Raw genomic sequence first — 113,520 nt, 5'->3', positions numbered from 1 at the left:
GGCCTTGTACTGGTAGCCCCACACCTGCTCGAGGAGCATCTCGCGCGTGAACACCTGCTGCGGCCGGCTCGCGAGCGCGTGCAGGAGGTCGAACTCGAGCGGCGTGAGGTTGATCCGCTCCTCGCCGCGGCGCACCTCGTGGCCCTCGACGTCGACCACCAGGTCGCCGACCTGGAGGAGGCCGGGCGATGCGGCGGCCGCGGGACGCAGGCGCGTGCGGATCCGCGCCACGAGCTCCTTCGGGTTGAAGGGCTTGACGATGTAGTCGTCGGCGCCGGACTCGAGGCCCTTGACGACGTCGGCCGTGTCGGACTTCGCGGTGAGCATGATGATGGGGACGCCCGACTCGGCGCGGATGAGGTCGCACACCTGGATGCCGTCGAGGCCCGGGAGCATGAGGTCGAGGAGCACGAGGTCCGGCCTGCCCTCGTGGAAGGCGGCGAGCGCCTGGCCGCCGTCGCCGCAGAAGGAGGGCTCGAAGCCCTCGGTGCGCAGGACGATGCCGATCATCTCGGCGAGCGCGGTGTCGTCGTCGACCACCAGGATCCGTGCTGTCATCTGACCTGTGTTCCCTGTCCTCGGAACCCCCAGGGTAGTCGGTGGATCCCGGGGCGCGGGCGGCGCCCAGCCTGCGCGCGGCGGCCCGACGGCGGCGGGCCGTGTGTGGGAGGCTGACCCCCGTGAGCGACGACCAGAGCTGGCAGGCGCCCGGCGCCGCGCCGTCCGGACCGGACCGGGTGCCGGGGAGCGACGCACGGACGGACGGGACGACCCCGCCGCCGCCGACGGCGCCTCCCCTCCCCCCGTCCGCCCCCGCGGGCTGGAGCGCCGCGCCCGCCGGATGGACGGCGCCGCCCGGCGGCTGGACCCCGCCGCCGAAGCCCGGCCTCCTCCCCCTGCGCCCCCTCGGCCTCGGCGCGATCCTCGCCGTCTCGTTCGCGACGCTGCGCCGCAACCCGGCGGCCACCGTGGGCACGGCGCTCCTCGTCCAGGGCGTCGCGAGCCTCGTGTCCCTCGTTCTCGTGGGCGGCGTCACCGGGTTCGTCGTCACGCGCGTGTTCTCGGCGCGCGAGGACGACCGCGGGCCGCTCATCGCGGGCGGCGTCGCGGCCGTCGTGGTCGCCGCGCTCGTGACGGTCGTGCTCTCCCTCGTGGCCACGGCGTTCCTGCAGGGCGTCATCGCGAACGAGGTCGCCCGCGGCACGCTCGGCGAGCGCCTGCGGATGCGGGCCCTCTGGCGGATGACGCTCCCCCGGCTCCGCCCCCTCGCGCTCTGGAGCGTCGTCATCAGCGCCGCGTGGACCCTCGTGCTCGGCGTCCTCGCCGGCATCGTGGCCCTGCTCGTGCTCGCGGGCGGAGCGGGGATCGCGTTCGGGATCCTCGTGGGCGTGCTGGGCGTGCTCGGGCTCGTGGTCGTCGCGGCGTGGGTGTCGACGCGGCTGGCGTTCGTGCCGAGCGCCATCGTCATCGAGGAGCTGCCACCGTTCGCCGCCGCGCGCCGGTCGTGGACGCTCTCGACGGGCTCGTTCTGGCGCGTGCTCGGGATCCTGCTGCTCACCGCGGCCATCGTCCAGGTGGCGACGAACGTGGTCACGGTGCCGCTGACGCTCCTCACCTCCATCCTGCAGACCCTGCTCTTCCCCAACGGCCGGCTCGACTTCCAGACGTTCGACGCCTCGTTGGCCTTCTACATCGGGTCGCAGGTGGTGGTGTTCGTGGTGAGCCTCGTCGTCGCCAGCGTCGGCGGCGTGGTCACCTCCTCGAACGCGGCCATCGTCTACATCGACCTCCGCATGCGCCGCGAGGGGCTCGACCTGGAGCTCGCGCGCTTCGCCGAGGAGCGCGCCGCCGGATCCGCGTCGGCCACCGGACCCGACGCCCGGGACCCGTACGCCGTCCGCCCCGCGGGCCGCGCGTGACGATCGGGGCGGCGCTGGCGGCGGCGGTCTCCGCCGCCCCCGGGATGCTCGCCGCGGCCGTGCCGCTCGACCCCGACGCCGACGAGGCCCGCCGCCTGGTCGGCGACGAGCTGTCGCGCCCCGAGTACCAGGCGGCCCGTCCTACCGCGCTCGACCTCGCGGCGCAGGCCGTGGGCGAGTGGATCGCGCGGCTGTTCTCCGGGGCGGGCGACGGGCTCGGCGGCGTCGTGCCGGTCCTCATCGCGCTCCTGGCGGTCGTGGTCGTCGTGGTCGCGTTCCTGGTGTTCGGCGCGCCCCGGCGGGACCGCCGGCGTGCGGCCGCCGACCGCGACGCCCTGTTCGGGATCGACGACCGGCGCTCCGCCGAGGAGCTCCGCCGCTCCGCCGACGCCGCCCGGCGCGCCGGGGACCTCGCGGCCGCGGTGTCCGACCTGTTCCGGGCGATCGCGCGCGAGCAGGCCGAGCGCACGATCGTCGAGGTGGATCCCGGCACCACGGCCCGCGGGTTCGCCCGCCGCGCCGGCGCCGCCCACCCCGCCCACGCGGATCGCCTCCTCGCGGCCGCCGCGGACTTCGACGCCGTCCGCTACCTCGACCGGCCCGGCACGGAGGCGTCGCTCGACCGGTTGGCCGTGCTCGACCGCGAGCTCCGGACCGCCGTCCCTGTGCGCCGCGAGCCGGTCGGGACGGGCACCGCGTGAGCGCCCCGGCCCCCGCGCGACCCGCATCCGGGCGAGGCGCATCCGAGACGACGGGCGACGCGCGGGACGCCGGCCCCGCGACCGCCGAGACGCGCACGGCCGGGCACGCGCTCCGCCGGGCGGCCCGCTGGATCGCCCTGGCGCTCGTCGCGCTCGCGGTCGCCCTGGTCTCCCTCGCGCTCGGCGGGGCGGCGCGCCAGACGGAGCCGCTCGCGCCCGACAGCGCCGCACCCGACGGCACGCAGGCGCTCGCCCGGGTGCTCGCCGCCGAGGGCGTGGACGTCGAGGTCGTGGGCACGCTCGCGGCGGCCCGCGCGGCCGTGGGCGACGGCGCCGACACGACCCTCGTGCTCGGGCCCACCTCCGACCGGCTGGACGACGCGCGGCTGTCCGAGGTGGCCGGCCTCACGACGCGCACCGTGCTGATCGCCCCGGACTTCCGGACGCTCAGGGCCCTCGCGCCCGCGGTCGCGGCCGGCGGCGAGGCGGAGTCGGCGAGCGGATCCCTCGACGCGGCGTGCGCGCTGCCGGCGGCCGAGGCGGCCGGATCGCTCCCCGCCGACGCGCCCGTCTTCCGCGTGATCGGCCAGGCGGCCGAGGGCGTCACGACCTGCTTCCCCGACGACACCGGTGCGGCGTGGGCGCTCGTCGAGGTCCCGTCGACGCGCGACGACGGCGGCACCGTGACGGTGCTCGGCGCCGCCCCGGTGCTCACCAACGAGCGCATCGTGGAGCGCGGATCCGCCGCCCTGGCGCTCGGCGTGCTCGGCCAGCGCCCGCGGCTCGTCTGGTACACGCCGTCGCCGGACGACGCCGCCGCCGACGCCGCGCCCACCCTCGGAGAGCTGACGCCCGGCTGGGTCACGCCCGCCATCGCGCTCGCGGCCCTCGCGGCGATCGCCGCGGCCCTGTGGCGCGGCCGCCGCTTCGGGCCGCTCGTGGTCGAGCGGCTCCCCGTCGTCGTCCGCGCCGACGAGACCGCCGAGGGCCGGGCGCGCCTGTACCAGCGGGCGGACGCGCGCGGCCACGCCCTCGACGCCCTCCGGGTCGGCACGGTCGACCGCATCGCCTCCGCCCTCGCGCTCGGCCGGCTCGCCCCCGTGGACGACGTGGTCGCCGCATCCGCCGCTGCCCTCCGCGAGGACCCGGCCCGGATCCGCGCCCTGCTCCTCGACGACCAGCCGCGCGGCGACCGCGACCTGGTCGACCTCGCGGGCCGGCTCGCCGCGCTGGAGCGCCGGGTCGCCGCGGCGGCCGCGCCGGACGGCGACGCACCACCCGCGACCGACCGCTCCGCCGACCCCGCCGACCCGCCCGCCCCGCCCAGGAGAATGGACCCATGACCGACGACCTCCGCACCAGCCTGCTCGCCGTCCGGACCGAGGTCGGCAAGGCCGTCGTCGGACAGGACGGCGCCGTGACCGGCATGATCATCGCCCTCCTCGCACGCGGCCACGTCCTCCTGGAGGGCGTCCCCGGCGTCGCGAAGACGCTGCTCGTCCGCTCGCTGAGCCACGCCCTCCGGCTCGACACCGCGCGCGTGCAGTTCACGCCCGACCTCATGCCCGGCGACATCACCGGGTCGCTCGTCTACGACTCCCGCGAGGGCGCGTTCTCGTTCCGCCGCGGGCCCGTCTTCACGAGCATCCTGCTGGCCGACGAGATCAACCGGACGCCGCCGAAGACGCAGTCCGCGCTGCTCGAGGCGATGGAGGAGCGGCAGGTCACGGTCGACGGCGAGAGCCACGCGCTGCCGGATCCCTTCCTCGTCGCGGCGACGCAGAACCCGGTCGAGTACGAGGGCACCTACACGCTGCCCGAGGCGCAGCTCGACCGCTTCCTCCTGAAGCTGGTGCTCGACCTGCCGGAGCGCGACACCGAGGTCGAGGTGCTCCGCCGGCACTCCCAGGGCTTCGACCCGCGCGACCTCCGCGCCGCGGGCGTCGCGCCCGTGCTCGACGCCGACGGTCTCCGCCGCGCGCAGGCCGCCGTCCGCGAGGTGCGGGTGGGGCCGGACGTGCTCGCGTACATGGTCGACCTCGCGCGCGCCACCCGCCGCTCGCCGTCGGTGCAGCTCGGGGTCTCGCCGCGCGGATCCACGAGCCTGCTGGCCGCGAGCCGCGCGTGGGCCTGGCTCAGCGGCTTCGAGGCCGTGACGCCCGACCACGTGCAGGAGATGGTGCTGCCGGTGCTCCGCCACCGCATCGCGCTGCGGCCGGAGGCCGAGCTCGAGGGCGTCTCCGTCGACGCCGTGCTGCGCAGCGTGCTGTCGCAGGTGCAGGTGCCGATCTAGTGGCGCGCCGCTAGATGGCCCTCACCGGCCGCACCGTCGCGCTGCTCCTCGTGGGGCTCGTGCCCGTCGTCCTGCTCGGCGACGGGCCGGACGCGGCGTACGCGGTCCTCGCCGGCTGGATCGCCCTCGTCGCCCTGCTCGTGGCGCTCGACCTCGCGCTGGCCGGCAGCCCCCGGGCCGTGGCGCTCGAGCGGAGCCTGCCCGCGCGGATCCGGCTCGACGAGACCGGCGAGAGCACGCTGCTCGTCACGAACCGGGGATCCCGGACCCTCAGGGCCGTCGTGCGCGACGCGTGGCAGCCGTCCGCCGGCGCGTCCTCCACGCGCGACCGCGTGCGGATCCCCGCGGGCGAGCGCCGCGCGATCCGCCTGTCGCTCACGCCCACGCGCCGCGGCGAGCGCCGCACCGAGCGCGTCACGATCCGCTCCGCCGGCCCGCTCGGCCTCGCCGCGCGCCAGGCGACGCTGCTCTCCCCCGGCGCCGTCCGCGTCCTCCCGCCGTTCCGCTCCCGCCGCCACCTGCCGTCCCGCCTCGCGCGCATGCGCGAGCTCGACGGCCGCACGGCGCTCATGGTCCGCGGGCAGGGCACCGAGTTCGACAGCCTGCGCGACTACGTGCGCGGCGACGACGTGCGCTCCATCGACTGGCGCGCGACCGCGCGCCGACAGGACGTGGTCGTGCGCACCTGGCGGCCCGAGCGCGACCGCCGGGTGGTGCTCGTGCTCGACACGGGACGCACGGCCGCCGGCCGGATCCTCGACGAGACGCGCCTCGACACGGCCTTCGAGGCGTCCCTGCTGCTCGCGGCCCTCGCCACGCGCTCCGGCGACCGGGTGGACCTCGTGGCGCACGACCGCCGCGTCCGCGCGCGGGTCCGGGCGGGAGCCGGCGGCGACGTGGTCTCGCGGATGGTCGACGCGCTCGCGCCCGTCGATCCGGAGCTGCTCGAGACCGACTGGACGGCCGTGCCCGGGCTCGTGCGCCGCATCGTGTCGCAGCGGTCGCTCGTGGTGCTCCTCACCGCCATCGACTCCCCCGGCAGCTCGCGCGCGCTCCTCCAGGCGCTGCCGCAGCTCACCCGGACGCACCACGTGCTGGTCGCGGCGGTCGTGGATCCGGGGCTCGCCGAGCGCGCCGCCGACCGCTCGGGCCGCGCCGCCGTCTACCGGGCCGCCGCCGCCGAGCGGGCGCTGCTCGACGTGGCGCGCGTCGAGGCGGCCGTCCGCCGGCTCGGCGCCGACGTCGTCACGGGCGCGCCCGCGGACCTGCCGCCCGCGCTCGCCGACCGGTACATCCGGTTGAAGGCCACCGGGCGGCTCTGAGCGCGGGCGTCTCCCCGGCCGGCGGCTCCGGGGCCGGCGCCGCGAGGCCGGACGGAGCGCGCGGCGGGATCAGGCGGGCGCCGACGCCGGATCCGCGGACGGCACGGGCAGCGCCCCGCCGCTGAGCGCGCGGACGGCCCGCTCGAGCGCGTCCCGCATGTCGATCTCCGGACGGTAGCTCCACTGCAGCTGCAGCCCGTCGCTGATGGCGACCGCGACCCGGGCGAACCCGTCCGGGTCCATGCCGTCCGGCAGGACCACGTCGAGCGCGCGCACCTGGTCGGCGACCGCGCCCACGACGCGCGCGTAGCGGCCGGCGATGTAGGCGTGCGCGGGGTGCTCGGCTCCGGCGGCGTCCACGACGAGCCGCGAGTAGAGGGCCACAAGGCCGGGCGTCTCCGCGTTGCGCGAGCTCGCGTGCAGGAGCATGCCCACCATGTCGGACGGGTCGGCGTCGGGCACGGCCTCGCGGTGGTCCGCCGCGGAGTGCGCGTCGCGCTCCTCGAGCACGGCGGCGATGAGCGCCTCGCGCGAGTCGAAGTAGTGGAGCACGCCGGCCTTGCTGATGCCCACGGCGTCGGCGATCTCCTGCAGCGACGACGCGGAGTACCCGCGCTCGGCGATGAGGTCCATGGCCGCCTCGAGGATCTCGCGACGTCGCGCCGCGCCCTTGGCGTAGCGCCGCGGCCCCTCTGCCCCTGCCATGCCTCGACCCTAGCGATCCCGGGCGTCCACCAATGCCTACCGATGGTCGGTTTCCCGTGCTACCGTCGTGCCGAGCCGCCGATGAGGGCGGCCCGACACCAGGAGGCACCGTGGCCGACGCAGTCCGAGAGCAGCAGACCCGGGGCGCGTCGCGTCCCCACGACGGCGGACCGGACGGTGGTCGCCCGCCGGGATCCCGCCGTGCCGAGATCGGGATGCCCATCGCGCTCCTCGGCCTCTTCGTGGCGCTGCTCCCGCCCATCATCGTGTCGCTCGCGCTCAAGGTCGCCGAGGTCGCGCCCGACAGCACGGCAGGCACGCTGAGCCTCGTGCTCGGCCTCGGAGCGCTCGTCGCCCTCGTGGTGAACCCGCTCGCCGGCCGCCTCTCCGACCGCACCCCCGGCCGCTTCGGCATGCGGCGCCCGTGGATCATCGGCGGCGTCGTGCTCGGCTACGGCGCCCTGATCCTCCTCACCCAGGCGACGACCGTGCTCGCGCTCGTCGGCGCGTGGATGCTCGTGCAGGCGTGCTTCAACGCCGCCATCGCCGCGCTCATCGCGGTCATGGCCGACTCCACGCGCCCCCGGAACCGCGGCCGCGTCGCCGCCGCCGTCGGCGTCGCACAGAACGGCTCGCTCGTGGTCGGCACCTTCATCGTGCAGCTCTTCACCACCACCACGCAGCAGGTGCTCGTGCCGGGCGCGATCGGCGTCGCCGTGGTCGTCGTCTTCGCGCTCGTCTTCCGCGACCGCGTGCTCGCCGAGCGCCCGCCCGCGCGCCTCAGCGTGCGGGAGCTCCTCGGATCGTTCGTGTTCGACCCGCGCCGCAACCCCGACTTCGGCTGGGCGTGGCTCATGCGCTTCCTCCTCACGGCGTCCTCCGTGACGGCCACCAACTACCTCGCCCTCTACCTCATCGACGATCTCGCGGTCGCGGAAGCCGACGTGGCGAACGCCGTGTTCGTCGCCACGCTCTTCAACGCGGTCGGCGTGGTCGCGACGACCTTCGTGGCCGGCTGGCTGAGCGACCGGCTCGGCCGCCGCAAGGTGTTCGTCGCCGCCGCCGCGCTCGTCACGGTCGCGGGCCTCGTGATCCTCGCCCTCGCGCCCAGCCTCGCCGTCGTCTACGCCGCGCAGCTCGTGATCGGGGCGGGCATCGGGTCGTTCTACGCGGTCGACCTGGCGCTCATCACCGACGTGCTGCCGAGCGACGCCGACAACGGCAAGGACCTCGGCGTCGTGAACATCGCGCAGGCGCTGCCGCAGTCGCTCGTGCCGACCGCCGCGAGCGGCGTGGTGGGCATCGCCGGCTACCCGGGTCTGTTCCTCGCGGGCGCCGCCGCCGGGGTCCTCGGCGCGCTCGCCGCCTTCCGCGTGAAGGGCGTGCGATGACCGCCGACCCCGCATCCGCCGCCGACCGCGGGCCCACCCGACCCGACGCCCACGTCCAACCAGGAGCACCCATGGACCCGCACGACACGCACGACGCCGCCACCCCGCTCGACCCCGACACCGCCCGCCTCGAGGGGCTCGCCGGGCGCCTCACCCTCGAGCAGAAGGTGCAGCTGGTCACCGGCCGCGACTTCTGGACCACGTGGCCCGTCGAGGCGATCGGCCTCCGCCGCCTGCTCGTCTCCGACGGCCCGAGCGGCGTGCGCGGCGAGGTCTGGGACGAGCGCTCCCCGTCGCTCAACCTGCCCTCGGCCTCCGCGCTGTCCTCCAGCTGGGACACCGGGATCGCCGCCCGCTACGGCCGCGCCTCCGCGGTCGAGGCGCGCCGCAAGGGCGTCGACGTGGTGCTCGGCCCGACCATCAACCTGCACCGCTCGCCCTACGGCGGCCGGCACTTCGAGGCGTTCAGCGAGGATCCGCTGCTCACCGCCGACCTCGCCGCCGCGTACGTGCGCGGCGTCCAGGAGAACGGCGTCGGCGCGACCCCCAAGCACTACGTCGCGAACGAGTACGAGACCGACCGCTTCACGGCCGACAGCGTCGTGTCCGAGCGGGCGCTGCGCGAGCTGTACCTCGCGGCGTTCGAGAAGGCCGTCGTGGAGTCGCGCGCCTGGCTCGTGATGAGCTCCTACAACTCGATCAACGGCACGACCTCCACGGAGAGCGACCTGCTCGAGACGCCGCTCAACTCCGAGTGGGGCTTCGACGGCGTGGTGGTCAGCGACTGGACGGGCGTCCGCAGCGTGGACGCCGCGCGCGCGTCGCAGGACCTGGAGATGCCGGGCCCGGTGGGCGCCTGGGGCGACGCGCTGCTCGCGGCCGTCCGCGACGGCCGCGTGCCCGAGGCCGACCTCGACCGCAAGGTCGTGCGCCTGCTGCGCCTCGCCGCCCGCGTCGGCGCGCTCGAGGGCTTCGACGCCGTGGCGCCCGCGCCCGTGGAGGTCGAGGACGGCGTCGCGTTCGCCCGCACGGCCGCCGCGGCCGGCGCCGTGCTCGTCCGCAACGAGGACCGCGCCCTGCCGCTCGACGCGTCGGCGCTCCGCTCCGTCGCCGTCATCGGGCACAACGCCGTCGAGGCGCGCACGCAGGGCGGCGGCAGCGCGACCGTCATCCCGGAGCACGTCGTCACGCCGCTCGACGGGATCCGCGAGGCCCTCGGCGACGGCGTCGAGGTGCGGTACGCCCGCGGCGCGGTCGTGCAGAAGGGGATCCAGGAGCTGCCGCTCGCCGAGATCCGGAACCCCCGCACGGGCTCCCCTGGCGCCCTCGTGCGCTTCCTCGACGGCGACGGCGCCGAGGTCTTCACGGAGGACCGCCGCGCCACGACGCTCATGTACTTCGGCGGCGACGCGCCCACCGGCACGGCCGCCGTCATCGAGATCACGACCCGCTGGACCCCGCCGGAGACCGGCGAGGTCCTCGTCGGGTTCAGCGCGACCGGCCGCGGCCGCGTCTACGCCGACGGCGCGCTCCTCCGCGAGGACGGCGCCGCCCCCGTGGGCATGGACCTCGGCGCGAGCCTGATGTCCCCGCCGTCCATCTCGGCCGAGCTCCGGGTGACCGCCGGCGAGCCGGTGGACCTCCGGGTCGAGTTCGAGCTGACGTCCGCTCCCGGCGGCCTCGCCGGCATCCTCGGCATCACGGTGGGCCTCGAGGCCGACGAGTCGGCGCCCGACCGCCTCCTGGACGAGGCTGTCGAGGCCGCGACCGGCGCGGACGTCGCGATCGTCGTGGTCGGCACGAACGCGCAGGTCGAGTCGGAGGGCTTCGACCGCGACTCCCTCGCGCTGCCCGGGCGCCAGGACGAGCTCGTGCGCCGCGTCGCCGCCGCGAACCCGCGGACGGTCGTGGTCGTCAACTCCGGCTCCCCCGTGCTCCTCCCCTGGCGCGACGACGTGCAGGCCGTGCTCCTCGCCTGGTTCGGCGGCCAGGAGTTCGGCGGTGCCCTCGCCGACGTCCTCACCGGCGCCGTCGAGCCCGGCGGCCGCCTGCCCACGACGTGGCCGGCCGCGGAGGAGGACGTGCCCGTGCGGTCCGTCACGCCGGTGGACGGGAAGGTGGTCTACGACGAGGGGATCCACGTCGGCTACCGCGCGTGGCTCCGCGCCGGCGCGACCCCCGCGTACCCGTTCGGCCACGGCCTCGGCTACACGACGCACGCCCTCGACGACCTGCGGGTCGCGGAGGACGGCGCGGGAGGGATCACCGCGACGGTCCGGGTGACGAACACGGGCGACCGCGCGGGCAAGCAGGTCGTGCAGGCGTACCTGTCGCGCGAGGCCTCCGCCGTCGACCGGCCCGTGCGCTGGCTCGCGGGCTTCGCGGCCGTCGAGCTCGCGGCGGGTGCGTCCGTCGACGTGGACGTGGCGGTGGGCGCGCGGACGTTCGCGCACTGGGACGGCGGCTGGCGGCGCGAGCCCGGCGCGTTCCGCCTGCACGTCGGCACCTCGGTGGCGGAGACGCCGCTCGAGGCCGACGTCGATCCGGCGGGCGGTGCGACCCCAGCCTGACCGCGCGGCGCGACCCGCGCATCCGGCACGACCCGCGAGGCGGGCGGACGGCGGATACGGACCGGGCTCAGCCCGCGACGATCCGCCGGCCGCCCGCCTCGAACTCGTCCAGGTCGCCCGTCGCGCCCGCGCGCACGGCCCGGCCGCCGACCACCACCATGTAGAAGAGGAACGCCCCGAGCGCCACGACGCCGATGCCGACCTTCACGGGCACGGGCCACGGCTGCGGGGTCACGAAGCCCTCGATGATCCCCGACGCCAGCAGCACGAGCACGAGCCCCATCGCCACCGTGATGAGCGCGCGCCCGTCCTCGGCGAGCGCCTGCCCGCGCGTGCGGGCGCCCGGCGCGATCCACGACCAGGAGATGCGGAGCCCCGCGGCGGCGGCCACGAAGATCGCCGTCAGCTCCAGGAGGCCGTGCGGGAGGATGTAGGAGAAGAACGTGCCGCCCTCGCCGTAGTGGAACATGACGGCGGTCGTCGTCCCGATGCCCTGCGCGTTCTGCAGCAGCACGTACGGCACCCACACGCCCGTGATGCCGAAGGCCACGCACTGCGCCGCGATCCACGCGTTGTTGGTCCACACCTGGCCCGTGAACGAGGCCGCCGGGTTGGCGCTGTAGTAGTCGACGAACTGGTCGTCACCGTACTTCCGGAGGTCGGCGTCGCTGCCGAGGGCCGCGATCGCCGACGGGTCGCGGAGGATCCAGGTGGCGTAGAGCGCGATGAGGCCGACCGTGGCGAGGGTCACCGCGAGGGTGAGCCAGCGGATCCGGTACAGCGCCGCCGGCAGGTCGAGCGCGAAGAACGCCGGGATGCGCGCGGCCACGTTCGTGGTCTCGCCCGTGAAGCGCATGCGGGCCCGCGAGAGCGCGATGGAGAGCCGGTCGCCCTGCGCGGTGGATCCGGCCGCCGCCTGGATCGCGGACAGCTCGGCCGCGCCCGCCTGGTAGCGGTCGACGAGCTCGTCGGCATCGGGTCCGGTGAGCCGGCGCCGGCCGGCGAGGCGGGCGAGCCGGTCCCACCCGTCCCGGTGGGCGGCGGTGTAGGCGTCGAGGTCCATCTGCTTGACTATATGCATGGCGGCAGCCGACGCGCACGATCCGGGCATCTCGGGCGATCCCGACGCGCTCGTCGTCGGCGAGGCCGTGGCCCTCGACGTCCGTCCGGCGGGCTTCGTCCTGCGGGCCGCGGGCGCCGCGATCGACGTGCTCGCCTCGGTGGCCCTCGCGGTGCTCCTCGCCTTCGGCATCCTCGGGCTCGTCCGGGCGCGTGTCCTGGACCAGTCGTCGACGGCCGCCTGCGCCGTCATCGCGGTCGTCCTCTCCCTCGTCGTGCTGCCCGTCGTCGTCGAGACGGCGTCCCGCGGACGCTCGCTCGGCCGCTGGGCGGTCGGCGCGCGCATCGTCCGCACGGACGGCGGCGGGATCGGCCTCCGGCACGCGGTCGCGCGGGCCCTCGTCGGCATCCTCGAGGTCTACCTCACGTTCGGCGGCCTCGCGGCGCTCGTCGGCCTGCTGTCGCCGCGCTCCCAGCGCCTCGGCGACCTCGTGGCGGGCACCCGGTCGCAGCACGAGCGCGTGCCGGCGTATCCGCGCCCGCTGCCTCCCGTGCCGCCCCAGCTGGCGGCGTGGGCGTCCGAGGCCGACGTGGGCCGCCTCCCGGACGCGCTCGGCCGCCGCATCGCCCGCTTCCTCACGCAGCGCGACGCCATGGCACCCGCCTCCCGGGCCCGCCTGGCGCTCGAGCTCGCCGACGAGGCCGCTCCGCACGTGTCGCCGCTGCCGACGACGGATCCCGAGTCGTTCGTCCAGGCCGTCGGGGCCGTCCGCCGCGAGCGCGAGCACCGCGCGCTGATGATCGAGCGCGAGCGGCTGGCCGCGCTGGAGCCGATCCTCACCGGCCTCCCCCACGCGTTCCCGGCACGCGGCGCGTCCACCGGGTCCTGAGGCGCCGGCACCCGGACGCGACGGCGCCGCCCGCCCCCGGGGGACGGACGGCGCCGGGTGGATCCGCGCGGATCAGTAGCGGTAGTGGTCCACCTTGTACGGCCCCTCGACCGCGACGCCGATGTAGGCGGCCTGCTCGGGGCGCAGCTCGGTGAGCTCCACGCCGAGCGCGTCGAGGTGGAGGCGCGCGACCTTCTCGTCGAGGTGCTTCGGGAGCACGTACACGCCGATCGGGTACTGGTCGTTCCGCACGTAGAGCTCGATCTGGGCGAGCACCTGGTTCGTGAACGAGTTGCTCATCACGAACGACGGGTGGCCGGTGGCGTTGCCGAGGTTCATGAGGCGGCCCTCGGAGAGCACGAGCACGCTGCGGCCGGACGGCAGGCGCCACTCGTGCACCTGCGGCTTGATCTCCACCTTCTCCACGCCCGGGAGGCGCTCGAGCCCGGCCATGTCGATCTCGTTGTCGAAGTGGCCGACGTTGGCGATGATGGCCTGGTGCTTCATGCGCTGGATGTCGTCCACGCGCACGACGTCGACGTTGCCCGTGCCGGTGACGAGGATGTCCACCGTCTCGATGACGGAGGACAGCTTCGCGACCTGGTAGCCGTCCATGGCCGCCTGCAGCGCGCAGATGGGGTCGACCTCGGAGACGATGACGCGGGCGCCCTGTCCGCGCAGCGCCTCGGCCGCGCCCTTGCCCACGTCGCCGTAGCCGACGACGAACGCGACCTTGCCGCCGATGAGCACGTCGGTGGCCCGGTTGAGGCCGTCGGGCAGGGAGTGGCGGATGCCGTACTTGTTGTCGAACTTGCTCTTGGTGACCGAGTCGTTGACGTTGATGGCCGGGAACAGCAGCTCGCCGTCGCGCGCCAGCTCGTACAGGCGGTGGACGCCCGTGGTGGTCTCCTCGGTGACGCCCTGGATGTCGGCGGCACGGCGGGTCCAGCGGTCGGAGGACGCGGCCAGGCTGCGGCGGAGGGTGTCGAGGATGACGCGGTACTCGTGGCTCGCGTCCTCCGGGGTCTCGGGCACGGCGCCCGCGAGCTCGTACTCGCGGCCCTTGTGCACCAGGAGCGAGGCGTCGCCGCCGTCGTCGAGGATCATGTTCGGGCCCGTCCAGTCGGCGCCGGCGGCCTGCGCCTCGCCCGACCAGTCGAAGATCTGCTCGGTGCACCACCAGTACTCCTCGAGCGTCTCGCCCTTCCAGGCGAAGACCGGCACGCCCGCGGGCGCCTCCGGGGTGCCGGCGCCGACGGCGACGGCCGCGGCGGCCTCGTCCTGCGTGGAGAAGATGTTGCAGCTCGCCCAGCGCACCTGCGCGCCGAGGGCGGTGAGGGTCTCGATGAGCACGGCCGTCTGCACGGTCATGTGGATGGATCCGGCGATGCGCGCGCCCGCGAGCGGCTGCGACGCGCCGAACTCCTCGCGGAGGGCCATGAGGCCGGGCATCTCGTTCTCGGCGAGGCGGATCTGGTGGCGGCCGGCCTCGGCGAGCGAGAGGTCGGCGACGCGGAAGGGCAGGGCGGTGGACGTGGCTTCCGGGAGAAGGGTCATGCCCCCAGTCTCCCACCCGACCCGTGACGCCCGCCCGGGGATGACGCGCGGTCGGCGGGCTGCTAGCGGAAGGAGCGCAGGCGCAGGCTGTTCGTGACGACGAACACCGACGAGAGCGCCATGGCCAGGCCCGCGACGAGCGGGTTCAGCAGGCCCAGCATCGCGACCGGGATCGCGGCGGCGTTGTAGGCGAAGGCCCAGAACAGGTTGCCGCGGATGGTGCCGAGCGTGCGGCGGGCGAGGCGCACGGCGTCGGCGACGAGCAGGAGGTCGCCGCGGACGATGGTGATGTCGCCCGCCTCGATCGCCGCGTCGGTGCCCGTGCCCATCGCGATGCCGAGGTCGGCCTGCGCGAGCGCCGCGGCGTCGTTCACGCCGTCGCCGACCATCGCGACCACGCGGCCCTCGGCCTGGAGGCGGCGGACCGCGTCGAGCTTGCCCTCGGGGAGGACGCCCGCGATCACCTCGTCGATGCCCACCTCGGCGGCGACGCGCCGCGCGGCCCCCGCGGTGTCGCCCGTGAGGAGGACGGGCCGCAGGCCGAGCGCGCGGAGGCGACGGACGGCCTCGGCGCTCGTGGGCTTCACGGTGTCGGCGACCGCGAGGATCCCGCGCACGGCGCCGTCCCACGCGACCGCGACCACCGTGGATCCGGCCGCCTCGGCCGTCGCCAGCGCCTCGGCGAGCGTCGCGTCGGGAGCGGCGGCCCACTGCTCCGCGAGCCACGCCGGGCGGCCCACCGCGACCGCGCGGCCGTCGACCACGCCGTGCACGCCGAGGCCCGCGGTCGCGACGAAGCCCGCGACGGCGGGCAGGGGTCCGGCGCCCGCGGCCTCGACGACCGCGCGCGCGACCGGGTGCTCGCTCCGCGCCTCGAGGGCCGCGGCCACGCGCACGAGCTCGTCGGCCGCGACGCCCGCCGCGGGCACGGCGCGCACGAGCGCCATGACGCCCGTCGTGACCGTGCCGGTCTTGTCGAGCAGCACCGTGTCGACCCGGCGGGTCGACTCCAGCACCTCGGGGCCGGTGATGAGGATCCCGAGCTGCGCGCCGCGGCCCGTGCCCACCAGCAGCGCGGTCGGCGTCGCGAGGCCGAGCGCGCACGGGCACGCGATGATGAGCGTCGCGACGGCGGCGGTGAACGCGGCCTCGGGCGGGAAGCCGAGCAGCAGCCATCCGGCGAGCGTGCCCAGGGCCAGCACGAGCACGACCGGCACGAAGACGGCGGAGACGCGGTCGGCGAGGCGCTGGATCCGGGCCTTGCCGGTCTGCGCCTCCTCGACGAGCGCGGCCATGCGGGCGAGCCGGGTCTCCTCCCCCACGCGCGTGGCGCGCACGAGGAGGCGGCCTCCGGCGTTGAGGGTGGCGCCCGTGACGTCGTCGCCGGGGCCGACCTCCTCCGGCAGGGACTCGCCCGTGAGGAGGGAGCGGTCGACGGCGCTGGATCCGTCGACGACCACGCCGTCGGTCGCGATGCGCTCGCCCGGCCGCACGACGAACTCGTCGTCGACGCGGAGCTCGCGGATGGGGATCCGGCGCTCGACGCCGTCGCGGACGACCACCACGTCCTTGGCCGCGAGGTCGAGGAGCGCCGCGAGGGCGGCGCCGGACGCGCGGGCGGCCCGCGCCTCCAGGTAGCGGCCGCCCAGGAGGAAGACCGTGACGGCGGCGGCGACCTCGAGGTAGATGTCGCCGGATCCGCCGCCGGGCGCGGAGACGAGGCTCATGGTCATGCGCATGCCGGGCTCGCCCGCGTCGCCGAGGAAGAGGGCGTACAGCGACCAGAGGAACGCGGCCGCGACGCCGATGCTCACGAGCGTGTCCATGCCGACGCCGCCGTGACGCGCGCTCACGGCCGCCGACCGGTGGAACGGCCAGGCGCCCCACACCGCGACGGGCGCGGCCAGCGCGAGCGACAGCCACTGCCAGTCGTCGAACTGGAGCGCGGGGATCATCGCCATGAGGAACACGGGGACCGTGAGCGCCGCGGAGACCACGAGCCGCTGCCGGAGCGCGAGCTCGTCGGCGTCGGGGCGGCGGCCGGGCACGGCGTCGGGGCGCGGGGCGCTCACGGCGTCGCGTCGCGGGGCGGGCAGGGCGTCGCGCGGGGCGGGATCCGCGGGTGCCGGGTCGGGCACGCGATCCGGGGAGACGGCGGGCGCGACGTCCTCCGCCGCCCCGCTCCCCCACGCCGCGCGCTCGGACGCCCGGTATCCCGTGCGCTCGATGGTGCGGATGGCGTCCTCGACGCTCGTGCCCGCGGGCAGCTGCACGCGCGCCCGGTGGGTTGCGTAGTTGACGGCGGCCTCGACCCCGGGCATCCGGCCGAGCTTCCGCTCGATGCGCAGGGCGCACGAGGCGCACGTCATGCCCTGCACGTCGAGGTCGACGCGCGTGAGCACGGCGCCGTCCTCGGGTGGGGCGGCGACGACGCCCTCGGCGGGCGCGGATCCGGATGCGGGGTCGGCCACGTCAGAGCTCCGCGACGTACCCGGCCTCGTCGACCGCGGCGCGCACGGCGGCGGGGTCGAGGGGCTGGTCGCTCTCGACGGTGACGGTGGACGCGCCGCCGACGACGAGGTCGACGGCCACGGACGCGACACCCGGCAGCTCGCCGACCTCCTCGGTGACGCTCGCGACGCAGTGCGCGCAGGTCATGCCGGTGACGGGGAAGCTCGTGGTGGTCATGGGGTCTCCTTCGTGGGGTGCGGTGTCGGCGGGCGGCGGGGGCGGCGCCGGATCAGGACCGGACGAGCCGCGCGATGGCCGCGGAGGCCTCGCGCACCTTGTCGTCCGCGACCTGGCCGCCCTCGCGCGCGGCCTCCGCGAGGCAGTGCGCGAGGTGGTCGTCGAGCAGCTTCAGGGCCACGGTCTCCATCGCCCGCGTGACGGCGGACACCTGCGTCAGCACGTCGATGCAGTACGTGTCGGCCTCGACCATGCGCTCGATCCCGCGCACCTGGCCCTCCGCGCGGCGCAGCCGCTTGAGGATGTCGTCCTTGCCCTCGCTGTACCCGACCATGGCGGCCACCTCCGTTCCCGTCGATGCTACCCCCTGGGGGTATGCAATGGAACCCCCAGGGGGTATCCGCGCAGGTCGCCCGCCGGACGCACGACGACGCCGCGCCCCTCCCGGAGGGACGCGGCGTCGGATGCCGTGCGGGTCGCGGATCAGGCCCCGCGGATCAGCCCGAGGAGCTCGTCGCGGAGGGCGGCCATCTTCGACTCGGTCGACGCCTCCACGTTGAGGCGCAGCAACGGCTCGGTGTTCGAGGGGCGGACGCTGAACCACCAGAACGCGCCGTCGTCGTCGACCGGGCCGTCGACCGTGAGGCCGTCGAACTCGTCGAACTCCCCGCGGCCGCGGAACGCCTCGACGATGCGCTCGTACGCGGCGGGCACGTCGTCGACCGTGCTGTTGATCTCGCCCGACAGCGCGTACGGCGTGTAGCGCGCGGAGAGGTCGGACATGAGGCCCTCGGTCTGGCCGAACTCGGCGAGCAGGTGCATGGCGGCGAGCATGCCGTTGTCGGCGCCCCAGAAGTCGCGGAAGTAGTAGTGCGCGGAGTGCTCGCCGCCGAAGACGGCGCCCGTGGCGGCCATCTGGTCCTTGATGAGCGAGTGGCCGACGCGCGTGCGCACCGCGATGGCGCCCGCGGCCTCGATCGTCTCGGGCACGATGCGCGAGGTGATGAGGTTGTGCAGCACGGCGACCTCGTCGTCCGGGGACTGCGCCTTCACGCGCGAGATCTCGCGGAGCGCGACGACCGCCGCGACGGCGCTGGGCGTGACCGCCTGCCCCTTCTCGTCCACCACGAAGCAGCGGTCGGCGTCGCCGTCGAACGCGAGGCCGAGGTCGGCGCCGTGCTCGAGGACGGCCTTCTGCAGGTCGACCAGGTTCGCGGGCTCGAGCGGGTTCGCCTCGTGGTTCGGGAACGTGCCGTCGAGCTCGAAGTACAGCGGGATGACCTCGATGGGCAGCTCGGGCAGGCCTGCCGCGGTGCCGAGCACGGCGGGGACGGTCATGCCGCCCATGCCGTTGCCCGCGTCGACGACGACGCGCAGCGGGCGGATGCCGGAGAGGTCGACGAGCTGGCGGAGGTAGCCCGCGTAGTCGGCGAGCACGTCGCGCTCGCGCACCTCGCCCGCGGGCTCGACGGGCGCGATGCCTCCCTCGAGGAAGCCGATGGCGCGGTCGCGGATGGCGGCGAGGCCCGTGTCGAGGCTGATGCCCTGGGCGCCCGCGCGGGAGAACTTGAGGCCGTTGTAGGTGGCCGGGTTGTGGCTCGCGGTGAACATGACCGCGGGGGCGTCGAGGGACCCGGACGCGAAGTACGTCTCGTCCGTCGAGCACAGCCCGATGAGGAGGACGTTCCCGCCGCGGGCCGTCGCACCCCGGGCGAACGCCTGCGCGAAGGCGGGCGACGAGTCGCGCATGTCGTGGCCGACGACGATCTCGGCGCCCGCGGCCCCGAGCTCGTCGACGAAGCCGGCGCCGAGGGCCGTGACCAGCTCCTCCGTGAGCTGGCTCCCCACGAGACCTCGCACGTCGTAGGTCTTCACGATGGCGGTCAGCGTCGCGGCGGCGGTCGTCGTCATGCCCCGAAACCTACCTCACCGAGCACGCCGTGCCGGACGATCTGCCAGCCCTGCGGCGCCGACAGACGCGCCGCGTGGCGGTCGCAGAGGTCGTAGCTGTGCGGCTCCGAGTCGTGGCTGAGGGGACCGAGCACGGCCATGGAATCCGCGTAGACGTAGGTGAGGGTGGTCGTGGCGCCGCCGGTGCAGCCGACGCGGGAGCAGGGCCTGTTCGTCATGTCGCGCCCACACTACCGCCGACCCGCGGGCCGTACGATGGGGCCATGCCACGATCGAGCCGCCGGGGAGGCCACGTCTCCATCCGCGGATCCTGGCGGGACCGCCACGGCCGGGGGCTCCGCTCCCCCGTCACCGGACCCGAGCTCCCCGTGCTGCGGACGCGCGTCGACCGCTTCGACGAGATCGTGGCCTCGGCCGCCGAGTACCTCCGCGGCCTCTGGCCGGACGAGCTCGAGCGCGTCTCCTTCGAGGTCGCCGCGCTGCCCGCCCGCAACAGCGAGCGCGACGGGATCGACCGCTGGAGCGTGCTCGCCGACGAGCGCCGCGTCGTCTTCTACCGCCTGCCCATCGAGCGCCTCGCGCACCTCCACGAGGAGGACGAGCACCACCACCGGGCGCTCGTCGAGGGCTGCGTCTTCCGCGCGGTCGCCGAGCTCCTCGGCAAGGACCCGTGGGACCTCGCGCCCGACAGGTACGACCCGCACTAGGCCGGATGCCGCACGGGCGTCAGGCGTCCGCGGGAGCCGCCCCGGGCGGCGTCAGGGATGGATGCGCAGCGGGTCCGCCGCCGGCAGCACCGGCACGACGGGCAGCGCGGCCGAGCGCCCGGGCTCGGCGAACGTCACCGTGGCCGTGAGCCCGGCGGATCCCGCGAGCAGGTAGGTGCGGCCCGCGACGACGGCGGCGGAGACCTCAGCGCCCGCGGGCACGGCGAGGGTGACGGGCTCGGATCCGTCGGTCGGCCGCGCCGTGACGGTCGCCTCCGCCTCGCCGGGGTTCCGCACGTGCAGCAGCGGCGCGGGGCCGGACGGCACGGACACCAGCGCGTCGCGGGTGAGCGCCCCCGCGGCGGGCAGCCAGGCGAAGTCGGTGGCGCCGCTCTCGGCCGCGCCGGACATGCTGCGCACGGCCGCGGCCACCGGGACCGAGCTCTGCACGGTGACGGCGTAGCGGCCGTCGGTCAGTCCGGTCACGGGGAAGTCGGTCACGCGACCGGCGTCGGCCTCGACCGTGAAGGTCGTGCCGGTGCCCGTCGTGCCGTCCTCGGGTGCGACGCTGACGCTCACGTCGGCGTCCTCGGAGCCGGGCACGAGGACCCGGACGGCGGTCTCGCGCTCGGGGTCGGTCCCGACGTCGGCGCCGGGCCCGGAACCGGCGGCGCCCTCGGCGGGCGTCTCGCCCGCGGCCGCCGCGGCCGGCGCGGCGGCCTGCGTGTCGATCCGGAGGCCGGTCATGGTGAGCGCGGTGGCCGGCGCGGCGGCGGGGACGACGACGTCGACCCCGCCCGCGAGGAGGCCGCGCACCGTGCTCTGCTCGAGCGTGGCGACGACCTGGCCGCCGCGGCTCTGCACGTGGACGGCGGGCGACGAGAGGTCGGGGGCGAGGCCGGCGAGCGAGAGCACGCGCCGGCTGCCGGCGGGCAGGTTGATCCCGCTGGCCCCGGGGGCGCTCACCGGTCCGTCCTCGCCCGCGATGGCGAGGTCGACGGTGGAGGCGACACCGGACGGGTTGTCGAGGACCACGAAGGTGGTGCGGCCCGTGGTCGTGGCGCCGCCGAGCAGCCACGACTCCGCGGTGGCCTCGGAGCAGGGGGCCGCGGCGAGGCCCGCGAGGTCGCTCGCGGAGGCGATCTGCGACGCCGCGCCCGCGAGCTCCGTCGGTTCCTCCCCCGTCGCACCGGCGACCGCGAGGACGGACGGCGTGGTCGACGCGCCGCCCTGGACCTCGGGGGCGCGCAGGCGCGAGGTGCGCACGCCCGGGCCGCCGGCGGGCACGTCGCCGGACGCGGATCCGCTCGTGACCGCGGAGGAGCCGACCGCGACGGCGGTAGTCGTCGCGGCGGCGTCCGCCTCCGGGGGCCGGAGGAGGGCTCCCGGGCAGACGCGCTGCTGGTCGGTCGCCACGGGGGTCACGAGCACGGACGGCGCGCTCGCGTCGCTCGACACCGGCGGGAGGAGGAGGGCGCCGGTCACGACGACGCCGAGCACGGCGACCCCCGCGATCCCGGTGGTCACGCGCGTCGCGATGCGCACGGCGTCACGCCTGGCCATCTGTCCTCCTGGGCTGGTCGTCGTCGCGGTCGCCGCGGCGGTCGTCGTCGCGGTCGCCGCGGCGGTCACCGTCGTCCGATGCGGTCGCCGTGGCGGAAGCGTCGCCGGCGTCGTCCGCGGGCCAGTCGCCGACCTGCGGGATGTCGCCGAAGGGCGCCGCCTCCACGCTCGTGCCGGTGGGCTCGTCGGGGTAGGCGGGGATCCCCCGGTCGTCGTGCTCGGGCCGCGGCTCGACGGCGTCCGCCGGGCGCACGTCGGTGCCGGTCACGGGCTCGCGGTAGGCGGGCAGCGGGCGGCTGCGCGCGGCGAGGCTGCCGGTGGGGATCGCGAGGAGGAGCGTCAGCGCGAAGACCAGCGCCTGGGCGGCGAGGACGCCCGCGCGGCCCGCGTCGTCGAGGTTGCCGGGGCCGGCGACCTGCACGTCCAGGTCCTCGCTCCCGACGAAGCGCCAGAGCAGCCCGGCCTCGGTCTGGCCGACGGCGGTGAACACGGGGTCGTCGTCGAGCGCGGAGCCCGCCCGGTCGTGCACGGCCTGCTCGGCGGCGCCCGACGGCGGGGCGAGGAGCACGTAGCTGATCCCGAGCGTGCGGAGGTCCTCGGTGGCGTCGAGGCCCGAGCGCGACGAGACGTTGCCGGCGAGCTCGGCGACGCGGGTCTGCGTGTCGGTGAGCGGCCCGATCGTGGAGTCGACCGTGGACACCTGCTCGAGCGTGCGTCCGGCGCCGCGCTCCACGTCGGCGGCCAGGGAACCGTCGTCGCCCGCGCGGAGCACGAGCGTGCCGACGGACGGGTCGGTCGCGGCCTGCGCCACGACGAGGCCCGGCAGGGACGCGTCCTCGCCGGGGCGCACGGCGGTGGATCCCGCCACCGCCGCCGAGACCAGGGGCATCGCGACGACCACGAGCGTCACGGTCGCGACGAGGCCCGGCAGCACCGAGCGCCGGCCGAGCGTCGCGAAGCCGAGCACCAGGGCGCCGGAGAGGCCGAGCCAGAGGAGGCTGAGGCCGGATCCCGGCCACACGGCGACGACGTCGGCCCCCGTGGACTGCACGACCGTGCGCGCCGCGAGCACGGCGGTGGCGAAGCCGACCACGGACACGGACAGGGCGAGCGCGGCCCGGTGCGAGCCGCGGAGGAAGAGGGCGGCGACGGCACCGACGACGAGCGGGGCGACGAGCACGGCCACGACGACGAGCGGCACGGATGCGGGGAGGCCCAGCCCGAGGCCGTCGACGACCGCGGTCCAGCCGCCGAGCCCCGACGTGGGGAAGCCGAGCGCGAGGCCCGGGACGTCCGCCGGGGTGAACGCCGCGGGGACGGCCGGGTCGGCGGCGAGCGCGAGGGGCTGCCCCTGCATCACCCGGTACGCGACGAGCGGGGCGGCGAGCGCGACGAGCGGCACGGGGATCGTGACGAGCCGGCCGACGCGGCGACCGGCGCGGACGACCGCGACGAGCCACAGCACGAGGAGCGCGGGCACGAGGGACGGGGCGGACGCGCCGACCGCGGCCATGAGGATGCCCGCCACGGCCGAGGCGGACCACGACCGCGGCGCCCGCAGCACGGCGAGCGCGAGCCACGGCAGCAGCAGGTGCGCGAGCACGGCGGGCAGGCGGCCGTCGCCGAGCGCGACGAGGAACGTGGGCGCGAGGGTCCAGGCGAGCGCGGCCAGCGCGCGGAGCCAGGCGTTGCGCGTGACCTGCGCGGCGGCGAGCCACGCGGCGAGGGCCGCGAGCGGCAGCGCGCCCACGAAGAGGCCGAGGACCGCGAGCGACGGCTCCCAGGCGGTGATGCTGCCGAGCACCGCGAGCACGGCGGCGAACGGGTCGGATGGGGCGACGGGGCCCGTGCCGATCCCCCGCACGCCGATGCCGACCTGCGCCCACAGCGCGCCCGCGTCCGGTCCGAGCGGCAGCAGCTGCCCGCCGGTGAGGGCGGTGCCGCCGAGGCGCGGGATCCACATGACGGCGGCCAGGAGCAGCGCGGTGAGGACGGTCCAGCCGCCGCCCGTGGCGAGGAACTCGACGCCGTCGGAGACGCCCATGTGCTCGACGCGGTACTGCTCGCGGGCGAGGGACCGGCGGCGGCGGCCGACCGCGAGCGGCTGCCGGAGGGACGCGATGCTCGACCACGGCGCCGTGCGCGTCGCCTGGAGCCGCCGCCTGCTGGCGACGACGCGTCCGGGCGCGACCGCGACGCGGAGGGCGGCGCCGATCTCCCCGGGCGCTGCCGTGGGCCGCTTGCGCAGGAGCTGCAGGAGGGCGCGGAGGATCGCGAGCGGCACGAGCGAGAGCCAGTGGAAGGGCACGGCGGCGGCCGGCGCGTAGGACAGGCGGCGGTGCAGCTCGGCCTGGCGCGCGAGCCGACGACGACGACGGCGCGGGGTGCGGCGGCCGAGGAACGCGGTGCCGGGGCCGGCGGATCCGGCGGACGCGACGCGGGCCGCGGGCACGACCACCACGCGGTGGCCCGCGAGGCGGGCGCGCACGCACAGGTCGAGCGCGTCGTCGATCACGGGGAGCGCGTCGTCGAAGCCGCCGAGCTCGTCCCAGAGCCGGTGCCGCACGAGCATGCCGCCCGCGGCCACGCCGAGGACGTCGCTCATGTCGTCGTACTGGGCCTGGTCGAGCTCGCCGTCGACCTCGGGCACGGCGGCGCCGAGGGTGGTGAGGGTGCGGCCGATCTCGCGGATGTAGCCGGGGTGGTCCCACTCCATGAGCTTGGGACCGGCGACGGCGACGCTGGGCGACGCCTCGATCGCGGCGAGCAGGCGCTCGAGCGCGTCGGGCGCGGGCGCGTTGTCGGCGGAGAGCAGCCAGAGCAGCTCATCGTCGCCGGTGGGCGCGGGGATCACGCGGACTGCCTGGTCCACGGCCTGCCCGAACGTCATCCGCGCGGGCGCCTGCACCATGCGCGTGGGTTCGGACGCGGCCAGCAGGGCCGCGGACGCGTCCCGGGAGCCGAGGTCGATCGCGACCACCTGGTCGGGTCGGCGGGTCTGCGCGGCGAGGGCCGCCAGGGTCCGCTCGAGGAACTGCGCGCCCTCGTGGGCGACGAGGATCGCGGTTACTCGTGGCTGCATGACAGGGAGACCCTACGTGGTGCCGGATGCGGAACCGCCGCGATCGGACGGCGCGCCGGGGAGCCGGTGCTCCCGGCGGCGCCTGCGCGGTCGGAGCGCCGCGCGTGCGGAGCCGCTCCGGGCGCGTGCGGGGTCAGACCGCGCGCTTGCGGAGCTTGCGGCGCTCGCGCTCGGAGAGCCCGCCCCAGATGCCGAAGCGCTCGTCGTTCTCCAGCGCGTACTCGAGGCACTCGGAGCGCACCTCGCACGAGCCGCAGATCTTCTTGGCGTCGCGGGTGGATCCGCCCTTCTCAGGGAAGAACGCCTCGGGGTCGGTCTGCGCGCAGAGCGAGTCGGCCTGCCAGGCGAGCGGGTTGCCGTCGTCGACGCTCCGGACGCCCGGGACGCCGAGTCGGACGGGGTCGACGAACCAGTCGTCGGGGACCCCGGCGTGGTACTCAGGTAGTGCCATGTCACGATCTCCCCACACGGCTGGAGCGCCCGGCCGGCCCCAGCTTGTCGTCATAATTACACCGGTGTAACTCGTCGGCGTCAAGCCGCGGAGGGTAAACCCTCAGGCGCTCGTCGAGGGTTGCGACGCGCCGCGGCTCGCCCGCGGCGCTACTCCGGGGATCCGGCCTGGCGGGCGACCCAGGCGCTCGCGACCATGTCGTCCAGGCTGTGGCGCATCGCCCAGTCCAGATCGCGCGCGGCGAGGTCGCCCGACGCCACGATGCGGGCCGGGTCGCCGGGGCGGCGCTCCCGCACCTCGGGCTCGAAGCCGATCCCCGTCGCGTCGCGGATGGCCGTCATGATCTCCCGCACGCTCACGCCCTGGCCGCTGCCGAGGCAGTACACGGGCTCCACGGGCTCGCCGGCCTCGAGCCGGCGCGCGGCCGCGACGTGCGACGCGGCGAGGTCGACGACGTGGATGTAGTCGCGCACGCACGTGCCGTCGGGCGTCGGGTAGTCGCCGCCGTTGATGCGCGGCGTGCGCCCGTCGAGGAGCGCGTCGAACACGAGCGGGAACAGGTTGTGCGGGCTGGTGTCGGCGTAGCCCTCCTCGCCGGATCCCACCACGTTGAAGTAGCGCAGCGACGTGTGGCGGAGGCCGGTCGCGACGCCCTGGTCGCGCAGCAGCCACTCGCCGATGAGCTTGGACTCGCCGTAGGGGGACTCGGGGGCCTTGGCCGTGCGCTCGTCGACGAGGTCGACGTCGGGCGTGCCGTACACGGCCGCGGAGGACGAGAAGACGATGCTGTCGACGCCGGCGCGCTCCATCTCCTCGAGCAGCACGGCGGTGGCCGTCACGTTCTGCTCGTAGGTGTGCAGGGGGCGCTGGACGGAGACGCCCGCGTACTTGTAGCCCGCCACGTGCACGACGCCGCGGATGTCGCCGGAGCCGAGGATGCCCGCGAGCAGCTCCCGGTCGAGCACGGACCCACGGTGGAACGGCACGCCCTCCGGGACGAACGACGCGTGGCCGCTCGACAGGTCGTCGAGGACGACCGTGTCGATGCCGGCGCGGGCGAACGCGGAGACGATGTGCGAACCGATGTAGCCGGCGCCGCCGGTGACCAACCATGTCATGCGGCAACCCTATCGACGGCCGGACGGGCGCCGGTCACGCGGCGGAGGCGTCCGGATCGACGTCGTCGGCCGCGGCGGCGGACGGCGCCGGGGTCGTCGCGAGGAACGCCTCGCCCTCCCCCGTGACGACGATCCGCCCCTCGTCGGGCGTGACGAAGACGGCCCCGCCGCGGCGGACGACGACGGACGACGTCTCCCCGCGGAGCGCCACCTCGCCGCTGGTGCACAGCACGATGGCCGGGCCGTCGACCTCGACGACGCTCGCGCCGGCGTCGCCCGGCGTCGCCTCGCGCGTGGCCGGGGAGATCCGGGCGAGCAGGAAGTCGGGCACGTCCGGCCGGTAGAGCTCGACCCCCAGCGCCGTGTGCTCGGGCTCCAGGTACGGCACGGGCAGCGCCTGGAACTCGAGCACGTCGAGCAGCTCCGGCACGTCGACGTGCTTGGGCGTGAGGCCGCCGCGCAGCACGTTGTCGGAGGCGGCCATCAGCTCGATCCCGAGCCCGTGCAGGTACGCGTGGATGTTGCCGGCCGGGAGGTAGAGGGCCTCGCCGCGCCGCAGGGTCACCCGGTTGAGGAGCAGCGACGTGACGATGCCCGGGTCGCCCGGGTACGCCGCGGCGAGCTCGCGGACGGTGCGCATCTCCGTGCCGAACTCGCGGCACTGCCGGTCGGAGGCGAGGCTCGCCAGCAGCGTCACGCGGTCGACGAGGCGGCGCACCTCCGCCCCGCCGCCCATGAGGAAGGCGAACACGTCGCGCAGCACGTCGGCCTCGGATCCGGTGAGGCGCGAGAGCACGGACCGGATGACGGCCGGGTCGGAGTCGGGCCCGGACGCATCGAGCGTGAGCAGGAGCGTGAACACCTGCCGCACCTCCGCGAGCGGCCGGAAGCCGCAGAGCGCGTGGAACTCGTCGCTCAGCGCGTAGATGAGCTCCGGCTTGTGCAGCGGGTCCTTGTAGTTGCGGTGCGGGGCGTCGATCGGGATGCCGCGCTCCTCCTCGTCGCGGAAGCCGCGGCGGGCGCGGTGCAGGTCGGGGTGCGCCTGGAGCGACAGCGGGCCGCCCGCGGCGAGCACCTTGAGGAGGAACGGGAGGCCTGGGCCGTCGCCCGGGCGCAGGCCCTCGGCGAGCGGGCCGAGCGTGGTGGCCGGGTCCCGCTGGATCCAGTCGGCCAGCGTCGTCGCGCCGCCGGCCGTCGCCGGGTCGTCCACGCGCGTGGGCGAGCCGCCGTGGGCACCGAGCCAGAGCTCGGCCTCCGGGCCCCCCGACGGCTCGCGGCCGAGCAGCTCCGCGATGGCGGTCGTCGACCCCCAGGCGTAGTCGCGGGGGGTGTTGGAGAGGGCAGTGAACACGGGCGATCCTGTCGGGCTTGGCGGCTACCTACAACGCCCACGGGCGCGCGTCCGGTCCGGACGCGACCAAAGTACCAAGCGATGACGGCGCCGCCCGGACGCCGACCTAGGCTCGCCCGCAGGCGCCCGACCCGAGGGCGCCGACGAACCGCAACGGAGCATCGTGTCCCTCACCCCCCTCATCGGCGACTTCTACGGCTACGAGTCCCGGCTCGGCGACAGGGAGAGGGAATCCCTCGCCGAGCTGCGCTCCTACCTCGAGCAGGAGGTCCGGCCGCACGTCAACGGCTGGTGGGCCCGGGCCGAGTTCCCCCGCCACGTGGTCGGCGGCCTCGCCCAGCGCGGCTTCTTCGGCATGCCGTATCCGGAGACGCGCCCGTTCGAGAACTCGGCCGTGTTCCGCGGCTGGGCGGCGCTCGAGCTCGGCCGGGTGGACGCGAGCATCGCGACCCTCGTCGGCATGCAGAGCGGCCTCGTCATGGGCAGCATCGCGGTCGCCGGCTCCCCGGAGCAGCGCGCCGAGTGGCTGCCGCGCTTCGCGTCGGGCGAGCTCCTCGGCTCCTTCGGGCTCACGGAGCCGCTCTCCGGCTCCGACTCGGCCCGGGGCCTGCGCACCGTCGCGACGCGGCGCGGCGACGAGTGGAGCATCACGGGCGCCAAGCGCTGGATCGGCAACGGCACCGTGAGCGACGTCACCGTCGTCTGGGCCAAGGACGCGGACGACGGACAGGTGAAGGGCTTCCTCGTCCCCAACGACTCCCCCGGCTTCCGCGCCACCCGCATCGAGGACAAGCAGGCGCTGCGCATCGTGCAGAACGCCGACATCGAGCTGGACGGCGTCATCGTGCCCGAGCGGAACCGCCTGCAGCGGTCGACGTCCTTCGCGGACACCGCCGCCGTGCTGCGCCTGACCCGCGCGGAAGTCGCGTGGGCCGCGATCGGCATCGCGGTCGGCGCCTACGAGGCGGCCGTCGCGTACACGGGCGAGCGCCAGCAGTTCGGCAAGCCGCTCGGCGCGCACCAGCTGATCCAGGACCTCCTCGTCCGCAGCCTCGGCAACATCACCGCGTCCATCGGGCTCGTCACCCGCGCCTCCGAGATGGTGGACGAGGGCACGCAGTCCGACGAGCACTCCGCCCTCGCCAAGGCCTTCGCCACGAGCCGGATGCGCGAGACCGTCGCGTGGTGCCGCGAGGCGTTCGGCGGCAACGGCATCGTCCTCGACTACGACGTGGCCCGGTTCTTCGCCGACGCGGAGGCCCTGTACTCCTACGAGGGCACGCGCGAGATGAACACGCTCATCGTGGGCCGCTCGATCACGGGCCACGCGGCCTTCGTCTGACGGACAGGCGGCCGCCCGACGCGCCGGGCATCCGCGGGCCCGCCGGGCGGAGCTCCCGGCGGGACGGGAGGATCCGCCCCGGCCCGTTACCCTGATGGGCATGCCCTCCGCCAGCCGACGAGCCCTCCGGGCATTCGCGACCTTCGTCCTCGTCACCACCTTCGCGGGCGACATGTGGCGGAACAGCCTCAGCTGGTGGGGCTTCAGCGCGATCGCGCTCGCCGTGCTCATCACGAGCATCACCCTGCTCGTGCGCGCCCGACCGCTGCCGCGCCTCCGGGTGCTCCCGGTGCCGTTCCTCGCCTTCACGGGCCTGTCCGTGCTGTCGATCGCCTGGTCGCAGTACCGGCCGGAGTCGGCGCTCGGGGTGATCATCCAGCTCGCCACGTCCACGGCGGCGCTGATGCTCGTGGTGCTGCTCTCGTGGGCGGAGATCGTCCAGGCGCTGGGCCGGGCGCTCCGCATCATCCTCGGGCTGTCGCTGGCCTTCGAGCTGTTCATCGCGGTCGTGGTGCGCCAGCCCGTCATGCCGTTCTTCACCGACTACGGCCCGCGCGCGCCCGCAGCCTTCGCGTGGACGCGCGGCGAGCTGCTCCTGGGCGGCCGCATCCAGGGCGTCGTCGGCAACGCCAACCTCCTCGCCATGGTGGCGCTGCTCGGCCTCATCGTCTTCGCGCTGCAGTTCGCGGCGCGCACCGCGGACCGCCGGACCGCCGCCGTGTGGATCGCGGTGGCCCTCCTCACGCTCACGCTCACGGGCAGCTCCACCGTGCTCGTCGCGCTCATCATGACCGGCGTGGTCGCCGTGCTCGCGGTCATCGCGCGCCGGGTGGGCATCCGCGGACGGCTCGTGCTCGCCGGCGGGGTCGTGGTCGCCGCGGCCGCCGGCGCGGGGATCGTCGTCACGCGCACGGCCGAGGTCTTCGAGCTGCTCGGCCGCTCGCCCGACCTCACGGGCCGCTTCGAGATCTGGGAGTCGGTCATCGGGCTCGCGCAGCAGCACCCCGTGGTCGGCTGGGGCTGGATCGGCTACTGGGCCCCCTGGATCAAGCCGTTCGAGGGCCTCGCGGTGCGCAGCGGCGTCACGTACCTCCAGGCCCACGACGCGTACCTCGACGTGTTCCTCCAGCTCGGTGCCGTGGGCGCGCTGGTCTTCGTCTGCCTCATCGTCACGACGTACATCCGCTCCTGGTGGGCCGCCATCGACCGCCCGCAGCACCGCCGCGACCGGGTCGAGCCGTACAGCGCGCTCGCGCTCGCGCCGCTGCTGCTGATGACCGCGCTCGTCGTGCAGAGCCTCGCCGAGAGCCGTCTGCTCTACGAGGGCAACTGGCTGCTCCTCATCGTCATCGCGATGGCCACCCGCTCGGGGATGATCGCGCGCGAGGACGTGCCCGGCCCGGTCGACTCCCGCCGGCCGCCCGTCGCCGCGGGTGCGGTCGCCGACGCGTCCCGCCTGCCCGCCCCCGCCGCCAGCGCCCCCGCGGTCCCGGCCGATCCCGGCGTCGCCTGACCCGCGTGGCCGCCCGGTGCCCCGTCGACCTCCCGTGAGGGACGCCGCATGACGCTGCCCGCGCGCCTGCCGCTGCCGGAGCGCCTCCCGGAGCTGCTCGGGTCGGCGCGCTTCTCCGCCGCCCTCACGCACTGCGTCATCGGCACCGCCGTCCTCTCGCACGCCGTCCGCGCCACCATGGGCTGGCCCGGGCTCATCGGCATCGTGGCCGCCCTCGTCGCGATGGCCGCGGGATCGCTCGTCGCCAAGCGCGGGGACTGGGAGTGGCGCGGCCTCCTGCCCGTCTCGCTCCTGCTGCTGGTGGGCTGGTGCGCCGCGACGCTGCTCTGGACCGCCTATCAGCCGGACGCGGTCGCCGGCGTGCTGTACCTCGCCGCGTCCGCGTTCCTCGCGGTGTACGTGGGCGTCGTCCGCGACCTGATCCAGATCGTGCGCGCCGTCGGCGACGTGCTGCGGCTCGTCCTCGCGTCGTCGCTCGCGCTCGAGGTGCTCGCCGGGCTCCTCATCGACGGCCCGATCCCGTTCCTCGGCATCCGCGGCGCCCTCGGGCGCCTCGGACCGATCCAGGGCCTCCTCGGCGAGCGCAACGCCCTCGGCGCCCTCGCCCTCGTCGCGGCCGTGACGTTCGCGGTCGAGCTGCTCACCCGGTCCGTGTCGCGCGGGCGCGCCGTCGCCTCCCTGACCGTCGCGCTCCTCGTCGCGTCGCTCACGCGCTCGTCCGTGATCCTCGGCACCTTCCTCGTGCTGGCCGTCGCCTCCCTGGCGGTGTTCGGCCTCCGGCATCTCGCGCGGCAGGCCCGGCCGCTCGCGAACAGCGCGGTGCTGGTGCTGGCCGCCGTGGTCGCGATGCTCGTCGTCGCCTTCCGCTCCCCCGTGCTGCAGGTCCTGCAGGCCCGCCCCGACTACCTGCAGCGCGTCGCCCTATGGCGCGAGATGCTGCGCCTCATCGACCTCAACACGATCGAGGGCTGGGGCTTCGTCGGCCTGTGGCGCCGCGACGCGTACCCGTACACCGCCCTCGACCTCGTGAGCCGCGGCGCGCAGGAGAGCGCCCGCAACGCCTACCTGGACCTCTACCTGCAGGCCGGGCTCGTCGGCCTGGTGCTCTTCGCCGCGTTCTGCGCCCTCGCGCTCGGCCGCTCGTGGGTGCTCGCGACCACCAAGCGCGGCGTGGGCTACGTGTGGACCGCGCTCGTGCTCGTCGTGCTCGTGGTCGTGTCCCTCGGGGAGAGCGTCACGCTCGTGGAGTGGGGCTGGGTGCTGCTCGTGATCTGCGCGGTCAAGGCCGCGCAGGGCCGCAGCTGGCGCCACGGCCTGCCCGCGCAGCCCCTGCCCGCCTGAGCGGACGTCCGGGCGCGGAGGCGCATCCGGTCGGGATCAGCGGACCGCCTCGTCGCGCGGCCGGCGGAACGAGAAGAACTTGTGGCCGGTGTACGTGGCGACCGTGATGACGATCGTCACGAGGATCTGCGCCACGATCGGCTGCAGCGGCGTCGTCTCCACGACGAGCGGCAGCAGCAGCATGTTGGCGAGCAGCGGCACGAGGTTCACCAGGGTGTACCGCGAGAAGTCCGGGATGAGGTTCCCGCTCACCTTGAAGACGAGCTTCCGGTGGAGCGTGAACGAGATCGGCAGCTGCACCGCCCACGCGATCACGAGCACCACGGGGTACGGGATCGCGTGCCCCCAGAGCAGGTAGAACAGGGCGAACCACGCGGTGCCGATGACGGTGTTGAAGCCGCCCACGAGGAGGAACGCGATGCGCTCGTCCTTGATCAGGCGGAGGAGGATGCCGGGCGGCGGGGTCTCCTCGCGGCGTGCGTCGACGTCGAGGTCGTGCTGGTCCATGCGCTCTCCTCCTCGCACGGCGAGCACGACCGCCGAGGGGCCGCGCCGCGTCCTTCCGGTGCGGCCCCCACTGTATCCGGCGTCGGCTCGACGTCCGGCGTGACGGGTCAGGCGTCCGCGCCGACCGCGATGCGGGCGACCGCCGCGTCGCGCAGGGTCGTGATCGTCGGCGACGACGTGCCCGCCAGGGCCACGAGCCGCGCCCAGGAGGTCACCGGCTTCGCCTGGCCGCCCTGGAGCAGGAACACCGTCGAGTCGGCGATGCCCTTCACGAACACCGGCCCCTGCACGGTGCCGCCGGTCGCGTCGAGCGCACGGCACGTGGTGGGGACCAGATCGGTGACGGGCAGCCCCGTGGATCCCGGGTTCGCCACCGCGACGACGCGCCCCTGCGTGGCGAGCGACGTGACCCCGCCGCAGCGGACCAGCAGCGAGAGGTTCGCCGTGGATCGCGTGTAGCCGTCGAGCGTCTGCGCCGCCACGTTCGCGAACGACGTGCCGAAGCCGAGCTCCTGCGTCACCGCGAAGGACGGGACGCCCACCTTGCTGTTCAGCCCGTTGATCAGGTACACGTCGGCTCCCGCGGGCGACTTCGCCAGCGTCCCCGGCTCGAGCGCCGTGTGGCCCGTCGCGTAGCGGCTCCCCACCGATGCGCGCATGGTGGCCACGAACGGCGACGCGCCCGAGTTGAGCCCGACCAGCGCGGACCAGCTCGAGAGCGGGTACTTGACGCCGCCCTCGAGGAGGTAGGCCGTGCCGCTGCCGGGCAGGACGAAGTACGCGCTCATGTTCCCCGCCGCGGGCACGGAGGCGAGCTGACCCGGATCCAGGTTCACGGCGTCGCCGCACCCGTATCCGTAGTCGCCCACCAGCGCGCAGGACGTGAAGGGATGGCGGCGGTCGCCCTGCACGAGGCTGACGGTCCCGTCCGACGGATCCCGCACGAGCTCGGACGCGACGTTCCCCGTGGCCAGCGCGTCGAGGTAGGAGCGGGAGACCGTGCTGATCCCGCCCAGCGCCGACAGGTTCTGGAACACCGCGAAGTCGGTGATCGGGTGCTTCTGCCCGCCGCTGACGAGGTAGACGCTGTCGTCCGTGGCCGTCTTGACGAACGAGGACACCGGGCCGTCCGACGTGCTGCCGAACCAGTCGGTGTAGAGGCGCCAGAAGTTCCGGTTGCCGTAGGAGGAGCAGGCGTCGCCCGTCCCGTAGAGGTTGGCCAGCGCCGCCGAGTTGGGGCGGTACGGGGTGTAGATGTAGAGGCCGGCCGTCGCCTGGTTCCGGATCGTCACCTGCGACGAGCCGCAGGCCGCGTTCGGGTGCCACAGGATCGTGTTGACCCGGCCGGCCTGGTAGTTCCAGCGCGTCGGCGTCGACTGGTACACCTTGAACTGGCGGGCCGCGTTGTAGACCTGGTTGAAGAAGCCGTAGTAGGTGGAGTCGCATGCCGCGGTGTCCGGGCAGCCGTAGCCGGTGGCGCTGCGGAACTGCCGATCCGTGGGCGTGCTGTCGGTGACGAGGCCCTGCTCCTTCTCGAGCAGCACGAGCAGGGCGGCCTGGCTCACGCCGCAGGCGCGGCCGACCCAGTAGACGACGTCCGCCGCGCTCATCCGGGAGGCCTGCAGGCTGGAGCACCTGCTGTCCCCGTCGCGCGCGGGGGTGTCCTGCACGTAGTTCGTGAGGCAGACGTAGCCGGACGCGCACCGCGGCACCCGGGCCTGCAGGAAGGTCTGCACGTCCCGCTGGGACATGACGGCCCCGTCGAAGAACTTCGCGTCGCTGATGATCATGCCGGGGTCGAAGTCGGCCCCGGATGCGGCCTGCGCCGGCTCGGCGGGCCCCCCGACCACGCCCGTCCCCACGAGCCCGACGCCCAGCGCCACGGCCCAGACGGCCAGGCAGGCGATCAGCCGCGATCGTCGGCGCGCGCGCCGGTGGTCCACCCCGTTGTCGTCCACTGACATCCCCTCGCGTACTGCGTGAGATGCGATTCTCACACACGGGGGAACCCCGTCCGAGCGCGGAGGGGGCGGGCTGCCCTCAGTGGACACCCCGCCGCCCGCGCGTGCGGACCGGCTAGCGCTGCCCGCGCCCGCTCTCCGGCTGGTCGACGCCGAAGGTGCGCGCCCACGATTCCGGGCTGGTGATGGTGGGCAGAGCCGCGCGGTACGCCGCCTTGAGCTGCGGCCAGCGGGCGAGGATGCGCCAGCGGAGCACGAGGCTCGTCCACAGCATGCGCCGGAACAGCGCGGGATCCCGACGGTGGAGCAGGGCGGCGGAGCCCTCCGCGTTGGACACGAGCACGCTGTCGAAGGAGGGCACGACCCACCACCGCGCGTCCTCGAACGAGAGGTGCGCCTCCGGTCCCCGGCTCGCGGACGCGCTCAGCGGCGAGAACGCGTGGCGGGCGACCGTGCGCGCCAGCCAGGCCAGGCGGATGATGCCCGCCGGCGCGGTGCCGCTGACGCGGCCGTGCGGCTTGTCGGGAGCCACGATGTCCGGCAGCGCGGCGCGGTCCTTGATCGGCATCCCGTCGCTGAAGCCCTTCGCGAGCTCCCTGGTGCGGGCGAGGCGCGTGACCATGTCCTGGTGCAGGCCGCGGGGCCCGCGCAGGATGTTCCGGTACGCCTCGTGGCGCGCCGCGAGCGCGAAGTACTGCATCGACACCAGGTGACGCACGTCGGTGGCGAGGTTCGCCGTGAGGAACCGGCCGCCGCGCTCGTACGGCGAGTGCAGCAGGGCGGCGATGAGCCGATTGCGCGCGTGGAAGAACGCCTGCCAGTCCTGCGAGTCGTCCTTGTCCACCCAGGAGACGTGCCACACGGCCGCGCCCGGCAGCGTGACGGTCGGCACGCCGACCTCCTTGGCGCGGAGCGCGTACTCCGCGTCGTCCCACTTGATGAAGACGGGGAGCGACAGGCCCACCTGCTTGATCGTGGAGACGGGGATGAGGCACATCCACCAGCCGTTGTACTCGGCGTCGACCCGGCGGTGCATCCACCGCGTCTGGCGGAGGTTCGACGCGCTGAAGTCGTGGCGCGTGGGCGTGACGGGGCCCCACATGAAGTTCCACATGTCGAAGCCCTCGGCGTACGCGTGGAGCTTGCTCTTGTCGTACATGTCGAACATGTGGCCGCCGACGATCGTGGGCGTGCGCGCGTAGTCGGCGAACTTCACGGCGCGGCGGATGCTCTCCGGCTCGAGCGTGATGTCGTCGTCCATGACGAGGACGTAGTCGCTCGCGCCCTCCTTCAGCGTCTCGTACATGCCGCGGGAGAAGCCGCCGGATCCGCCGAGGTTGGCCTGGTCGATCACGCGGAGCTTCTCGCCGAGGAGCTCCTGCGCACGCGGGAACGCGGGCTGGTCGGCGACCTTCTGCGTGCCCTGGTCCGTGACGTAGACGTGGTCCAGGAGCGCCGCGACGTCGGGCTTCTCGCCGATGTCCGTGAGGAGCTTCACGCAGTACTCGGCGCGGTTGAGCGTCGTGATCGCGATGCTCACCGATCCCGCGGCGCCCGTCGTGGGGACGGTGCCCTCGGGGGCGTACCAGCCCGCCTCGACGAGCGCGAAGTCGGCCTCCTCGCCCATCAGGTCGAACCAGTACCAGCCGCCGTCGGCGAAGTAGGTGAACGGCAGCTCGAAGCGCGAGGTCGTGGGACCCGACACCGACGCGCCGTCGACCTTCTGGATGACGCCCCGCGCGTTGGAGCGGTACACGATGACCTGTCCGCTGCCGGTCGTCTCGACCTCGAGCACGACGCCGTCGAGGCTGGTGCTGGAGCGCCAGTAGGACGCGGGGAACGCGTTGAAGTAGGTGCCGAACGAGACCTTGCGGCGGTGCGGGACCCGGAAGCCGCGGTCGCCCGTGATGGCGCTGGTGATGCCCATGTCGCTGAGGCGGACGACGGCCTTGTCCGCGTCCGAGTCGACCACGCGCAGCGGCGAGCGGCGGCGCTTCTGCGGCGTCACGGGGATGCTCGTCCAGTAGTCGGCGTCCACGTAGAGCGGGAGGATGTCCGGGTCGTGGTCGGAGGGCAGGATGACGCGCTGGATGAGGTCGAGCTGCACGGGGGCGCCCTGGTCCGCGGCGGCCATCAGGAGGCGTCCTTCGCGAGGACGGGCTTCAGCTTGTTCTCGTACATCGAGAGCGCCGCGCCGATGGCCATGTGCATGTCGAGGTACTGGTACGTGCCGAGGCGGCCGCCGAAGAAGACGCCCTCCTCCTGCTTCGCGAGCTCGCGGTACTTGAGGAGGCCCTCGCGGTCGGCCGCGGTGTTGACCGGGTAATACGGCTCGTCGTCGCCCTCGGCGAAGCGCGAGTACTCGCGCATGATGACCGTCTTGTCCGCGGGCGCGTCGCGCTCGGGGTGGAAGTGGCGGAACTCGTGGATGCGCGTGAACGGCACGTCGGAGTCGGCGTAGTTCATGACGGGCGTGCCCTGGAAGTCGCCGACCGGGAGCACCTCGCGCTCGAAGTCGAGCGTGCGCCACGACAGCGCGCCCTCCGAGTAGTCGAAGTAGCGGTCGATGGCACCCGTGTAGACGACGGGCACCGTGCCGACGACCGACGCCCGGTTGACGTCCTGGGTCTCGTCGAAGAAGTCGGTCTCGAGGCGCACCTCGATGTTCGGGTGGTCGGCCATGCGCTCGAGCCAGGCCGTGTAGCCCTGCACGGGCAGGCCCTCGTGCGTGTCGTTGAAGTAGCGGTTGTCGTACGTGTAGCGCACGGGGAGGCGGCTGATGACCTCGGCGGGCAGGTCCGTGGGATCCGTCTGCCACTGCTTGGCCGTGTAGTCGCGGATGAAGGCCTCGTAGAGCGGGCGCCCGATGAGGGAGATGCCCTTCTCCTCGAGGTTCCTCGCCTCGCCGGCGTCGAGCTCGGAGGCCTGCTCGGCGATGAGCTCGCGCGCGGCGGCGGGGCCGTGCGCCGAGCGGAAGAACTGGTTGATGGTGCCGAGGTTGATCGGCAACGGGAAGACCTCGCCCTCGTGCTCCGTGTAGACGCGGTGCACGTAGGGCGTGAAGTCCGTGAAGCGGTTGACGTACTCCCACACCGTCTCGTTCGAGGTGTGGAACAGGTGCGCGCCGTAGCGGTGCACCTCGATGCCCGTCTCCGGGTCCATCTCGCTGTACGCGTTGCCGCCGATGTGGTCGCGGCGGTCGATGACGAGGACCTTGAGGCCCAGCTCCTCGGCGACGCGCTCCGCGATCGTGAGTCCGAAGAAACCGGACCCGACCACTACGAGATCAGGGCTCATGGCACATTCCTTTGCTGGGGTGGCGCCCGACGGGCGCTCGACGGGACTGGTCAAGGGTAACGGGGGATCAGGCGCGGGCCTGGGGGACCGTCCGGTCGCGCGTGATCAGGCGGCGGTACAGGCCCCGGCGCACGGCCTCGGGGATGAGGCGGTAGCTGCCGCGGACGAGCACGTTGCGCGCCGCCTGCGCGGGCGACGTGAACCGGCGGCGGCGGAACTCGCGCTGGAGCCGCAGCTCCGCGCGCAGCTGGGCGACGCCGCCGCGCCGGGCGTAGGCGCCCGCGCTCACGCGGTACATCACGAGCGGGTCGGGGAGGTTGTCCACCCGGGCGCCCGACTGGATCATGCGGGCGAAGAGGTAGTAGTCCTCCATGAGGCCGAGCGGGAGGTACCCGCCGGCGCGCCGCACGGCCGCGCGGCGGTAGACCACGGTGGGGTGGTTGAACGGGTCGTGGAAGCGGGCGTACCGGGAGATGGCGTCGGCGCCGACGGGCGGGGTGCGGCGGCCGCCGATGGTCCCGACCTCGTCCGCGAACTCGTACATGCCGGTGCCCACGAGGTCGAGGCCGCCCGAGATGAGCGCGAGCTGGCGGGCGAAGCGCTCGGGGAGGCTGATGTCGTCGGCGTCCATGCGCGCGACGACGTCGTGCGCGCACGCGTCGAGGCCGCGCTCCAGCGCGTGGGCGAGGCCCATGTTGCGCTCGAGCCCGACCGTGACCACCGGGACGGGCGACGCGTCCGCGAGCTCCGCCATGGCGTGGGCGAGCTCCGCGGACACCGGGCCGTCGCGGACGACGACGACCTCGTCCGGTCGGAGCGTCTGGTCGTCGACGCTGCTGCGGAACGCCCGGCGGAGGAACTCGGGGCGGTCGCCCCGGTACACGGGGAGGAGGAGGGAGAAGGGCTCGGCGGGCATGCGCGTCCCTCCTGCTGCGTGCGCAGCGTCGCGTGTGACGGTGGCCGGACGCAGCCGAGACGGGCTCGGGCGTCGAGCCGCCGAGTCTACCCGGGGGCGGGCCGCAGCCATCGTGGCGCGCGGGGAGCCGGGGAGGAGCCCACCGCTCCGGCCGGCCGTCCCGGCCCGTCCGCGCCCGTCCGCCCCCGGGCCGTCGCCTACCCGGCTGGTAGCATCGACCCCCGTGCCCTCACTCGAATCCCCCACCCGGAGCACGCGGCAGGACACGCCCCGGCGCCTGACGTCCGCGCTGTCCGTCGCGGCCGCCGTCCTCCTCTTCCTCGTGACCCAGGTCGGGATGCTCGTGCACCGCGCACCCAGCGTGCTGACGTCGTTCCGCGACTACTTCGTGTACGACCAGCTCTCCTACCTGTCGATGGTGGTCAACTTCGCGCGCGGGGACTTCGCCTCGGTCGAGCCGTTCACCGAGTCCGGCCGCAACACGTACCCGCACCTCTACTACCTCGTGCTCGGCGCCGTCGGCCACCTCACGGGGATCGGGCCGGTCACGGCCTGGAACGTCGTCGGCACCCTCATCCAGGCGGGCCTCGTGGCGGCCATCGCCATCGCCTGCATCCGGGTCTCGGGCCGCGCGTGGACCGGCGTCCTCGGCTTCGCGCCGCTCATGCTCGGGACGTTCGCCTGGACCTCGGGCCCGGGCGCGTGGTTCTGGCAGATGAGCTCGCACGCCGTCCTCTGGGGGCCGTTCGGGGTGCTGTTCACGCTGAACGGCGAGGCCGCCGCGCTCTCCGTCGCCGGCATCGCGTTCCTCGCCGCCCTGGTGCCCACGCTCCGCGGGTCGTCCCGCCGCTCGCGCTTCGTCACGCTCGTGCTGGTGGGCGTCGTGGTCGGCGGCCTGCTCAACGTGCACGTCTACGCGTTCCTCGCGACCGTCTTCCTCTCCTTCTACGTGGTCGCCGCGTACGCCGTGCTCGAGCGCCCTCGACGGCGCCTCCTCGTGCTGTCCGCGGTGCTCGTGCCGGTCTCCCTCGCCCTCGCGGTCGTCGTCGCGGGGACCGTCGGGCCCCTCCCCGCCTTCGTCGTCGGCCTGGTCCCCACCGTCCCGGGGCTCCTCGCGACCATCGGACGCACCCGGGGACTCGCGCTCGTGCCCATGGGCGCAGCGCTCCTCGCGACGATGCCGCAGATCGTGACGACCGTGCTCGCGTCGGCGGCGGGAGACCCGTTCCTCTCCTACCGGGTCGCGTCGAGCAAGGACCTGGGGGTGGCCCTGCCGCTCGGTCCCCTGGCGGGCGCCGCGCTCCTCCTGCCGCTCATCGTGATCCTCGTCGCGGGCATCCGCGCCCGGCGCACCATCTGGATCGCCTACGCGTCCGGCGCGATGCTCGCCTGGGCCATGACCTCGACCAACGACCTGTGGCGCGCGAACCAGGAGCCCTACCGGCTCTGGATCGACTCGTTCCTGCTCATCGCCGTGACCATCGTCCCCGTGCTGCTCGACGTCGCGGTGCGGACGCTCCGCCCGGTCCCCGAGGACGGCGCCGACCGCCCCGCCCCGCGTCGTACCCGCGCCGTCGTCGCGGCGGCCGCCGTCGTGATCGTGGCCGTCGGCGCCGCGAGCGCCGTGGACTGGGCGCGCTTCTTCATCGCCGGGCGCGGCACCGGGCAGATCACGTTCCAGGAGCCCGCGGACCGGGCCATCCGGGACGTGACCGCCGACGTCACGGAGGGAGCCGTCGTTTCCGGCCCGTGCCTCGATCCCCAGATCGTGAAGATCGACTCCGGCCGATCCGTCGCGCACTACAACCTCGGGATGGCCTGGCCCCAGGACAAGGGCGCGGTGGACGCCGCGCGGGAGGCGCTGACCGCCGGTCGCGTCGACCCGCAGGCCACCGAGGCCGCGGGCATCCGCTGGTACCTCGCCCTCTCGGAGTGCACCGACGGGGTGGACCCCGCGGAGGTCCCCGGGCTCGTGGAGGTGGCACGGGAGGTCTACGACCCGTCGACCGGCGCGGCGGCCGTGCTCTACCGCATCGACATAGGCTGAGCCGCGCACCCGGCGACGCCCTGCGACGCCCTGCCGCCCACCACGACACGCTTCCGACGAGGGACTCCCGCACGTGACAGCAGACCAGCACCAGACGCCCGCGCCGCTCGTGAGCTTCATCCTCCCCACCTTCAACGAGGAGGCGAGCATCGACGTGTTCACGCGGACGCTCCACGAGGAGCTGGACGCGGCGCAGCTCGGCATGCGCTTCGAGTTCATCTACGTGAACGACGGGTCGGCCGACGGGTCCCTCGAGCGCCTCCACGCGCTGGCCGCCGCGGACGACCGCGTGCAGGTCATCGACTTCTCCCGCAACTTCGGGCACCAGATCGCGGTCACCGCCGGCCTCGATCACGCCTCGGGCGACGCGGCGGTCATCATGGACACCGACCTGCAGGATCCCCCGCGCGTCGCCGTCGAGCTCATCCGCCGCTGGCAGGAGGGCTACAACGTCGTCTACGCGCAGCGGCGCACGCGCAAGGACTCGCTCTTCAAGAAGGCCACCGCGGGCGCGTTCTACCGCACGCTCGCGCTCGTCGCCGAGATCGACATCCCCCGCGACACCGGGGACTTCCGGCTCATCGACCGGAAGGTCATCGACGCCGTCAAGCGTTTCCCGGAGCGGAACCGCTTCCTCCGCGGCATGGTGTCCTACGTCGGCTTCCGGCAGACGAGCGTGCAGTTCGACCGCGACGAGCGCCACGCGGGCGTCACCGGCTACCCGCTGCGGAAGATGATCAAGTTCGCCGCGGACGGGATCCTCGGCTTCTCGACGTTCCCGCTGAAGCTCATCCAGCTCGTGGGCCTCGTCGTGTCGGCGCTCAGCGCGCTGGCCGTCGTGTACGTCCTGGTGAGCCGCGCCATCGACCCGTCGAGCGTCGTCCCCGGGTGGACGTTCACCGTGATCGCCATCCTCTTCGTGGGCGGCGTGCAGATCATCATGCTCAGCGTGCTGGGGAGCTACCTCGGGCGGGTGTACGCCGAGGTGCAGAACCGGCCGCTCTACCTCGTCGCGTCGCACGTCGGCCGCCCCGCCGATCCCGCCGACGGCACGGTGCGGACGGCCTCCTCCGAGGTGCCCTACCGCCGCGACTGAACCGGCGGCGTCAGCGGCCGGCGGATCCCTCGAGGCGTCGGATGCCGGCGGTGATCTCGCCGAGGCCGTCGAGCACCTCGTGCGCGGGTCGAGGAGGGCGGGCGAGCCCCTGGCGGACGCCGTCGACCAGGCCGCGCAGGAGCAGCCCGCGGTCGCCGGAGCGGGCGATCGTGCGGGTCCAGCTGACGAGGGCGGCCCCGGCGTAGAGGACCCGCTCGGCGGGCGACAGCGCTCGGGAGCGCAGCAGCATCCAGATCTTGTTGCGGACCTCGAACACGAACCGGGCACCGGGATCCACGTCGGTCGACCCGAACGTGCGCGTGCGGTGCTCGACCGTGCTGCCATGCACCAGGTACCCGCGCCCCCGACGGAGCAGCCGGGACGAGTACTCGAAGTCGTCGTTCCAGAGGAAGTAGTCGGCCATCGGCAGCCCGTGCGCGCGGATGGCGTCGGCCTCGATCATCATCGACACGAACGACGCCGTGCGGACGGGCGTGCAGCCGTGCTCGGCGGCACGCGCGATGCTCCGGCGGCTCGCCGACGGCCTCGTGCGCGGCGTGTTCATGGGATGCGGGCGCCCGTCCGTCCAGCGCACCGCGGACGCGAGCACGACGGTGCCGCGCGGGGCGGCGGCGCGGGCGCGGAGCAGCTCCTCGAGCGCGGTGGGATCCGGCACGGTGTCGTCGTCCATCAGCCAGACGAGCTCGGCGTCGTGCGCCGTGAGCGCGCGCTCGATGCCGGCCGTGAAGCCGCCCGCCCCGCCGGTGTTCGTCGGCAGCGTCGTGAGGGCCACGTCCGGGAAGCGCTCACGGATGACGTCGGCCGAGCCGTCCGTCGAGGCGTTGTCGATGACGACCACCTCGTGCAGCCGCGCGGTCTGCGCGGCGAGCGCCGCCAGGGTCTCGACCACGAGGTCGCGCCGGTTCCAGGCCACGACTACCGCGACGACGCGCGCCCTCGCGTGCACGCCCGCTCCCCCGCTCACGCGCGCTTCCGCGCCCGCCGGCGCAGGAGCGCCCAGACGACGATGAGGACGAGCATGAGGATCCCCGAGCCCAGCTGGACCTGCCACCCGGGGCTCCAGAAGGAGACCGTGACGGTGCGGCCCTCGTCCGCCGCCGTCACGTCCACGCCGAGGAGCATGTCGTCGACGGGATCCGCGGAGAGCGTGCCGCCGTCGACCTGGTAGCCCGGCCAGGGGATGAGGGACAGGGCGACGCGCCCGCCGTCCGCCGGCACGGAGTCGATCCGGAAGGTGGTGCCCATCGGATCCTGGTGGAGGACGGTGGCCGACGTGCCCGCGGAGGTCCACGCGATGCCGCCGGCGCCGGCGACGGGCTGGTCGCGCACGATCGTGCGCGTGTGCGGGGTGTCCTGGACGACGTGCCACCCCTCGGGCACGACCGTCCAGTCCGCGGACGGCACGGCGCGCGAGGAGTCGAGGCCGCGCTGGATCTTGACGATCTGCACCGTGCTGACGCCCAGCAGGTCGACGAGGTCGGTCCCCGTCTCCGAGCGCTGCACCGGCTGGAAGAGCTGCTCGTAGAGCTGGCCGCAGGTGAAGCCGTTGTACTGCATGCAGACGGCCTTGGAGTAGCCCGGGTAGTAGACGGACGAGTAGGCGTTCTGCACCGGCTTGCCGGTGATGTACCAGGAGTTGCCGGCCAGCGACTCGTCGTAGAAGTCGTCGTCCGACCAGCCGACCACGAGGACGTCGCCACGCGAGTCGGGCAGCTGGGTCGAGTACTCGACGACGTCGGAGGGCAGCCAGTAGCTGGTGAGCGGCGAGGCCGGCGAGAAGGCGTGCTGCGGGACGAGCGCGACGAGGGTCCCCGCGACGGCCATCATCGCGAGCCCGCGGGTCACCCCGCCGGCGTCGCGGGTGCGCACGACGCGCCGGAGGAGCGGCAGGGCGGACACCCGGCCGAGGTCCGCTCCCGCGACTCCCATCGCCACCCCGACGAGGACGGCCGACACGAGCATGCCGACGACGATGGCGCGCCACTCACGGGGCGCCTGCAGGCCCATGAGCGCGCCGGTCGCGACGACGATGAGCAGGGCCACCGCGAGGTGCCGCCGCGTGACGACGGTTCGTCGTGCGCGCGACAGGCCGAGCGCCAGGATCAGCAGGACGGAGCCGGCCACGAACGGGAGGACCCGGACGGGGAAGCGCAGCGGGCCGATCTGGGACGGCGCGCTCACGGCGACGAGGGCCACCACGGCGATCACGACGAGGCTCGGACGGGAGCGCAGGAGGCGGCCGAGCTCGCGGGGCCGGATGAGCACCACCAGCGGGAGGAGCCAGGAGATGTAGGTGAGCGGGGAGCCGGGGAACTGGCTCCCGTACGTCTCCATGAACGGCCCGCCCGTCGGGATGGCCGAGATGGCGAGGTCGCTGAGGTCGACGCCGAGGAAGCCCGTGTTCACCACGCCCTCGTCGCGGCCGGACACCGACGCGGTGAGCAGGCCGGGGAGGTGGACGACGATCGTGAAGAGGCCGGCGACCGTCGACGCGGCGAGCGCCCGCCAGATCGCGCCCCGGTCGCGTCGCAGCACGGCCTCGAGGAGGATGGCCGCGAGGGCCGCCGCGAGCATGAGGGTCGTGGAGACGTACCCGATGCCGATGAGCAGCAGGGAGGCCGCGATCCCGCCGTACGGCGTGCGGTTGAGGAGGACGCTCCGCCGGGTGAGGCCCACCGCGAGGGGCCACCAGCACCAGGCCATGAGGCCGTTCACCCAGGACGGTGCGTCGTAGAAGAGGGTGAAGCCGGCCAGGGGCGCGGCCGTGGCGACGACCGCGGACCAGGCGCGGGGGATGCCGTAGCTGCGGGCGAGGACGAAGAAGCCGGCCGATCCGATCGCCAGGCACGCGAGCTTCACGATGGTGGAGTACAGGGCGGCGTCGAACAGCACGTGCGAGCCGAGGCCGATCAGCCAGATGAACGGGCTGTAGATGCCCCAGGCGCCCTCGGCCTGGTAGTTGCCGGACTGCCAGACGGTCGGGTTGAGCAGCGACCAGTTCCCCGACATGAGCCGGTCGCCGATCTCCCACCACTGCCCGAACGCCCCCGCCTCCGTGTCGTTCACGAAGTAGTACCGGCGGAAGAAGAGCATCGGGATGATCGCGCCCGCCACCGTGGCGGCGACGGCGGCCGTCGGCCACAGGAGCTTGCTGCGCATGTTGAGGAGGTGTCCGTTCGTCGTGTGCGGCCCGGGACCGGCGGGGCCGGTAGGGCGCGACTCACCCTAATGCCTGGCTCCCCGGCGGCTCGTGAGGACGGACCCGCTGCGGGCGACCGCCTCCCCGATCGCGCGCGGGCGCCGTGAGAGGATGGCCCCCGTCCGCACGCGCTCCGCGGTCGCCCACGGTCCCCGTCGCACGTCGACGTGCTCGGTGGGCAGCGACCCGAGCGCGTCCCCTCCTGCATCGCCGAAGGAGAGCCCCGTGGCCCCACGCGTCTCGATCGTCATCCCCGCCTACAACAACGCCGACTACCTCCAGGAGACGGTCGACTCCGTGCTGGCGCAGACGTACGACGACTTCGAGGTCGTGATCGCGGACCACTCCTCCACCGACGGGACCTGGGACGTGATGCAGCGCTACGCCGACGACCCGCGTGTGCGCCTCCTGCGCACCGAGGCGGGCGGCGGGCCCCTCCGCAACTGGAACCGCGTGAGCCAGGAGGCGCGCGGCGAGCTCGTCAAGCTCGTCTGCGGCGACGACCTGCTCTACCCCACCATCCTCGAGCGCCAGGTGGCGGAGCTCGACGCCTCCCCGTCGGTCGTGCTCGTGGCCTCCCCGCGCGACATCGTGGACGCGGACAGCCGGCCGATCGTGCGCGACCACGGCGTCGCCGGAGCGCGCCTCGCGATGTCCGGCGCCCAGGCCGTCCGGCGCACGATCCGCTCGGGCACCAACATCTTCGGCGAGCCCGGCTGCGTGCTCATGCGCCGGGCGGACCTCGAGGCCGTGGGCTGGTGGGACTCCCGCTGGCCCTACCTCATCGACGAGACCACGTACGCCAAGGTCCTGCTGCGCGGCGACTTCGCGTCGGTGGGCCCGAAGGCCCTCGCCGGCTTCCGCATCTCCGACTCCCAGTGGAGCGTGCGCCTCGCGGGCGAGCAGGCGAGCGCGGCCGCGGGCTTCCACCACTGGGTGCTCGAGGAGCACCCGCACGTCGTGTCCCGGGCCGACGTCCGGCTCGGCGACCTGATGGCCCGCGCGAAGGCGCTGTCCCGCCGCCTCGTGTACCTCTACCTCGGCCGGCGCATGTCGCGGTCGGCCCGGGACGCCGCGTGAGCGCCGTCCCGCCCGCGGATGCCGCCCGGGCCGCGTTGCCGCCCGACCACTCCATCTCGGTCGTCATCCCCGTGTACCAGGGCGAGCTGACGCTCGAGGCGCTGCTCGCGGAGATCCAGCCGTTCACGGTGCCGCAGATCACCCGCGAGGGCCACAGCTACGCGGTCACCGAGGTGCTGCTCGTCTTCGACAACGGGCGCGACGGGTCCCCCCGCGTCATCCGCGACCTCAAGCGCCTGCACCCCTTCGTGCGGCCCATCTGGCTGAGCCGCAACTTCGGGCAGCACGCCGCGACCCTCGCGGGCATGGCCTCCTCCGGGGGCGACTGGATCGTCACCCTCGACGAGGACGGGCAGCACGACCCGGGCTTCATCCCCGACATGCTCGACGTCGCCATGCGCGAGCTCGCCTCGGTCGTCTACGCGAAGCCCACGAACACGCCGTCGCACGGCCTCCTGCGCAACGTCGCCTCCCGCGGCGCGAAGGTCGTCCTCAACGCCATGTCGTCCGACCAGGACGCGGAGCAGTTCCAGAGCTACCGTCTGATGCTCGGCTCGGTCGGCCGCAGCGTCGCGGCCTACGCGGGCTCGGGCGTGTACCTCGACATCGCGCTCGGCTGGGTCGCGAACCGCGTCTCCACCTGCCCCATCACGCTGCGGGACGAGGGCGAGCGCCAGTCCGGCTACTCGCCGCGCCGCCTGTTCTCGCACTTCTGGCGCATGGTGCTCTCCAGCGGCACCCGGGGCCTCCGCGCCGTGAGCGTGCTCGGGGCGCTGTTCCTGGTGGTGGCGCTGATCTTCGTCATCGTCATCGTCGTCAGCCGCCTCACCGACTACTCGGTCCCGGCGGGCTGGGCGTCGACGATCGTCACGATCCTCGCGTCGAGCGGCATCATCCTGTTCTCGCTCGGGATCATCGCGGAGTACGTCGGCGTCGCCGTGGGCATGGCGCAGGGCCGTCCCGCGTACCTCATCGTGCGCGACCCGCTGGACGGGCCGCACGGCCGGCCGGCGCGCGGACACGTGTGACCGCGCCTGTCCCGGTCTGGATCATCGGCGCGCGGGGCCTCCTCGGCGCGTCGCTGGTCGACGCGCTGACGGCGGACCCCCGCTGGGCGCCCGTCGCCGCGGATCCGCTCCCCTGGGCGACCGCGGACGAGGCCGTGATGCGCCGCGCGGCGCGCACCGGCGCCGCACGGCTCCTCGAGGCGGGGCGCGCCGCCGGGCGCTGGGCCGTGATGTGGTGCGCCGGCGCGGCCGTCACGGGCAGCACGCGCGCGCAGCTGGAGCACGAGCTCGCGCAGCTCCACGCGGTGCTCGACGAGATCGCCGTCGCCGCCTCGGCCGCGCCCGCCCCGGGCGGCGCCCTGTTCTACTCGTCGTCCGCGGGCGGCGTCTACGCGGGCGCCGCGCGCCCGCCCTTCACGGAGGCCTCCGAGCCGCGCCCGCTCGCGCCCTACGGCAAGGCGAAGCTCCGGGCCGAGGGCCTCGTGCGCGCGTTCGGCGAGCGTTCCGGGGTCCGCACGCTCGTCGGCCGCATCGCGAACCTCTATGGTCCGCGCCAGGCCGTCGGCAAGCCGCAGGGGCTCATCACGCAGCTCGCGCGCGCGAACCTCTCCCCCACGCCCGCGTCCATCTACGTGCCGCTCGAGACGGTGCGCGACTACCTCTACGCCGACGACTGCGCGGGGCTCGTCCGCGACGCCACCGCGCGCCTGCTGTCGCTGCCCGCGGACACGCACGTCGTGAAGATCATGGCGTCCGGGCAGCCCGTCACCATCAGCGCGCTCCTCGGCCACTTCACGGCGCTCGGCAAGGCGCGCCCGCACGTGATGCTCGGGCTGTCGCCTCTCGCGGGCTACCAGGCCGTGGACCTGCGCCTCCAGAGCGTGGTCTGGCCGGACCTCGACGAGCGCGACACGATGCCGCTGCCCGCCGGGATCAACATCACGGCGCAGGCGCTCATCTCGGGCATGCAGTCCGGCGAGCTCACCCCGCGGTGACGCGGGACGGCGCGCCCGGCCGGCGTGCGGCTACGCCTCGAGCAGGGTGACGAGGTAGCGCCCGTACCCGCTCTTGATGAGCGGCCGCGCGAGCTCCTCGAGGGCGTCCCGGTCGATCCAGCCGGCGCGGTACGCGATCTCCTCGATGCAGCCGATCTTGAAGCCCTGGCGGTCCTCGATGACCTTCACGTACTCCGAGGCCTGCATCATGCTCTCGAACGTGCCGGTGTCGAGCCACGCGGTCCCGCGGTCCAGCACCTGCACGCGGAGGCGGCCGGCCTGCAGGTAGTGGTCGTTGACGGCCGTGATCTCGAGCTCGCCGCGCTCGCTCGGCTGGATGCCCTTGGCGATCTCGACCACGTCGTTGTCGAAAAAGTAGAGGCCGGGCACGGCGTACGCGCTCTTGGGGGCCGTCGGCTTCTCCTCGATGGAGAGGGCCGTGAAGTCGTCGTCGAACTCGACGACCCCGTACGCCGTCGGATCCGCCACGTGGTACGCGAAGATCAGCGCGCCGTCGATCTCGGTGTTCTTCCGCAGGCTCGTGCCGAGGCCGGCCCCGTGGAAGATGTTGTCGCCGAGGACGAGCGCCACGGAGTCGTCGCCGATGAACTCCTCGCCGATGACGAACGCCTGCGCGAGGCCGTCCGGCGAGGGCTGCACGGCGTACTCGATGCGCATGCCGAGGTGCGATCCGTCGCCGAGCAGGGCCCGGAACTGGTCGTTGTACTCGGGCGTCGTGATGATGAGCACCTCGCGGATGTCGGCCATCATCAGCGTCGACAGGGGGTAGTAGATCATCGGCTTGTCGTAGATGGGCATCAGCTGCTTGCTGATGCCCTTCGTGATCGGCCAGAGCCGGCTGCCGGAGCCGCCGGCGAGGATGATGCCCTTCATGGGTCAGCTCACCTTCTGCGAGTCGTGGAAGGCGCGCATGTCCGACCAGGTGGGGAGGAGTCCGGCGGCCGCCGCCTCGGCGAGCGTGGGGGCGTCGGTGTCCTTCGGGGAGAGCAGCGGCTCGCCGGCCTCCTCGGGGAAGACGAGGCCGATCTCGGGGTCGAGCGGGTCGATCCCGTGCTCCGCCGAGGGGGTGTAGACGTCGCTCACGAGGTAGGTGACGGCGGCGTCGTCGGTGAGGGCGACGAAGCAGTGCCCGAGGCCCTCGGAGAGGTAGACGGCCTTGTGGGTCTCCGTGTCGAGGCGCACGCTGTCCCACTGCCCGAACGTCGGGGATCCGACGCGGATGTCCACGATGAAGTCGAGCACGGCGCCCGAGACGGCCTTCACGTACTTGGCCTGCCCGCGGGGCACGTCGGCGAAGTGGATGCCGCGCACGACGCCCCGCTTAGAGACGCTCATGTTGGCCTGGCGGAGATCGAGGGGGTGGCCGACCGCCCGCTCGAGCTCGTCGAACCGGTACCACTCGAGGAACACACCCCGGTCGTCGGTGCGCTGGACGGGGGTGATCTCGTAGCCGTCGGGCACGGCGAGCTCTCGGATCTGCACGCCTCCGAGTCTAGCAACGGGGCGGTCAGCGGCCGGGGCCGCCCTCGCCCCGCGGACGGCGGAAGGAGAACCAGCGGTGCCCGGCGTAGCTGATGAGCGTGATCGCCACCACGATGAGCGCCTGCGCGACCAGGCGCGGCACGCCGGCCGCAACGAGCAGCGGCAGCGACACCGCGTTCAGCGTGATGGACACCGCGTACACGGAGACGAAGCGCGCGAGGTCCCGCAGCACGTGTCCGCGCACGCGGAACACCAGGTGCCGGTACAGCACGAAGGCCACGAGAACGGCCACGGCGTAGCTGCCGCCGAGCGGCACGAGGGATCCGAGGACGGGGTGGCCGGCGTCGTCGAGGGCACGGCCGGCGGTCGCCGCGAGCCCCGCGAACAGGAGGAAGGCGAACGCGGTGTTGAAGCCGCCGACGAGGAGGAACGCGACGCGCTCGTCGCGGAGGAGCGCGCGGATGCGGGAGGCGGCCATGCACGCATCCTCCCGCCTGCCCGCCGAGCATCGGCCGCACGACCCGCCGCCTCCCCCGCACGGGGACGTGGCCCCGAGAGCACCCGCGGGTACACTCGGGGCGGTCCGCCCTCGATCTCCGCGGCCGCTCCCCGACGCCGGATGCCCGCCCGGCGCCTCTACCGAAGGACGTATCCCCCATGAGGATCCTCGTGACCGGCGGCGCCGGATTCATCGGCTCCAACTTCGTGCGCCACGCGCTCTCCGACGACTACGCCGGGCTGGAGGGAGCCGACGTCGTCGTGCTCGACGCCCTCACCTACTCCGGCAACCTCGAGAACCTGGCCCCCGTCAGCGACTCGCCGCGCTACACGTTCGTGCACGGAGACATCCGCGACGACGCGGTGCTCGACGAGTGGATCCCGCAGGTCGACGCGGTCGTGCACTTCGCCGCCGAGAGCCACGTCGACCGCTCGGTGCGCGACGCGAGCATCTTCGTGGAGACCAACGTCCTCGGCACGCAGAAGCTCCTCGACGCCGCGCTCCGGCACGACCTCACGCGCTTCGTGCACGTCTCCACCGACGAGGTGTACGGATCCATCGCGGAGGGCTCGTGGGACGAGGAGCGTCCGCTCGAGCCCAACTCCCCCTACTCGGCGTCGAAGGCCGGCAGCGACCTGCTCGCCCGCTCGTACCACCGCACGCACGGGCTGAACGTGTCCATCACGCGCTGCTCGAACAACTACGGGCCGTACCACTTCCCCGAGAAGGTCATCCCGCTGTTCGTCACGAACCTCATCGACGACGTGCACGTGCCGCTCTACGGCGAGGGCCTCAACATCCGCGACTGGCTACACGTGGACGACCACTGCCGCGGCATCGCGCTCGTGCTCGTGCAGGGCGCGCCCGGCGAGATCTACAACATCGGCGGGGGCACCGAGCTCACCAACCGCGAGCTCACGCAGCTCCTGCTCGACGCCACCGGCCGCGACTGGTCGTACGTCGACCGCGTCGAGGACCGCAAGGGCCACGACCTGCGCTACTCCGTCGACATCTCCAAGATCCAGCGCGAGCTCGGCTACGCGCCGCAGGTGCCGTTCGAGCAGGGCCTCGCCGACGTCGTGCAGTGGTACCGCGACAACCGCTCCTGGTGGGAGCCGCTGAAGCAGCGCGCGGAGCTGCCCGCGTGAGCCGCGTCCTCGTCACCGGCGGGCGCGGGATGCTCGGGCAGGACCTCCTGCCCGCGCTCGCCGCGCACGAGGTGACGGCACCCGCGCGCGCCGACCTCGACATCACCGACGAGGCGGCCGTCCGGGCGGCCGTCGCCGGGCACGATGTCGTCGTGAACCTCGCCGCGTACACCGCGGTCGACGCCGCCGAGGAGCACGAGGAGGACGCGCGGGCGATCAACGCGACCGGCGCCGGGATCCTCGCCCGCGCCGCCGCGGAGGCCGGCGCCCGCATCGTCCACGTCTCCACCGACTACGTCTTCGACGGATCCGCCACCACCCCCTACCCGGAGGACGCCCCGCACGCACCGGTCTCCGCCTACGGCCGCACCAAGGCCGAGGGCGAGCGCCTCGTGCTCGCCGGCCACCCGGAGGGCGCGAGCGTCGTGCGCACCGCGTGGCTGTACGGCGCGGGCGGTCCGTCCTTCCCGTCCACGATGCTGCGTCTCGCCGCATCGCACGACACGGTGTCGGTCGTCGACGACCAGCGCGGCCAGCCCACCTGGACGGTCGACCTGGCGGCCCGCATCGTCGAGCTCGTCGACGCGGGGGTCCCGGCCGGCGTGTTCCACGGGACCGCGTCCGGCGAGACGACCTGGCACGGGCTCGCGCAGGCCGTGTTCGCGGCGGCGGGCCTCGATCCCGCGCGCGTGCTCCCCACCGACAGCGCGTCCTTCGTGCGCCCCGCCCCGCGCCCCGCGTACTCGGTGCTCGGGCACGACGCGTGGGCGCGCATCGGCCTCGCACCGCTCCGCGACTGGCGGGAGGCCCTGTCCGACGCCGCCGCCCACGGCGTGCTCCGAGCGGGCTGACGGCTACACTCGTGTCCGGTCCGATCCCGGACGCCGCAGCCGAACCCGCTCCGCACCCCGTGCGAGCCCCACGCAGTCCGAAGGGCACCACCGAAGTGTCGAGCATGACGAGTTCCCAGTCCCGGGAGTTCTCGAGGCCCGGGACGGGCGCGGGGCTCCTCGACGTGTACCGGAGGCGGTACCTCCTCTCCCTGCTCGTGCGCAAGGAGGTGCAGGTCCGCTACCGCGGCTCGGTGCTCGGCTGGCTCTGGTCGTACGTGAAGCCGGCCGCGCAGTTCGCGGTGTTCTTCGTGGCGATGGGGATCTTCCTGCAGCTCAACCGCAACCAGGTGAACTACCCCGTCTACCTGTTCTCGGGCATCATCCTCATCAACTTCTACACGGAGGCGTTCTCCAACTCCACGAAGTCGCTCGTGGACAACGGCGCGCTGATCAAGAAGATCTACCTGCCGCGCGAGCTCTTCCCGGTGTCCAGCACCTTCGTGGCGCTGGTCAACTTCCTGCCGCAGCTCGTCATCCTCCTCGTCGTGTGCCTCTTCGTGGGCTGGGCGCCGACGCCCGTGCAGGTGCTCGGCATCCTCCTCGCGATCGCCATCATCGGCACGCTCGCCATCGGCCTCGGCATGCTGTTCGGCGCCGCCAACGTGTCGTTCCGCGACTCGCAGAACTTCGTCGAGCTCATCGTGATGGTCGTCGTGTGGGCCTCCCCCGTGCTCTACCCGTACGCGCAGGTCGCGAAGGTGCTGCCGGACTGGATGCTCGTCATCTACCAGCTGAACCCCGTCACCGCCGCGGTCGAGCTCTTCCACGCCGCCTTCTGGTACCCGACCACGGGCGGCACGGGCGAGCTGCCGCCGAACCTCTGGATGTACGGGTTCATCGCCCTCGGCGTCTCGCTCCTGAGCCTCTTGCTCGGGCAGCTCGTCTTCAAGAAGCTGGAGGGGCGCTTTGCCCAGGACCTCTGAGTCGGACGCGCTCCCGCGCATCATCGTCGAGCACGTGCGGAAGTCGTTCCTCCTCCGCCACACCCACTCCATCAAGGAGACCGTCATCGCGGCCGTCCGCCGCAAGCCCCTCGCCTCCACCTTCGACGCGCTGGACGACGTCAGCTTCTCCGTGCGGCCCGGCGAGTCCGTGGCGCTCATGGGCTTCAACGGATCCGGCAAGTCCACGCTCCTGAAGCTCATCTCCGGCGTGTACCAGCCCGACAGCGGCGAGGTGCTCGCCCGCGGCCGCATCGCCGGCCTCATCGAGGTGGGCGCGGGCTTCCACCCCGACCTCTCCGGCCGCGAGAACATCTACCTCAACGCCGCGATCCTCGGCATGGAGCAGCACGAGATCGACGCGCGCTTCGACCAGATCGTGGAGTTCAGCGAGATCGAGAAGTTCATCGACACCGAGGTCAAGCACTACTCCTCGGGCATGTTCCTGCGCCTGGCCTTCTCGGTCGCCATCCACACCGAGGTCGACATCCTCCTGGTGGACGAGATCCTCTCCGTCGGCGACGAGCCGTTCCAGCGCAAGTGCCTCGCGAAGATCCGCGAGCTGCACGACCAGGGCAAGACGCTCGTGGTCGTGAGCCACGACCTCGACATGGTCTCGGACCTGTGCGAGCGCGGCATCCTCATCCGGTCGGGCAGGGTCGAGTTCGACGGCCCGTCCAAGGAGGCCGTCGAGCGGATGCGCGAGGGCTGAGCCCGCCGCGCCCCTGCGCGCTCCTCCCCGGTCGCGGCCGCCCGCGCCGGTACGATGGTCCTCCCGCGGGCCCGCCCGACACCCGCGCGACATGGAGGATCGTGACCACCACGCTGCGCGTGATCATCGACCAGCTGACCGGGCCCATCCCCGGCGGCATGGGCCGCTACGCCGAGGACCTGACGAGCGCCGTCATCGCCGCCACCCCGAGCGGGTGCGAGGTCGAGGGCGTCGTCTCCGCCGTCACCCCCGAGCAGACCGCCGACCTCGAGCAGCGCCTGCCCGGCCTCGCCCGGATCACGCGCGTGCCGCTCCCCCGCCGCGAGCTGTCGCGCGCCTGGCAGCTCGGCCTGCCCACGCCCGGCACCTCCGGCATGGTGCACGCGCCGAGCCTGCTGGCGCCGCTGCGCCGCCACGACCGCGTGAACACGAACGACCAGATCGTCGCGACCATCCACGACGTCAACGCGTGGACCCACCCCGAGAGCATGACGAGCGCGTCCGTCTCGTGGACGAAGGCCATGGCGAAGCGCGCCCGCAAGCACGCGGACGCCGTGGTCGTGCCCTCGCACGCGCTGGCCGAGGAGCTGGCGCGGTTCGTCGACCTGGGCGACCGCGTGCGCGTGATCGGCGGCGCCGTCAGCCCCCGCATCGCGCTGCCCGAGGACCCGGACGCGCGTGCGGCGGAGCTCGACCTGCCGGCCGACTACCTCCTCACGGTGGGCAGCCTCGAGCCGCGCAAGGGGGTCCAGGCGCTCGTGCAGGCGCTCGTCCGCCCCGAGACCGGCGACCTGCCGCTCCTCGTCGTCGGCCCCGCGACGTGGGGCGACGTCGAGCTCGCCCAGGTCGCGGACGAGGCGGGCGTCGACCCGTCGCGCGTGCGCAGCCTCGGCTCCCTGTCCGACGGCGACCTCGCGGTCGTCCTCGACCGTGCCACGGTCTTCGTCCACCCGAGCCTCTCCGAGGGCTTCGGGCTGCCCGTGATCGAGGCGCTGTCGTTCGGCACGCCCGTCGTGCACTCGGACGCGCCCGCGCTCCTCGAGGTCGCGGCGGACGCGGGCGTCGTCGTGCCCCGGGAGGACGTCGACGGCTACCCCCTGCGCCTCGCCGAGGCCATCGGTGGCCTCCTCTCCGACACGGCCGCGCGCGAGCGGCTCGCGGTCGTGGGCCAGGACCGGGCGCGCGCGTTCAGCTGGCGCGACGCGGCCGAGAAGGTGTGGCAGCTGCACGCCGACCTGTAGCGGGTCCGGCCGCACGCATCAGCTGGCGGAGCCCTGCGCGAACTGCTGCTGGATGGCCTGGCGGATCGCCGGGAAGTCCGGCTTCTGCGAGTTGAAGCGCGGCGGCACGATCTCGAGGTCGTCGATCGGCTGGTCCTTCGTCTTCAGCGCGAGCTGAGTGAAGGAGCCGAGCGTGCCGCGCGGGATGTCGGTCTTCACGACCTGCGTGCCGGCCTGCGCGATGGCGTCGAACTTGGTGAGCACGTTGGCCGGGTCGAACTGCCGCACGACGGCCTGCTGCACCTCGCGCTGGCGCGTCATGCGGTCGTAGTCGCTGGCCTGATAGCGGGAGCGCGCGTACCAGAGGGCGTGGTAGCCGTCGAGCTTCTGCTGGCCGGGCTCGATCCACTCGGGGATGGGCACCGGACGGAACTTGTCGTCGTGGCCGGAGCCCATGCCGATGCGGCGCTTCACGTCGACGTCGATGCCGCCGAGCGCGTCGACCATGTCGGAGAAGCCCTGCATGTCGATGAGCACGTAGTACTGGATCGTGAGCCCGGTCACGCCCTGCACGGCCTCGCGCATGGCCTCGATGCCCGGCAGGCTGCCCTTCGCCTTCGCATCGGGGTAGAGGTCCTGCTTGTAGACCTCGACCTCCGTGTAGATGGAGTTGAGCATGCAGGCGTCGACGTCGCAGTGCGTGTACCCCTTCGGGTAGCGCGCCGTGAGCGGCGACCCGTCGGAGAACGGCACGTCCTCCATGTCGCGCGGGAGGCCGACCATGGTGGCCCGGCCCGTGGCGGCGTCGATGCTGACCACGGTGATGCTGTCGGGGCGGAGGCCCGCCCGGTCGCTGCCCGCGTCGCCGCCGAGCAGCATGATGTTGTACCGGCCGTCGACGGGAGGCTCGCCGGCGTAGTCGCCGAAGATGCCGCCGAGGGCGCCGCGGCCGACGCCCACCACGTAGGCGGCGTACCCGGCGGACCCGGCGGTGCCCACCATCAGCAGCACGGAGAGGGCCGCGATGACCGGCCGGGCCCGCGGTGAGACGCGGATGATGCGCGCGAGCCGCAGGGTGTCGAGCGCGAGCACCACCCAGAGCACGGCGTAGGCCGCAAGCAGCACCTGCAGCGCGAGGAGCACCCACTCCTCGGACACCAGCTGGATCAGGGCACCGCGGGCGAAGAGCGCGAGGCCCGCGGCGACGACGCCGACCACCCAGACGACGAGCGTCGAGGCGAGCCCGACGCGGCCGAGCCGGCGGTTCCCCGCGAGCACCTGGGCGGATCCCGGGATGAGCACGTTCAGCACGACGAGCCACCAGGCCCGCGTGGTCATGATGCGCGGCGACGCGGTGTCCGGGTGCCGGATGGGCTGGGTGAGGCTCACGTGCGCCGCTGGACCTTCTGCTGCAGCGCGGCGTCCTTCTGCTCCACGAGCCCCGCCAGCTCCGTGCGGTGCCGCTCGAGGGCGTCGGCGATGCGCGCGTCCGTGGTGGAGAGGATGCGGGCGGCGAGGAGCCCCGCGTTCTCCGCGCCGCCGATGGACACGGTGGCCACGGGCACGCCGGCGGGCATCTGCACGATGGAGAGCAGCGAGTCCATGCCGTCGAGCGTCTTCAGCGGCACGGGCACGCCGATGACGGGCAGGGTCGTGACGGAGGCGAGCATGCCGGGCAGGTGGGCCGCGCCGCCCGCGCCCGCGACGATGACGCGGATGCCGCGCTCGCGCGCGGCCTGGCCGTAGGCGATCATCCGCTCGGGCGTGCGGTGGGCCGAGAGCACCTGGACCTCGTGGGCGATGCCGAGCGCGTGGAGGGCGTCGGACGCCTTCTCCATCACGTTCCAGTCGGAGTCGGAGCCCATGACGAGGCCGACGAGGGGCGAGGTGTCGGGATTCACGGGCTCCATGCTAGGCGCGCGATGCTGGGCGCCCCGTCGCGCCACGCAGCCGCGCGCGTCGCGGATCCCCCGCGGACGGACGCCCCGTGCGCTCGCGGCGGACGCCCCCGCCCGTCCCCGTCAGCCGCGGAAGAAGGCCGCCGCCGCCCGCGCCCGGTACGCGACCTCGTCGAGGTCGTCACCCACCACCGTGACGTGCCCGACCTTGCGGCCCGGGCGCGGCTCCTTGCCGTAGAAGTGGAACCGCGCCTCCGGCTGGTCGGCGAGCGCCTGCGGGTAGCGGTCGGCGATGGTGCCCGTCTCCGGCCCGCCGAGCACGTTGATCATGACCGACCACGGCGCGAGCGGCCGGGGTGACCCGAGCGGCAGGTCGAGCACGGCGCGCAGGTGCTGCTCGAACTGGCCCGTGACGGCGCCGTCCATCGACCAGTGGCCCGTGTTGTGCGGCCGCATCGCGAGCTCGTTGACGAGGAGGCGGCCGTCGACCGTCTCGAACAGCTCGACCGCGAGCACGCCCGTGACGCCCAGGCCCTCGGCGATGCCGCGCGCCATCTCCTCGGCGGCCTCGCGGAGGCGGGGCGTCGCGCCGTGGGCGGGCGCGATGACCTCCGCGCAGACGCCGTCGCGCTGGATGGACTCGACCACCGGCCACGCCACGATGTCGCCGGACGGGCGACGCGCGACGGACTGGGCGAGCTCGCGCGCGTAGTCCACGAGCTCCTCCGCGAGCAGCGCGTCGCCGGCGTCGAGGGCCTGGAACCAGTCGTCGGCGTCGTCGGCCGAGCGCACGACCCGCACGCCCTTGCCGTCGTAGCCGCCGCGCGGCGTCTTCACGACCGCGACGCCGCCGTTGTCCGCGAGGAACGCGGCGAGCGCGTCCCGGTCGGCGACCCGCGCCCAGACGGGGACGGGCACGCCGAGCTGCTCGAGCCGCTCGCGCATCAGCAGCTTGTCCTGCGCGACGAGGAGGGCGTCCGGGCCCGGGTGCACCGCGACGCCCTCGGCGACGAGCGCGCGCAGCACGTGCTGCGGGACGTGCTCGTGGTCGAAGGTGATCACGTCCACCTCGCGCGCGAAGGCGCGGACCGCGTCGAGGTCGCGGTGGTCGCCGACGGCGGTGGCGGCGAGGCCGGCGGACATGCCCTCGGCCTCGGCGAGCACGCGGATCCCGATGCCGAGCTCCACGGCGGGCGCGATCATCATGCGGGCGAGCTGCCCGCCTCCGACGACTCCGACGGTGGGCGTCATGGTGTCCTCCTCCAGGTGGGTGGGTGCGGCGCGCGGATGCGGCACGGCGACGGGCGCGGACGACCGGCGTCCCCGGCCGTCGCGCCACCGCACATCCTCCCGCATCGCGGTCGGGCCCGCAGCGCGCACGCGCCTCCGCGATCGTGCGGCGGCGTCGCCTCAGCCGCGCTCCCAGGGCGCGGTGTCGTCGCCCCACGGCGCCCGGCCGTCGTCCTGCTGCCGCCACATCGGATCCCCGGGTCGGCCGCGTCGCGACTCCTCCTGGCGACGGCGCTCCGCCACCATGTTCGCGTTCTCCTCCATGAGGTCCTGCAGCGCCTGCACCACCAGGTGCGCGGACGGGACGTCGCGCAGCACGACGGGCGACTCGAGGCCCGCGTTGACGGTGACGTTCCCGCTGCGGTGCAGGTGCTGGAGCGGTCCGCGGCGGAGGGTCACGTCGTATCCGCGCGAGTGCAGGAGCTCCTGGCGGGTGCGCACGAAGAAGCCGTGGGAGATGATCAGGCGCCGGGTCGTCACCGTGTACCGGCGGTTGAGCCACACGAGCACGGGCAGCAGCGTCACGAACACCGCGACGCCCGCGAGCGACACGAGCAGCAGCACGTTCTCCCACGGCTCCGGGAACCACGCGCCGAAGTAGCCGGCCGTGAGGCAGATGGCGATGAGGAGCAGCACGGGGAGCGTCAGCGCCCGGCCGTGCGGCCGCAGCCGCACGAGCACGCGCTCGGGCTCCGCCGTCGGGATCTGCTGGGTCGGCGCGGCGGGCGGGGCGACGGGACGGCCGACGCGCGGATCCACGTCGTGGACGCCCGTCAGACGACCGGCCTCCTCCTCGGCCAGGCGCTCGCGCTCCGCCTTCTCGGCCTTGCGCCGGGCCCGGCGTCCGCCGCGGACGGGCAGCGCCCGACCGCCCTCCCCGGGTGCGTACCGCTGCGTGTCACCCGTGTGCGCCATGCCTCATTGATACCGCAGATGCGTCACGTCCCCCGCGGCGACAGACGTCACGGCCGGATCCCGGGCCGACTCGACGGTGAGCCGACCGTGGTCGTCCACCCCCGTCGCCCGGCCGAGGAGCTCGCCGCCGCCCGGCAGCTCGACGCGCACGTCGCGGCCGATGGTCGCGCACGTGCGCGCGAGCTCCTCCGCGAGGCCGGCGGCGCGCGCGTCGCCGCCCGCCCGCTCCCACGCCGCACGGCGCGCGCCGAAGGCCCGGAGGAACGCTGCGAGGATCGCGTCCGCGTCCGGCTCGGCGACGCCCGAGAGCCGCAGGGACGTGGAGGTGCGCGTGGGCAGCTCGTCCTCCTCGAGCGTCAGGTTGAGTCCCGTCCCGAGCGCGTAGCGGCCGGGCGACACGAGCTCGCCGAGGATCCCGGAGACCTTGCGCCCATCGACGTGCACGTCGTTCGGCCACTTGAGCGTCACCACGGCGGGCGCCGGCACGACCGCGCGCAGCGTCTCGACGAGCGCGAGCCCGGCCATGAGCGGCAGCCAGCCCGGGTCGAGCTCGGCGCGCGCGGGAGCGCAGAGGACGCTCACGGCCAGCGTCCGGCCGGGCGGCGCGACCCAGACGCGCCCCCGGCGTCCGCGGCCCGCGGTCTGATCGAGCGTGACGACGACGGACCCGTCGGGCCACGCCGACGGATCGCCCGCGGCCCGCCGCGTCAGCTCGTCGTTGGTGGATCCCGCGGTGTCGAGGGCGAGGAGCCGCGGGGCGGCGAGGCGGCTGAGCGGGAGGTCCATGCGGTCACCGTACCGAGCGCCGAGCAGGAGGAGACCGCACCCCCGGCGCGCGACCTTCTGTGCACTCCCCACAAGGGCCGCGCCCCGACCCGCCGGTACAGTGAGGCGGGTGACTGCACACGAGCCAGACGAGGGCGCCGCCGCCCCGGACATGTACACGACCGCCGGGAAGCTCGCCGACCTGAAGAGGCGCTACCACGAGGCCGTCACCGCGAGCGGCGAGGCCGCCATCGAGAAGCAGCACGCGCGCGGCAAGATGACCGCCCGCGAGCGCATCGACCAACTGCTCGACCACGGGTCGTTCGTGGAGCTCGACGAGTTCGTGCGCCACCGCACGCACGCGTTCGGCATGGACGCGAAGCGGCCGTACGGCGACTCCGTCGTCACGGGCACGGGCACCGTCAACGGGCGCCAGGTCGCCGTCTACTCGCAGGACTTCACGATCTTCGGCGGCTCGCTCGGCGAGGTCGCGGGCGAGAAGATCATCAAGGTCATGGAGCTCGCCATCAAGACGGGCGTGCCCATCATCGGCATCCTCGACTCGGGCGGCGCGCGCATCCAGGAGGGCGTGGTCGCGCTCGGCAAGTACGGCGAGATCTTCCGCCTGAACACCCGCGCGTCGGGCGTCATCCCGCAGATCTCGCTCATCATGGGCCCGGCGGCGGGCGGCGCCGTCTACTCCCCCGCGCTCACCGACTTCGTGATCATGGTCGACAAGACCAGCCACATGTTCGTCACCGGCCCCGACGTGATCAAGACCGTCACGGGCGAGGAGGTCGGCTTCGAGGAGCTCGGCGGCGCACTCACGCACAACCGCGTCTCAGGCGTCTCCCACTACCTCGCGAGCGACGAGGACGACGCGCTCGACTACGCGCGCACCCTCCTCGGCTTCCTGCCGGACAACAACCTCGCCGAGCTGCCGGAGTTCCCGCGCACGGCCGACCTCGAGATCACGGCCCGCGACCTCGAGCTCGACACGATCATCCCGGACAGCCCGAACCAGCCGTACGACATGAGGACGATCATCGAGCTCATCGTCGACGACGGCGAGTTCCTCGAGACGCAGCCGCTCTTCGCGCCGAACATCATCGTCGGCTTCGCCCGCGTCGAGGGACGCTCGGTCGGCATCGTCGCGAACCAGCCGAACGCGATGGCGGGCACGCTCAACATCGAGGCGGGCGAGAAGGCCAGCCGGTTCGTGCGCTTCTGCGACGCGTTCTCCATCCCGATCCTCACGCTCGTCGACGTGCCCGGCTACCTTCCCGGCACCGACCAGGAGTGGACGGGCGTCATCCGCCGCGGCGCGAAGCTCCTCTACGCGTACGCCGAGGCGACCGTGCCGCTCGTCACCGTCATCACGCGGAAGGCCTACGGCGGCGCCTACATCGTCATGGGCTCCAAGCAGCTCGGCGCCGACATCAACCTCGCGTGGCCGACGGCCGAGATCGCGGTGATGGGCGGCCAGGGCGCCGTCAACATCCTCTACCGCGGCGAGATCAAGCGCGCCGAGGCCGCGGGCGAGGACGTCGCCGCCGTGCGCACGCGCCTCGCGAACGAGTACACGTACAACGTCGCGAGCCCGTTCCTCGCGGCCGAGCGCGGCGAGCTCGACAACGTGATCCAGCCGGCCGCCACGCGCGCGTCGGTCGTCAAGGCGCTCCGCGCGCTGCGCACCAAGCGCGCGAGCCTGCCGCCCAAGAAGCACGGGAACATCCCGCTGTGAGCGACGCGCGCGACTCCTCCCGTGCCGGATCCCCCGCGGCCCGGCCGGTCCGCGGCGGCCTCCGGGTGCTCGGCGGGTCCCCCACGGCGGAGGAGCTCGCGGCCGCGACCGCGGTGCTCGCCGCCCTCGCGGCCGGCCCCGCCGTCGAGCAGCCCGCCCGGCGGGCGCCCGACGCCTGGCAGCGGTCCCAGCGCACGGTCCGCGGCACCCTGGTGCCGGGGGCCGGTCGCTGGCGCGGCTTCTCCGGCTGATCGGCCCGATCCGACCGGACATCGTGCGGGCGCGCGTGTCCTCGGAAATGACGACTTGGCCGGTCCCTCCCGCTCCGTGAGACTCGTCGTGCTGGGGGGCCCGGATCCCGGGTCGCGCAACAGGGCGTCGTCCAACTGTGGTGAGCGGACGACGCCCGGGGGCGGATCATCCTGGTGCTCGGGTCATCGGGATGACCGGAGAGGCGCGGAGGCGTCCGGTGGATCACCGGCCTCCGCGTCTCTCAGCGCCCGGACCCGGACGCCGCCCCTCCGACCGTCCCGGTCGACCGCGGGTCAGGGGCGCGGGCGCGGGATCTCGAGCCAGAGGTCGACCTCGTCGTCGAGGTCCTCGCTGCCGAGCAGGCTCGCGCTGCCGTCCCCGGCGACGCTGAGGCCGACGACCGTCACGGCGGTGTCGGATCCCTCGGGCACCGTCCGCGCGATGATCTTGTCCGCGCGCGTGTCCCGCACCGCCTCCGCGAGCCGGTCGAGCACGACGTCGCGCGTGGCGTCGTCGAGGTCGTCGATGCCGCCCTCGTCGAGGAGCGTGACGACCGTCCCCCGGCGGCGGGCGAGCATCACCTCCTCCCGCACGGCGTCGTTGAGGAGCGTGCGTCCGCGGATCTCGTCGCGGATCGCGCCCTCGAGGTAGAGGCACTCCTGCCGCTCCTCGGGCGACAGGTCGCCCCCGGTCTCGACGATGCGTCGGAGCATCGGGACCGCCATGCGGCTTGTCTGCCGGAGACGGAACTGCCGCTCGTAGAGGTGCGCCTCCTGCGCGGCCTGCCAGTCGGCGGCCTCCCGCTCGGCACGGTGGAACTGCCGCGCATCCCGGGCGGCCTTGGACAGGGCGTGCGCGAGGACGTGCGAGACGGCCACCCACAGCGCGCTGCCCGTGACGCCGTAGTCGACGAGCCCGCCCGGCCCCGCCCAGAGCACCGTCTGGATCGCGAGCACCAGGACGCCGGCCCAGGCGAACCCCTGCCGGCGGCGCGCGGACGTGATCGTCATCAGCGTGCCCACGGCCGCGATGTGCCAGGTCGAGAAGGGCGGCGTCGCCCCGGCGGTGAGCTGGCTGGTGACGAGGATGGGCATGACGATGGCGACCGCGAGGTTGAAGGCCGCGAGCCAGGCCGGCATGACCGTGGGGCTCCTCGGCCAGAGGCTCATGCCGGTGGCGACCACGTAGAGGGCGATCGCGAGCACGGTGATGGCCGGATCCGCCGGGGCCGCGATGGCGACGAGCCCGAGGATCACGTGGTACGCGGAGAACAGCGCCGCGAGGCCCAGGATGATGGAGCGCGGCACGACGATCACCGGGCGCTCCCCTCGCCGTCGACCGGGGCCTCGCCGGGCGCCGGGCCGTCCGCGACCCGGGGCACCGCTCCGGGACCCGCTGCGTCGCCGGGCGCGGGCCACCGGATGCGCACGGCGGTGCCCTCGCCCGGCGCCGAGTCGATCGTGACGACGCCGCCCGCCTGCGCCACGCGCTCCTTGATGGAGACGCGGAGACCGAGGCGCTCGGTGGGGATGCGCCGCTGGTCGAAGCCGGCCCCGTCGTCGACGACGTCGATGGCGACGCCCTGCTCGCCGTGGCCCGCGATCACGAGGCGGCGCGTGATGGACTCGGCCGACGTGCCCGCGTGCTGGAGGCTGTTCATCATGGCCTGCACCGCCGCCGAGTAGATGGCCTCCGCCGTCGCGACGGGCACGGTGCGCGTGCCCAGGTCGCGCGTCTCGAGCACGAAGGGCGCGGACAGCGCCGATGCGGCGTCGACGATGCGCTTCGCCACGGCGCGCAGCGGGACCGCGGCGTCCTCGTCGGTGCCCTGCTCGGCGGCCGCGAGGTGGCCCATGGCGTTGGCGGCCATGACGGCGGCGAGCTCGCGGCCGGCCGGATCCCCGGTGCGCGCCGCGGAGAGCAGCGTCGTGAGCACGCTGTCGTGCACGATCGCGTCGACCTGCACGCGCTCGACCTCCGTCGCGTGCTGCCGGACGGCGTGCGAGTAGCGCGTGAGGGCCGTGCCCTGCGCCCAATCCACGCCGAGGGCCGCCTGCCGGAGCACGGTCACGAGCATGAGGACCGACCCGCCCAGGATGATCGAGTAGAGCGCCTGCAGGAACGAGTCCATGGGCGTCACGCCGCCGTGGCGCACGAGCACCTCGAGGACGCTGAGCAGCAGCGGCGCGGCGACCGTGTAGATCACCGCGATCCACAGCCGGAACGCCATCGCGGCGCACGTCGTCGCGACCGTGAGCTCCTGGTAGAGGAACGGCTGGGGGATGGCCGCGTAGGTGGCCGGCTCGATGGCGAGGGGCCACGTGACGAGGCCCGCGACGAACACGACGGCCACCGTCGCGTGCGCCGGCACCACGCCGCGGCGGATGACGCCGGCGACGCAGGTCCAGACGAGGCCGCCGAAGAAGAGCGTGAGGAAGACCGCGCTCCACGCGGGCCGCATGCCGTCGAGCTGCTCGACGATCACCTGCACGGACTGCAGCGCGAAGAGGAGACCGAAGGCGCCGGCGCCGCGGCCGAGGATCGTCTCGATGCGGGCGAGGCTGATGGGGTTGTCGGGCGTGCGCGGCGGCTCGCCGGCGCGGGCGCGCGTCACGGGTGCCGCGTTCAGCGGCGCGCTGGCCGGTGGGCTAGCGGGCATCGCCGCCGTCCTGGTCCAGCCCCGGGAGGATGCCGTCCTCCACGGCGCGGCGCAGGAGGTCGACCTTGGTGGGCGCGGGGCGTCCGACCTCGACGTACTTCACGCGGATCCGGTCGAGGTACTCCCGGGCCGTGCTGTTCGCGATGCCGAGCTGCTGCGCCACGAGCTTGAGCGGCAGGCCGGAGGCGTAGAGGTGGAGCACGTCGCGCTCGCGGCGGCCGAGCTGCGCCTTCGCGAAGTCCCGGTCGGCGTCGATCGCGGTGGCCCACTCGAGGTTGTTGAGCACGTCGCCGCGCGCGACGGTGGCGACCGCGGCCATGACGGTCTGCGTGGCGGACGACTTCGGGATCACGCCCGCGGCACCGGCGGCGAGCGCCTCGCGGACGCTCGCGACGCGGTCGGCGATGCTGTGGACGAGCACCGCGGCGCCCGTGCCCTGCGCGGCCTTGACGTTGTCGGTGACCGACGAGCCGTCGCCGAGCGACAGGTCGAGGACGACCACGTCGCACTCGCGGCCGACCAGGCCGTCCACGAGCTCACGGGCGTTGGCGGCGGCGAGGATGAACTCGTAGCCGGCGTCGAGGCACGCGGCCTTGAGGCCGAGGCGCACCGACTCGTGGTCGTCGACGACGGCGACGCGCACGGGAGGCCGCGCCTCGGAAGCGGGAGCGGATCCCTGCGTGGTCTCGGTCATCCGGATCCCCCTCGTCGCGTGCCCGCCGGCGTGCGCCCGCGGTCCCCTCGCCCACTGTAACGCCCAGCACCGCGGCCGCCGGATGCCCGGAGGCGGTCGCGGATCAGGACGCGGCGGGCACCAGCACGGCCACGCTCTCGACGTGGTGCGTGTGCGGGAAGAGGTCGAAGGAGCGCACCGAGCGGAGCTCGTAGCCGCCCTCCGCGAAGAGCGCCACGTCGCGGGCGAGGGCCACCGGGTCGCACGCCACGTACACGACCTGCGCCGGGTGCAGGTCGACGAGCGCGTCCACCACGGGCTTCTTCGCGCCCGCGCGCGGCGGGTCGAGCACGACGGTGGCGCCCTGGAGCCGGCGTCGCTCGGCGGGGCTCGCCTCGCGGACGAGCTTCTGCAGGTACCGGTCGACGCGCGCGGTGAGCGACGCGGCGCCCACCCATTCGGCGAGGTTGTCGCCCGCGAACTCGGTGGCGACCTCGTCGCTCTCCACGCTGGTGATGCGCACGGTGTCGCCGAAGCGGTCGCCCACGGCGGCGGCCAGCAGGCCGACCCCGCCGTAGAGGTCGAGGTTGGCGGCGCGCGGGTCGAACAGGGCCTCGTCGATGGAGGACTGCACGGCGTCGTACAGGGTCTCGGCCGCACGGCGGTGCACCTGCCAGAAGCCGCCCGCCTCCAGCTTGAACTCGCGGTCGCGGACGCGCTCGGTGATGGTGTCGCGGCGCTGCGGCTTGCCGTCGATGAGCAGCATGCGCACGTGCCCCTCGGCGGGCGCCACGAGGTCGACGCCCTCGACGCCGGGGAAGCGCTGGCCGAAGGGCGCCGCGCCGTTCACGCCCTCCGTCGCGAGCGGGAGGGACTGCACGGGGATGACGCGGTGCGAGCGGGAGGCGTACGGGCCCACGCGGCCGCCGTCGTCGACGTGCAGGCTGACGCGCGTGCGCCAGCCGAGGCCGCCCGCCTCGTCGTCGCCGGGGAGCGCCTCGACCTCGACCTCGCGCTCGACGCGGGCCATGCGGGAGAGGGAGTCGACGACGACCTGGCGCTTCAGCTCGCGCTGGTGGGCGAGGTCGATGTGGCCGAGCTCGGCGCCGCCGACCCGGTCCTCGGGCGCGCGGTCGACGGAGGCCTCGGCCCACACGTGGGGGCGGCGGTGCGGGGAGGCGTCGAGCACCTCGACCGTGTCGGCGCGCCAGAACGACTTCTTGGAGTCCTCCGTGATGCGCGCGCGCACCCGCTCGCCCGGGATCGCGTCCGAGACGAAGACCACCCGCCCGTCGTGCCTGGCGACGGAGACTCCCCCGTGCGCGATGTTGGTCACGTCCACCTCGACCTCGCGGCCCACCTGCTCACCCATGCCGCAACCCTGACACACGCGGGCGCCCCCGTCCGACGGAGCGGGCACCGTGGCACCCCGACCGCGCATGCCACGATGATCCGATGACGACGCGCCTGCATCTCGCCTCCACGTCCCCCGCCCGCCTGGCCCTGCTGCGGTCGGCCGGCATCGAGCCCGTCGTCCTGCCGTCCGACGTGGACGAGCCCGCCGCCGTCGCCGCCGCGGAGGCGGATCGCGGGCCGCTCGGGCCGGAGGAGATGGTGCAGCTGCTCGCGCGCGCCAAGGCCGAGGCCGTCGTGGGCCAGCTCGTCGCGGGGGCGCCCCTGACCGGCCTCGTGCTCGGCGGCGACTCCGCGTTCGAGGTCGACGGCGTCGTGCACGGCAAGCCGCACACGGTCGAGCGCGCCACCGAGCGCTGGCGGGCGCAGCGCGGCCGAGAGGGCCGCCTCCACTCCGGGCACTGGCTGATCGAGGTGGTCGACGGCCGGATCGTCCGCGGCATCGGCCGCGCCGCGGTCGCCGACGTGCGCTTCCGCGCCGACATCGACGACGCCGAGATCGACGCCTACGTCGCCACCGGCGAGCCGCTGCTGGTGGCGGGCTCGTTCACCATCGACAGCCTCGGCGCCGCGTTCATCGAGCGGATCCAGGGCGACCCGAGCACGGTCGTCGGCCTGTCGCTCCCCACCCTGCGCGCGCTGGTGCGGGAGCTCGACGTGGCCTGGCCGGACCTCTGGAACCGCCAGGGCGCCGTCGAGGCGCGCCTGCTCGGAGCCGACCCCGTCTGATCCGGCGGGCGGGTCGGCGCCTGCGGGACGACCTCAGCCCATCCCGAGCACCTCGATGCGGTCGGCGAGATACGCCGCCAGCGGCCGGGTCTCGTGCGCGTTCGGGCCCCACTGCACGCGCAGCTCGCGTCCGCGGAGGGAGAGCGGGCCGGATCCGCGCGCGAGCGACGCGGCGTCGAGCGCGATGGGCTCCCAGTCGTAGTCGACCGCGTCGCCCTCCGCGAAGGACCGCACGGCCTGGCGCCTGGCCTCCTTGCGCGCCTCGACGCCCGAGTCGAGGCCCTGCGAGCGCGTCGGCTCGACCGCCCGGGTGATGCTGCCGGTGCGGCGCAGCGACCCGTCGGCCGACAGGAGCAGCACGCCGAGCCGCCATGCGCGGCCGACCGGGACCATCGCGGGCTGCCGCTTGATGGGGCCGAAGGAGCGCTTGGCGCGCACCTCGGCGAGCGCCTCGTCCGGGGACCGGCGGGCCTGCAACTCGGCCACCGTGCGGGCGAGGAGGTCGGCGAGGTCGGCCGCGGCGGCCCGCGCGTCGTCGTCGCCGGTGCCGGATGCGGTCATGCGTCGATCATGCCAGGGCCCGGATCGCGCACGCCGTTTGTCGACGCGCGCACCCCGACGGCCCGCATGTCTGTGGCGACCCTCCGGAGCCGGGCCGATCCCAGACCCTAGGCTGGGGTCCCATGACGCGTGTGAACAAGGTCCTGATCGCCAACCGAGGCGAGATCGCCGTCCGCATCATCCGAGCGGCGAGGGACGCGGGGATCGGCTCGGTCGCCGTCTACGCCGACCAGGACCGCGACGCGCTGCACGTCACGCTCGCCGACGAGGCCTACGCCCTCGACGGGCAGACGAGCGCGGACACCTACCTCGTCATCGCGAAGCTCCTCTCCGTCGCGCGCCGCTCGGGCGCCGACGCGGTGCACCCCGGCTACGGCTTCCTCGCCGAGAACGCCGACTTCGCGCAGCAGGTCATCGACGCGGGCCTCATCTGGATCGGCCCCTCCCCGAGCGCCATCGAGCAGCTCGGCGACAAGGTCACCGCGCGGCACGTGGCCGAGCGCGTGGGCGCGCCGCTCGCGCCCGGCACGCTGAACCCGGTCGCCGGCGCCGCCGAGGTGCTCGACTTCGTCGACGTGCACGGCCTGCCGGTCGCCATCAAGGCGGCGTTCGGCGGCGGCGGCCGCGGCCTCAAGGTCGCCCGCACCCGCGAGGAGGTGCCGGAGCTGTTCGAGTCCGCCACCCGCGAGGCCGTCGCGGCGTTCGGCCGCGGCGAGTGCTTCGTCGAGAAGTACCTCGACCGCCCGCGCCACGTCGAGACCCAGTGCCTCGCCGACAGCGCGGGCACCGTCGTCGTGATCTCGACCCGCGACTGCTCGCTCCAGCGCCGCCACCAGAAGCTCGTCGAGGAGGCGCCCGCGCCGTTCCTCACCGACGAGCAGAACGCCCAGCTCTACGCGGCGTCGAAGGCGATCCTCCGCGAGGTGGGCTACGTCGGCGCCGGCACGTGCGAGTTCCTCGTCGCGCAGGACGGCACCATCTCCTTCCTCGAGGTCAACACGCGCCTGCAGGTGGAGCACTGCGTGTCCGAGGAGGTCACCGGGATCGACCTCGTGCGCGAGCAGTTCCGCATCGCCGCGGGCGGCCTCATCGACTACGACGACCCGGCGCCGCGCGGTCACTCGTTCGAGTTCCGCATCAACGGCGAGGACCCGGGCCGCGGCTTCTTCCCCGCGCCCGGCCCCGTGCACGTGTTCCAGGCTCCCGGCGGCCCCGGCGTGCGCGTCGACTCCGGCGTCCGCGCGGGCGACGAGATCTCCGGCGCCTTCGACTCGCTGCTCGCGAAGCTCATCGTCACGGGATCCAGCCGCGAGGACGCCCTCGAGCGCTCGCGTCGAGCGCTCGACGAGTTCGAGGTGCAGGGCCTGCCGACCGTGCTCCCCTTCCACCGTGCGATCGTGCGCGACCCCGCGTTCGCCCCCGCGGACGGGGCTCCGTTCTCCGTCTACACCCGGTGGATCGAGACCGACTTCGACAACACCATCGAGCCGTGGTCCGGCGCGCTGGCGGACGCCGCCGAGGCGCCCGCGCGGCACACCGTCGTGGTCGAGGTCGGCGGCAAGCGCATCGAGGTGAGCCTCCCCGAGGACCTCGCGCCCGCCGCGGGCGCGTCCTCGTCCCGTCGCGCTGCCGCAGCCCCCGCCCGGCGCAAGCAGGCCGGCGCGGTCGACACCTCGGGCGGCGGATCCGTCACCTCGCCCATGCAGGCCACCGTCGTCAAGCTCGCCGTCGAGGAGGGCCAGCAGGTCGTCAAGGGCGACCTCCTCGTGGTGCTCGAGGCCATGAAGATGGAGCAGCCGCTCACGGCGCACCGGGACGGCGCCGTCACCGGCCTCGCGGCCGAGGTCGGCCAGACCGTCCCGTCGGGGCACCGCCTGCTCGACATCGTCTGATCCCGCCGCGCGCGACGACGGCCGGTCCCCTCGGGGGCCGGCCGTCGTCGCATGTGGGCCGCGCGGCGCGGCCGGAGGCTCAGAGCACGATGTGCATCGCCCGCGCCGCGTCGGAGATGCTCCCCGACAGCGACGGGTAGACCGTGAACGCGCGGGCCACGTCGTCGACCGTGAGCCGGTGCTCCACGGCGAGCGCGAGCGGGAAGATCAGCTCGCTCGCCTTGGGTGCCACGATGACGCCGCCGATGACCGTGCCGGAGCCGGTGCGCGCGAACAGCTTCACGAAGCCGTCCTTCACGTTCTGCATCTTCGCGCGGGGGTTCGAGGCGAGCGGCAGCTTGTAGATGTCGCCCTGCGCGAGCCCCTCCTCGATCTGCTTCTGCGACCAGCCGACCGTGGCGATCTCCGGCTGCGTGAAGATGTTCGACGTCACGTTGCGGAGCTCCGTGGGGCTGACCGCGTCGCCCATGGCGTGGTAGACCGCCGTGCGCCCCTGCATCGCCGCCACCGAGGCCAGCGGCAGGAACGTCGTGCAGTCGCCCGCGGCGTACACGCTCGGCACCGAGGTGCGCGCGACGCGGTTCACGCGGATGTGGCCGGAGTCGCTCATCTGCACGCCCGCCTCCTCGAGGCCGATCCCTGCGGTGTTGGGCACGGATCCGACCGCCATGAGGCAGTGGCTGCCCTCCACGACGCGGCCGTCGGAGAGCGTCGCGACGACGCGGTCGCCGTCGCGGACGACCGACTCGGCGCGGGACTTCGACAGCACGGTCATGCCGTTGCGCGTGAAGACGTCCTCGATGACGCGGGCGGCGTCGGCGTCCTCGCCGGGCAGCACCTGGTCGCGGGAGGAGATGAGCGTGACCTTGGCGCCGAGCGCCGTGTAGGCCGAGGCGAACTCGGCGCCCGTGACGCCGGATCCCACGACGATGAGGTGCTCGGGCACGCACTCCATCGTGTAGAGCTGGGTCCAGGTGAGGATCCGCTCGCCGTCGGGCCTGGCCGTCGGGAGGATGCGCGGGCTCGCGCCGGTGGAGATGACGGTCGTGTCCGCATCGATCTCGTCGAAGTCGGTGCCCGCGCCCCCGCGCCCCGTGGAGACGATGATGCGGTTCGGCCCGTCGAGGCGGCCCTCGCCCTGCACGATGCGGACACCCGCGCGGATGAGGCTCGACTTCATGTCCTCGGACTGCTGGCGCGCGAGGCGGAGGAGCCGGTCGTTGACGGCCTGCAGGTTGACGGCGACCTCGGGCCGCACGGGCCGGCGGGTCTGCTCGCCGCGGGAGAAGAACTGGACGCCCAGGTCGGCGGCCTCGCCGAGCGCGTTGGTGGCCTCCGCGGTCGCGATGAGGGTCTTCGAGGGGACGACGTCGGTAATCACGGCGGAGCCGCCCACGCCCACGCGCTCCACGAGCGTGACCTCGGCGCCGAGCTGGGCTCCGGCGATGGCGGCCTCGTATCCGCCCGGGCCCCCTCCGAGAATGGCGATCCTCTGGTTGGCCTCGAACTCGTATCCCATGCGCACATCATCCCGCAGGCCCCGGCCCCGCGCGAACCCGTCACCCGGCCCTCCCGCGTCGCCGCCGATGCCGCCCGGGGCGCGGGTCCACGCGCATTTAGGATCGGGGCATGACCTACAGCAACCCCCTCGAGTCTCCCGACGCCGACCCCCAGGAGATCGCGCGGCAGGCGGCCCGGCAGATCGCCGAGCTCACGGGCGTCGAGCGCCACGACATCGCCCTCACCCTCGGCAGCGGATGGGGGCGCGCGGCGGACCTCATCGGCGAGACCACCGCCACGATCCCGGCCACCGAGGTCGTCGGGTTCTCGAAGCCCGCGCTCGAGGGCCACGTCGGCTCGCTCCGCAGCGTCCTGCTGCCGTCCGGCCGCCGCGCCCTCGTCATCGGCGCGCGCACGCACTACTACGAGGGCCACGGCGTCCGCCGGGTCGTGCACAGCGTCCGCACCGCGGCGGCGACCGGCGCGACCACCATGATCCTCACCAACGGCGCCGGAGGCATCAAGCGGCACTGGACGCCCGGCACCCCCGTGCTCATCAGCGACCACATCAACCTCACCGCCGACTCGCCGCTCGAGGGCGCGACGTTCGTCGACCTCACCGACCTCTACTCGGCCCGCCTCCGCGCGATCGCGCACGAGGTGGAGCCCGACCTCGACGAGGGCGTCTACTGCCAGTTCCGCGGCCCGCACTACGAGACGCCCGCCGAGGTGCGCATGGCGGAGGCGATCGGCGGGCACATCGTCGGCATGTCCACCGCGCTCGAGGCCATCGCCGCGCGCGAGGCCGGCATGGAGGTGCTCGGCATGTCGCTCATCACGAACCTCGCCGCCGGCATCCAGGAGACGCCGCTCAGCCACGAGGAGGTCATCGAGGCCGGACGCGCCGCCGAGGGCCGCATCGGCGGGATGCTCGCCCGCATCGTGGGCGCCCTGTGAGCCGGGAGGAGACGCAGGCGCTCGTCGCCGCCGCGCGGGCGTGGCAGGCGCAGGACCCGGATCCCGTCACCCGCGCCGAGGTCGACGCGCTCCTCGCGCGCGTGGCCGGCACCGCGACCGACGCGTCCGCGTCCGACCGCGAGCAGGCCTCCGCCGAGCTGCGCGATCGCTTCCAGACGCGGCTCCAGTTCGGCACCGCGGGCCTCCGCGGCGAGCTGGGCGCCGGCCCGAACCGCATGAACCGCGTGCTCGTGGCGCAGGCCGCCGCGGGCTTCGCCGACTACCTCCGCAGCCGCAGCCCCCGGCCGAGCATCGTCGTCGGCTACGACGGGCGGCACAACTCCCGCGTGTTCGCGGAGGACACCGCGCGGATCATGGCGGGCGCCGGCGTCCGCACCGTGCTGCTCCCCCGCGCGCTGCCGACGCCGCTCCTCGCCTACGCCGTGAAGCACCTCGCGGTGAGCGCCGGCGTCATGGTGACGGCCTCGCACAACCCGGCGCGCGACAACGGCTACAAGGTCTACCTCGGCGACGAGGACCACGGGGCGCAGATCGTCAGCCCCGCCGACCGCGACATCGCCGCCTTCATCCACAAGGCCGCGGGCGAGCGGACGGTGCAGCAGCTGCCCGTCGCCGACGACTACGAGATCGCGCCCGAGTCGCTCGTCGACTCCTACGTGCGCGAGGTCGCCGACCTCTTCGCCGCGCCGCTCGCGCCGCTCACCTGGGTGTACACGCCGCTGCACGGCGTCGGGTGGGAGACCGCGGCGCGCGTGTTCGACGCGGTCGGGGTCGACCGGCCGATCGTCGTGGCCGCGCAGGCGGATCCCGACCCCGACTTCCCGACCGTGGCGTTCCCGAACCCGGAGGAGCCGGGTGCGCTCGACCTCGCGTTCCAGGCGGCCGTCGCCGCGGACGCCGAGCTCATCATCGCCAACGACCCCGACGCCGACCGCCTGGCCGTCGCCATCGCGGACGAGCACGGCGCCTGGCGGCGGCTGTCCGGCAACGAGGTCGGCATGCTCCTCGGCCTCGGCATCGCCGAGCGCTACACGGCCGACGGCAACACGGGCACGTTCGCGTCGAGCCTCGTCTCCTCCCCCGCGCTCGAGGTCGTCGCCCGCGAGCTCGGCTTCGGCTACCGCGAGACGCTCACGGGCTTCAAGTGGATCTCGCGCGCCCCCGACATCGTCTACGGCTACGAGGAGGCGCTCGGGTACCTCGTGGCCCCGTGGATCACGAGCGACAAGGACGGCATCTCGGCCGCCGTCGCCGTGCTGCACGGCGTGCTGCTGCTGAAGTCCCGCGGGCAGACCATCGACGACTACGACCGCGAGTTCGCGGAGCGCTTCGGCTCGTTCGCGAGCGACCAGATCTCGGTGCGCGTCACCGACCTCGCGGTCATCCCGCGCATCATGGCGAAGCTGCGCCAGGACCCGCCGACCCGGATCGGCTCGCGCGCGGTCGAGCGCATGGACGACCTGGTCGACGGCTTCGGCGACCTCCCCCCGAGCGACGTGCTCCGCTTCCACCTGGGGGACGGCGCCCGGCTCATCGTGCGCCCGAGCGGCACCGAGCCGAAGGTGAAGGTCTACCTCGACGCCCAGAGCACCGAGGGCACCGTGGCGGAGCGGCGGGACGCGGCGCGCGCGATCATCGCCGACCTCGCCGAGGCCGTCCCGCACCTGCTCGAGGTCTGAGGCGGCGGATCCGCGGGCCGCTCGAGCGGCCCGCGGGTCGTCGTCTCCCGTTCACTGGTAGTGGCGCTATCAGTGCGCTAGCCTCGCGGCATGCGCATCACCGAGCTCGCCGCCGCCACGGGCGTCCCCGCGGCCACCGTCAAGTACTACGTCCGCGAGGGCCTGCTGCCGGCGGGCACGCGCGTGAGCGACAACCGCACCGACTACGACGACGAGCACGCGCGCCGGGTGCGACTGATCCGCGCCCTCATCGACGTCGGGCGGCTCCCCGTCGCCCGCGCCCGCGAGGTCCTCGCCGTGCTCGACGACGACGACCGCCGCGTGCAGGACGTCTTCGCGGTCGCGCAGGATGCGCTGACCCACGGCCCGCCGCCGGCGGACGCGCCCGCGCCCGACGCGCTCGCCCGGATCGACGCGGTCACGGAGGAGGCCGGCTGGTGCGTCCTCGACGGGCACGCCGGCCGCGCCCAGGCGGCGCGGGCGGTGGACGCCTTCGCCCGCTCCGGGCATCCGATGGAGGACGGCTACCTGGCGCGCTACGCGGAGGCCGCGGGGGTGCAGGCCGAGGCGGACCTCGCCGCCGTGCGCGCCCGGCCCGACCGCACCGCGATGGCCGAGCTCATGGTCGTCGGCACCGTGCTGGGAGACGAGCTGGCCGCCGGGCTCCGGCGCATCGCGCAGGCGACCGTCGCGATGCCGGCGGGGGCCGCGTCGTGATCCGCCGCGCCGTCGGGTGGCACCGGCCGCTCATGACGGTGGCCGCGCTCATGGTCGTGGTCGCCGCCGTCTGCGTCGTGGGACGCGTGGTCGACGACCGCCTCGTGGCGGGCGCGCCCGTCTGGGACAAGCCCGCCAAGTTCGCGCTATCGATCCTCGTCTACGCCGTGTCCTGGGCCTGGCTCATCGCGCACCTCCCCCGCTTCCGGCGGCCCGCGCACGTGCTCGGCACGGTGGTCGCGGTCGCGCTCGTCGTCGAGCAGGCGGTCATCGTGGGCGCGGCGGCCGCCGGGACGACGAGCCACTTCAACATCGCGACGCCGCTCGCGACCGTGCTCTGGGGCGTCATGGCCACGTCGATCACCGTGCTGTACCTCTGCACGTTCGTCACGAGCATCGCGGTCCTGCGGCTCCGGCTGCCCGACCCGGCGCTCACGCTCGGGATCCGCGCCGGCGCGCTCATCGCGCTCGTGGGCATCGGCCTCGCGTACCTCATGACCTCGCCGACCGCCGCCCAGCTCGCCGACTTCCACGGCGTGGCCGGAGCGCACGCGGTGGGCGCGGCGGACGGCGGTCCCGGGCTCCCCGTGCTCGGCTGGAGCACGACGGCAGGCGATCTGAGGATCCCGCACTTCATCGGCATGCACGCGCTCCAGCTGCTGCCGGTGGCGGCGCTGCTGCTCGGGCTGGCGGGGCGGCGGATCCCGGCGCTCGCGCCCGACCGCGTACGCGTGCGGCTGACGGCGATCGCGGCGGTCGCGTACCTCGCGGTGGTCGCGCTCGTCACCGCGCAGGCGCTCGCGGGGCAGCCGATCACCGCGCCGTCGCCCGCGGTGCTCGCGGCCGGCGCGGGGATCGCCGGGATGTCGCTCCTGGCGGCCGGGATCGCGATCGCGCGCGGGGGCGCGGCTCCCCCGGCGACGGCCGGTCGGGCGACGGCTCCGACCCCGACGGATCGGCAGGGCGCGGATCAGCCGAGCGCGGCGTCGAGCTTGGCGGAGATCTCCTCCAGGTCGAAGTAGTTCTCGATGACGACGATGTCGGCGTAGGTCGGGCCGATCCGGTCGACGAGCTCGGGCGACGTGAGGATGACCTGCGCGTCCTCGCCGATCGTCGCGACGCTCGCGAGGTCGGCCGCCGTGACGTCCGCCTCGATGCCGAGGCGCGCGAGGGCCCGCTCGGCGTTCACCTTGAGGATCCCGGACGTGCCGATCCCCACCCCGCAGATCGCGACGACCTTCATGCGTCCTCCTCGCCGGCCATGACGCGCCGGACCTCCTCGACCGTGGTGGCCGCGCGCAGCCGCGGGATCGCGGTGGCGTCGTTGAAGATGTTGGCCATGTCCGCGACCGACGTGACGTGCCGGTCGACCGTGGTGACCGCGAGCCCGACGATGACGTCGACGGGGTCGTTGTGGGCGTGCCCGAACGACACCGGCTCTCGCAGCGTGACGACCGCGAGGCCGTCCGCGAGGGTCTCCGGGCCCGGCCGCGCGTGCGCCAGGGCGAGGCCGGGCGCGATGACGACGTAGGCGCCGAACTCCTCGATGACCCGGATCATGGCGTCGGCGTAGTCGGACGTGGCCGAGCCCGAGCGCACCAGCGCGTCGCCCGCGAGGCGCACGGCGGCGCGCCAGTCGGCGGCCTCGGCGCGGAGCGTGACGGCGTCGTCCGGGAGCGGTGGGAGCACGTGCGGCCTCTCTGGTGCGGGCGGGCGATGACGGGCCGACGGCCCCGGGCTACAGGCGGGCGAACCCGTCGGAGACGATGTCGGCGAGCGCCTCGCGCTCCTCCAGCGGGAGGAAGGCCGCGGCCGCCGCGTTGAGCTGGAACACCTCGTGGTCGTCGAGGTCGTAGGCGAACGCGTCCGTGAGGAGCGCGAGCTCGCGGCTGATGCTCGTGCCGCTCATGAGGCGGTTGTCGGGGTTCACCGTGACGGCGAAGCCGAGCTGGTAGAGCAGGTCGAACGGGTGGTCGACCATCTGGTCGCCCCACGCCTCGATGGCGCCGGTCTGCAGGTTCGACGACGGGCTGAGCTCGAGCGGGATGCCGCGGTCCTTCACCCACTGCGCGAGCGTGCCGAGCGTGACGAAGACGTCCTCGCCCTCCTCGCTGTCGATCTCGATGTCCTCGGCGATGCGCACGCCGTGGCCGAGGCGGAGCGCCCGGCCGTCGAGCAGCGCGCCTCGGATGGACTCGAGGCCGTCGGCCTCGCCCGCGTGGATGGTGCGGGGCATCCACTCCCGCGCGAGCAGGTCGAACGCGCCCTGCAGGCGGGACGGCGGGAAGCCCGCCTCGGGTCCGGCGATGTCGAACCCGACGACGCCGCGGTCGCGGTGGCGGACGGCGAGCTCGGCGATCTCGGTGCCGCGGTCGAGGTGGCGCATGGCGCTCACGAGCTGGCCGACGCGGATGGAGCCGCCCGCCGCCTCGACGCCCTCCTCGATGCCCGCCTGCACGGCCTCGACGACCGCGTCGAGCGAGAGGCCCGTGGTGAGGTGCTGCTCGGGTGCCCAGCGGATCTCGCCGTAGACGACGCCGTCCTCCGCGAGGTCCTCGACGAACTCGCGCGCGACGCGGGCGAGGTTCTCCTCGGTCTGCATGACCGCGATGGTGACGTCGAACGTCTTCAGGTAGTCGACGAGGGATCCGGAGTCGGCGCTGGTGCGGAACCACTCGCCGAGCGCGTCCGCGCCCGTCGCGGGCAGCTCGAGGCCGATCTGGTCGGCGATGTCGACGATCGTGGCGGGGCGGAGGCCGCCGTCGAGGTGGTCGTGAAGGGAGACCTTGGGGAGGTCGCGGTACGACCCTCCGCCGGGCAGCGTGGAGTCCTCGGGAGCGATCGTCATGGGACGAATCTACTAGCCTCGACGAGGCCCGCGACGAGGCCGTGAGCACACTCATCATCGGGGCGCGAGGCATCGTGCCGCCCGAGCAGCCGGAGGACCCCGTGCCCGTCAAGATCCTGATCGACTGCGACCCCGGGCACGACGACGCGCTCGCGCTCATGCTCGCGCACGGGAGCCCCGAGGTGGAGCTCGTCGGCATCACCACCGTCGCCGGCAACCAGACGCTGGACAAGGTGACGCGCAACGCGCTCGCGGTCGCGACCGTCGCCGGGATCCGCGGCGTTCCCGTCGCCGCCGGCTGCGCGCGCCCGCTCGTGCGCCCCGTGATGACGGCGCCGGAGATCCATGGCGAGACCGGGCTCGACGGGCCCGAGCTGCCGGAGCCGACCGTGGCGCTCGACCCGCGGCACGCGGTGGACCTCATCATCGAGACCGTCATGGCGCACGCGCCCGGCGAGATCACGCTCGTGCCGCTGGGCGCGCTCACCAACATCGCCCTGGCCGTGCGGCGCGAGCCGCGCATCGTCGAGCGCGTGAAGGAGGTGGTGCTGATGGGCGGCGGCTACCACCACGGCAACCGCACGGCCGTGGCGGAGTTCAACGTCGCGGTCGACCCGGAGGCCGCGCACATCGTCTTCGGCGAGGCGTGGCCCGTGACGATGGTCGGACTCGACCTCACGTACCAGGCGACGGCGACCCCGGAGGTCATGGCGCGCATCGCGGCCCTCGGCACGCCGGCCGCGCGCTTCGTCGTCGACTCGATGGAGTCGTACGGTCGCGCGTACCACGACCGGCAGGACTTCCCGAGCCCGCCCGTGCACGACCCGTGCGCCGTCGCGCGCGTCATCGACCCGCGGATCGTCTCGGTGCGGCGCGCGCCGATCTCGGTGGAGCTCACGGGCACGCACACGACGGGCATGACGGTGGCGGACCTCCGGCGCCCCGCGCCCGCGGACTGCACGACGCAGGTGGCGGTCGACCTCGACCACGCCGCGTTCTGGGACGTGGTGGTGGACGCGCTGGAGCGCATCGGCTGAGGCCGGGGCAGCCTGGCCCGGACTGGGTCGCGGCACGGCGACCGGCCGGCCCCGGGTCAGCCCTCGGCGGTGATGCGCTCCCGCACGAGCGGGCCGCGGGCGACGAACTCGTCCGGGTCGCCGACGCGGTAGGCGCCCTCGAGCGACTCGAGCGCCCGGGCGAACCGCTCCGGCTCGTCGGCGGACAGGGTGAACAGCGGATCGCCACGGCGGACGCGGTCCCCCGGCTTCGCGTGCAGGTCGACGCCCGCGGCGTGCTGGACGGCGTCGCCCTGGCGCGCGCGTCCGGCGCCGAGGCGCCAGGCGGCGATGCCGAACGGGAGCGCGTCCTGCCGCACGAGCACGCCGTCGCGCTCCGCGGTCACGACGTGCGTCTCGCGCGCGACGGGCAGCGCGGCGTCCGGATCCCCGCCCTGCGCGCGCACGGTCGCGCGCCACGAGTCCATGGCGCGACCGTCGCGGAGGGCCTCCTCGACGTCGGCGTCCGGGATCCCGACCGCGGCGAGCATCTCCCGCGCGAGCGCGACCGTGAGCTCCACGACGTCGGCCGGACCGCCGCCCGCGAGCACCTCGACGGACTCGCGCACCTCGTTGGCGTTGCCGATGGCGAGGCCGAGCGGCACGTCCATGTCGGTGAGGAGCGCGGTCGTGCGCACCCCCGCGTCCGTGCCGAGCTCGACCATGGTGCGTGCGAGCTCGCGCGACCGGTCGATGTCGGTCATGAAGGCGCCGCCGCCGAACTTCACGTCGAGCACGAGGGCGCCCGTGCCCTCCGCGATCTTCTTGCTCATGATGCTGGACGCGATGAGCGGGATCGCCTCGACCGTGCCCGTGGTGTCGCGGAGCGCGTAGAGCCGCTTGTCCGCGGGGGCGAGCCCGCTGCCGGCCGCGCAGACCACGCCGCCGTGATCCTTCATCTGCTGCACCATCTCCTCGGTGGAGAGGTCGGCGCGCCAGCCCGGGATCGACTCGAGCTTGTCGAGCGTGCCGCCCGTGTGGCCGAGTCCGCGGCCGGAGAGCTGCGGCACGGCGACGCCGTAGGAGGCGACCAGCGGCATGAGCGGGAGGGTGATCTTGTCGCCCACGCCGCCCGTGGAGTGCTTGTCGACCGTGGGCTTGCCGAGCCCCGAGAAGTCGAGCGTCTCGCCGCTCGCGATCATGGCGAGGGTGAGGTCGCGGATCTCCGCGCGGTCCATGCCGCGGAGCAGGATCGCCATCGCGAGCGCGGCCATCTGCTCGTCCGCCACGTAGCGGTCGGTGTAGGCCGCGACCAGCCAGTCGATCTCGGCGGTCGAGAGCCGGCCGCCGTCGCGCTTGGCGCGGATCAGGTCGACGACGTCGAACGCGGCGCTCACGACCGGCTCCCGTAGGCGTCCAAGGTGCTCGGCCCGAAGGCGTCGGGCAGCACCTCGTCGATCGTGCGGATGCCCGAGACGGTCTCCAGCAGCATGCCCGGCACCGCGTGCTCGAACAGCAGCTGCCGGCAGCGCCCGCACGGCATGAGGATGTTGCCGTCGCCGTCCACGCACGTGAAGGCGACGAGCTGGCCGCCGCCCGTGAGGTGCAGCACGGAGACGAGCGCGCACTCGGCGCAGAGGGTGAGGCCGTAGGACGCGTTCTCCACGTTGCAGCCCGTGATGACCCGGCCGTCGGTCGCGATGGCGGCCACGCCCACGGGGAACCCCGAGTACGGGACGTACGCCCGGCCCATGGCCTCGTGCGCCGCCTCGCGGAGCGAGCCCCAGTCGATGCCGCCCGACTCCACGGGCTCCGCGCCGCTCACGACTTCACGTAGGGCTTGCCGGCCGCGGCGGGGCCGCGCACCTGCCCCACGAGTCCGGCGACCGCGGCGATGGTCACGACGTACGGCAGCATCAGCATGAACTCGCTCGGCACGGGCGACCCGATGACGCCGAGGACGTTCTGCAGGTTGCTCGCGAAGCCGAACAGGAGGGCCGCGAGCGTGGCGCGCAGCGGATCCCACCGGCCGAAGATGACGGCGGCCAGCGCGATGAAGCCCGCGCCGGCGGTCATCTCCTTGTTGAACGCGCCCACGGAGCCGAGCGTGAAGAACGCGCCGCCGAGACCCGCGATGGCCCCCGCGAGGGACACGTTCCAGAACCGGGTGCGCGCGACCTTGATGCCCACGGTGTCGGCCGCCTGCGGGTGCTCGCCCACCGCGCGGAGGCGCAGGCCCCAGCGGGTGTGGAACAGGCAGTACCAGACGAGGAAGACGGCCACGTACATGAGGTAGACGATGATCGTCTGCCGGAACAGCACCGGGCCGATGATGGGGATCTGGCCGAGCAGCGGGATGTCGATCCGGTCGAACCGCGGCGGCGAGTTGAGCCGCTCGGGGTCGGCCGAGAGCACCTGCGAGAACAGGAAGCTCGTGAGGCCGGTGACGAGCACGTTGAGCACCACGCCGACGATCACCTGGTCGACCAGGTACTTGATCGCGAAGGCCGCGAGCACGAACGACACCAGCATGCCGGCCACCATCGCCGAGGCGAGGCCGATGAGCGGCTGGCCCGTGATCGACGCCACGACCGCCGAGACGAAGGCGCCGGCGAGCAGCTGGCCCTCGATGGCGACGTTGACGACGCCGACGCGCTCCGAGAGCACGCCGCCGAGCGCGCCGAAGATGAGCGGCACCGACAGCGCGACCGTGCCCACGAGGAGCCCGGGCACGGGGATCGTCTGGCCGGCGGACGCCCAGGTGAGGAACGCCACGAGGAACAGCACGGCGAAGACGGCCGTGAGCCACAGCGGCACCTTCGCCGCGCGGCGCACCAGCAGGGCCGCGACGACCGTGAGCGCCGCGAGGGCGACGGTCACGACCACGCCGGTCGCGGCGGTCGGCAGCACGACCGAGGCGAGCTGGATGAGGTCCGTCCCCGTCGAGAGGCCGAACGTGCTCGAGCCCTCCCGGCCGAGGAGCACGAAGAGGACCAGGGAGATGAGCGTGAAGATCCCGAATGCGACGGGGGCCTTCCAGCTGGTCGCCACGGAGCGCTCGAGGGCCGCGGCAGCCGGATCCTGGGGCGCGGGCGTCGGGGCGGGGGTGGTGGGGGTCGTCGCGGTCACGATGCCGTCGCCGCCTTCCGGATCCGGGTGGTGCGACGCGCCTGGCCCGGCGCGGGGAGGCGGAAGACCGCCCGCACGAGCGGGGGCGCCGCGATGAACAGGACGATGAGCGACTGGACGACCACGACGATGTCGATGGGCACGCCCTCGGCCGCCTGCATCGAGAAGCCGCCGGCCTTGAACGCGCCGAACAGGATCCCGGCGACGAAGACGCCCCAGGGCCGGCTGCGGCCGAGCAGCGCCACCGTGATGGCGTCGAAGCCGATGCCCGCGTCGATCCCCGAGCTGAAGCCCGTGGTGACGGTGCCGAGCACCTGGCTCGCCCCGGCGAGGCCCGCGAGCCCGCCGGAGATGAGCATGGCGTAGAGGTAGGAGTTCTTCACGTCGATGCCCGCGACCCGGGCCGCGCTCGGGTTCTCGCCCACCGCGCGGAAGCGGAATCCGAGGCCGGAGCGGTTGAGCAGGTACCAGACCAGCACCGTCGCGAGGACGACCACGAGGAAGCCCGCGTGCAGCGAGTAGCCGTCGCCGAGGAGGGCGGGGAAGACCGCGCTGTCCTTCATGCCCGGGGTCTTCGGGTTGTTCGACCCGGGCGCCTGGAGGAGGCCCGGGGTCCGCAGCAGGTAGGAGAGGAGGTAGAAGGCGACGTAGTTGAGCATGATCGTGACGATCACCTCGTGCGCGCCCGTGCGCGCCTTGAGGAGCCCGACGATCCCGCCCCAGAGCGCGCCGCCGAGGATGCCCGCGCCCACCGCGAGCACGAGGTGCAGCGCGGGCGGCATGTCGAAGCTGAAGCCGACCCAGCCGGCGCACGCCGCGGCGATGAGCATCTGGCCGCGCGCGCCGATGTTGAACAGGCCCACGCGGAACGCGAGCGCGACGCCGAGTCCGGCCGCGATGAGCGGGGTGGCGAAGGTCAGCGTCTCCGTGAGCGGCTTGATGCCGTTCGCGAAGCCCGGGCGGCGGAAGTTGTAGATCGAGCCCTGGAAGAGCGCGGAGTACGCGCCCGACGCGGCGTCCCACGCCGCGCTCAGCGTGTCGGTGGGACGCTGGAAGAAGTAGCCGGCGGCCTTCTGCGTCGCCTCGTCGGTGACGGCGATGAGCAGCGCGCCGACGAGGAGCGACAGCACGACCGCGAGCACGGACAGCAGCGCGCTGCCCGACGCGATCTCGCGGAGCACCTGGCCGGCGCGCGAGCCCTCCGCCTCGGGCGCGGGGCCGTCGGCGGGGGCGGGCGCATCCACGGCCGCGACGCCCGCGGGCGCCTCCGCGCGCGTGGGGTCGCCCACCGATCCGGCCTCGCGACCGGACGCGGGCAGCTGTCCGGCGGACGGGTCCGCGGGGCCCTGGCCCTCGGGACGAGTGGTGTCGTCGGTCATGCGGTGCGCCCTCCGGCGGTCGTGGGGGTGGTGGCGGATGCGGGGACCTCGCCGGCCATCATGAGGCCGAGCACGTCGCGCGGGGTGTCGCCCGGGACGATGCCGACGATGCCGCCGCGGTACATCACGGCGATGCGGTCGGCCAGCGCCGCGACCTCGTCGAGCTCCGTGGAGACGACGATGACGGGCAGGCCCCGGTCGCGCGTCTCGATGACGCGCGTGTGGACGAACTCGATGGAGCCGACGTCGAGGCCGCGCGTGGGCTGCGCGGCGACGAGGAGCCGCAGCTCCCGGCTGAGCTCGCGGGCGAGCACGACCTTCTGCGCGTTGCCGCCGGAGAGCCGTCCGACGTGCGTGTCGATGCCCTGCGTGCGGATGTCGAACTCGCGCACGCGGTCGCGCGCGAAGGAGTCGAGGTAGGCGAGCTTCAGGGATCCGGCCACCACGAACGGCGGGCTGTCGGACCGGTCGAGCATGAGGTTCTCGGCGATGGTGAACTCGGGGACGAGTCCGTCCTCGTTGCGGTCCTCGGGCACGAAGCCCACGCCCGCGTCGAGCACGCGGCGCACCGAGCGGCCCGTGAGGCGCGTGCCGTCCAGGTCGATGGTGCCGGTGACGCGCGCCTGGAGGCCGAGGATCGCCTCGGTGAGCTCGGTCTGCCCGTTGCCCTGCACGCCGGCGATGGCGAGGATCTCCCCCGCGTGCACCTCGAAGCTCACGCCGTCGACGACGACCTGGCCCGCGGCGTCGACGACCGTGAGGTCGCGCACGACGAGGGCCGCGTCGCCGGGCGTCGCCGGCTCCTTGGCGACCGTGAGCGACACGCTCCGGCCGACCATGAGGGCGGCGAGCTCGGCGTTGCTCGCGGTGGGCTCGGCCTCGCCGACCACCTTGCCGAGCCGGATGACCGTGATGCGGTCCGCGACCTCGCGCACCTCGCGCAGCTTGTGGGTGATGAAGACGATGCCCGTGCCCGCGTCCCGCAGCTGCTTCATGATGACCATGAGCTCGTCGGTCTCCTGCGGCGTGAGCACGGCGGTCGGCTCGTCGAACACGAGCACCTTCGCGTCGCGCGACAGCGCCTTGATGATCTCGACGCGCTGCTGCACGCCCACGGGCAGGTCGTCGACGAGGGCGTCGGGATCCACGTCGAAGCCGAACCGGGCCGAGATCTCGCGCACCTTCGCGCGGGCCGCGGCCAGGTCGAGCCGGCCGCCGGCCTTCGTCTCCTCGTGGCCGAGCATGACGTTCTCCGCGACCGTGAACACGGGGATGAGCATGAAGTGCTGGTGCACCATGCCGATGCCGGCGGCCATCGCATCGCCGGGTCCGGCGAAGCGGGCGACGCGATCGTCGAGGAGGATGTCGCCCTCCTCCGCCTGGTACAGGCCGTAGAGCACGTTCATCAGCGTGGACTTGCCGGCGCCGTTCTCGCCGAGGAGGCAGTGGATCTCCCCGGGCTGGACCACCAGGTCGATGTGGTCGTTGGCGACCAGGGCGCCGAAGCGCTTGGTGATGCCCCGCAGTTCGAGCTTCATCGGATCAATCCGTTCGGTGGGTCGGGTGGACACGCGGCGGGGGGACCGGCGCCTGCCGATCCCCCCGCGGTGCGTTCGATGCTACTTCGTCAGCGACGAGGGCGACTCGACCGAGATCGAGCCGTCGATGATGCCGGCCTTGATCTTCTCGATCTCGCCGGACAGCTCCGACGGGACCTCGGACTCGTAGTCGTGGAACGGGGCGATGTCGACGCCGCCGTTCTCGAGGGTGCCGACATACGGGGTCGCGTCGAACTTCCCGTCCGCCGCCGTCTTCACGACGTCCTCGACGCCCGCGTCGATGCCCTTGAGCACCGAGGTGAGGAAGAGGTCCTTGAGGTCGGGCGCGCTCTCGTACGCGTCGGAGTCGACGCCCACCATGACGACCTTCTTGTCCCCGGAGTCGCGGATCGCCTGCCCCGCGCTGAGGAAGATCGGGCCGCCGACGGGCATGATGACGTCCGCGCCCTGGTCGATGAGCGTCTGCGCGCTGGTCTTCGCGGCGGGGTTCGCCTCGAACCCGCCGGTGAACGAGCCGGTCTGGCTGGCGACGTCCCAGCCGATGGCCTTGACGTCCTTGCCCTTCTGCTCGTTGTAGTACTTCACGCCGTCGACGAAGCCGTCCATGAAGATGGTGACGGTCGGGATCTGCAGTCCGCCGAAGGTGCCGACCGTGCCGGTCTTCGAGTAGGCCGCCGCCGCGTAGCCCGCGAGGAACGCGGCCTCGCTCGTGTTGAACGTGATGGGCTTCACGTTCGGGGCGTCGATGGTCGCGTCGTCGATGATCGCGTACTCGATGTCGGTGTTGGACGCCGCCGCCTCCTTGGTGGCGTCCGCCAGCAGGTAGCCCACGGTGACGATCAGGCCGCAGCCCTGATCGGCGAGGTTGGTGAGGTTCGGCGCGAAGTCGGTCTCCGCGGCCGACTCGACGGCGTTCGGCTTGACGAGCCCGAGGTCGTCCGCCGCCTTGTTGAGGCCCTCGTAGCCGAGCTGGTTGAACGACTTGTCGTCGAAGCCGCCGGAGTCGGAGACCATGCAGGTGCGCAGGTCGCTCTTCGCGGCGGCGCCCGTGCCTCCCGCGGTCGACTCGGGGGCGGCGCCGCAGCCCGCGAGGATCGCGGTGATGCCGACGGCGGCGAGACCGCCGAGGGCGGCCTTTCGGGTGGTGATGGTCACTGTGGCCTCCAGGTGCAGCCCGGGTCCCCCGGGCGATGTGCGTTCATGTTACCCATGCGCGGGAATGCTCCTGGCGCCCGGATCGGGACCGGGGGTGCAAGCGTTATCCACTCGCGACGGCCCCGAAACACCGCGGCAACACGGGTCCTGCTATGGCGTCGAGACGGACCGCACCTCGACCTCGCCGGACACGATCCGGGCCTTCAGCGCGTCGAGCTCCGACTGCAGCCCGGCCGGCACCGAGGCGGCGAGGTCGTGGTACCCCGCGAGGCCCACGCCGCCGTTCGCGAGCGTCCCGACGTACGGCTCCGAGGAGAAGGACCCCTTCTGGTCGTCCCCCACGATGTCGACCACGGCCTGTCCGGTGTCCTTGAGCACGCTCGTGAGCAGGAGCGGCCGGTACTCGGCGGGAAGCGTGTCGTAGCCGTCGTTGTCGACCCAGATCAGCTTGCCGCTGCCGTGCGCGAGGATCGCCGACGCGGCACCCTCCCCCACCTGCCCGGCGACCGGCATGATGACGTCCGCGCCCTGGTCGAGCAGGTTCTGCGTGGTGGTCTGGCCCTTCGACACGTCCTCGAAGTCGCCCGTGAAGGTGCCGTCCTGCGCCGCCGCGTCCCAGCCGAGCGCCTGGACGCTCGTGCCGTGGGCCTGGTTGTAGGCGGCGACGCCGTCGACGAAGCCGTCCATGAAGAGGGTGACGGGCGGCTGGTTGCCGCCGCCGAAGGTGCCGACCTTGCCCGTCTGGCTGACGCCCGCCGCGAGGTAGCCCGCGAGGTAGGAGGCCTGAGCGGTGTCGAAGACGAGCGGCTTCACGTTGGGGGCGTCGACGACCTCGTCGACGATCGAGAAGTGCACGTCGGGGTTCTGGGCCGCCGCCGCCGTGGTCGCCTCGGCCAGCTCGTAGCCGACGGTGAGCACGAAGCCGCACCCTGTGCCGACGGCCTGCTGGACGTTCGGCGCCAGGTCGGTCTCGGACGTCGACACGAGCACGTCGGCCTGGATCCCGAGCTCCTGCTCGGCGCGCTGCAGACCCTCCCAGCTCGACTGGTTGAAGGAGCGGTCCTGGAGGCCGCCCGAGTTCGTGACCATCCGGGCGCAGTACCCGCTCGCGGCAGCCGAGGTGGCGCCGGGCTCGGGGGCCGCGCCGCATCCGGCGAGGACCGCGGCGGAGAGGAAGGCGATGGACAGGGAGGCGGCGCGCGCGAGGCGGCGGATGCGGGGCATCCCCGGAATCTAACGGCGCGGCTCTCGGGCCTCTCGGCCGCCGGAAACCCCCGGAGGGGTTCGTTACCCGTTCGTTACAGGACGTCCGTCCCGCCGCTGAGCTTGAGCGCGTCCACCACGCTCTTGACCCGCTGCGCGTTCTCCTTCGTGGTGACGAGGAGCGCGTCCGGGGTGTCGACGACCACGATGTCGCGCACGCCGATGAGGCTGATCACGCGCTTGCTGTTCGCCACCACGATGCCGCTCGACGCGTCGGACAGGACGCGCGCGTCCTCGCCGAGGATCACGAGGTCGGACTTCCGCCCGTTCGAGTGCATCTTGGCCACGGACGCGAAGTCGCCGACGTCGTCCCAGGCGAAGCGGCCGGGGATCACGGCGAGGGCACCGCGCGCGGCCGCGGGCTCGGCGACCGCGTAGTCGATGGCGATCTTCTTGAGGTTGGGCCAGACGCGGTCGACGACGAGGCCGCGGTCGGCGGTATCCCACGCCTCGGCCAGCTCGAGCACGCCCTTCAGCAGCTCCGGCTCCGTGCGGCCGAGCTCCTCGAGCAGGCGGTCCGCGCGCGCGATGAACATGCCCGCGTTCCAGAGGTGCGTGCCGCCCTTCACGTAGCCGCGGGCGACCCCGATGCTGGGCTTCTCCACGAACGAGGCGACCTCGAGGGCGTGCGGCGCCTCCGCGATGCTGAGCGCCTTGCCCGTGTGGATGTAGCCGAACCCCGTGGCGGGCTCGGTGGGCGTGATGCCGATGGTGGTGATGTAGCCGGCGTCCGCCGCGATGACGGCCTCGCGCACGGTGTCGCGGAAGCGGTCGGGGTCGGCGATGACGTGGTCGGCGGCGAATGAGCCGATGATGACGCCCGGCTCCCGGCGCTCGAGGATGGCGGCGGCGAGCGCGATGGCCGCGGTGCTGTCCCGGCCCTCGCTCTCCAGCACGACGTTGAGGTCGGCGAGCTCGGGCAGCTGGGCCTCGACGGCGGCGCGGTGGGCGCGGCCGGTGACGACCATGATCCGGTCCTCGCCGGACAGCGGGGCGAGGCGCTCCCACGTGTCCCGGAGGAGCGTGCGGCCGGATCCGGTGAGGTCGTGCAGGAACTTCGGGGCGTCGGCGCGCGACAGGGGCCAGAGCCGGGAGCCCACTCCCCCAGCGGGGATGACGCTGTAGAAACGGGAGATCGCGCTCGTCTGCTCGGCCATGGGCCCACCCTAGTAGAGGGCCCGGAGCCCGCTGGATGCGCCGAGTTCACGCGCCGGCAAGGGCGCGTTCACGACGCCGCGGGGCCGTATTGGGCGCCGGTGCCTAGCGTCGGCGGCATGCGCGTAGCCGTCGTCAGCGAGAGCTTCCTCCCCACCGTCAACGGCGTCACCACGAGCGTCTGCCGTGTCCTCGAGCACCTGCGGGACCGCGGGCACGAGGTGCTCGTCATCGCCCCCGACGCCGGGGCGCCCGCGGAGTTCGCGGGCTTCCGGGTGCACGGCGTGCCCGCCATCGCCTACCGGCAGTTCCCCGTCGGGATCCCGAACCCCCAGGTGCTGCGCCTCCTGACGGACTTCGCGCCGGACGTGCTGCACGCGGCCTCCCCCCTCTTCCTGGGCGCGCAGGCCATCGCCGCGGCGACCCGCATCGACACCCCGTCGGTGGCCGTGTTCCAGACCGACGTCGCCGGCTACGCGCGGCGCAACGGCCTCGCCGCGACGGCGCCGTACGTGTGGCGGCTGGTGCGGTGGATCCACCAGGGCGCCGACCTGACGCTCGCGCCGTCGAGCGCCGCCGCCGCCGACCTCGCCGCCGCGGGCGTCGAGCGCGTCGCGCGCTGGGGCCGCGGCGTGGACCTCGACCGCTACCACCCGCGCAACCGGGCGATGGGGGACGCGGTCGCGCTCCGCCGCCGGGTCGCCCCGGACGGCGAGACCGTCGTCGGCTACGTGGGACGGATCGCCCCCGAGAAGCAGCTCGAACGCCTGCAGGCGCTCCGCGGGCTGCCCGGCGTCCGCTTCCTCATCGCGGGCGACGGCCCGAGCCAGGCCTCCGCCCGACGCGCCCTCGCGGGCATGCCCGTCACGTGGCTCGGGCGGGTGGGAGGACGCGAGCTCGCCGCCGCGTACGCCGCGATGGACGTGTTCGTGCACACGGGCACCGAGGAGACGTTCGGGCAGACGGTGCAGGAGGCGCACGCCTCCGGCCTCCCGGTCGTCGCCCCGCACGCGGGCGGGCCCATCGACCTCGTCGCCCACGGCACCGACGGGTTCCTCTTCGACCCGGCGTCCCCGAGGGACGCGGACCTGCGGCGGCTGGTCGCCGAGCTGACCGCCAGCGAGCCGATGCGCCTCCGCATGGGCGAGGCCGGCCGCCGCGCGGTCCTCGGCCGCTCGTGGGCCACCATCGGCGACGAGCTGATCGGCCACTACGGCCGCGCCGTCTCCGCGCGCCGGTCGTCGCTCGCCTCGGTGGATCCGACGGCGCCCGACGCCGTGCCCGTCGGCGCCTGACACCGCCGCCCGGGCAGCGGGTCGTCCTCGCCGCTTAGGGTCCCCTAACGGGCGACCGCCCGGGACCGGCCGTAGACTCGTCAGGACGCGCAAAGACGGCGCGGAAGGGGCTCCGCCCACGGAGCACCAGCATCAGGGAGGGTCGTTCCGTGTCCATCAAGACGGCAGGAACCCGGGCACCGCAGAGTTCACGCGCACCGAAGGTCCCCGCCGGGACGCTGTACCGGGGCCGCGAGGGCATGTGGTCGTGGGTGCTGCACCGCATCACCGGCGTGTCCATCTTCTTCTTCCTCCTCGTGCACGTGCTCGACACGAGCCTCATCCGGGTCAGCCCCGAGGCGTACAACGCGGTCATCGGCACGTACAAGAACCCCGTCATGGGCATCGGCGAGGTCGCCCTCGTCGGCGCGATCGGGTTCCACGCGCTCAACGGGCTGCGGATCATCCTCATCGACTTCTGGCGCTTCGGCGCCAAGCACCAGCGCCTCATGTTCTACGTGGTCATCGGCCTGTGGGTCGTGCTCATGGCCGGCTTCGTGCCGCGCCACCTCATGAACGTGTTCAGCGAAGCGGGATGGATCTGATCATGAGCGACATCGCACAGCAGGTGAGCATCGAGCGTCCGCGCCAGCCGCGTCCGCGCCCCCAGGGCGGGATCAACTGGGAGAAGTGGGGCTGGATGTACATGCGCGCCTCGGGCGTCGTGCTCGTCGTGCTCATCTTCGGCCACCTCTACGTCAACCTCATCAACGGCGAGGGCATCAAGGCCATCGACTTCGCGTTCGTCGGCGGCAAGCTGTCGGACCCGTTCTGGAAGGTGTGGGACATCGCGCTGCTCTGGCTCGCGGTCATCCACGGCGCCAACGGCATGCGCACGCTCGTCAACGACTACGCCGCGTCGCCCCGCACCCGGACGATCCTCAAGGGCGCGCTGGTCGCGTCCACGGTGGTCCTCATCGTGCTCGGCACGCTCGTGGTCTTCACGTTCGACCCGTGCCCCGCCGGCCAGCCCGCGGACCTCCTGCCCTCCTTCTGCGGCGACATCTGATCCCCGCCGCCCATCCGCCTCGAGAAAGAAGCCTGTGACCACTGAGACCGCGACCCCCGGTTCCGAGCCCTCCACGAGCACCATCGTGGACGGCGTCCACTACCACCAGTTCGACATCGTGATCGTGGGTGCGGGCGGCGCCGGCATGCGCGCGGCGATCGAGGCGGGACCGCAGGCGAACACGGCCGTCATCTCGAAGCTCTACCCCACCCGCTCGCACACGGGCGCGGCGCAGGGCGGCATGGCCGCGGCGCTGGCGAACGTCGAGGAGGACAGCTGGGAGTGGCACACCTTCGACACCGTCAAGGGCGGCGACTACCTCGTCGACCAGGACGCGGCGGAGATCCTCGCCAAGGAGGCCATCGACGCGGTCATCGACCTCGAGAACATGGGCCTCCCCTTCAACCGCACGCCCGACGGCAAGATCGACCAGCGGCGCTTCGGCGGCCACACGGCCGACCACGGCAAGAGCCCGGTGCGCCGCTCCTGCTACGCGGCCGACCGCACGGGCCACATGATCCTGCAGACGCTGTACCAGAACTGCGTCAAGTTCGGCATCAACTTCTTCAACGAGTTCTACGTGCTCGACCTCGTCATGGCCGAGGTCGACGGCAAGGAGCAGCCCGCGGGCGTCGTGGCGCTCGAACTCTCGACCGGCGAGATCCACGTCTTCCAGTCGAAGGCCGTCATCTTCGCCACGGGCGGCTTCGGCAAGATCTACAAGACCACCTCGAACGCGCACACCCTCACGGGCGACGGCGTCGGGATCATCTGGCGCAAGGGCCTGCCGCTCGAGGACATGGAGTTCTTCCAGTTCCACCCGACCGGCCTCGCGGGCCTCGGCATCCTCCTGTCGGAGGCGGCGCGCGGCGAGGGCGCGATCCTCCGCAACAGCGAGGGCGAGCGCTTCATGGAGCGCTACGCCCCCACCATCAAGGACCTCGCGCCCCGCGACATCGTCGCCCGGTGCATGGCCACGGAGATCCGCGAGGGGCGCGGCGCGGGCCCGAACAAGGACTACGTCTACCTCGACATCACGCACCTCGAGCCCGCCGTCATCGACGCGAAGCTCCCGGACATCACCGAGTTCGCGCGCACGTACCTGGGAGTCGAGCCCTACACGGAGCCCGTGCCCGTGCTCCCCACCGCGCACTACGCGATGGGCGGCATCCCCACGAACATCAAGGCCGAGGTCCTCTCGGACAACACGACCGTGGTGCCCGGCCTCTACGCGGCCGGCGAGTGCGCGTGCGTGTCGGTCCACGGATCCAACCGCCTCGGCACCAACTCGCTCCTCGACATCAACGTGTTCGGCAAGCGCGCGGGCAACTACGCGGCCGAGTACGTCAAGACGGTCGACTTCACGCCGCTGCCCGCCGACGCGGCCGACTTCGTGAAGGGCCTCGTCGAGGGCGCGCGGAACTCCAACGGCACCGAGCGCATCTCGACGCTCCGTCGCGAGCTGCAGGAGTCGATGGACCGCAACGCCCAGGTGTTCCGCACCGAGGACACGCTGATCGAGGTCACCAAGGTGATCGCCGACCTGCGCGAGCGGTACACGAACATCCAGGTGCAGGACAAGGGCCAGCGCTTCAACACCGACCTGCTCGAGGCCATCGAGCTCGGCTTCCTGCTCGACCTGGCGGAGGTCGTCGTGTACTCGGCGATGTACCGCAAGGAGAGCCGCGGCGGCCACTTCCGCGAGGACTTCCCCAAGCGGGACGACGAGAACTACATGGTCCACACCATGGCGTACCTCACCGGCGACGCGCACAGCACCGACGCCGGCGACCACATCAAGCTGAGCACGAAGCCCGTGGTCATCACGAACTACCAGCCGATGGAGCGGAAGTACTGACCCGCGGGGTCAGCGCCGCCGCACGTCACCGCACCACCTACGGAATAGGAACGCACCCGTGAGCACCGCAACCCTGGACGCACCCCCCGCCGGAGAGGCCTCGGCCATCCCCACCTTCACGGTGACCCTCATCATCCGCCGCTTCATCCCCGGCCAGGACGCCGAGCCGAGGTGGGAGGACTTCGACGTCGAGGTGTACCCGACCGATCGCGTCCTCGACGCGCTGCACAAGATCAAGTGGGAGCAGGACGGGTCGCTGACCTTCCGCCGCTCCTGCGCGCACGGCGTGTGCGGATCCGACGCGATGCGCATCAACGGGCGCAACCGCCTGGCCTGCAAGACGCTCATCAAGGACCTCGACATCGACCAGCCCATCTACGTGGAGGCCATCAAGGGCCTGCCGCTGGAGAAGGACCTCGTCGTCGACATGGAGCCGTTCTTCGAGTCGTTCCGCGACGTGCAGCCCTTCCTCATCTCCAACACGAAGCCGGAGAAGGGCAAGGAGCGGATCCAGTCCGCCGCCGAGCGCGCCCGCTTCGACGACACCACCAAGTGCATCCTGTGCGCCGCGTGCACGTCGTCGTGCCCCGTGTTCTGGACCGACGGCCAGTACTTCGGCCCGGCCGCCATCGTCAACGCGCACCGCTTCATCTTCGACTCGCGCGACGAGTCGAACGTGCGCCTCGACATCCTCAACGACAAGGAGGGCGTGTGGCGCTGCCGCACGACCTTCAACTGCTCCGAGGCGTGCCCGCGCGGCATCCAGGTCACGCAGGCGATCGCCGAGGTCAAGCAGGCGATCATGCGCGGCAAGGCGTAGCGCCGCCGCTCCCCCGCACGCGCACGGCCCCGCCGCTCCTCGGAGCGGCGGGGCCGTCGTCGTGTCCGGGTGCGCGTCGCCCGGGCCGCCGATCAGCGGTCGGCGAGGATCCGCTCGGCGGCGGCGCGCGCCTCCGCGGCGGTGCGCGTGGTGAGCACGGCCTCGGCGGCCGAGCGGGCGTCGTCGAGGGTGCGGCGGCTGAGCTCGAGGCGGACGTCCGCGAGGGCGGCCGGGGTCATCGAGAGGCTCGTCGCGCCGAGGCCCACGAGGACGACGGCGAGGAGCGGATCCGCCGCGGCCTCGCCGCAGATGCCGACCGGGGTGCCCGACGCCCGGCCCGCGTCGCCCAGCGCGCGTACGAGGCGGAGGACGGCCGGGTGCCACGGGTCCTGGTAGGACGCGACGGAGCCGAGCATCCGGTCGGCGGCCATCGTGTACTGCGTGAGGTCGTTGGTGCCGATGCTCACGAAGTCGGCGACCTCGACGACCTGGTCGGCGAGGAGCGCGAGCGACGGCACCTCGGCCATCACGCCGACGGTGCGGAGGCCCAGCTCCCGGCCGAGGTCGACGAACCAGGCGGCCTCCTCGGCGTCGGCGACCATGGGCGCCATGACCCAGAGGTCGGCGTCGGTGGCGGCGTCCGCGGCGGCGAGGGCCGTGAGCTGGTCGCGGAGGATCTCGGGGGCGGCGCGCAGGGCGCGGAGGCCGCGGAGGCCGAGCGCGGGGTTCTCCTCGTGCGCGCCGGTGAGGAACGCGAGCGGCTTGTCGGCGCCGGCGTCGAGCGCGCGGACGACGACCTTGCGGCCGGGGAAGGCCGCGAGGAGGGCCGTGTACTGCACGGTCTGCTCCGCGACGGACGGCGCCTCGGCGGCGTCGAGGAACAGGAACTCGGTGCGGAAGAGGCCCACTCCCTCGGCGCCGAGCTCGACGGCGCGCGCCGCCTCGGCCGGGGATCCGAGGTTGGCGAGGAGCGGGACGGGCGTGCCGTCGGCCAGCGCGCCGTCCGTGAGGGGCGCGGCGAGCGCCTCCTCGCGGGCGCGGATCCGGTCGAGGGCGTCCTGGCGCTCGGCGTCGTCCGGCTGCGCGATCACGACGCCCGCGGCCGCGTCGACGACGACCTCGTCGCCCTCCGCGAGGTCGGCCGCTCCCCTCGCCCCGACGATGGCGGGGATGGAGCGGCTGCGGGCGAGGATCGCGGTGTGGCTGGTGGGGCCGCCGTCCGTGGTGACGAGGGCGAGCACGCGGTCGAGCTCGAGGAGCGCGGTGTCGGCGGGCGCGAGGTCGCGCGCGACGAGCACGAAGGGCGCGTCGGCCGTGGGGATGCCGGGCGCGGGCACCCCGCGGAGCCGGGCGATGACGCGCTGGGCGACGTCCGCGAGGTCGGCCGCGCGCTCGGCCATGTAGCCGCCCATGCCCGTGAGGAGCTCCTGGAAGGTGGCGAACGCCTCGAACACGGCGCGCTCACCGGAGCGGCCCTGGCCGACGAGGCGGCCGACCGAGTCGAGGAGCGCGGGGTCGCGCGCCATGAGCGACTGGGCGTCGAGCACGTCCTTCGCGTCGCCGCCGGCGCGGGCACCCCGCTCCGCGAGGTCGTCGGCCGTGGCGGCGAGCGCCTCCGAGACCCGGGCGACCTCGGCCGCGGCGTCGCCCGTGAAGGGATCCGTGGTGGGCTCGGGGAGCGGGTCGGGCATCCGCATCACGGACCCGACGGCCACTCCATGTCCGACTCCGATACCGGTGATGCGCACGGGGACTCCTCGCTCGGGTGCGGCCGCGCGCACGGACGCCGTGCGCGGGTGGGCTGTCCGGTGGGGCTGCCGGAACGGCCCGTCCACGCTAGCAGGGGCCCGGAGGCCCGTATCCTCGGGGCATGACCGCCCCCGACGGCCGCGGACGGCCCGAGCGCCCCGCACCCGGATCCCCCGCGACCGGCGCGACGCCCACCGCCGACGGACCGGCCCCCACCGGCATCCCCGCACTGATCGCCCGGGTCATGGAGCTCAAGCCCGTGCGGGTGTTCCTCGCCTACGGGGCCGCGGGCGGGCCGATCCTCGCCGCCGGCATGTCGTACCAGGCGGTCTTCGCGGTGTTCGCGGCCCTCGCGGTCGGCTTCTCGGTCGCGGGATCCGTGCTGGCGGGCAACCCGGCGCTGCTCGAGTCGCTGCTCACGCTCATCCAGGGCGCGGTGCCCGGGTTGTTCGGCCCGGGCGGGGCGATCAAGGACCCGGAGGCGCTGCTCGCGTCCGATGCGGTGCGGACGACGGGGATCATCGGCTCCATCGGCCTACTGGTCACCGCGCTCGGCTGGCTGGCCTCGACGCGCGACTCCGTGCGCCGCATCTTCCAGCTGCCGCCGCCCACCACGTTCTTCCTGCTCCTCAAGGTGAAGGACCTGGGGCTCGCCCTGGTGTTCGCGCTCGCGATGCTGCTCTCGGCCGCCCTGTCGGTCGTGAGCACGGGCCTCCTGGGCTTCGTCTTCGGCCTCGTGCAGGTGCGCGAGGACTCGCTGCTCGCGATCGTCGTCGGCCGCACCGTGGGCCTCGCGCTCGTGCTCGCGCTCGACACGGCCGTGCTGGCGGGCGCCTACCGGATCCTCTCGGGCGTCCGGATCCCGCGACCGCAGCTCCTGCAGGGCGCGCTCCTCGGCGGCGTCGCCATGGGCGTCCTCAAGGTGCTCGGCACGGCGCTCCTCGGCGGGGCGAGCCGGAACCCGCTGCTCGCGTCGTTCGCGGTGATCATCGGCCTGCTGATCTGGTTCAACCTGATCTGCCAGGTCATCCTGATCTGCGCGTCGTGGATCGCCGTGGGCATGGCCGACAAGGGCATCGACGCGCGCGACCTCACGCCCGAGCAGCTGGAGGAGGAGCGGCTCGCGGAGCTCGACGCGGCCCGCCGGATCCTCGAGGAGGAGGAGCGCGAACGGGCCCGGGAGCGGTACGCCCGGTCGCGCGGGCTGCGACGGGTCCTGCTCCGGCTGCGCGGCGAGCACCGCCGTTAGGATCGAGACCATGCCCTCGAACCTCCGCGTCGCGTCCATCAACACGAACGGCATCCGGGCCGCGTTCCGCAAGGGCATGGGCGACTGGCTCGCCACGCGCGACGTCGACATCCTGGCCATCCAGGAGGTCCGCGCCGAGACGAGCGACATCGAGGGCCTCCTCGGCCCCGAGTGGAACGTGCTGCACGACGCCGCGACCGCCAAGGGCCGCGCGGGCGTCGCCATCGCGAGCCGCCGCCGCGCGGAGATCCACCGCGTCGCGATCGGCGAGGAGGACTTCGACAGCGCCGGCCGCTGGCTCGAGGCCGACTACGACGTGGACGGCACGATCGTCACGGTCGTGAGCGCCTACGTGCACTCCGGCGAGGTCGGCACCCCGAAGCAGGACGAGAAGTGGAGGTTCCTCGACGGGATGGAGCGGCGCCTGCCCGAGATCGCGCGGCACTCCGAGCTCGCCGTCGTCGTGGGCGACCTCAACGTCGGCCACCGCGAGCTCGACATCCGCAACTGGAAGGGCAACGTGAAGCGCGCCGGGTTCCTGCCGCGCGAGCGGGGCTACCTCGACCGGATCCTGGGGCCCGCCGGCGAGGAGGTCCAGGGCGTCGACGGATCTACCGGCCCCGGCCTCGGCTGGGTCGACGTGGGCCGCCAGCAGGCCGGCGAGGTCGACGGCCCCTACACGTGGTGGAGCTGGCGCGGCAAGGCGTTCGACAACGACACCGGCTGGCGCATCGACTACCAGCTCGCGACCCCGGCCCTCGCCGCGAAGGTCACCGGCTACGCGGTCGACCGCGCCGAGGCGTACGACCAGCGATGGTCGGACCACACGCCCGTCGTCGTCGACTACGCCATCTGATCCCCCTCCCCTCTCGCGCCGCATCCGGCGCCCCGAGCGCCTCGCGCTCCCCGAACGAAGGCATCGCCATGACCGCTCGTCCCGTCCTCTTCTCCGGCATGCAGCCGTCCGCCGACTCGCTGCAGATCGGCAACTACATCGGCGCGCTCCTCCAGTGGAAGGAGCTGCAGACCACGCACGACGCCGTGTTCTGCGTCGTCGACCTGCACGCCATCACCGTCCCGCAGGAGCCCGCGGCGCTCCGCGCGAGCACCCGGCGCACGGCGGCGCAGTACATCGCGGCGGGCATCGACCCGGCCGTCTCGACGCTCTTCGTGCAATCGCACGTGTCGGCGCACACCGAGCTGGCGTGGATCCTCAACACGCTCACCGGCTTCGGCGAGGCCAGCCGCATGACCCAGTTCAAGGACAAGTCGCAGAAGCAGGGCGCCGACGCGACGACCCTCGGCCTGTTCGCGTACCCGACGCTCATGGCGGCCGACATCCTGCTCTACGGCACCGAGGTCGTGCCCGTCGGCGACGACCAGAAGCAGCACGTGGAGCTCACCCGCGACCTCGCGAAGCGCTTCAACGGGCGGTTCGGCGACGTCTTCCGGATCCCGGAGCCCATGATCCAGAAGGACACGGCCCGCATCTACGACCTGCAGGACCCGACGTCGAAGATGAGCAAGTCGTCCGCCAGCGACGCGGGCGTGGTGTGGATGTTGGACGAGCCCGCGAAGACCGCCAAGAAGATCCGCTCGGCCGTCACCGACACGGGCCGCGAGATCCGCTTCGACCGCGGCGAGAAGCCCGGCGTCTCCAACCTGCTGACGATCCTGTCGGCGTTCGAGGGCACGGCCGTGCCGGCGCTCGAGGAGCGCTACGCGGGCCGCGGCTACGGCGACCTGAAGAAGGACGTGGCCGAGGTCGTCACGGGCGTCTTCGAGCCGATCCGCGCCCGGACGCTGGAGCTGCTGGACGACCCGGCGGAGCTCGACCGCGTGCTCGCCGGCAACGCGGCGCGCGCCGAGGAGCGGGCGGACGCGATGCTCAGCCGGGTCTACGACGCCGTCGGCCTGGTGCGGCGCGCCCGATGACCCTGCGGCTGGTCCTGCTCGACCTCGACGACACGCTGGTGGACCACCGCGGCGCCGTGGCGGACGGGATCGCCGCGCACCTCGCCGCGCGGGGGCTGCTGGACGCGTCCGACGCCGTCGCGGTCGACGAGGCGGTGGCGCTCTGGGTCGCGCTCGAGGAGGAGCACTACCACCGGTACCTCGCAGGCGAGCTCGACTACCAGGGGCAGCGGCGGGCGCGCGTGCGCGGGTTCCTCGCCGCGCGCGGATCCGCCGACGCCGACGCCCTCGCGCACGACGACGCGGCGACGGACGCCTGGTTCGGCGGATACCTCGCCGGCTACGAGGCGTCGTGGCGGGCGCTCCCGGGCGCGCACGAGGCGCTCGACGAGATCGCGCGACGGCACCCGGGCGTGCGCTTCGGCGTCGTGACCAACGGCGAGCGCAGCCAGCAGGAGCCGAAGATCGCCGCGGCCGGGCTCACCGACCGCCTCTCCCCCGTCGTCTGCTCGGGCGACCTGGGCATCACGAAGCCGGATCCGCGCATCTTCCTGCTCGCGTGCGAGGAGGCGGGCGTGGATCCGGCCGAGGTCTTCATGGTGGGCGACCGGCTCCGCACCGATGCGCTCGGCGCGGCCGACGCGGGCCTCGCGGGCGCCGTCTGGCTCGACCCCGACGCGGGCACGACGGATCCGGCGCGCGACCCCGCGGGCGACCCCGAGCGCGGCTGGCCCGACGTGCCGCCGGAGGACCAGGAGCGGGCGGAGCGCGCGGGCATCGTGCGCATCACCGCGCTCGGGCAGCTCGCCGACGCCGTGGACGCGCTGGCCGGCGCCTGACGCCCTCCCGCACCCGCGCCGCACAGCCGCTCCGCGACGCATCCCGTCATCGGCGGCGGTCCTCCCCGCCCCGTGGGCTAATCTCGAGGGATACACGTGCTCCGGGGTCGGTGGAAATCCGAGCCGGCGGTGACAGTCCGCGAACGGACGATGCGCGACCGGGTCCCCGGGAGCCTCGTCCGCCGATCCGGTGGGAATCCGGGACCGACGGTGAGAGTCCGGATGGGAGGCAGCACGCGGCGCCAGCGACCCTGCCGGCGTCGAGGTCCGTCGACCGCGCCCGGAGTCCGTCCACGGACGAGGACACCATGCACGACGACCCGACGGCACCGCACGCCCAGGCGGTGCCGCACGCGCAGGCGGTGAGCGATCCCGCGCTCGCGCGCGCGATGCGCCGCGGCCTCGAGCTCGCCGCCGAGGGTCCCGCCTGGGGACCGAACCCGCGCGTCGGCTGCGTGATCCTCGACGCCCGCGGCCGCGTCATCGCCGAGGGACGCCACCGCGGCGCCGGATCCGCGCACGCCGAGGTCGACGCGCTCCGGCGGCTGCCCGCGGGCGGGGCGCGCGGGGCCACCGCGGTCGTCACGCTCGAGCCGTGCAACCACACCGGCCGCACCGGGCCGTGCGCCGCCGCCCTGATCGAGGCGGGCGTCGCGCGCGTGGCCTACGCGGTCGCCGACCCGGGCGCCGAGTCGTCCGGCGGCGCGGCTCGCCTGCGCGCCGCGGGCGTCGAGGTCGTACCCGGCGTGCTCGCCGAGGAGGCGACGGCGTTCCTGCGGGTGTGGCTCGGATCCGCCCGGCTCGGCCGCCCGTTCGTCACGGCGAAGTGGGCGTCCAGCCTCGACGGCCGCATCGCCGCCGCCGACGGCACGAGCCGCTGGATCACCGGACCCGCCGCCCGGGAGGACGTGCACCGCCGCCGCGCGGAGGCCGACGCGATCCTCGTGGGCACCGGCACCGTGCTCGCCGACGACCCGGCGCTCACCGCCCGACGGCCCGACGGGATCCCGTACCCGCACCAGCCCGCGCCCGTCGTGCTCGGCGACCGCGCGATCCCGGACCACGCGGCCGTGCACCGCCACCCGCGGCGGCTCATCCGCATCGCCGGACACGACCCCGCCGCGGCGATCGCGGAGATCGGCCGACGCGGGATCCGGCACGTGTTCGTGGAGGGCGGCCCCACGATCGTCTCCGCGCTCGTATCCGCCGGGCTCGTGGACGAGGTGGTCGCCTACCTCGCGCCCGTCCTCCTCGGCGGCCCGCGCACCGCGACCGGCGACCTCGGCGTCGAGAGCATGCCGGCCGCCCACCGACTCACCCTCATCAGCACGACGCGGCTCGGGGACGACCTCCTCGTGATCGCGCGACCCACCACGGAAGGCCAGTGATGTTCACAGGGATCATCGAGGAGCGCGGACGCGTCCTCGCGCTCGACGCCGAGGGCGACTCCGCCCGGATCACGGTGGAGGCGCCGCTCGCGGTGTCCGACGCCCGGCACGGCGACTCCATCAGCGTCGACGGCGTGTGCCTCACGGTCGTCGCGCAGACGCCCGAGGGCTTCACGGCCGACGTCATGCGGCAGACGCTCGTGATGAGCTCGCTCGGGCGCCTCGGCGTGGGCGACCGCGTGAACCTGGAGCGCGCCGCGCGCGTGGGCGACCGGCTCGGCGGCCACATCGTGCAGGGCCACGTCGACGGCACGGGCCGCCTGCTCGCGACCACGCCGGGCGAGGCATGGCGGATCCTCCGCTTCTCGCTGCCCGCCGAGCTCGCGCCGCTCGTGGTCGACCGCGGATCCATCACCGTGCAGGGCGTGAGCCTCACCGTGAGCGCGGTCAGCCCCACCGACACCCCGGACGCCGACGCCTGGTTCGAGGTGTCGCTCATCCCCGAGACGCTCACGGCCACGACGCTCGGCGCGCTGGAGGTGGGCGACGAGGTCAACCTGGAGACCGACGTGCTCGCGCGCCACGTGCAGCGGATGCTCGCGCTGGGCGCGCGCGCCGCCGCCACCCCCGCCGCCACCGAGGGGGACCGCTCGTGAGCCTCGCCTCCATCCCCGCCGCGTTGCAGGAGCTGCGCGCCGGCCGTCCCGTGATCGTCGTCGACGACGAGGGCCGCGAGAACGAGGGCGACGTGCTGCTCGCCGCCGAGTCCGCCTCGCCCGAGTGGGTGGCCTGGCTCGTGAAGCACTCCTCGGGCTTCATCTGCGCGCCCATGACCAACGAGATCGCGGACCGGCTGGAGCTGCCGCTCATGGTGGCCGACAACCGGGATCCGCGCGGCACCGCGTACACGGTCTCGGTGGACGCGGCCGACCGGCTCTCCACGGGCATCAGCGCGTCCGATCGCGCCCACACCCTGCGCGTGCTCGCCGACCTCGACAGCGTGCCGACGAGCCTGCACCGGCCGGGGCACATCCTGCCGCTGCGGGCGGTGGACGGCGGCGTGCGCGAGCGCGACGGCCACACCGAGGCGGCGGTCGACCTGCTCACGCTCGCGGGCCTCACGCCCGTCGGCGCGATCAGCGAGATCGTGCAGGACGACGGCGAGATGATGCGCCTGCCCGGCCTCCTCGCCCTCGGCGAGCGCGAGGGCGTGCTCGTGGTGACGATCGAGGCGCTCAAGGAGCACCTCGAGGAGTTCCACTGCGACCGCCCGCTCGAGCCCGCGGTCGCGATCCCCGAGGCGTCGCGCGTGATCTTCGAGGTCGAGACCACGGTGCCCACGACGCACGGCACGTTCCGGCTGCGCGCCTACCGCGACCGCACCACGGGCGCCGACCACGTGGCGGTCGTCTCCGGCGACCCGACCGCGCACGGCACCCTCGTGCGCGTGCACTCGGAGTGCCTCACGGGCGAGGCCCTCGGATCCCTGAAGTGCGAGTGCGGCCCGCAGCTCGACGCGGCGCTCGACGAGATCGCCCGCACGGGCGGCATCGTCGTGTACCTGCGCGGGCACGAGGGGCGCGGCATCGGCCTCGTCAACAAGCTGCGCGCCTACCGGCTGCAGGAGGACGGCCTCGACACCCTCGACGCCAACGTGGCCCTCGGGCTCCCGGCGGACGCGCGCGACTACGGCGCGGCGTCGGCGATCCTGCAGGACATGGGGATTGAGGACGTGCGCCTGCTCACGAACAACCCCGAGAAGGTGCGGCAGCTGGAGGCGCACGGCGTCCGCGTGACCGAGCGCGTGCCGCTCGTGGTCGGCGTCAACGACGTGAACGCCGGCTACCTGGAGACCAAGCGCGACCGGATGGGGCACCGCATGGTGCTCGACACGGACATGCACATCGGCCCGGACGCCTACCCGGACGCCGAGGCGCCCGCCGGCCTGACCACCACCACGGCCGCACCGGCCGCGACCACCACCACCACTCCCGAGGAGGAGACCGCATGAGCGGACACGGAGCACCCGACATCGACCCCACCGCGCTCGACGGGACGGGCCTGGAGGTCACCGTCGTCGCCGGACGCTGGCACGAGGAGATCAGCGCGGGCCTCCTCGCGGGCGCGCAGCGCGTGCTCGACGCGGCGGGCGTCACCACCACCGTGATCCGCGTGCCCGGCAGCTTCGAGCTGCCCGTGGTCGCGCGCGCGGCGCTCGATGCGGGGGCCGACGCGGTCGTCGCACTCGGCGTCATCATCCGCGGCGGCACCCCGCACTTCGAGTACGTCTCCGACGCGGCGACCTCCGGTCTCACGCAGGCCTCGCTCCTCACGGGCAAGCCGATCGGCTTCGGGCTGCTCACGCTCGACGACGAGCAGCAGGGCATCGACCGCGCCGGGCTCCCGGGTTCGAAGGAGGACAAGGGCGCCGAGGCGGCGGAGGCCGCGGTGACCACAGCGCTGCTGCTGAGGGGGATCCGCGGGGCGTGACCTGCCGTCCGCGCGGTTTTGATATCGAGAACGGGTATCAGTAGGGTCGGACGGAGCGCTCGCGGAACGTCCGACGGCGCCTGGACGGAGGCCCGGTGCATCCCGCCCTCGACGTCCGCTCGCTCTCGATCTCGATCGGGCGCACGCCGCTCGTGCACGACGTCGACCTCCGCGTCGGCGCGGGCGAGCGGGTGGCGCTCGTCGGCGCGTCCGGCTCGGGCAAGTCGCTCACGGCGCAGGCCGTGCTCGGGACGCTGCCGCCGGGATCCGCGGTCGACGGCGTCGTGGAGCTCGGCGGTCGCGCCGTGCGGGCCGCCGCGCCGCGCCAGCGCCTCGGCCGCGTCGCCGCCGTGCAGCAGGACTCCCTCGCCGCGCTGAACCCGCTCGTCCCCGTCGGCGCGCAGCTCGTCGCGGCGCTGCGGGCGGCGCGGGCGCGAGGATCCGCCGCCGACGCCGGGCTCCTCACCCGCGCGGACGCCCGCCGCGAGGTCCTGGCCCTCCTCGACGAGGTGGGGCTGGAGGATCCCGCGGGGGCCCTCCCCGCCTTCGCCGCCGAGCTCTCGGGCGGCCAGCGCCAGCGCGTGTGCCTCGCCCTCGCGCTCTGCTGCGGGGCCGACCTCCTCCTCGCCGACGAGCCCACCACCGCGCTCGACGTGGTGACGCAGGCCCGGGTGGTCGATGTCATCCGCCGCCGCCTCGACGCGACCGGCCAGGCGCTCCTGTTCATCACGCACGACCTCGCCGTGGCGGCGGCGCTGTGCGACCGGGTGGTCGTGCTCGAGGCCGGGCGTGTGGTCGAGGCCGCGACGATGCGCGACCTCGTGCGGCGCCCGCGGCACGCCTACAGCCGCGCGCTCGTGGCGGCCGCCTCCCGACGGGCGCCCGCCGGTGCCGCTCCGCTCGGGGATGCGCGGGCGACGACCGAGCGCTCCGCGGTGGCGGGCCCGCTCGGCGCGGCGGCGGCGCTCGGCGCGGCGGCGGCGCGATGACGGACGCGCTGACGGACGCGCTGACCGCCACCGGGATCACGCTGCGGTACCCGCCCCGGCGCGACCCCGCCGCGCGCCGGGCCGCGCGCGCCGCCCGGGCATCCGGCGGCGCCGCGCCCGCCCCCGCCCTCGACGACGTGTCGTTCCGCGTCGCGCCCGGCGAGACGGTCGGCGTGGTGGGCCGGTCCGGATCCGGCAAGTCGACGCTGCTGCGGGTCCTCCTCGCGCTCGAGACGCCCGCCGCGGGCCGCGTCGCCCTCGGCGACCGGCCGGTGCTGCCCGGCCGCGCATCCGCCCTCCGCTGGTACCGGCGGCGCGTGCAGGCCGTGCCGCAGGATCCGGGCGCGAGCCTCGAGCCGCGCATGACCGTGCGGCAGCTGATCCGCGAGCCGCTCCGCCGCCTCGACGTGGCCGGCGACCACGCCGCGATCGTCGCCCGCGCCCTCGACGACGTGGGCCTCTCGGCGTCGCTCGCCGGGCGGCGCCCCGCCGAGCTCTCCGGCGGGCAGGCCCAGCGCGTCGCGCTCGCGCGGGCCATCGCGACCTCGCCCGGGATCCTCCTCGCCGACGAGCCCGTGAGCGGCGTCGACCTGCCGCTGCGCGACCGCATCATCGAGCTGCTCGACGGCCTCGTGCGGGAGCGGGGCATCGGGCTGGTGCTCGTGTCGCACGACCTCGACGCGGTCGCCCGGCTGTGCGGCCGGAGCGTCGTGCTCGCGGGCGGGCGCATCGTGGAGGAGGGGCCGACCGCGCGCCTCCTCGCCGCCCCCGCGCATCCGGCCACGCGCGAGCTCGCCGACGCCGTCCCGCGGCTGCCGGGAGCGCTCACCGCATGATCGCGCCCCACCGCGCCGGCGCACCCCACGCCGCCGTGCTGCTCTCCAGCCAGCTCGTCTTCAACCTCGGCTTCTACGCGGTCGTCCCCTTCCTCGCCGTCGTGATGCGCGACGACCTGGGGCTCGGCGCCCTCGCGATCGGCCTCGTGCTCGGCGCCCGCACCTTCAGCCAGCAGGGCCTGTTCCTCCTCGGCGGGATGCTCGCCGACCGCTTCGGCCCGCGGACGCTCATCGCCGCGGGCTGCGTCGTGCGCGTCTCCGGCTACCTCGGGCTCGCGCTCGCGGCGGACCTGCCGGGCTTCCTCGCCGGCGCGATCCTCACCGGGTTCGGCGGCGCGCTCTTCAGCCCGGCGCTGCAGAGCCTCGTCGCGGCCGCCGACGTGCGCGGGCGCGACCGCCGATCCGCCGGACGGCCGTCGCTGTTCGCGGCGCTCGTGCTGGTGGGCGAGGTCGGCGCGGCCGTGGGACCGCTCGCGGGCGCCGCGCTCCTCGGGTTCGGCTTCTCGACCACGGTGCTCGTGGGAGCGGGCCTGTTCGCGGCGGTGGGGGTGGCGCTCTGGTGCGTGATCCCGACGGAGGCGGCGCGGCCGGCGGGCACGGCCGACCGGTCGACGGGATCCGCCCCGGTCGCCGGCACCGGGCCGCACGCCGCCCCCGCTCCGCGCCCCGACCGCTGGGCGGCCGTGCGCGACCGCCGCTTCCTCGCGTTCTCCGCGCTCTTCGCGGTGGACCTCGTCGCCTACAACCAGCTCTACCTCGGCCTGCCGCTCGAGCTCGCGCGGGCGGGCGCCGGCACCGCGGCGGTCGGATCCGCCTTCCTGGCCGTCTCGCTCCTCACCATCACGCTGCAGTGGCCCGTCGCGCTCCTCGCGAAGCGGCTCGGGCCCGGCCGTGCCCTCGCGCTCGGCTTCGGCACCACCGCGACCGGGTTCGCGGCGCTCGCCCTCGGATCGCTCGTGCCGCCGCCCGCCGGGGCCGAGCTGCTGCCCGCCGCCGCGCTCGTCGTGTGCCTCACGCTCGGGCACATGACCGCGGGACCGGTGACCATGGAGCTCGTCCCGTCGTTCGCGGCGGGCCGCCCCACCGCGTCCTTCTACGGCCTGCTCGCGAGCTGCGGCGGCGTCGCCGTGCTCGTGGCCGGCGGCGTGGTCGGATCCCTGCTCGACGTCGCGCCCGCGGCGGCCTGGGGGATCCTCGCGGCGCTGCCCGTCGTGGCCGCGATCGGCCTGCCGCGGCTCCTGCCTGCGGGCGCGCCGGTGGCCTCGCGCGGCGCCACGGCCGCGGCCGCCCCGGCGAACCCCGTCGCGTCCGCCACGGCACCGGCGACCCCCGCCTCCCCCGCCTCCCCCGCCTCGCCCGACGTCGCCCCCGGGCCCGAGCGCCCCCTTCCGCCGACCATCCCGCACCACCCCGCCGATGCACAGCGCATCCCCGCCGAAGGACCCCATGCCCGCTAGCCGCCCCCGCTCCATCCGCTCCGCCCGCTCCCGCCGCCGCGCCCGCTCCGTCGGCCTCCTCGCGCTCGCCGCCGCCTCGACGCTCGCCCTCAGCGGCTGCTTCGCCGCGAGCCCCGGGTCCTCCGCCGACGGATCCGCGGGCGGCGACGGCCGCATCCGCCTCGCGATGCTGCAGCCGCCGCGCTCGGGCCTCACCCCCCTCAGCGACGACGCCTTCAAGCTGTCGCGCTGGAGCACGGCCGAGACGCTCGTGACCCTCGACGACCTCGGCGAGGCCCAGCCGCAGCTCGCCACCGCGTGGACGCGCGTCGACGACCGCACCTGGACCTTCGCCATCCGCCCCGACGTGCCCTTCCACGACGGCACGACCCTGACGGCCGCGCAGGCCGCGGCCTCCCTCACGGCCGCGGCGAAGGCGAGCCCGAAGCCGCGGATCCTCGACGGCGTCGACCTCACCGCGACCGCGGACGGCGACCGGCTCGTCGTCCGCACCGCGACCGCCGACCCGCTCCTGCCGCAGCGCCTCTCCAGCCCGCAGCTGGCGATCCTCGCGGCCTCCGCGTACGCGGCCGACGGCACGGTCTCGCCCGTCGGCACCGGCACGGGCCCGTTCCGCCTCACCGCGGTCGACGGCACCTCGTCGGCGACGCTCGACCGGTTCGACGACTACTGGGGCGGCCGCGCGGCGGCGCCCGGCATCGACGTGCGCTTCGTGCCCGACGGCACCGCGCGCGCCGCCGCCCTCCGCACGGGCACCGCCGACGTGGTCGAGGCGATCCCGGTCGGCCAGGCCGCGCAGGTGGATCCCGCGCTCATCCACGAGGTCCCCATGCCGCGCACGAACACCCTGTACCTGAACACCAAGACGGGCCCGTTCCAGGATCCGGCCGTGCGGGCCGCCGCCGAGGCCGCCGTCGACCGCGCCGCCCTCGTCTCGAGCGTCTACGAGGGCCGCGCCGACGAGGCTTCCGGGCTCCTCGGCCCGGCGCTCCCGTGGGCCGCCGACCTCCGTGACGGCGCCTCCTACCGCGACGCCCTCGCGGGCCGCGCGACCCCCGCGAAGGTCGACGGCGTGCCCATCACCCTCGGCACGTTCACCGATCGGGCCGAGCTCCCCGAGGTCGCCGTGCAGCTCGAGCAGCAGCTCGAGGCGGCCGGCTTCCGGGTGACGCAGGACGTGCGCGAGTACCAGTACATCGAGGCCGACGCGCTGGCCGGGAAGTTCGACGCCTTCATCCTGTCGCGCGCCACCGTGCTCGACTCGGGCGACCCCGCGGCGTACCTCTACAGCGACTTCGCGTGCGCCGGCTCGTTCAACATCTCGCAGGAGTGCGACCCCGCGGTCGACCAGGCGCTCACGGCCGCGTCCGCGCTGCCGGCGGGCGCCGACCGCCGGGCCGCGATCATGCGCGTCGAGGCGCTCGTGCTCGCCGACGACGCCGCCGTGCCGCTGCTGCACGAGCGCGTGATCCAGGGCGAGGCCGCCGGGGTGACGGGCGCGGTCCGCGATCCCCGCGAGCGTGCGCTCATCACCGCCGACACGCGCGTCGACGGCTGATGGGCGCGGCGCGCGAGCGGATCGTCGTCGGGGCGTCCCGGGTCGTCGCCGTCGGCGGCGTCGTGGCGCTCGTCGGCGCGCTGCCGTGGCTCTCCGGGCGCTCGCCGGAGTACACGGTCCTCCGCGCGCGCTACGCCGACCTCGAGGCCACCCCGGAGGCCCTCGCGTCGATCCGCGCCGAGCTCGGGCTCGACCGCGGGCCGCTCCGGGTCTCGCTCGACTGGCTCGCGGGCGTCGCGCGCGGCGACCTCGGCACGTCGTGGATCTCCGGCCGCCCGGTCCTGCCCGGCACCCTCGACGCGCTCGGCGTCTCCCTTACGCTCATGGCGTTCGCGATCGCCGTGGTGCTCGGGATCGCGGCGCTCGTGTGCGCGCCCGCGCTCCTCGCCGCGACGCGCGGCCGCCGCGCCCGCGGATCCGGGGCCGTGGCCGCCGCCCTCACCGCGCTGCCCGAGTTCCTCCTCGCGACCGCGCTGCTCGTGGTCGTGGCCGTGTGGCTGCGCGCCGCGCCGCCCTCCGGCTGGGACGGTCCGGCGAACGCGGTGCTCCCGGCGCTCGCCCTCGGGATCCCCGGCGGCGGGCTCGTCGGGCGGCTCGTCGCCGACGCGATCCAGGCCGCGTCCGCCGAGCGCTGGGTCGCCACGTGGGCCATGGCGGGCATCTCCCCCGCGCGCACGACCCTCGCGGTGCTGCGCCGCGCGCTCCCGTCGGTGCTCGGCCAGGTCGGGCTCGTGCTCGTGGGCCTCACCGGCGGGGCCGTCGCGGTCGAGCAGGTGTTCGCGATCCCCGGCATCGGCCGCGCGACCCTCGGCGCCGCGAGCAGCCAGGACGTGCCGGCGCTCCAGGCCGGCGTGCTCGCGCTCCTCGTGGTCGCCGTCGCGGCGGGCGTCCTCGCGGGCCTCCTCCGGCGCGCGCTCCTCGGCCCCGCGCTCCGGCTCGGCTCCCTGCCCGTCCCCGACGCACGCGTCCCCGCCCGTCGGCGCGACGCCGTGGTCCCGGCCGTCGCCGCGGCGCTCCTCGCGCTCGTCGTGGTCGCGGGCCTCGCGCGGGATCCGTACGCCACCGCGTCCGGCCGCCTCGCGCCGCCGTCCTGGGCGCTGCCGTTCGGCGCCGACGCGAGCGGCCGCGACCTCCTCGGCCGCGTCGGCCACGGCGCGATCACGACGCTCGGCACCGCGCTCCTCGTGGTGATCGCGTGCTGCGCGATCGGCCTCCTGCTCGGGCTGCTGCCGCATGCGGCGACGGGCCCCGTCGAGGTCGCGAACGCCGCGCCGCCGATCCTCGCCGGCATCGTCGTCACGGCGATCCAGGGGCCGTCGACCTGGGGCGCCGCCGTCGCCGTCGCGGCCGTGAGCTGGGCGCCGCTCGCCGCGCACGCCGGCGCGCTCATGACGGAGGCGCGGGCGCAGCCGCACGTGCGGATCCTGCCGCTGCTCGGGGTGGGACGCGCGCGGATCCTCCTCGGCCACCTCCTCCCCGCGGTCGTCGGCCCGGTCGTGCGGAACGCGATGCTGCGCCTGCCCGGCATCGCCCTGACGCTCGCCGCGCTCGGCTTCCTCGGCCTCGGCGCCGACCGGCCGACGCCCGAGTGGGGCCTCATCCTCAGCGAGGGCAGCGCCTACGCCGAGCGCGCCCCGTGGGCGGTCGGCGCGCCCGCCCTCGCCCTGGTGCTCGCCTCGGTGCTCGCGGTGTCGCTCTCGGCGCACGACCTGTCGGGGCTCGTGCGGCGGCGGCGCGGATCCGCGGCGGACGCGCGCCCGGCCGACGCCGCCCCGGCCGACGCCGCCCCGGCCGAGGGTCCCGCGCACAGGATCTCCTCAGGGGCGTAAACTCAGCACCGCCATCACGAGTGGCCCCCTCGACTCCGCCGCACCCGGCGCCCGCGCCCGACCGGCGCGCCCGCCCCCTCCGCGCGCCCCCGCCGCTCACGCCGCATCAGCCGAAAGCCGTCTCCCCGCATGTCCACGACCCCCGCGGCCCGCACCGCCGCCACCACCGCATCCACCCCGCCCGCCGGGAACTCGCGCTCGCGCGTCATCATCGCGAGCCTCATCGGCACGTCGATCGAGTTCTACGACTTCTACGTCTACGCGACCGCCGCCGTGCTCGTCTTCCCCGCGCTCTTCTTCGCGAACGACGACCCGACCGTCGCGCAGCTCGCGTCGTTCGCCGTGTTCGGCGTCGCGTTCATCGCCCGGCCCATCGGATCCATCCTCTTCGGCCACTTCGGCGACCGCATCGGCCGGAAGGGCACGCTCGTCGCGTCGCTGCTCACCATGGGCATCGCGACCGTGCTGATCGGCTGCCTGCCCACCGCGCTCACGCCCGGCTGGGAGGTCGCGGCGCCCGCGCTCCTCGTGATCATGCGCTTCGGCCAGGGCCTCGGCCTCGGCGGCGAGTGGAGCGGCGCCGCGCTGCTCGCGACCGAGAACGCGCCCGCAGGGAAGCGCGCCATCTACGGCACGTTCCCGCAGCTCGGCGCGCCCATCGGCTTCATCGTCGCCAACGGGGTGTTCCTCGCGCTGAGCCTCGGACTCACCCCCGAGCAGTTCCAGTCGTGGGGCTGGCGCGTGCCGTTCCTCGCGAGCGCCGTGCTCGTGATCGTGGGCCTCTACGTGCGCCTCAAGCTCATCGAGACGCCGGCGTTCCAGAAGGTCGTCGACTCCGGCGAGGTCGCCAAGCTGCCCGTCGCGCGCGTGTTCGTCACGAGCTGGCGCCCGCTGATCCTCGGCACCTTCATCATGCTGGCGACGTACACGCTCTTCTACCTGATGACGACGTTCACCCTCACCTACGGCACCACCGCGCGCGACGCCGCCACCGCCGAGGCCGCCGCGACCGCCGCCGGCAAGCCCTTCAACGCCGACACGTTCGCCGCGGGCCTCGGCTACGCGCGCAACGACTTCCTGCTCATGCTCATCGTGGGCGTCGTGTTCTTCGGGGTCTTCACGATGGTCTCGGGTCCGCTCGCGGAGAGGTACGGCCGCCGCAAGATGCTCATCGCGACGACCCTCGGGATCCTCGTGTTCGGCCTGCTGTTCGTGCCGCTGTTCGCGGGCGGCTTCGTCGGCACCATGGCGCTGCTCATCATCGGCTTCACGCTCATGGGCCTCACGTTCGGGCCCATGGGCGCGGTGCTGCCGGAGCTCTTCCCGACGAACGTGCGCTACACGGGATCCGCGATCAGCTACAACGTCGCGAGCATCCTCGGCGCCGCGGTCGCGCCCTTCATCGCCGTGGCGCTCTGGCAGCTGCTCGACGGGAACGTGCTGCTCGTCGGCGTGTACCTCAGCGCGATGGCGGCGATCACCCTCGTGGCGCTCGTCATCAGCCGCGAGACGCGCGACGCCGACTACGCGGGGAACGTCAGTTGACTCCGGTCATGTGAACCGTCCGCACGGAGGGGCGGGGAGCACCGGTACCGTCGGCGCGCCACGATCCGTGGCGTCTCCCCGCCCCTACCGACGGAAGCCACCGCCATGTCCGCTGCCCCTGCCACCGCCCCGCCCCTCGCCGCCCCCGTCAACCCGCGCTCGCGCGTGCTGGTCGCGAGCCTCGTCGGCACCTCCATCGAGTTCTTCGACTTCTACGTCTACGCGACCGCCGCCGTGCTCGTGTTCCCCGCGCTGTTCTTCGCGAACGCCGACCCCACGGTCGCGCAGCTGCAGTCGCTCGCCGTGTTCGGCGTCGCCTTCTTCGCCCGGCCCATCGGGTCCGTGCTCTTCGGCCACTTCGGCGACCGCTTCGGCCGCACCCGCACGCTCGTCGCGTCGCTGCTCACCATGGGCATCGCGACCGTGCTCATCGGGTGCCTCCCGAGCGGCCTCACGCCGGGCTGGGAGATCGCGGCACCCGCGGCCCTCGCGGTGCTCCGCTTCGTCCAGGGCCTCGGCCTCGGCGGCGAGTGGGGCGGTGCCGCGCTCCTCGCCACCGAGAACGCGCCGGCCGGCAAGCGCGCCATCTTCGGCACGTTCCCGCAGCTCGGCGCGCCCGTCGGCTTCATCCTCGCGAACGGCCTGTTCCTCGTGCTGTCGCTCACGCTCTCCCCGGCCGACCTCCAGGCCTGGGGCTGGCGCGTCCCGTTCATCGCGAGCGCGGTCCTCGTGCTCGTGGGCCTCTACGTGCGCGTCAAGCTCGTCGAGGCGCCCGAGTTCCAGTCCGTGCTCGACCGCGGCGAGACCTCCAGGCTGCCGCTCGGTCGCACCATCCGCACGGGCTGGCGCGGGCTGCTCCTCGGGGCGTTCGCCCTGCTCGCCACGTTCACGCTGTTCTACCTGATGACCACGTTCGCGGTCACCTACGCCACGTCACCGCTCACGGCCGAGGCCGCGGAGGCCGCCGCCACCAAGGCGGGCAAGCCGTTCGACGCGTCCACGTTCCACGCGGGCCTCGGCTTCGCACGCACCGACTTCCTGCTCATGCTCCTCGTGGGCGTCGTGTTCTTCGCCGCCGCCATCGTGGTCTCCGGCGTCCTCGCCGGGCGCATGGGCGCGCGCCCGGTCGTCCTCCGGAGCGCGCTCGGCATGGTCGTGTTCGGCCTCCTGATGGACCCGCTGCTCGCCGCGGGCCTGCCGGGCACGCTCACGTTCGTCATCCTCGGGTTCGTGCTCATCGGCCTCGCCTACGGTGCGGTCGGATCCCTGCTGCCGGCCATGTTCGCCACCGACGTCCGCTACACGGGCGCGTCCCTCGCGTTCAGCCTCGCGGGCATCGTCGGCGGCGCCGTGGCGCCCTTCATCGCCACCTGGCTGTGGGATGTCGGAGGCGGCGGCGTCATGCTCGTCGGCGTCTACCTCAGCATCGCCTCGGCCATCTCGTTCGTGGCCCTCCTCGTGCTGCGCGAGCACGGCGAGACGCGCCCTGCGGCCGGAGCCCACGCGGTCTGACCGGAGGCGTTCCACCCACGCGGGCGGAGGCGGACCGACGGGCTCATCAGGCCCGACGGATCGCCTCCGCCCCGCCTCGGAACCCAGCGGGCCGCGCGCCCCCGCGGGAGCCCCGCGCGGGCGGATCCCGCGACCGGGCTCGCCGGATCCGCGCCGCGCCGATATCGTCGCTCCCATGCAGCCGTCCCCCGCGCCCCGGGTCGTCGCCGTCGCGCGCGACGACCAGCACCGCTTCTCCAAGCCCCTCCGCCCCTCGATCACGCTCCTCGCCGGCCTCGGCGTGGAGGGCGACGCGCACGCCGGCACCACGGTGCAGCACCTCTCGCGGAAGCGCCGCGACCCGGACGCGCCGAACCTCCGCCAGGTGCACCTCGTCCACTCCGAGCTGCACGCGGAGCTCGCCGAGCAGGGCTTTGCGGTCGCGCCGGGCGACCTCGGCGAGAACGTGACCACGGCGGGCGTCCCGCTGCTCGACCTGCCCCTCGGCACGCGCCTGCACCTGGGCGCCGAGGCGGTGGTGGAGGTCACGGGCCTCCGGAACCCCTGCATCCAGATCGACGGGCTCGGCGCGGGCACGATGAAGGCCGTCCTCGGGCGCGACGCCCACGGGAACGTCGTGCGGAAGTCCGGTGTGATGGCGGTCGTGGTCACCGGCGGCGAGGTCCTCCCCCACGACGCCGTGCGCGTCGAGCTGCCCGCGGGCGAGCACCGGGCGCTGCGGCCCGTCTGAACGCGGGCGCCGACCGTGCCGCGGTCGCGGGCGCCCCGCGTCGACGGCGGCCGACGGACCCGGGTCAGGCGTCGTCCCGCGGCGCGGACGGCGTCGGGGCGCGGACATCCACGGTCGCCACGGGTGCGTCAGCCCCGGCAGCCGCAGCTCTCGCGCACCACGAGCTTCGTGCCGAGGCGCAGCGCGACGGGATCGGACGCGTTCGGAGCGCTCGTCGTGTCGATGAGGATGCGGGCGGCCGCGCGCCCCATCGCCTCCATCGGCTGCCGCACGGTCGTGAGCCGCGGCGAGGAGAGCAGCCCCGCGAGGATCCCGTCGAAGCCGGTGACGACCACGTCTCCCGGCACGGCCACGCCCTCCGCCCGCAGCAGGTCGACGAGGGCGAGCGCGAGCTGGTCGCTGGCGCACACGAGCGCGCGCGGCAGGCGGCCCGCGCGGAGGGCGGCGACCACCCCGGCGAACCCGGATCCCTCGCCGAGCACGGTGTCGTCGAGAACCTCGGCCGGCGCTTCGATCCCGTGCTCCGCGAGCGCCTCCCGGTAGCCCTCGAACCGCTCCCGGTAGTCGCCGACGCTCGTGGCGCCCACGAAGCCGGTGTCCGTGATGCCGTGATCGACGACCAGGTGGCGCACCAGCTCGCGCGCTCCCCCGGCGTTGTCGGACGTGACCCGGTGGTGGCCGTCGTCGGCCGGCGGGTAGCTGAACAGCACGATCGGCATGCGGAGCGAGACCCGCTTCAGCGACGCGGCC

The 113,520-nt window shown here is 74.1% G+C and carries 100 protein-coding genes and 1 riboswitch (2 of these 101 running past the window's edge); of the genes, 52 read left to right on the top strand and 48 right to left on the bottom strand.

Features of this window, described 5'->3' with window-relative positions; genetic code table 11:
• Positions 1-558: the 5' portion of an MtrAB system response regulator MtrA gene (gene mtrA, locus ACU4ZT_RS05345; protein ID WP_063071321.1), read on the bottom strand. Its footprint begins 123 nt before the window's first position; 558 of the gene's 681 nt are visible here — the first part of the coding sequence; its start codon is at positions 556-558; its stop codon lies beyond the left edge, outside the window.
• Positions 559-680: 122 nt separating this feature from the next.
• On the opposite strand from mtrA, the gene ACU4ZT_RS05340 reads away from it, so the two are divergent.
• From ACU4ZT_RS05340 to ACU4ZT_RS05320, 5 genes are read left to right on the top strand one after another with little or no spacing between them, the layout of a single operon-like run.
• A complete protein-coding gene (locus tag ACU4ZT_RS05340) occupies positions 681-1,919 on the top strand; it encodes a DUF7847 domain-containing protein (RefSeq protein ID WP_445338247.1) in 1,239 nt (412 codons plus the stop codon).
• Complete coding sequence (locus tag ACU4ZT_RS05335) at positions 1,916-2,620, top strand: DUF4129 domain-containing protein (protein WP_270979163.1); 705 nt, start codon at positions 1,916-1,918, stop codon at positions 2,618-2,620. Before ACU4ZT_RS05340 ends, ACU4ZT_RS05335 begins: the two co-directional genes overlap by 4 nt.
• The gene (locus ACU4ZT_RS05330; protein ID WP_445338245.1) at positions 2,617-3,963 is read left to right on the top strand and encodes a DUF4350 domain-containing protein; all 1,347 of its coding nucleotides are present in this window, start codon (positions 2,617-2,619) and stop codon (positions 3,961-3,963) included. The genes ACU4ZT_RS05335 and ACU4ZT_RS05330 overlap by 4 nt, the downstream gene beginning before the upstream one ends.
• The gene (locus ACU4ZT_RS05325; protein WP_063071318.1) at positions 3,960-4,913 is read left to right on the top strand and encodes an AAA family ATPase; all 954 of its coding nucleotides are present in this window, start codon (positions 3,960-3,962) and stop codon (positions 4,911-4,913) included. Before ACU4ZT_RS05330 ends, ACU4ZT_RS05325 begins: the two co-directional genes overlap by 4 nt.
• 14 nt (positions 4,914-4,927) lie before the next feature.
• On the top strand, positions 4,928-6,235 hold the full coding sequence (locus tag ACU4ZT_RS05320; protein WP_445338243.1) for a DUF58 domain-containing protein: 1,308 nt from the start codon (positions 4,928-4,930) through the stop codon (positions 6,233-6,235).
• 69 nt (positions 6,236-6,304) lie between these two features.
• Here the strand turns inward: ACU4ZT_RS05320 and ACU4ZT_RS05315 are convergent, their stop codons facing one another.
• Positions 6,305-6,940 (bottom strand): TetR/AcrR family transcriptional regulator, encoded by a 636-nt coding sequence (locus tag ACU4ZT_RS05315; RefSeq protein ID WP_270979160.1) that lies wholly within the window; start codon positions 6,938-6,940, stop codon positions 6,305-6,307.
• Positions 6,941-7,050: 110 nt separating this feature from the next.
• On the opposite strand from ACU4ZT_RS05315, the gene ACU4ZT_RS05310 reads away from it, so the two are divergent.
• The gene (locus ACU4ZT_RS05310; protein WP_063071731.1) at positions 7,051-8,331 is read left to right on the top strand and encodes an MFS transporter; all 1,281 of its coding nucleotides are present in this window, start codon (positions 7,051-7,053) and stop codon (positions 8,329-8,331) included.
• 71 nt (positions 8,332-8,402) lie between these two features.
• Positions 8,403-10,901 carry a beta-glucosidase H gene (locus tag ACU4ZT_RS05305; protein ID WP_445338240.1) on the top strand — a complete coding sequence of 833 codons (2,499 nt, stop codon included), beginning with the start codon at positions 8,403-8,405 and terminating at the stop codon, positions 10,899-10,901.
• A 67-nt stretch (positions 10,902-10,968) separates the two neighbouring features.
• Here ACU4ZT_RS05305 and ACU4ZT_RS05300 read toward each other — a convergent pair whose 3' ends face one another.
• The gene (locus ACU4ZT_RS05300; RefSeq protein ID WP_445971908.1) at positions 10,969-11,964 is read right to left on the bottom strand and encodes a stage II sporulation protein M; all 996 of its coding nucleotides are present in this window, start codon (positions 11,962-11,964) and stop codon (positions 10,969-10,971) included.
• 16 nt (positions 11,965-11,980) lie between these two features.
• Between ACU4ZT_RS05300 and ACU4ZT_RS05295 the strand changes: the two genes are divergently transcribed.
• Positions 11,981-12,850: an RDD family protein gene (locus ACU4ZT_RS05295; protein ID WP_445338238.1), complete on the top strand. Its 870-nt coding sequence runs from the start codon at positions 11,981-11,983 to the stop codon at positions 12,848-12,850.
• 72 nt (positions 12,851-12,922) lie between these two features.
• On the opposite strand, the gene ahcY is transcribed toward ACU4ZT_RS05295, so the two are convergent.
• The 6 genes from ahcY to ACU4ZT_RS05265 form a co-directional block, all read right to left on the bottom strand.
• Positions 12,923-14,407, bottom strand: coding sequence for an adenosylhomocysteinase (gene ahcY, locus ACU4ZT_RS05290; RefSeq protein ID WP_445338236.1), 1,485 nt, complete (start codon positions 14,405-14,407; stop codon positions 12,923-12,925).
• A gap of 62 nt (positions 14,408-14,469) precedes the next feature.
• Positions 14,470-16,878, bottom strand: coding sequence for a heavy metal translocating P-type ATPase (locus ACU4ZT_RS05285; RefSeq protein ID WP_445338234.1), 2,409 nt, complete (start codon positions 16,876-16,878; stop codon positions 14,470-14,472).
• A 1-nt stretch (position 16,879) separates the two neighbouring features.
• Complete coding sequence (locus tag ACU4ZT_RS05280) at positions 16,880-17,095, bottom strand: heavy-metal-associated domain-containing protein (RefSeq protein ID WP_063071726.1); 216 nt, start codon at positions 17,093-17,095, stop codon at positions 16,880-16,882.
• A 52-nt stretch (positions 17,096-17,147) separates the two neighbouring features.
• Positions 17,148-17,429 (bottom strand): metal-sensitive transcriptional regulator, encoded by a 282-nt coding sequence (locus ACU4ZT_RS05275; protein ID WP_270979153.1) that lies wholly within the window; start codon positions 17,427-17,429, stop codon positions 17,148-17,150.
• A 149-nt stretch (positions 17,430-17,578) separates the two neighbouring features.
• Positions 17,579-19,006 carry a phosphomannomutase/phosphoglucomutase gene (locus ACU4ZT_RS05270; RefSeq protein ID WP_445338231.1) on the bottom strand — a complete coding sequence of 476 codons (1,428 nt, stop codon included), beginning with the start codon at positions 19,004-19,006 and terminating at the stop codon, positions 17,579-17,581.
• Entirely contained in the window at positions 19,003-19,224 is a 222-nt protein-coding gene (locus tag ACU4ZT_RS05265) for a DUF3499 family protein (RefSeq protein ID WP_015489735.1), read from the bottom strand. The genes ACU4ZT_RS05270 and ACU4ZT_RS05265 overlap by 4 nt, the downstream gene beginning before the upstream one ends.
• A gap of 45 nt (positions 19,225-19,269) precedes the next feature.
• Here ACU4ZT_RS05265 and ACU4ZT_RS05260 point away from each other — a divergent pair, with 45 nt between their 5' ends.
• Positions 19,270-19,713: a metallopeptidase family protein gene (locus tag ACU4ZT_RS05260; protein WP_063071723.1), complete on the top strand. Its 444-nt coding sequence runs from the start codon at positions 19,270-19,272 to the stop codon at positions 19,711-19,713.
• Between the two features lie 51 nt (positions 19,714-19,764).
• Here ACU4ZT_RS05260 and ACU4ZT_RS05255 read toward each other — a convergent pair whose 3' ends face one another.
• The 5 genes from ACU4ZT_RS05255 to manA form a co-directional block, all read right to left on the bottom strand.
• The gene (locus ACU4ZT_RS05255) at positions 19,765-21,276 is read right to left on the bottom strand and encodes a DUF5719 family protein (protein WP_063071742.1); all 1,512 of its coding nucleotides are present in this window, start codon (positions 21,274-21,276) and stop codon (positions 19,765-19,767) included.
• The gene (locus ACU4ZT_RS05250; RefSeq protein WP_445338227.1) at positions 21,263-24,358 is read right to left on the bottom strand and encodes a glycosyltransferase family 2 protein; all 3,096 of its coding nucleotides are present in this window, start codon (positions 24,356-24,358) and stop codon (positions 21,263-21,265) included. Before ACU4ZT_RS05250 ends, ACU4ZT_RS05255 begins: the two co-directional genes overlap by 14 nt.
• A gap of 133 nt (positions 24,359-24,491) precedes the next feature.
• Entirely contained in the window at positions 24,492-24,809 is a 318-nt protein-coding gene (locus tag ACU4ZT_RS05245; protein WP_012298082.1) for a WhiB family transcriptional regulator, read from the bottom strand.
• Between the two features lie 149 nt (positions 24,810-24,958).
• Positions 24,959-25,927, bottom strand: a complete 969-nt coding sequence (galE, locus tag ACU4ZT_RS05240; protein WP_270979140.1) for a UDP-glucose 4-epimerase GalE — start codon at positions 25,925-25,927, stop codon at positions 24,959-24,961.
• Positions 25,928-25,961: 34 nt separating this feature from the next.
• Complete coding sequence (gene manA / locus ACU4ZT_RS05235; protein WP_445338224.1) at positions 25,962-27,278, bottom strand: mannose-6-phosphate isomerase, class I; 1,317 nt, start codon at positions 27,276-27,278, stop codon at positions 25,962-25,964.
• A 163-nt stretch (positions 27,279-27,441) separates the two neighbouring features.
• Here manA and ACU4ZT_RS05230 point away from each other — a divergent pair, with 163 nt between their 5' ends.
• From ACU4ZT_RS05230 to ACU4ZT_RS05220, 3 genes are all read left to right on the top strand, one after another.
• The gene (locus tag ACU4ZT_RS05230; protein WP_445338222.1) at positions 27,442-28,620 is read left to right on the top strand and encodes an acyl-CoA dehydrogenase family protein; all 1,179 of its coding nucleotides are present in this window, start codon (positions 27,442-27,444) and stop codon (positions 28,618-28,620) included.
• Positions 28,621-28,720: 100 nt separating this feature from the next.
• Positions 28,721-30,133 carry an O-antigen ligase family protein gene (locus ACU4ZT_RS05225; RefSeq protein ID WP_254654526.1) on the top strand — a complete coding sequence of 471 codons (1,413 nt, stop codon included), beginning with the start codon at positions 28,721-28,723 and terminating at the stop codon, positions 30,131-30,133.
• Between the two features lie 48 nt (positions 30,134-30,181).
• Entirely contained in the window at positions 30,182-31,474 is a 1,293-nt protein-coding gene (locus tag ACU4ZT_RS05220; RefSeq protein ID WP_063071717.1) for an O-antigen ligase family protein, read from the top strand.
• A gap of 36 nt (positions 31,475-31,510) precedes the next feature.
• On the opposite strand, the gene ACU4ZT_RS05215 is transcribed toward ACU4ZT_RS05220, so the two are convergent.
• The 5 genes from ACU4ZT_RS05215 to ACU4ZT_RS05195 form a co-directional block, all read right to left on the bottom strand.
• The gene (locus tag ACU4ZT_RS05215) at positions 31,511-31,981 is read right to left on the bottom strand and encodes a GtrA family protein (RefSeq protein ID WP_063071716.1); all 471 of its coding nucleotides are present in this window, start codon (positions 31,979-31,981) and stop codon (positions 31,511-31,513) included.
• A gap of 107 nt (positions 31,982-32,088) precedes the next feature.
• A complete protein-coding gene (locus tag ACU4ZT_RS05210) occupies positions 32,089-33,945 on the bottom strand; it encodes a hypothetical protein (RefSeq protein ID WP_414763150.1) in 1,857 nt (618 codons plus the stop codon).
• 112 nt (positions 33,946-34,057) lie between these two features.
• The gene (locus tag ACU4ZT_RS05205) at positions 34,058-36,076 is read right to left on the bottom strand and encodes a glycosyltransferase (protein ID WP_063071715.1); all 2,019 of its coding nucleotides are present in this window, start codon (positions 36,074-36,076) and stop codon (positions 34,058-34,060) included.
• The gene (glf, locus tag ACU4ZT_RS05200; protein ID WP_414763149.1) at positions 36,076-37,239 is read right to left on the bottom strand and encodes a UDP-galactopyranose mutase; all 1,164 of its coding nucleotides are present in this window, start codon (positions 37,237-37,239) and stop codon (positions 36,076-36,078) included. The genes ACU4ZT_RS05205 and glf overlap by 1 nt, the downstream gene beginning before the upstream one ends.
• Positions 37,240-37,306: 67 nt before the next feature.
• Complete coding sequence (locus ACU4ZT_RS05195; RefSeq protein ID WP_270979134.1) at positions 37,307-38,155, bottom strand: glycosyltransferase; 849 nt, start codon at positions 38,153-38,155, stop codon at positions 37,307-37,309.
• A gap of 223 nt (positions 38,156-38,378) precedes the next feature.
• Here ACU4ZT_RS05195 and ACU4ZT_RS05190 point away from each other — a divergent pair, with 223 nt between their 5' ends.
• Positions 38,379-40,202 (top strand): hypothetical protein, encoded by a 1,824-nt coding sequence (locus tag ACU4ZT_RS05190; protein ID WP_445338220.1) that lies wholly within the window; start codon positions 38,379-38,381, stop codon positions 40,200-40,202.
• 73 nt (positions 40,203-40,275) lie between these two features.
• Entirely contained in the window at positions 40,276-41,298 is a 1,023-nt protein-coding gene (locus ACU4ZT_RS05185) for a glycosyltransferase family 2 protein (RefSeq protein WP_445338218.1), read from the top strand.
• 10 nt (positions 41,299-41,308) lie between these two features.
• On the opposite strand, the gene ACU4ZT_RS05180 is transcribed toward ACU4ZT_RS05185, so the two are convergent.
• A complete protein-coding gene (locus ACU4ZT_RS05180; RefSeq protein ID WP_445338216.1) occupies positions 41,309-42,283 on the bottom strand; it encodes a glycosyltransferase in 975 nt (324 codons plus the stop codon).
• Positions 42,280-44,478 (bottom strand): glycosyltransferase family protein, encoded by a 2,199-nt coding sequence (locus ACU4ZT_RS05175; RefSeq protein WP_445338214.1) that lies wholly within the window; start codon positions 44,476-44,478, stop codon positions 42,280-42,282. The genes ACU4ZT_RS05180 and ACU4ZT_RS05175 overlap by 4 nt, the downstream gene beginning before the upstream one ends.
• A gap of 265 nt (positions 44,479-44,743) precedes the next feature.
• Here ACU4ZT_RS05175 and ACU4ZT_RS05170 point away from each other — a divergent pair, with 265 nt between their 5' ends.
• The 3 genes from ACU4ZT_RS05170 to ACU4ZT_RS05160 are packed head-to-tail and all read left to right on the top strand — an operon-like array spanning position 44,744 to position 47,600.
• A complete protein-coding gene (locus ACU4ZT_RS05170; protein ID WP_445338212.1) occupies positions 44,744-45,598 on the top strand; it encodes a glycosyltransferase family 2 protein in 855 nt (284 codons plus the stop codon).
• Positions 45,595-46,626, top strand: a complete 1,032-nt coding sequence (locus ACU4ZT_RS05165; protein WP_414748199.1) for a glycosyltransferase — start codon at positions 45,595-45,597, stop codon at positions 46,624-46,626. Before ACU4ZT_RS05170 ends, ACU4ZT_RS05165 begins: the two co-directional genes overlap by 4 nt.
• Entirely contained in the window at positions 46,623-47,600 is a 978-nt protein-coding gene (locus tag ACU4ZT_RS05160) for an NAD-dependent epimerase/dehydratase family protein (protein ID WP_445338210.1), read from the top strand. The genes ACU4ZT_RS05165 and ACU4ZT_RS05160 overlap by 4 nt, the downstream gene beginning before the upstream one ends.
• A 30-nt stretch (positions 47,601-47,630) precedes the next feature.
• Here the strand turns inward: ACU4ZT_RS05160 and rfbA are convergent, their stop codons facing one another.
• The 3 genes from rfbA to ACU4ZT_RS05145 are packed head-to-tail and all read right to left on the bottom strand — an operon-like array spanning position 47,631 to position 49,581.
• Positions 47,631-48,494 carry a glucose-1-phosphate thymidylyltransferase RfbA gene (gene rfbA / locus ACU4ZT_RS05155; protein ID WP_063071705.1) on the bottom strand — a complete coding sequence of 288 codons (864 nt, stop codon included), beginning with the start codon at positions 48,492-48,494 and terminating at the stop codon, positions 47,631-47,633.
• A gap of 3 nt (positions 48,495-48,497) precedes the next feature.
• Positions 48,498-49,103, bottom strand: a complete 606-nt coding sequence (locus ACU4ZT_RS05150; protein WP_270979127.1) for a dTDP-4-dehydrorhamnose 3,5-epimerase family protein — start codon at positions 49,101-49,103, stop codon at positions 48,498-48,500.
• Between the two features lie 25 nt (positions 49,104-49,128).
• Positions 49,129-49,581, bottom strand: coding sequence for a GtrA family protein (locus ACU4ZT_RS05145; RefSeq protein WP_063071703.1), 453 nt, complete (start codon positions 49,579-49,581; stop codon positions 49,129-49,131).
• A 179-nt stretch (positions 49,582-49,760) separates the two neighbouring features.
• Between ACU4ZT_RS05145 and rfbB the strand changes: the two genes are divergently transcribed.
• From rfbB to ACU4ZT_RS05120, 5 genes are all read left to right on the top strand, one after another.
• Positions 49,761-50,750 (top strand): dTDP-glucose 4,6-dehydratase, encoded by a 990-nt coding sequence (gene rfbB / locus ACU4ZT_RS05140; protein WP_063071702.1) that lies wholly within the window; start codon positions 49,761-49,763, stop codon positions 50,748-50,750.
• Complete coding sequence (gene rfbD, locus ACU4ZT_RS05135) at positions 50,747-51,601, top strand: dTDP-4-dehydrorhamnose reductase (RefSeq protein ID WP_445338208.1); 855 nt, start codon at positions 50,747-50,749, stop codon at positions 51,599-51,601. The genes rfbB and rfbD overlap by 4 nt, the downstream gene beginning before the upstream one ends.
• Positions 51,602-51,696: 95 nt before the next feature.
• Positions 51,697-52,566 (top strand): ABC transporter permease, encoded by an 870-nt coding sequence (locus ACU4ZT_RS05130; RefSeq protein WP_081235009.1) that lies wholly within the window; start codon positions 51,697-51,699, stop codon positions 52,564-52,566.
• Positions 52,550-53,296 (top strand): ABC transporter ATP-binding protein, encoded by a 747-nt coding sequence (locus ACU4ZT_RS05125; protein WP_063071699.1) that lies wholly within the window; start codon positions 52,550-52,552, stop codon positions 53,294-53,296. The genes ACU4ZT_RS05130 and ACU4ZT_RS05125 overlap by 17 nt, the downstream gene beginning before the upstream one ends.
• 101 nt (positions 53,297-53,397) lie before the next feature.
• Positions 53,398-54,537 carry a glycosyltransferase family 4 protein gene (locus ACU4ZT_RS05120; protein WP_081235007.1) on the top strand — a complete coding sequence of 380 codons (1,140 nt, stop codon included), beginning with the start codon at positions 53,398-53,400 and terminating at the stop codon, positions 54,535-54,537.
• An 18-nt stretch (positions 54,538-54,555) separates the two neighbouring features.
• Here ACU4ZT_RS05120 and ACU4ZT_RS05115 read toward each other — a convergent pair whose 3' ends face one another.
• From ACU4ZT_RS05115 to ACU4ZT_RS05095, 5 genes are all read right to left on the bottom strand, one after another.
• Complete coding sequence (locus tag ACU4ZT_RS05115) at positions 54,556-55,905, bottom strand: LCP family protein (protein ID WP_270979123.1); 1,350 nt, start codon at positions 55,903-55,905, stop codon at positions 54,556-54,558.
• Positions 55,902-56,426 carry a 5-(carboxyamino)imidazole ribonucleotide mutase gene (gene purE, locus ACU4ZT_RS05110; protein ID WP_063071697.1) on the bottom strand — a complete coding sequence of 175 codons (525 nt, stop codon included), beginning with the start codon at positions 56,424-56,426 and terminating at the stop codon, positions 55,902-55,904. The genes ACU4ZT_RS05115 and purE overlap by 4 nt, the downstream gene beginning before the upstream one ends.
• Positions 56,427-56,537: 111 nt before the next feature.
• Positions 56,538-57,665 (bottom strand): 5-(carboxyamino)imidazole ribonucleotide synthase, encoded by a 1,128-nt coding sequence (locus ACU4ZT_RS05105; RefSeq protein ID WP_270979120.1) that lies wholly within the window; start codon positions 57,663-57,665, stop codon positions 56,538-56,540.
• A gap of 159 nt (positions 57,666-57,824) precedes the next feature.
• Complete coding sequence (locus tag ACU4ZT_RS05100) at positions 57,825-58,619, bottom strand: PH domain-containing protein (protein WP_270979119.1); 795 nt, start codon at positions 58,617-58,619, stop codon at positions 57,825-57,827.
• 3 nt (positions 58,620-58,622) lie between these two features.
• Positions 58,623-59,405 carry a biotin--[acetyl-CoA-carboxylase] ligase gene (locus tag ACU4ZT_RS05095; protein ID WP_270979117.1) on the bottom strand — a complete coding sequence of 261 codons (783 nt, stop codon included), beginning with the start codon at positions 59,403-59,405 and terminating at the stop codon, positions 58,623-58,625.
• 151 nt (positions 59,406-59,556) lie between these two features.
• On the opposite strand from ACU4ZT_RS05095, the gene ACU4ZT_RS05090 reads away from it, so the two are divergent.
• Together ACU4ZT_RS05090 and ACU4ZT_RS05085 are read left to right on the top strand one after the other, a co-directional pair.
• A complete protein-coding gene (locus ACU4ZT_RS05090; protein WP_270979436.1) occupies positions 59,557-61,128 on the top strand; it encodes an acyl-CoA carboxylase subunit beta in 1,572 nt (523 codons plus the stop codon).
• Positions 61,125-61,379, top strand: a complete 255-nt coding sequence (locus ACU4ZT_RS05085) for an acyl-CoA carboxylase epsilon subunit (RefSeq protein ID WP_414748201.1) — start codon at positions 61,125-61,127, stop codon at positions 61,377-61,379. The genes ACU4ZT_RS05090 and ACU4ZT_RS05085 overlap by 4 nt, the downstream gene beginning before the upstream one ends.
• Positions 61,380-61,673: 294 nt before the next feature.
• Here the strand turns inward: ACU4ZT_RS05085 and ACU4ZT_RS05080 are convergent, their stop codons facing one another.
• From ACU4ZT_RS05080 to ACU4ZT_RS05065, 4 genes are all read right to left on the bottom strand, one after another.
• Positions 61,674-62,696, bottom strand: a complete 1,023-nt coding sequence (locus ACU4ZT_RS05080; protein WP_063071692.1) for a hypothetical protein — start codon at positions 62,694-62,696, stop codon at positions 61,674-61,676.
• Complete coding sequence (locus ACU4ZT_RS05075; RefSeq protein ID WP_414748202.1) at positions 62,693-64,039, bottom strand: sensor histidine kinase; 1,347 nt, start codon at positions 64,037-64,039, stop codon at positions 62,693-62,695. The genes ACU4ZT_RS05080 and ACU4ZT_RS05075 overlap by 4 nt, the downstream gene beginning before the upstream one ends.
• Positions 64,029-64,733, bottom strand: coding sequence for a response regulator transcription factor (locus ACU4ZT_RS05070; RefSeq protein WP_414748203.1), 705 nt, complete (start codon positions 64,731-64,733; stop codon positions 64,029-64,031). Before ACU4ZT_RS05070 ends, ACU4ZT_RS05075 begins: the two co-directional genes overlap by 11 nt.
• A gap of 103 nt (positions 64,734-64,836) precedes the next feature.
• Entirely contained in the window at positions 64,837-66,084 is a 1,248-nt protein-coding gene (locus ACU4ZT_RS05065) for a class I SAM-dependent RNA methyltransferase (RefSeq protein ID WP_445971906.1), read from the bottom strand.
• A gap of 83 nt (positions 66,085-66,167) precedes the next feature.
• Here ACU4ZT_RS05065 and ACU4ZT_RS05060 point away from each other — a divergent pair, with 83 nt between their 5' ends.
• Positions 66,168-66,854: a Maf family protein gene (locus ACU4ZT_RS05060; protein WP_414763140.1), complete on the top strand. Its 687-nt coding sequence runs from the start codon at positions 66,168-66,170 to the stop codon at positions 66,852-66,854.
• A gap of 33 nt (positions 66,855-66,887) precedes the next feature.
• Here ACU4ZT_RS05060 and ACU4ZT_RS05055 read toward each other — a convergent pair whose 3' ends face one another.
• A complete protein-coding gene (locus ACU4ZT_RS05055) occupies positions 66,888-67,415 on the bottom strand; it encodes a hypothetical protein (RefSeq protein ID WP_063071688.1) in 528 nt (175 codons plus the stop codon).
• Positions 67,416-67,537: 122 nt separating this feature from the next.
• Between ACU4ZT_RS05055 and ACU4ZT_RS05050 the strand changes: the two genes are divergently transcribed.
• Positions 67,538-69,307, top strand: a complete 1,770-nt coding sequence (locus tag ACU4ZT_RS05050; RefSeq protein WP_063071687.1) for an acetyl/propionyl/methylcrotonyl-CoA carboxylase subunit alpha — start codon at positions 67,538-67,540, stop codon at positions 69,305-69,307.
• A 79-nt stretch (positions 69,308-69,386) separates the two neighbouring features.
• Here ACU4ZT_RS05050 and ACU4ZT_RS05045 read toward each other — a convergent pair whose 3' ends face one another.
• Positions 69,387-70,826, bottom strand: coding sequence for an NAD(P)H-quinone dehydrogenase (locus ACU4ZT_RS05045; protein WP_445338201.1), 1,440 nt, complete (start codon positions 70,824-70,826; stop codon positions 69,387-69,389).
• Positions 70,827-70,936: 110 nt separating this feature from the next.
• Here ACU4ZT_RS05045 and ACU4ZT_RS05040 point away from each other — a divergent pair, with 110 nt between their 5' ends.
• The 4 genes from ACU4ZT_RS05040 to ACU4ZT_RS05025 all read left to right on the top strand — a co-directional run bounded on the left by ACU4ZT_RS05040 (position 70,937) and on the right by ACU4ZT_RS05025 (position 75,203).
• Entirely contained in the window at positions 70,937-71,764 is an 828-nt protein-coding gene (locus ACU4ZT_RS05040; protein WP_063071685.1) for a purine-nucleoside phosphorylase, read from the top strand.
• Entirely contained in the window at positions 71,761-73,464 is a 1,704-nt protein-coding gene (locus ACU4ZT_RS05035; RefSeq protein WP_445338199.1) for a phospho-sugar mutase, read from the top strand. Before ACU4ZT_RS05040 ends, ACU4ZT_RS05035 begins: the two co-directional genes overlap by 4 nt.
• 90 nt (positions 73,465-73,554) lie before the next feature.
• Positions 73,555-74,181, top strand: a complete 627-nt coding sequence (locus ACU4ZT_RS05030; RefSeq protein WP_270979103.1) for a MerR family transcriptional regulator — start codon at positions 73,555-73,557, stop codon at positions 74,179-74,181.
• The gene (locus ACU4ZT_RS05025; protein ID WP_270979102.1) at positions 74,178-75,203 is read left to right on the top strand and encodes a hypothetical protein; all 1,026 of its coding nucleotides are present in this window, start codon (positions 74,178-74,180) and stop codon (positions 75,201-75,203) included. Before ACU4ZT_RS05030 ends, ACU4ZT_RS05025 begins: the two co-directional genes overlap by 4 nt.
• Here the strand turns inward: ACU4ZT_RS05025 and ACU4ZT_RS05020 are convergent.
• From ACU4ZT_RS05020 to ACU4ZT_RS05010, 3 genes are read right to left on the bottom strand one after another with little or no spacing between them, the layout of a single operon-like run.
• The gene (locus ACU4ZT_RS05020) at positions 75,152-75,424 is read right to left on the bottom strand and encodes a PTS sugar transporter subunit IIB (RefSeq protein WP_414748208.1); all 273 of its coding nucleotides are present in this window, start codon (positions 75,422-75,424) and stop codon (positions 75,152-75,154) included. The two genes, ACU4ZT_RS05025 and ACU4ZT_RS05020, sit on opposite strands and share 52 nt — an antisense overlap.
• Positions 75,421-75,870: a PTS sugar transporter subunit IIA gene (locus ACU4ZT_RS05015; protein ID WP_063071680.1), complete on the bottom strand. Its 450-nt coding sequence runs from the start codon at positions 75,868-75,870 to the stop codon at positions 75,421-75,423. Before ACU4ZT_RS05015 ends, ACU4ZT_RS05020 begins: the two co-directional genes overlap by 4 nt.
• Positions 75,871-75,919: 49 nt before the next feature.
• A complete protein-coding gene (locus ACU4ZT_RS05010) occupies positions 75,920-77,029 on the bottom strand; it encodes an adenosine deaminase (RefSeq protein WP_063071679.1) in 1,110 nt (369 codons plus the stop codon).
• A gap of 101 nt (positions 77,030-77,130) precedes the next feature.
• Here ACU4ZT_RS05010 and uriH point away from each other — a divergent pair, with 101 nt between their 5' ends.
• Entirely contained in the window at positions 77,131-78,066 is a 936-nt protein-coding gene (gene uriH / locus ACU4ZT_RS05005) for a uridine-preferring nucleoside hydrolase UriH (protein ID WP_270979434.1), read from the top strand.
• Positions 78,067-78,122: 56 nt separating this feature from the next.
• Here the strand turns inward: uriH and ACU4ZT_RS05000 are convergent, their stop codons facing one another.
• From ACU4ZT_RS05000 to ACU4ZT_RS04965, 8 genes are all read right to left on the bottom strand, one after another.
• On the bottom strand, positions 78,123-79,421 hold the full coding sequence (locus ACU4ZT_RS05000) for a thymidine phosphorylase (RefSeq protein ID WP_445338196.1): 1,299 nt from the start codon (positions 79,419-79,421) through the stop codon (positions 78,123-78,125).
• Entirely contained in the window at positions 79,418-79,849 is a 432-nt protein-coding gene (locus ACU4ZT_RS04995) for a cytidine deaminase (protein WP_445338194.1), read from the bottom strand. Before ACU4ZT_RS04995 ends, ACU4ZT_RS05000 begins: the two co-directional genes overlap by 4 nt.
• On the bottom strand, positions 79,846-81,153 hold the full coding sequence (locus ACU4ZT_RS04990; RefSeq protein ID WP_445338193.1) for an ABC transporter permease: 1,308 nt from the start codon (positions 81,151-81,153) through the stop codon (positions 79,846-79,848). The genes ACU4ZT_RS04995 and ACU4ZT_RS04990 overlap by 4 nt, the downstream gene beginning before the upstream one ends.
• On the bottom strand, positions 81,150-82,532 hold the full coding sequence (locus tag ACU4ZT_RS04985) for an ABC transporter permease (protein WP_445338191.1): 1,383 nt from the start codon (positions 82,530-82,532) through the stop codon (positions 81,150-81,152). Before ACU4ZT_RS04985 ends, ACU4ZT_RS04990 begins: the two co-directional genes overlap by 4 nt.
• Entirely contained in the window at positions 82,529-84,070 is a 1,542-nt protein-coding gene (locus tag ACU4ZT_RS04980; RefSeq protein ID WP_445338189.1) for an ABC transporter ATP-binding protein, read from the bottom strand. Before ACU4ZT_RS04980 ends, ACU4ZT_RS04985 begins: the two co-directional genes overlap by 4 nt.
• Positions 84,071-84,151: 81 nt before the next feature.
• A complete protein-coding gene (locus ACU4ZT_RS04975) occupies positions 84,152-85,246 on the bottom strand; it encodes a BMP family lipoprotein (protein ID WP_270979095.1) in 1,095 nt (364 codons plus the stop codon).
• A gap of 150 nt (positions 85,247-85,396) precedes the next feature.
• Positions 85,397-86,470 carry a BMP family lipoprotein gene (locus ACU4ZT_RS04970; protein ID WP_063071674.1) on the bottom strand — a complete coding sequence of 358 codons (1,074 nt, stop codon included), beginning with the start codon at positions 86,468-86,470 and terminating at the stop codon, positions 85,397-85,399.
• A 74-nt stretch (positions 86,471-86,544) separates the two neighbouring features.
• Positions 86,545-87,666 carry a mannose-1-phosphate guanylyltransferase gene (locus ACU4ZT_RS04965; protein ID WP_063071673.1) on the bottom strand — a complete coding sequence of 374 codons (1,122 nt, stop codon included), beginning with the start codon at positions 87,664-87,666 and terminating at the stop codon, positions 86,545-86,547.
• A gap of 117 nt (positions 87,667-87,783) precedes the next feature.
• Here ACU4ZT_RS04965 and ACU4ZT_RS04960 point away from each other — a divergent pair, with 117 nt between their 5' ends.
• The 5 genes from ACU4ZT_RS04960 (at position 87,784) to ACU4ZT_RS04940 (ending at position 92,685) form a co-directional block, all read left to right on the top strand.
• Positions 87,784-88,959, top strand: a complete 1,176-nt coding sequence (locus tag ACU4ZT_RS04960; protein WP_270979092.1) for a glycosyltransferase family 4 protein — start codon at positions 87,784-87,786, stop codon at positions 88,957-88,959.
• 149 nt (positions 88,960-89,108) lie between these two features.
• The gene (sdhC, locus tag ACU4ZT_RS04955) at positions 89,109-89,543 is read left to right on the top strand and encodes a succinate dehydrogenase, cytochrome b556 subunit (RefSeq protein WP_081235003.1); all 435 of its coding nucleotides are present in this window, start codon (positions 89,109-89,111) and stop codon (positions 89,541-89,543) included.
• Between the two features lie 2 nt (positions 89,544-89,545).
• Positions 89,546-90,007, top strand: coding sequence for a succinate dehydrogenase hydrophobic membrane anchor subunit (locus ACU4ZT_RS04950; protein ID WP_063071672.1), 462 nt, complete (start codon positions 89,546-89,548; stop codon positions 90,005-90,007).
• A 34-nt stretch (positions 90,008-90,041) separates the two neighbouring features.
• Positions 90,042-91,865 carry a succinate dehydrogenase flavoprotein subunit gene (sdhA, locus tag ACU4ZT_RS04945; RefSeq protein ID WP_270979089.1) on the top strand — a complete coding sequence of 608 codons (1,824 nt, stop codon included), beginning with the start codon at positions 90,042-90,044 and terminating at the stop codon, positions 91,863-91,865.
• Between the two features lie 58 nt (positions 91,866-91,923).
• On the top strand, positions 91,924-92,685 hold the full coding sequence (locus ACU4ZT_RS04940; protein WP_063071670.1) for a succinate dehydrogenase iron-sulfur subunit: 762 nt from the start codon (positions 91,924-91,926) through the stop codon (positions 92,683-92,685).
• Positions 92,686-92,777: 92 nt separating this feature from the next.
• On the opposite strand, the gene ptsP is transcribed toward ACU4ZT_RS04940, so the two are convergent.
• On the bottom strand, positions 92,778-94,433 hold the full coding sequence (ptsP, locus tag ACU4ZT_RS04935; RefSeq protein ID WP_445338184.1) for a phosphoenolpyruvate--protein phosphotransferase: 1,656 nt from the start codon (positions 94,431-94,433) through the stop codon (positions 92,778-92,780).
• Positions 94,434-94,555: 122 nt separating this feature from the next.
• Between ptsP and ACU4ZT_RS04930 the strand changes: the two genes are divergently transcribed.
• From ACU4ZT_RS04930 to ACU4ZT_RS04855, 16 genes are all read left to right on the top strand, one after another.
• Complete coding sequence (locus tag ACU4ZT_RS04930; protein ID WP_414748213.1) at positions 94,556-95,683, top strand: YihY/virulence factor BrkB family protein; 1,128 nt, start codon at positions 94,556-94,558, stop codon at positions 95,681-95,683.
• Positions 95,684-95,693: 10 nt separating this feature from the next.
• Complete coding sequence (locus ACU4ZT_RS04925; protein ID WP_063071668.1) at positions 95,694-96,539, top strand: exodeoxyribonuclease III; 846 nt, start codon at positions 95,694-95,696, stop codon at positions 96,537-96,539.
• 68 nt (positions 96,540-96,607) lie between these two features.
• The gene (trpS, locus tag ACU4ZT_RS04920; protein WP_414748214.1) at positions 96,608-97,618 is read left to right on the top strand and encodes a tryptophan--tRNA ligase; all 1,011 of its coding nucleotides are present in this window, start codon (positions 96,608-96,610) and stop codon (positions 97,616-97,618) included.
• Positions 97,615-98,436: an HAD family hydrolase gene (locus ACU4ZT_RS04915; RefSeq protein ID WP_414748215.1), complete on the top strand. Its 822-nt coding sequence runs from the start codon at positions 97,615-97,617 to the stop codon at positions 98,434-98,436. Before trpS ends, ACU4ZT_RS04915 begins: the two co-directional genes overlap by 4 nt.
• A gap of 94 nt (positions 98,437-98,530) precedes the next feature.
• Positions 98,531-98,674: riboswitch (FMN riboswitch) on the top strand.
• Positions 98,675-98,744: 70 nt separating this feature from the next.
• The gene (gene ribD, locus ACU4ZT_RS04910) at positions 98,745-99,824 is read left to right on the top strand and encodes a bifunctional diaminohydroxyphosphoribosylaminopyrimidine deaminase/5-amino-6-(5-phosphoribosylamino)uracil reductase RibD (RefSeq protein ID WP_270979079.1); all 1,080 of its coding nucleotides are present in this window, start codon (positions 98,745-98,747) and stop codon (positions 99,822-99,824) included.
• Positions 99,824-100,480 carry a riboflavin synthase gene (locus ACU4ZT_RS04905; protein WP_445338181.1) on the top strand — a complete coding sequence of 219 codons (657 nt, stop codon included), beginning with the start codon at positions 99,824-99,826 and terminating at the stop codon, positions 100,478-100,480. The genes ribD and ACU4ZT_RS04905 overlap by 1 nt, the downstream gene beginning before the upstream one ends.
• Positions 100,477-101,835: a GTP cyclohydrolase II gene (gene ribA, locus ACU4ZT_RS04900; RefSeq protein ID WP_445338179.1), complete on the top strand. Its 1,359-nt coding sequence runs from the start codon at positions 100,477-100,479 to the stop codon at positions 101,833-101,835. The genes ACU4ZT_RS04905 and ribA overlap by 4 nt, the downstream gene beginning before the upstream one ends.
• A complete protein-coding gene (gene ribH / locus ACU4ZT_RS04895) occupies positions 101,832-102,314 on the top strand; it encodes a 6,7-dimethyl-8-ribityllumazine synthase (protein ID WP_445338177.1) in 483 nt (160 codons plus the stop codon). The genes ribA and ribH overlap by 4 nt, the downstream gene beginning before the upstream one ends.
• A gap of 95 nt (positions 102,315-102,409) precedes the next feature.
• Positions 102,410-103,303 (top strand): ATP-binding cassette domain-containing protein, encoded by an 894-nt coding sequence (locus ACU4ZT_RS04890; protein ID WP_414748218.1) that lies wholly within the window; start codon positions 102,410-102,412, stop codon positions 103,301-103,303.
• On the top strand, positions 103,300-104,139 hold the full coding sequence (locus ACU4ZT_RS04885) for an ABC transporter ATP-binding protein (RefSeq protein ID WP_270979071.1): 840 nt from the start codon (positions 103,300-103,302) through the stop codon (positions 104,137-104,139). Before ACU4ZT_RS04890 ends, ACU4ZT_RS04885 begins: the two co-directional genes overlap by 4 nt.
• A complete protein-coding gene (locus tag ACU4ZT_RS04880) occupies positions 104,136-105,596 on the top strand; it encodes an MFS transporter (protein WP_445338175.1) in 1,461 nt (486 codons plus the stop codon). The genes ACU4ZT_RS04885 and ACU4ZT_RS04880 overlap by 4 nt, the downstream gene beginning before the upstream one ends.
• Positions 105,586-107,154: an ABC transporter substrate-binding protein gene (locus ACU4ZT_RS04875; RefSeq protein ID WP_063072065.1), complete on the top strand. Its 1,569-nt coding sequence runs from the start codon at positions 105,586-105,588 to the stop codon at positions 107,152-107,154. Before ACU4ZT_RS04880 ends, ACU4ZT_RS04875 begins: the two co-directional genes overlap by 11 nt.
• Positions 107,154-108,983, top strand: coding sequence for an ABC transporter permease subunit (locus tag ACU4ZT_RS04870; protein ID WP_445338173.1), 1,830 nt, complete (start codon positions 107,154-107,156; stop codon positions 108,981-108,983). The genes ACU4ZT_RS04875 and ACU4ZT_RS04870 overlap by 1 nt, the downstream gene beginning before the upstream one ends.
• Before the next feature lie 129 nt (positions 108,984-109,112).
• A complete protein-coding gene (locus tag ACU4ZT_RS04865; RefSeq protein ID WP_063072052.1) occupies positions 109,113-110,528 on the top strand; it encodes an MFS transporter in 1,416 nt (471 codons plus the stop codon).
• Between the two features lie 105 nt (positions 110,529-110,633).
• On the top strand, positions 110,634-112,040 hold the full coding sequence (locus ACU4ZT_RS04860; protein WP_414748221.1) for an MFS transporter: 1,407 nt from the start codon (positions 110,634-110,636) through the stop codon (positions 112,038-112,040).
• 175 nt (positions 112,041-112,215) lie between these two features.
• Positions 112,216-112,770, top strand: coding sequence for an MOSC domain-containing protein (locus ACU4ZT_RS04855; RefSeq protein ID WP_063072050.1), 555 nt, complete (start codon positions 112,216-112,218; stop codon positions 112,768-112,770).
• A gap of 128 nt (positions 112,771-112,898) precedes the next feature.
• Here ACU4ZT_RS04855 and ACU4ZT_RS04850 read toward each other — a convergent pair whose 3' ends face one another.
• A protein-coding gene (locus ACU4ZT_RS04850) for a LacI family DNA-binding transcriptional regulator (RefSeq protein WP_063072048.1) crosses the window boundary here: on the bottom strand, positions 112,899-113,520 show its 3' portion. It continues 515 nt past the right edge of the window; 622 of the gene's 1,137 nt are visible here — the last part of the coding sequence; its start codon lies beyond the right edge, outside the window; it ends in the stop codon at positions 112,899-112,901.

The organism is Clavibacter davisi (assembly GCF_052751415.1).
The sequence above is the reverse complement of the archived record's forward strand: the minus strand, read 5'-3'. Positions and strand labels throughout refer to the sequence as shown.

Coding starts and splice junctions, on each gene's coding strand:
- ACU4ZT_RS05325 (WP_063071318.1), top strand. CDS start 3,960: ATGACCGACGACCTCCGCACCAGCCTGCTCGCCGTCCGGACCGAGGTC.
- ACU4ZT_RS05320 (WP_445338243.1), top strand. CDS start 4,928: ATGGCCCTCACCGGCCGCACCGTCGCGCTGCTCCTCGTGGGGCTCGTG.
- ACU4ZT_RS05315 (WP_270979160.1), bottom strand. CDS start 6,940: ATGGCAGGGGCAGAGGGGCCGCGGCGCTACGCCAAGGGCGCGGCGCGA.
- ACU4ZT_RS05305 (WP_445338240.1), top strand. CDS start 8,403: ATGGACCCGCACGACACGCACGACGCCGCCACCCCGCTCGACCCCGAC.
- ACU4ZT_RS05300 (WP_445971908.1), bottom strand. CDS start 11,964: ATGGACCTCGACGCCTACACCGCCGCCCACCGGGACGGGTGGGACCGG.
- ACU4ZT_RS05295 (WP_445338238.1), top strand. CDS start 11,981: ATGGCGGCAGCCGACGCGCACGATCCGGGCATCTCGGGCGATCCCGAC.
- ahcY (WP_445338236.1), bottom strand. CDS start 14,407: ATGACCCTTCTCCCGGAAGCCACGTCCACCGCCCTGCCCTTCCGCGTC.
- ACU4ZT_RS05280 (WP_063071726.1), bottom strand. CDS start 17,095: ATGACCACCACGAGCTTCCCCGTCACCGGCATGACCTGCGCGCACTGC.
- ACU4ZT_RS05275 (WP_270979153.1), bottom strand. CDS start 17,429: ATGGTCGGGTACAGCGAGGGCAAGGACGACATCCTCAAGCGGCTGCGC.
- ACU4ZT_RS05270 (WP_445338231.1), bottom strand. CDS start 19,006: ATGACGACGACCGCCGCCGCGACGCTGACCGCCATCGTGAAGACCTAC.
- ACU4ZT_RS05265 (WP_015489735.1), bottom strand. CDS start 19,224: ATGACGAACAGGCCCTGCTCCCGCGTCGGCTGCACCGGCGGCGCCACG.
- ACU4ZT_RS05260 (WP_063071723.1), top strand. CDS start 19,270: ATGCCACGATCGAGCCGCCGGGGAGGCCACGTCTCCATCCGCGGATCC.
- ACU4ZT_RS05255 (WP_063071742.1), bottom strand. CDS start 21,276: ATGGCCAGGCGTGACGCCGTGCGCATCGCGACGCGCGTGACCACCGGG.
- ACU4ZT_RS05250 (WP_445338227.1), bottom strand. CDS start 24,358: ATGCAGCCACGAGTAACCGCGATCCTCGTCGCCCACGAGGGCGCGCAG.
- ACU4ZT_RS05245 (WP_012298082.1), bottom strand. CDS start 24,809: ATGGCACTACCTGAGTACCACGCCGGGGTCCCCGACGACTGGTTCGTC.
- galE (WP_270979140.1), bottom strand. CDS start 25,927: ATGACATGGTTGGTCACCGGCGGCGCCGGCTACATCGGTTCGCACATC.
- ACU4ZT_RS05225 (WP_254654526.1), top strand. CDS start 28,721: ATGCCCTCCGCCAGCCGACGAGCCCTCCGGGCATTCGCGACCTTCGTC.
- ACU4ZT_RS05220 (WP_063071717.1), top strand. CDS start 30,182: ATGACGCTGCCCGCGCGCCTGCCGCTGCCGGAGCGCCTCCCGGAGCTG.
- ACU4ZT_RS05215 (WP_063071716.1), bottom strand. CDS start 31,981: ATGGACCAGCACGACCTCGACGTCGACGCACGCCGCGAGGAGACCCCG.
- ACU4ZT_RS05210 (WP_414763150.1), bottom strand. CDS start 33,945: ATGTCAGTGGACGACAACGGGGTGGACCACCGGCGCGCGCGCCGACGA.
- ACU4ZT_RS05205 (WP_063071715.1), bottom strand. CDS start 36,076: ATGGCCGCCGCGGACCAGGGCGCCCCCGTGCAGCTCGACCTCATCCAG.
- glf (WP_414763149.1), bottom strand. CDS start 37,239: ATGAGCCCTGATCTCGTAGTGGTCGGGTCCGGTTTCTTCGGACTCACG.
- ACU4ZT_RS05195 (WP_270979134.1), bottom strand. CDS start 38,155: ATGCCCGCCGAGCCCTTCTCCCTCCTCCTCCCCGTGTACCGGGGCGAC.
- ACU4ZT_RS05175 (WP_445338214.1), bottom strand. CDS start 44,478: ATGCGCAGCAAGCTCCTGTGGCCGACGGCCGCCGTCGCCGCCACGGTG.
- rfbA (WP_063071705.1), bottom strand. CDS start 48,494: ATGAAGGGCATCATCCTCGCCGGCGGCTCCGGCAGCCGGCTCTGGCCG.
- ACU4ZT_RS05145 (WP_063071703.1), bottom strand. CDS start 49,581: ATGGCCGCCTCCCGCATCCGCGCGCTCCTCCGCGACGAGCGCGTCGCG.
- rfbB (WP_063071702.1), top strand. CDS start 49,761: ATGAGGATCCTCGTGACCGGCGGCGCCGGATTCATCGGCTCCAACTTC.
- purE (WP_063071697.1), bottom strand. CDS start 56,426: ATGGAGCCCGTGAATCCCGACACCTCGCCCCTCGTCGGCCTCGTCATG.
- ACU4ZT_RS05105 (WP_270979120.1), bottom strand. CDS start 57,665: ATGACGCCCACCGTCGGAGTCGTCGGAGGCGGGCAGCTCGCCCGCATG.
- ACU4ZT_RS05100 (WP_270979119.1), bottom strand. CDS start 58,619: ATGGCGCACACGGGTGACACGCAGCGGTACGCACCCGGGGAGGGCGGT.
- ACU4ZT_RS05095 (WP_270979117.1), bottom strand. CDS start 59,405: ATGGACCTCCCGCTCAGCCGCCTCGCCGCCCCGCGGCTCCTCGCCCTC.
- ACU4ZT_RS05090 (WP_270979436.1), top strand. CDS start 59,557: ATGTACACGACCGCCGGGAAGCTCGCCGACCTGAAGAGGCGCTACCAC.
- ACU4ZT_RS05075 (WP_414748202.1), bottom strand. CDS start 64,039: ATGCCCGCTAGCCCACCGGCCAGCGCGCCGCTGAACGCGGCACCCGTG.
- ACU4ZT_RS05070 (WP_414748203.1), bottom strand. CDS start 64,733: ATGACCGAGACCACGCAGGGATCCGCTCCCGCTTCCGAGGCGCGGCCT.
- ACU4ZT_RS05065 (WP_445971906.1), bottom strand. CDS start 66,084: ATGGGTGAGCAGGTGGGCCGCGAGGTCGAGGTGGACGTGACCAACATC.
- ACU4ZT_RS05060 (WP_414763140.1), top strand. CDS start 66,168: ATGACGACGCGCCTGCATCTCGCCTCCACGTCCCCCGCCCGCCTGGCC.
- ACU4ZT_RS05055 (WP_063071688.1), bottom strand. CDS start 67,415: ATGACCGCATCCGGCACCGGCGACGACGACGCGCGGGCCGCCGCGGCC.
- ACU4ZT_RS05050 (WP_063071687.1), top strand. CDS start 67,538: ATGACGCGTGTGAACAAGGTCCTGATCGCCAACCGAGGCGAGATCGCC.
- ACU4ZT_RS05045 (WP_445338201.1), bottom strand. CDS start 70,826: ATGGGATACGAGTTCGAGGCCAACCAGAGGATCGCCATTCTCGGAGGG.
- ACU4ZT_RS05040 (WP_063071685.1), top strand. CDS start 70,937: ATGACCTACAGCAACCCCCTCGAGTCTCCCGACGCCGACCCCCAGGAG.
- ACU4ZT_RS05030 (WP_270979103.1), top strand. CDS start 73,555: ATGCGCATCACCGAGCTCGCCGCCGCCACGGGCGTCCCCGCGGCCACC.
- ACU4ZT_RS05020 (WP_414748208.1), bottom strand. CDS start 75,424: ATGAAGGTCGTCGCGATCTGCGGGGTGGGGATCGGCACGTCCGGGATC.
- ACU4ZT_RS05010 (WP_063071679.1), bottom strand. CDS start 77,029: ATGACGATCGCTCCCGAGGACTCCACGCTGCCCGGCGGAGGGTCGTAC.
- ACU4ZT_RS04985 (WP_445338191.1), bottom strand. CDS start 82,532: ATGACCGACGACACCACTCGTCCCGAGGGCCAGGGCCCCGCGGACCCG.
- ACU4ZT_RS04980 (WP_445338189.1), bottom strand. CDS start 84,070: ATGAAGCTCGAACTGCGGGGCATCACCAAGCGCTTCGGCGCCCTGGTC.
- ACU4ZT_RS04970 (WP_063071674.1), bottom strand. CDS start 86,470: ATGCCCCGCATCCGCCGCCTCGCGCGCGCCGCCTCCCTGTCCATCGCC.
- ACU4ZT_RS04965 (WP_063071673.1), bottom strand. CDS start 87,666: ATGGCCGAGCAGACGAGCGCGATCTCCCGTTTCTACAGCGTCATCCCC.
- ACU4ZT_RS04960 (WP_270979092.1), top strand. CDS start 87,784: ATGCGCGTAGCCGTCGTCAGCGAGAGCTTCCTCCCCACCGTCAACGGC.
- ACU4ZT_RS04950 (WP_063071672.1), top strand. CDS start 89,546: ATGAGCGACATCGCACAGCAGGTGAGCATCGAGCGTCCGCGCCAGCCG.
- ACU4ZT_RS04930 (WP_414748213.1), top strand. CDS start 94,556: ATGACCGCCCCCGACGGCCGCGGACGGCCCGAGCGCCCCGCACCCGGA.
- ACU4ZT_RS04925 (WP_063071668.1), top strand. CDS start 95,694: ATGCCCTCGAACCTCCGCGTCGCGTCCATCAACACGAACGGCATCCGG.
- trpS (WP_414748214.1), top strand. CDS start 96,608: ATGACCGCTCGTCCCGTCCTCTTCTCCGGCATGCAGCCGTCCGCCGAC.
- ACU4ZT_RS04915 (WP_414748215.1), top strand. CDS start 97,615: ATGACCCTGCGGCTGGTCCTGCTCGACCTCGACGACACGCTGGTGGAC.
- ribD (WP_270979079.1), top strand. CDS start 98,745: ATGCACGACGACCCGACGGCACCGCACGCCCAGGCGGTGCCGCACGCG.
- ACU4ZT_RS04905 (WP_445338181.1), top strand. CDS start 99,824: ATGTTCACAGGGATCATCGAGGAGCGCGGACGCGTCCTCGCGCTCGAC.
- ribH (WP_445338177.1), top strand. CDS start 101,832: ATGAGCGGACACGGAGCACCCGACATCGACCCCACCGCGCTCGACGGG.
- ACU4ZT_RS04885 (WP_270979071.1), top strand. CDS start 103,300: ATGACGGACGCGCTGACGGACGCGCTGACCGCCACCGGGATCACGCTG.
- ACU4ZT_RS04880 (WP_445338175.1), top strand. CDS start 104,136: ATGATCGCGCCCCACCGCGCCGGCGCACCCCACGCCGCCGTGCTGCTC.
- ACU4ZT_RS04875 (WP_063072065.1), top strand. CDS start 105,586: ATGCCCGCTAGCCGCCCCCGCTCCATCCGCTCCGCCCGCTCCCGCCGC.
- ACU4ZT_RS04870 (WP_445338173.1), top strand. CDS start 107,154: ATGGGCGCGGCGCGCGAGCGGATCGTCGTCGGGGCGTCCCGGGTCGTC.
- ACU4ZT_RS04865 (WP_063072052.1), top strand. CDS start 109,113: ATGTCCACGACCCCCGCGGCCCGCACCGCCGCCACCACCGCATCCACC.
- ACU4ZT_RS04860 (WP_414748221.1), top strand. CDS start 110,634: ATGTCCGCTGCCCCTGCCACCGCCCCGCCCCTCGCCGCCCCCGTCAAC.
- ACU4ZT_RS04855 (WP_063072050.1), top strand. CDS start 112,216: ATGCAGCCGTCCCCCGCGCCCCGGGTCGTCGCCGTCGCGCGCGACGAC.